Raw genomic sequence first — 115,343 nt, forward strand, 5'->3', positions numbered from 1 at the left:
AGTGGAGCGGTGGAATCGCTTGCATCCTCAGGACGCCAAGCGCGTCAGCCATGTAAATGACTGCTTGCCCAGCAGCGCGCCGGTGATTGCGGTGTCCGACTATGTGCGGGCGGTGCCGCAGATGATCGCTTCTTACCTGAGTTGCAGCTACACCGTGCTCGGCACCGACGGTTTTGGACGCAGTGATACACGGGCGGCGTTGCGGGATTTCTTCGAAGTAGATCGCCATCACCTGGTGCTGGCGGCGCTGACAGCGTTGGCGGAGCAGGGGAGTGTGGCGCGGGAGGTGTGTCAGCAGGCGATTGAGCGCTATGGCTTGCAGACAGAACGGGCGGGTTCCTGGATGTCCTGAACCACACACACATCAAATGTGGGAGCTGGCTTGCCTGCGATAGCGGAGTATCAGTCGACAAATTTATTGACTCGTCCACTGCTATTGCAGGCAAGCCAGCTCCCACAGAGTTTTGTGGTGGATGTTAGAAAGTGGCAATCAGGGCTGGCCCAAACGCCTCCTTCAGAAACCCCGGCGCGATGTAACGCTCATAGTGCGCCTCGGACAACAGAAAAAACTCGCGATCAATCGCGTCGCGCAAATCAGTCAGGTTGCGCTCACGAAATTCCGGCAACAACGCCAGGCCATACGCATCCAGTCTGGAAATCACCCGCGCGCCCCGCGCAATCAACTGGTACGCCCAGCAATACGGCGACTGGTGGGGCACAAACCGAATTTTGCGGTCTTCCAACTGCTGGCGCAGGCGTTGTGGGTCGAACACTTCCAGCTTGCTGGCCATCACCTGCACCAGCAACTGCTCCAGGCGCAGCCACACGGCCTGCTTTTCGTCGGCGTTGTAGCCGTTCCACTGAATCACTTCATGGTGATAACGCTTGCAGCCCCGGCAGACCAGGTCACCGTAAACGGTGGAGCATAGGCCGACACAGGGCGTCTTGATGGTTTGATTGGGCATAAATAACGACTGTTTTTCTAATCCATGACAGGGGGGTTAACGCGTTGAACCGCTGGCTCAGCCACTGATGCAACTGAGTGACGGCGCGTGACATCTGCCCGCGATGGGGGCAGGCAAAACTTAAGGGGTACACGTCGCCAGGGTGATCGGGCATCAGCACGACCAGGCGCCCGGCCCGCACATCCGTGCTGACGTCGAGCCAGCATTTATAAGCGATGCCTTCGCCGTCCAGCGCCCAGTGCCGAACCACATCGGCGTCATCGCTGAACAGTGGCCCAGCGACTTTCACTGTCTGCGTGCCCAGTTGCCAGCGGTCGTGGACCCGGCCGTTTTGCAGGTAGAGCAAGCACGCGTGATGCGCCAGGTCGTCCGGGACGACGGGCGCGCCGTGTCGGGCCACATAGTCGGCAGACGCGACCAGCACGCGGCGGTTGCGCGGGGCCAGGGGCAGGGCGATGTAGTTGGCATCCTCGTTGAGGCCATATCGGATAGCTACGTCCACTGGGTCGCGGAACAGGTTGCTTAGCTGATCGGAGATGAAAAAACGCAGGGTCAGCCCAGGGTGCAGGCGCCGAAACTCGGTGAGCCAGGGGAGCAGGACATTGCGCCCCAGGTCTGAAGGTGCGGCGATCTGCAGGGTGCCGCATAAGGGCGCATCGTCCCCCCGCAGCTTCTGCCGGCCTTGCTCCAGGTGTTCGAGTACCGCCTGGGCGGTGGGCAAGTACTGCTCGCCTTCCGCGCTCAGGCGCAGGCTGCGCGTTGTGCGGGTAAACAGGCGTACCTGCAACTCGCGCTCCAGGCGCTTGATGGCAGCCGCCACTTGCCCCGGCAGCAGGTCGGCTTCCAGCGCCGCCGCGGTAAAGCTGCCCAGGGCGGCGCTGCGCAGGAACAGTTGAAGATCATCGATGCGGATCATTTTCACTCCAGTAGTGAAAGTGTTGCTGCATTGTGTCGATTTTTCTTTGTAGTGGGGACGGTAATGATGCACGCAACCCCATCACCCATGAGTTGCCATGAAAGCCATTATTTTTACCGAGCACGGCCTGCCCATTGACGACCCGCGTGCGCTGCAAGACGTGGACATCCCCGCGCCCAAGCCCGGCCCTCGAGATTTGCTGGTGGCGGTGGAGGCCGTTGCCGTCAACCCGGTGGACACCAAAGTGCGTTCCGGCTCGTTCGGCAAAGAGCCGAAAACGCTCGGCTGGGACGCCGCTGGCACGGTGCGTGAAGTCGGCGTCGACGTCACCTTGTTCAAACCGGGCGACAAGGTCTACTACGCCGGTTCCCTGACCCGTGCCGGCAGCTACAGCGAACTGCATGTGGTGGACGAGCGTATTGTCGGGCACCGCCCGCGGTCGCTGAGCGCCGCCGATGCGGCTGCGTTGCCGCTCACCTCGATCACGGCCTGGGAATTGCTGTTCGACCGCCTGGGCGTGAGCGAAGACGGCGGCGACGGCGAGGTACTGCTGGTGGTGGGCGCCGCCGGTGGTGTGGGCTCGATGCTGGTGCAGTTGGCACGAGAACTCACTGGGATGACCGTGATTGGCACGGCCTCGCGCCCGGAGACCTTCGAATGGGTCAAGCGCATGGGCGCCGACCACGTGATTGACCATCATCAACCGCTGCTGGCGCAGTTGCAGGCGCTGGGAATAGGCGAAGTCAGTCATGTGGCCAGCCTTACGCATACCGACGCGCACTTGGCGCAATTGATCGAAGTGCTGCGCCCGCAGGGTCGCCTGGGGGTGATCGATGACCCGCGCAGCCTGGATGTGATGCCTCTCAAGCTCAAGTCCTTATCCTTGCACTGGGAGCTGATGTTCACGCGCTCCCTGTTCGAAACCCCGGACATGATCAACCAGCATCACCTGCTCAATCGCATTGCCCAGCTGATCGATCAAGGCATCTTGCACACCACCATGGGCGCGCATTTTGGCGTGATCAATGCCGCCAACATGCGCCGCGCCCATGCCCTGGTCGAAAGCGGCAAGGCCCGGGGCAAGATCGTCCTCGAGGGCTTCGTATGAAACCGCTGACCCTCTGGCTGTGCGTGCTGATAATCACAGGATGCAGCCGCTGGCAACCGACACCTTTACCCACCGGAGTGACCGCCATGCACAACTCTTTGGTATCTCTTGCCGTACTCAAGGCCAAGCCCGGCCAGCAGCAGGCCCTTAAAGCGGGCCTGTTGAGCCTGATCGAACCGACACGGGCGGAGCCCGGTAACCTCGATTACGTATTGTTCGAACGACGCGACGAACCCGGCACGTTTTACATGCGCGAAGCGTTCAAGGACCAGGCGGCACTCGACGCGCATTTTGCGACACCGTACTTTCAGCGATTCGCCGCCACGGCGGATGATCTGCTCAGCGAGCCGTTGCAGTTGATCTTTTTGCAGCAGGTGTCGAACTAAAACGCCCATGGGTCGCCTTATCGCGATCCATGGGCCAAAAGCTAGCTTCCAGATTCTCCAAAAGACAACTTTAGAAATTGAGCTTAGCCCTTTGGTGGAAATGGATCCTCTCCATAAGTATTACGCTCGCGAATTTGGCCATTCTGTCCATGAATGAACATTTCGCTCTCTTGGTTTATTGCGATTTCGCGCGCGAGCTTTATAGCTTCTGCTTGAGTGCTAACGACTTTAGTGGCTTTTGAGTTCCCCGCGCCTTTTACAGCCCAGTCGTTACCATGGGGTACTACGTGTTGGTTTTTTTTGGACATGATTCATGATCTCTTCAAATTTGATATCTGAGCGCGGGCAAATAATTTGCCTGCTCGTCGGATTATTTTGGAGCCAAAGACGCCGTGCAAAATCTTGACCCCGACGATTAGCCGTTGACACCGCTTGAAGGTCCTCCATAATCACGCCCCGCATTTCCTCAAATGCTTTCGTGATTGTGGTTTGCCCCAGTCGCGGCCCGTATAGGTGGGCTATGTTCACCTATACGATCAAGACCCATAGCAGCCGCTCGAACGGTTGCTATGGGTTTCTTGTTTCTTTAAGGGAAGACCTGGACGCTATTTGCACCCAGGTTTCGCCTTGAGCTAGTTAATTAATCCCAGCTCAGCGCGCCGCCAGTCTGGTATTCAATAACCCGAGTCTCAAAGAAATTCTTCTCTTTCTTCAAGTCCATGATCTCGCTCATCCACGGGAACGGGTTAGTCGTGCCCGGATACTCTTCCTTCAAGCCGATCTGCGACAGACGACGGTTCGCGATGAACTTGAGGTAGTCCTCCATCATCGCCGCGTTCATGCCCAACACCCCACGCGGCATAGTGTCACGAGCATATTCAATCTCCAGCTGAGTCCCTTGCAGGATCATCTGGGTCGCTTCTTCCTTCATCTCGGCATCCCACAAGTGTGGGTTTTCGATTTTGATCTGGTTGATCACATCGATACCGAAGTTCAGGTGCATCGACTCATCGCGCAGGATGTACTGGAACTGTTCGGCCACGCCGGTCATTTTATTGCGACGGCCCATCGACAGAATCTGAGTGAAGCCGCAGTAGAAGAAGATGCCTTCCAGCACGCAGTAGTAGGCGACCAGGTTGCGCAGAAGTTCTTTGTCGGTTTCGACGGTGCCGGTTTCGAACTTCGGATCGGAGATCGAACGGGTGTACTTCAAGCCCCAGGCGGCCTTTTTGGCGACCGATGGAATCTCGTGGTACATGTTGAAGATCTCGCCTTCATCCATGGCCAGCGATTCGATGCAGTACTGGTAGGCGTGGGTGTGGATCGCTTCTTCGAAGGCCTGGCGCAGGATGTACTGGCGGCACTCCGGGTTGGTGATCAGGCGGTACACGGCCAGCACCAGGTTGTTGGCAACCAGGGAGTCGGCGGTGGAGAAGAAGCCGAGGTTGCGCATGACGATGCGGCGTTCATCGTCGGTCAGGCCTTCGGGGTTTTTCCACAGGGCGATGTCGGCGGTCATGTTGACCTCTTGCGGCATCCAGTGGTTGGCGCAGCCGTCGAGGTACTTTTGCCAGGCCCAGTCGTACTTGAAGGGCACGAGTTGGTTGAGGTCGGCGCGGCAGTTGATCATGCGCTTTTCGTCGACGGCGACGCGGGCGGCGGAGCCTTCCAGCTCAGCGAGGCCTTCGGCGACGTCGAGTTTGTCCAGGGCGGCCTTGGCGCGCACGATGGCGGCGGAGTCGTTGGCAGTCACGTTGCGCGCTTCCAGTGCGGCCGCGGCGCCGGCACCGTCAAGGCGGTCCATGTTGGCTTCGCTGGCATGCCCGGCGTTGGCGCCCTTGATCACCGCTGCACCGGTGTCTTCGTTGTCGACTTCATCCCAACTCAGCATTGAAATACTCCTTCCTGATCTGTTCTGACGGCGTGTTAACCCGTCCAAAAATATGCGGTTTGCAGGCTACCTGGCATTGAAATGCTGCGCATAGTGTGGTCGGCAATTACCGATACTGCACACTATGTAGTGGTCTGTTTTGTTTGTGGGCACACTATATGGTGTGTAACAAAGTAGGTCAACGCACAAGATGTGCGGTCATCGGTCGCTGCCCGGCGCCCATTCAGCTATAAAGCCTGGGTTCACTGGCCACACACGAAACCCAAGGGAATGAAAAAAATTCTGATCCGCGCAGCTGCCCAGGAAGACGCCTAAAGCATCTTGGCCGTGCATCAAAACTCGGTCGAAAACCTGTGCAACGCCGATTACGGCCCTGAGCAGATTGCAATGTGGCTCGATGGTCGCTCGCCTGAGACGTACCGCGCGGCCATCGCCGCGGGCAGCCTGTGGCTGGCGTATACCGATAGCCTGCAAGGTTTCGTCGAGATTGACGGCCATCAAATCAGCAAATTGTTCGTGCGCGGTGATGCGGCCGGGCAGGGCATTGGTGCGCGTTTGCTAAGTGAAGCCTTGCAGCACATCCAACACGCGGGCCATGCCACGGCCTACCTGGAAGCAACCCTTCCATGGTTGAAACGCCGCAATGAGGGACCGCGGCCAAATTGACGTCCTGTCCAGGACTGGATATGTTGTCTTGCATGAAAAAGACCTCTCCCGAACAAACCACCCTGATCAGCCAACTCGAACAGATCGCCGAAGGCTTGAGCAAAACCTTCAGCCCGTTCTGTGAAGTGGTGCTGCACGACTTGCGCGACCCGCAGCACGCGATCCTGGCGATCCACAACAACCTCTCCGGGCGCCAACCCGGTGACCCGGCCACCGAACTGGGCCTGGCGCGGATTGCCGACCCGGACTACCCGCAGGTCATCGCCAACTACCAGAACCAGTTCGCCGATGGGCGCCAGGTCAAAAGCACATCGATCGGCATCAAGGACACCAGCGGCAAGTACGTCGCGGCTTTGTGCATGAACGTCGATCTCTCGTTGTTCCGGGGCTTGCAGAGCATGCTGGAGCAGTTTGGTTCAGTCAGTGGCGACCAGCCCAATGAGTCCCTCGACCCGTCCGGCGCCGATGTGATTCGTGCGCGAATCGACCAGTTCGCCGCACGCCTGGCGACCACGCCGCGGGCACTCAAGGCGGCGGATCGGCGGCTGCTTCTGCAGGAGCTCAAAGACTCTGGCTGCATGGACGTTCGCCGGGCCATGGAAACTGTCGCCTCGCACCTGGGCGTGTCGCGCGCGGCGGTCTACACCTACGCCAAGTAACGCGCCAGCGCTTCAATCTCTACCAGATACCCGTGATGCAACTCGGGCACCGGCACCACCGCGCGGGCAGGGAGGTGCTCGCCCAGCGCGGCGGCGTAAATTCGGTCAAATTCCGGCCAGTGGTTAACCCCGGCCACGTACACCGTGACCTTGACCAAGTCCTGGGGCGAACCGCCAGCGGCTTTCAAGATCGCCAACACATTGTCCAGCGCCACCTGCGCCTGTTCGGCAAACGACGCCTCAAGGTTGTGGCGACCCTGCGCGCTGACCGGCAATTGCCCGGAGATATACAGTGTGTCGCCATGGCGGACGGCCTGCGAATAATGCCCGGCTGGCGGCGCGGCAGTCGCGGTGTGAATGATGTTCATGGCGCCTCGCTGAGCAGGGCGGCGTAGCGCTGGATATCGACGTTGCCGCCGGTGACGATAAGCCCCACGCGCTGGCCCTTGAACCGCTCGCCCAGTTGGCGCAATGCAGCCAGGCCAAGGCAGCCGGTGGGTTCCACCACCATCTTCATGCGCTGCATGAAAAAGCGCATGGCTTCCACCAACTGCGCGTCGGAGACGGTGACGATGTCGTTCACCTGATCGCGGATGATCGGGAAGGTGTAGTTGCCCAAGTGTTGGGTTTGCGCACCGTCGGCAATGGTCGCCGGCGTGTCGATGTGCACAATGCTGCCGGCACGCAAGGAGCGCTGGCCGTCATTGCCGGCCTCCGGTTCGACGCCGAACAGTTGGCAATCCGGTGCCAGTGCACGGGTCGAAAGCGCTGTGCCTGAGAGCATGCCACCGCCGCCCAGGCCGACGAAGAGCGCGTCCAAAGGGCCGGTGAATTCCAGCAGTTCCTTGGCGGCCGTGCCTTGGCCGGCGAGGATGTGCGGGTGATCGTAAGGTGGGATCAGCGTCATCCCTTGCTCGATGGCCAGGGTACGGCCGATGTGCTCGCGGTCCTCGGTGAAACGGTCATACAACACCACGCTGGCGCCATATTCACGGGTCGCGGCGACCTTGGCGGCCGGCGCGTCGGTCGGCATCACAATCGTCGCCGGCATGCCCAGCAAACGCGCCGCCAGCGCGATGCCTTGGGCGTGGTTGCCTGAAGAAAACGCCACCACACCGGCCGTGCGCTGCTGGGCATCAAACTGCGAGAGGGCGTTGAACGCGCCGCGAAACTTGAACGAGCCGGTGCGTTGCAGGTGCTCACATTTGATGAACACTTCGGCGCCGGTTTCGGCGTTGAGGGTGCGCGAGGTGAGCACCGGCGTGGCGTGCGCGAAGCCCTCCAGGCGCTGGGCGGCGGCGATGACGTCTTGATAGGTAGGCAATTGCATGCGACGGACCTTGTGTGCGTGTTTGGATAAAATATCCATATCAAGACAAATAGTAAAGTTTGCTGTGTTCATGCTAGCGTTTCGAGCTTCTCTGAAGGCTCGAGGGTTCGACGTTGATCCGACTCACCGACTACATCGCTAACCTTGCCCAATCACCGCTGGCGCCGTGGGCCGACCTGGCGCCCTGGGTGTTGGTCGCCCAGGCGCCCGCCATCGTGCGCCAATTGCTCACCGAACTGGCGCTTGACGATTACGTCATCCACGATGAAATCGCCGTGCACCGTACTGCGACGGTCGAACCCGGCGCCTTGCTCAAGGGCCCATTGATCATCGGCGCCGAGTGTTTTATCGCCAGCGGCTCGCTGTTGCGCGGTGGCTGCTGGCTGGAGGCGCAGTGCATCATCGGGCCCGGCGCCGAACTGAAAACCTCATTGGTATTCAAGGGCAGCAAGCTGGCGCATTTCAATTTTGTCGGTGATTCGGTGCTTGGCCACGGGATCAACCTTGAGGCGGGCAGCATCGTCGCCAACTACCGCAATGAGCGGGTGGACAAGGAGGTGCTGGTGCGCATTGACGGGCAGTTACAGCGCACCGGTTGCGACAAGTTCGGCGCGTTGCTCGGCGATCAGTGCCGGATTGGCGCCAATGCGGTGCTGGCGCCGGGTGCCATATTAGCTCCTGCCAGTGTGATCGGGCGCGGGCAAGTGTTCGACGCAGAAACGTCTGTATAAACGCAATGTTGAAAAGGGCATGGTGCACCGGCACGATATTAAATAGAATGAATCTCATTTGAGACTCACTCGCGCCGCGCAGGTCGCTTGCCATGAATGATGCTGTTGTCCCGACCCACGCCGCCGAACCTACCTTGTCGAGTTTGTACCGCGACCACCGCAGCTGGCTCGAAAGCTGGCTGCGGCGGCGCCTGGGCAATGCCTGGGATGCGGCGGACCTGAGCCAGGATACGTTCCTGCGCGTGCTCGCCAGTGCCCAGCCGATTGCGCAGATGCAGGAGCCGCGCGCGTACCTGGTGACGGTCGGCAAGCGTTTGCTGGTCAACTTTCATCAGCGGCGCAGTCTTGAGCAGGCTTACTTGACGGCCTTGGCAAGCCTTCCGCACACCTGTGTGCCGTCGCCGGAGCAACGCTGGTTGCTGCTCGAAACCCTGCAGGCGCTGGATGAGTTGCTCGACGGTTTGCCCGTGCTGGTGCGCCGCGCATTTTTGTGGAGCCAACTCGAAGGCCTGGGTTATCGCGAGATTGCCGAGCGCCTCGACGTTTCTGAGCGCACGGTGAAACGCTACATGGCGCACGCTTACGAACATTGTTTGCTGGCAGAGCTGTGAGCCGCGAGGTCGCGCGCGCCGCCGCGCAGTGGCTGGCCTTGCTGGAATCCGGCGCGGCCACCGAACGTGATCACGCCGCGTTGCAGCAGTGGCGCGACAGCCACCCCCAGCACGAACAGACCTGGCAGAAAGCCCAGGCCCTGCGCCAGCGTTTCAGCGACGTGCCGCCGGCATTGGCAATGGCCAGCCTCGACCGCCCGCAACCGTCGCGGCGGGCCATTCTCAAGCGTGCGCTGGGTGTGGCGGCGCTGGTGCCGACCGCCTGGCTGGTCAGCCGGCAGTTGCCCATCGAGGCATGGCGGGCCGACGTGCACACCGCCACCGGCGAGCGCAGGCGCCTGCCGTTGGCCGATGGCAGCAGCGTGCAACTCAACACGGCCACGGCGGTGGATGTTGATCTCCAGCAGCGGCGCATCACGTTGGTAGACGGTGAGCTGGCCGTGAATGTGCCGGGCGCGGCGTCGATGACCGTGAACACCCGCTACGGCGAGGTTCACGTCAGCCAGGCCGAGGTGTGTGTGCGCCAATTAGCGTCCGGTTGTTTGGTCTCGGTGCTCAAGGGCGTGGTGCAGGTGCGCGACGTGCAGGGGCACGTGGCGGCATTGAGCAGCGGGCAGCAGGCGCCGTTGCAGGCCAAAGGGCTTGGCGCCTGGGTAGCGTTCGATGCGCTGCAACTGGGCTGGCGCGACGGCGTGTTGACCGCACAGAACCAGCCGCTGGGGGATTTTCTGCGCGAACTGTCGCGTTATCGCCCAGGCGTATTGCGCTGGGACCGGAGCCTGGAAATGCTACGCGTCACCGGCAGCTTCCGGCTGGACGACACCGACCGCATCCTCACGCTGCTGTCCCAGACGTTGGGGTTTGAGGTGCGAGCGCGGACGCGGTATTGGGTGACCTTGAGCCGCACGCTGGTTTGACGCTTTAACCCTTGGTGGCCGCGATCAACTCGGCCGCCACCAGGAACATCCACGCCAGGCTCGGGATCGAGCGCAGCCCGGCAAACGTGGGCTCCAGAATGGTATGTTCCTTCATGCTTTATCGGAATATGCAGTCTCTGTGCCATCTGCCTCTACGGAGCATTTGCTCAGTTTTAAGCCGCTGTGGCTGTGATGGCAGCGGGCAGTTTGTTGATCAGCTGTTGCCAGGCGAACACTTCTTATATATCCGTATTGAATAAATAAATAGTTATATATTCCTTTTAATGTTTGGTTGGATGGCGCATTTTGAGGGCCTGCGCATTCGTGCGGATTGACCCAACAGCCAAAAGGAAAGCCGACATGACCATTAAAGCGATCAACGTGCGCAACCAGTTCAAGGGCGTCATCAAGGAGATTCTGCTGGGGGAAGTGGTGTCCGAGATCGACGTGCAAACTGCGTCCGGCATCGTGACGTCAGTGATCACCACGCGCTCGGTGCGCGACCTGGAATTGAAAGTGGGCAGCGAAGTGATTGCCTTTGTGAAGTCGACCGAAGTTTCCATTGCCAAGCTGTAAACCACTGGTTGAAGCAAAAGCGGATTAAGTGCAGATCTGCTTTTTTGTGGGCGCTGGCTTGCCGGCGGTGCGGGCACCTCGGTGCATCAGGCATACCCAGTTGATCCCTTCGCAGGCAAGCCAGCTCCCACATTGGATCTGAGTACACCCATTACCCTGATGTACTCAGATCCAATGTCGGAGCTGGGTTGCTTGGGTGGGTCACTCGGGAGACCCGGTGCCTATCCGTTGCGGCAGCCATCGTGGTTGTCGAGGCCTGTCAGACCACGTGCAGATCTGCTTTTCTGTGGGAGCTGGCTTGCCGGCGATGCGGGCACCTCGGTGCATCAGGCCTACCCAGTCGATCCCTTCGCAGGCAAGCCAGCTCCCACATTGGATCTGAGTACACCCATTACCCCGATGTACTCAAATGTGGGGGCTGGATTGCTTGGGTAGGTCACTCGGGAGACCGGTTACCTATCCGTTGCTGCAGCCATCTTGGTTGTCGGGGCCTGTCAGACCAAGTGCATATCTGCTTTTCTGTGGGCGCTGGCTTGCCTGCGATGCGGGCACCTTGGTGCATCAGGCCTACCCAGTCGATCCCTTCGCAGGCAAGCCAGCTCCCACATTTGACCCAGTACACCCTCTGCCTGATGTACTCAGCTGCCAATGTGGGAGCGGGCTTGCTCGCGAATGCGGTAGGGCATTCAGCTTTTCTGTCACTGATACACCGCCTTCTCAAGCACGCCCATTCCCACATGGATAGAGGCCAGCCTGGTGAACCTCAGTTGATGCGCGGGCCGCCGCCGCCCGGTTGATGCGGTTGCGGTTTGTCCGGGGGCGCATCGCTGGGCAGGCTCTTGGGTGGCGTGTTGGGGTCTTCGTAGTGCTTGTGCAAGTCCCCATCCAGCCGATTGCTCGACGACCCGCCTTTTTGCGGCGTCTGGTCGAAGTGCTCCCATTCCGATTGCTGGAAGCGAAAGATGCTGTCATCGGTCGGCGTGTCGCGGCCGTGGTAATGGTGGATTTCGTAGTGGGCGTACTCGACCTTGTCGGCCCAGTTGTCCTGCAATAAGCCGTCGCCGGCCAGATCGCGGTACCAGTCGTTTTCTTTCTCGGTGGCTTTCTGCTTTTTGTTGTGGTCGACAAAGTAGCCGATGATCCCGCCCACCACCGCCAGCACCACACCCACCAGGAACAATGGCCCGGTCAAGGCCGCCGCGGTGCCTGCGCCAAACAGCGCCGCCGCGCCGAGTACCCCGGCCGACGCACCGAACGCACCGCCCGCCACCTGCAGGCCGCCAGCCGCCTGGGCCAGCGGGTCTTTGCTGTCCACGCCACTTTTGATCGCCAGTGCGCCCAACACGATATCGGCGAACCCGCCGGCGATGTCCGTGGCCGGGCCGAGCACCTTGATGACCGAGCCGGCAATTTTCGCTGACTTGGACGCGCCGAGCTTGGCCGCGCCTGCAGCGGCGAGGCCGTCATCCAGGTGAGTCGCCAGGCCTTCGGTGGCCTCGGTGACGGCTTTGTCGCCTTCGCCAAACATCTTCGAAATGCCGTCGTACTGGCTGTCGGGCACGGCATCGAGTGCGCTGGTGATCTTGGCTTTTACATCGGAGGGCAGGTCGTTGACGCGGAACTCGAAGTTCGGCTCCTGCAGGCCGGTCTTGCCCCAGATTTCCGGCAGCGTCTTGTCCAGGCCAAGGAAGTCCACCAGGCCGCCTTTGCCCAGGGTCTCGCCGATCTTGTCGCCCAGGCGCACGAAGTGGCTGGAACCGCCGGCAAAACTCAAGAAGTCCTTGGCGATGGACATGCGCTGCGCAGGCGTTTCACCGAGCTTGCCGCCTTTGCCGACCAATTGGTAAATCGCCGAAAACAGGGTCACGCCGGCGCCGAGAGAACCCAGGATGCCCTTGCTGTTGAGGGTATGAAACACCTCGCCGAGCATGCCGCGGTCGGCGACCGGTATATAGGGTTTGCTCAGCGCGGTTTTCAGGTCGGCCTCGCTGATCGAACCATTGTTCTTGTAGACCTCGCCCAACTCCTCCAGGGCCTTGGTCACACCAGCGGATTTTTCCTTGCCCTGCAGACCTTCGTTGAGGAATTTCTCCAGGGTTTCCTGGGTGCGCCGTGGCAGGTCGAGCAGGGTGCCTTTCAATACGCCTTTGAGCAGGCCGAACAGGTCTTTGGTGGCCAGTTCCTTGTTCTCGTCGGAGATCTTGCTCGGGTCCGAAAGGATCGCGTTGAGGTCGGTGGTCAAGCCGTCGGCCTGAATGTTCTGCGCCGCCTTGCTGGCCGCTTCCGGGTCGAACAACGACAGTGAGGTGAGGGTGTCGCTCAGGTCTTTCTGCGCCTCAGAGGTCTTGCCCTGGTCTTGCAGGTCCTTGAGGTACAGCACGTAATCCGGGTTGGACGTCAGGTCCAGGAGCTTTTGCTTGATCTCGTCCTTGTTTGGCAGCTTGTTGATCGCGCCGTCCATTTTCGACTTGTAGTCGGCCTGCACGGTCGGGTCTTTGAACAGCTCGCCGATCTGCTCCTGCACTGCCTTGCCGTCGATGATGTCGTGCATATCGGCCGAGGTCAGCTCGGTCTGCTTGTCATCGAACTCGCGCCAGGTGGTGTTGAACGGGCGCTTGGCTTCTTCGTAGCCGGTAATGCCGTGGCCATTCTGGTAGGCGGCCTGGGCTTCCAGCGCGCGCACCAGCTTGGCGCGCGGGTCGTCTTTGGGAATCGAGCCGTCCTTGACGCCGGCGCGGTAGGTGTCGATCAACTGGGTGGTGGCCAGCTCGCTGACGCTCAAGGTTGGCGACTTGTCGTCTTTGTCATCGGCATGCACGCCAGTGTCCATGTTCAGCACGTCGAGGTCGCCGGCCTTGGGCAGGTTGTGCTGGGTGCGCGTGTCATCGACCGCGCCGGCACTGGAGGCGTCCCACTTGGCCTTGACGTCATCGTAGAGCTGCGGGCTGAGTTCCTTGGAGACGATGACCTTGCCTTCGCTGGTTTCGTAGCGGATCAGGCCATCGCCCAGTTCGTCGGGTGAACCGAACGTGATGTCGGTGTTTTTCAGGAAGTCATTCGGCCCGGCCAACTTATAGCCTTCGCTTTCGCTGGTGTGGATCTTGTCCCAGGTGTCGTGGGCGGTGGCGACGCTCTTGAACAGCTCGGGGCTGACGTCGGAAGACACCACCACCTTGGTGCCGTCATGCAGTTCGTAGGTGAGGATGCTGTCTTTCTGGTCGTTGTTCCAGCTGAACGTCTTGTAGTCATTCAGGCCCGGCACCGACGTGTTGGCGTCGGCCAGGGCCGCCCCGTTATTCAGCTCGCCTTCCACCACGGCCTTTTTGCCAGGGTCGGTGTAGACCTCGTGCAGGCCTGCCAGGTAGTCGAACAGCTTGGGGTTGTCGTCACGGGCCACGACCATCTTCTGGCCGTTGCTCTCAAAGCGGATCAGGCCCGGGCCGACTTCATCCTCGGGGCCGACCGTGGTACCGGCGTAGGGCGGCCACACTTCGTTGTCGCTGGCGCGTTTGTAGCCGGCGTCTTCGCTGCTGGAGAGGCCGGTGAAGCTCGCATAGTCATCCTTGGCTTTCTGGAAGGCTTCGGGGTTGTCACGCTGGCTGACCACGACTTTGGTGCCGTCCTGGGTTTCATAGCGGATCACGCCCGGGCCGGTTTCGTCGGGCGGCCCGAGGGATTTGTAGTCGGCGAGCTTTTCCGGCGCTTTTGCATCCGCGCCAAGGCTCTGATAACCCGCGTTCTGGCTGGCCACCACGCCCGTGAGCGATTTGAAATCGGCACTCACTTGCTTGAACAGCTCCGGGCTGTCCTGTTCGCTGACGATGACTTTCTGGCCGTCCCGGGTTTCATAACGAATCAACCCAGGCCCGACTTCATCGGGCGGGCCGATGGCCTTGTAGTCGGCGAGGGCGGGCGGTGGCGTGGCGTCCTTGGCGGCCAGTGTATAGCCCTGTTGCTGGCTGGCATCGAGCCCCGATGGCGTCTTGTCCTGGGACTCGACTTTTTTGTGGGCGCTGTTTTTGAGCAGCACATGAAAAGCGGTGCCCGACTTGGATGGCGTGCGGGGAAGGGTTTTGGGATCGGACGAGCGATCAAGGGGCTGGGTCGCCATGCCATGAAACTCCTGCTGTTGCCGGTGGGACGGATGGGCAAAAACAGTAACAGCAGGGTTTCGGCATTCGTTGCGAAACGTTGTGAATTAACGCCGGCGACCCGCGCTAACGGGCTCATCCGACCGGGTTGTGCAAGTCAACAGCCCGAGATTCGAGGAGGGCTGGCCCCGGCGATGGGGCCAGTCGCTTAGCGGTTTTTCAGGCTGCGCTCCATACGCTGCAAGCCCTCTTCGAGCATCGCACGCGGGCAGCCGAAGTTCAGGCGCACAAACTGCTGGCTGTCATCGCCGAACTCAATGCCGGCGCTCAGGCCGACCTTAGCCTGTTCCAGGAAGAACTGCTGCGGATCGTCCAGGCCCAGGGCGCTGCAATCCAGCCACGCGAGGAAGGTGCCTTGCGGGGCATGCATCACCACGCCGGGCAAACGGGTGTGCACGGCGTCGAGCAGGTAGTCACGGTTGGCCTGCAGGTAGCTCAACAGCGCCTCCAGCCAGTCACCGCACTGGCTGTAAGCTGCGCGGGTAGCTTCCAGGCCAAGCGGGCTGACGCTGTCGACCATGCCGCAACGCGCGTTATTGAAGCGCTCGCGCATCTGGGCGTTTTGCACCACGGCAAAACAGGTCTTCAAGCCGGCGACGTTGTAGGCCTTGCTCGCCGACATCAGGGTGATGGTGCGCTGGGCGATCTCGGGGCTGAGGCTGGCGGTAGGTGTATGGCGACGGCCATCGAAGCACAGCTCGGCGTGGATTTCGTCGCTGATGATCAGCGCGCCGCTTTCCAGGCAGGCGTTGGCCACGGCCAGCAATTCTTCGCGCGGGAAGACTTTGCCGATGGGGTTGTGCGGGTTGCTCAACAGCAGCGCGCCGGCGCCGGTCAGCGCCTGGCGCAGGGCCGGCAGCGGCGTGAGGTATTCGCCGTTGCTCAACGCGAAGGGCACTTCGATACGCGGCAGGTTCCAGTTCGCTGGCGCCAGGCGAATCGGGCGATAGTTCGGGGTTTGCAGCACCACCGGCTGGCCCGGCTGCACGAACGCGTGCAGCGCCATGTTGAAGCCGGGTTCGACGCCGGGCAAAAACAGCAGTTCGTCTGGCAGCACGCGCCAGGCGTATTTGGCCCACAGGTCGGCAACGATGGCTTCACGCACATCCGGCCCGGCCACGCTGTAGCCCAGGATGTGTTGGTCGAGACGCTGGTGCAGGGCTTGCAGTACGGCAGGTGGCGCGGCGATATCCATGTCGGCGATCCACATCGGCAAGACGTCTTGCGGGTAACGGTTCCACTTGGTGCTGCCGGTGCCGAGGCGGGGGTGGATCGTGTCGAAATCAAAGCTCATGGGAGGCTCGTGTCAGGGAGGCAGGCGCAAGAATGGCGCTGATTCTAGCGCCATTATTTTTATAGGCCAGCGCTGATTGCCTCATACGGCGTCGGGATTTGTGGGGCGGCTTTGAAAGCCTGGTCACTGTGGCGGATACACGCGACCGTGAAAGCGCGACGGAGCGGGCGTTGAACCCGGTGGTGCGCTTGCATATCGGCTTGGAAGATGTGGCGGCGCTGATCGAGGATCTGCAGCGCGGCTTTGCCCTGGCAGGCTGAGTGAAGATCGCTCCCACGCAAGGTGGGAGCGATCCCTTTATCAGTGCTTGACCGGAGTCGGCAGCGTCACCAGGCCGACGTAGCCGTCCCAGAATTTGTGCTGATCGACGCCAAATACCACCTTGGCTTTCTGCGTGCCCAGCGGTGCACCTTTCTGGTAGCCCAGCGCACGGCCGTAGTCGGCGCCGAACGTTGCGTCCACATCCACCCACAAATCGCGGGACTCGGTGATGATGTCCGGGCTGACCAGGAACAGCGCCGGCAAGCTGTCCCAGGTGAAGCTGTGGTAGCTGGGGTCTTTGTCGAACAACGGCCCGAACTCGTGCTTGTACAGGTCGGCAATCGCGCCTTTGTGTGCCACCACGCGTTGGTACACCGACTTGTCGAAGGTGACTTTCTCGCACACGTCATTCGGGAAAATCACGTGCTCGATCGGTGAGCGCAGGACGATCTTTGCCGCCTCCGGGTCGAACCACCAGTTGAATTCCGCCGCCGGTGTGGTGTTGCCCGGAATCTGGAACGCACCGCCCATGTACACGATGCGCTTGATCAGCGGCACGATGTCCGGCGCCGAGCGAATCGCCATGGCGATATTGGTCAAGGGGCCGACGGCGAGGATCGTCACTTGATGGGGATTGGCGCGCACGCTTTGCACGATGAACTGCGCGGCGGTCTCGCTGCGCAGTTGGGTGTGCGTCGCCAGGCCATCCGGTGGCGCGATCAACTGCGAGGGCGAGGCAGGGCGCGGGTTTTTGAACGCGCCCGGCCAACCGGCGCCAAACAGCGCTTTCTCTGCCTCGTACGTGGCGTAGTCATGCAGCAGCGGGTAGGCGGCGCCGGAATAGACGCCCACCTCTTTTTCCACGCCCATGCGTTCCACGGCCTTAAGGGCATCGACCTGTTCCTGGTCGACCCAGGCGTTGCCGCTGACCAGGGTCATGCCCAGCAGCTCGATGCGTTTTTGCGCATGCAGTTGGGCGAGCATGATAAAGGCCTGGCCGTCATCGTTGAGCACGTTGAAATCGGTGTCGAAGATGACTTTTTCGGCCGCTTGCGCGGTGCCGGCACACAGGCCGACCGCGACAAGCAGTGCACAGCTTTTAAAGAAGCCTTGCATGGTGATTCATCCGCAGAAATTGTTGTTAACGGTTCACCAGTTTCGCCGGCAAGGCGATGACCAGGAAGCTGCTGAGGATCAGGCAGCCGGCGAAAAACCACAAGGCGCCCGCGCTGCTGCCGGTGACGTCGATGGCCACGCCCATCAGCGAGTTGCTTACCAGGCCGGCGATGTTCGCCACCGAGCAGGCCAGGGCAAAGCCGGTGGCTGCTGCGGTGCCTTTGAGAAAGGTTGCCGGCAGGCTGAAAAACACCGGCACGGCGCCGATGATCGCGGCCGAGGCGATGGCGAACAGCACCACCGTGGCCACCACGTTATGGGTAAAGAATGTGCTGGTGGCCATGGCGGCCGCGCCGATGAAAAACGGCACGATGATGTGCCAGCGACGTTCACGGTGTTTGTCGGAGCTGGCGCCGATCAGCAGCATGCCGAGCAACGCCGCCACGCTGGGTAATGCGGTCAGCAGGCCGATGTGGAAGGTGTCGGTAATCCCGGCGTTGCGGATGAACGTCGGCATCCAGAAACCCATGGCGTAGGCGCTGAGCAGGATCGAGAAGTCGATACCGCCGAGCATCCACACTTTGAGGTTGAAGAAGCCGTCGCGGAAGCTGTGCTTGCTGCCGGTGGCGTCGGCTTCGTCCTTGCGCAGCTCACTTTCGAGCAGGGCCTTTTCGTCGTCCGACAGCCATTTGGCTTGCTGGAAAGTATTGGGCAGCGCCCAGAAGGTCAGCACGCCGAGCAAAACGCTGGGCACCGCTTCGATCAGGAACAGCCATTGCCAGCCGCGCAGGCCGCCCAGGTTGTCGAAGTGGCCCATGATCCAGCCGGACAACGGGCCGCCGATCACGCTGGACAGCGGCAGGCCGATCATGAACAGCGCGATGATGCGGCCGCGCCGATGCGTCGGAAACCAGGTGGTCAGGTAATACAACACACCCGGCAAAAACCCGGCTTCGGCGGCGCCGAGCAGAAAGCGCAGGATGTAGAACTGCGTGGTGGAGGTGACCAGCATGGTGCAGGCCGAGAGCAGGCCCCAGGTGATCATGATGCGCGCGATCCAGATCTTCGCGCCGACCCGTTCCAGCACCAGGTTGCTGGGCACTTCAAAGATGATGTAGCCGACAAAAAACAAGCCGGCGCCAAGGCCGAACGCGGTTTCGCTGAAGTGCAGCTGGTCGAGCATCTGCAGTTTGGCGAAGCCGATGTTGATGCGGTCCAGGTAAGCGGCCAGGTAGCAGAAACACAGAAACGGAATCAGCTTCCAGGTGATCTTGTGGTAGAGCGTGGTGATGGGGTCGGCGACGGTGGTCGCGGGCGCTGCATTCGCAATGGGCATTGGGGTGTCTCCTGGCGGTGACTTATGGTTTTTATACAGCCGCTTTTGTTCCAGCACTTCGGAGTGCTGTAAAAGCGACTTCCAAAGGCAGTGTCAGAAGACTGAGATTTCCCTGCTGGAGGTCATCCATCTGTGGGCCGGGTGTGTGGGAGCTGGCTTGCCTGCGATGGCATCGACGCGGTGTCACTGAAACACCGCAGCGCCTGCATCGCGGGCAAGCCCGGCTCCCACAGGGATCGGCTTCTACAGATGAGTGCCGTCCAAGCGGCTACCTCAGTTTTTTTCCGGACCACGCTCTTTGTCGTGGTTCCTGGTGAATCGTTATTGCTCCCTGAACTTGCTCATCGCCTCCTGCTTGCTCACCACGTCGCCATACTTGCTGTCGATGTCGAACAGGTTGGCTTCGTGGGGCGCCGGGTGTCGGTCGCCGACGCATTCGCGCACGACGATGGTGCGAAACCCGTGTTGCACCGCATCCACCGCCGTGGCGCGAATGCAGCCGCTGGTGGAGCAGCCGGCGAGTACCACGGTGTCGATGCCTTGAGCGTGCAGCATCGGGGCCAGGCTGCTGCCGAAAAACGCGCTGGCGTACTGCTTGGTGATCACCACTTCATCGTCCAGGGGCAGCACCTCGGCGCAGAACGCCGCCAGTGGGTTGCCCTCGACCATGTCTTTCATCACCGGGGCTTTCTTGACCCAGATGCCGCCATCGGCGAAATGGCCGCGATGGTAGCGGATATTGGTGTGCACCACCGCAATCCCATGCTGGCGCGCACTGGCCAGCAACTCGACGCTTTCGGCCACGGCCGTGACCACACCCGGTGCGAACAGTGGCGCGCCTTCAGTGGTGTAGCCCTGCATGAAGTCGATCATCAGCAGCGCGGCCTTTTTGCCGAAGCCGATGCGGTTGCCCCAGACGCCTTGGTAGTTAGCGTCGGCAGATTGTTCGCTCATTTGTTTTTCACCTCATTCTCTGTGTGTGGTGAGCGGGCTTGCCCCGCGTTGGGCTGCGAAGCGGCCCCAAAACCGGCCATGCGGTTTGCCTGACGAATCCCATTGCCTGGACGAGGGGCCGCTTCGCGCCCCAACGCGGGGCAAGCCCGCTCGCCACGACAAGCCCGCTCGCCACAGGAAGCCCGCTTGCGGTGAGTCAATAAGCGCCGGAGAGCAGGGCGCCGGCACCGGGCACGATTGGCTCCAAATCCAGCGCCTTGAGCATTGCGTAAGTAGTGGCGATGGCAGCGGTGAGCACCGGTTTGCCGGTTTGCGCCTCGACCTTGGCCACCACTGGCAACGACTGCATCTGCACACAGGCCGAGAGCACGATCACATCGACGCCTTCCAGGTTCATGCCCGCGACGATGGCCGGCAGGTTGGCCGGGTCGTGGCGCGCAACTTGGAGGTTGTCGGGGATTTCCAGCGCCCGCCAGTCCACCACCTCAAAGCCTTCTTCGCGGATGTAATTCACCACCAGTTCGGTCAGCGGCTTCATGTACGGCGCGACGATGGCGATGCGTTTGGCACCCATGACGTTGAGGCCTTCGATCAGTGCGCCGGCGCTGGTGATCACCGGGGCATTGGCGTCGTTATCGGCAGTGGCTTGGCGCAGGCGCTGCTCGGATTTGCGGTGATAACCCAAGCCCATGGCCATGATCGCCACCAGGCAGGCATAACCCAAAACATCCACCTTGGCGTCCGACAGCTCGACGGCGCAGCGGTCGGACTCGCCGTCCATGGCCGCCAGTTCTTCCTTGCGCACCTGCTTCATGCGCATGCGGCTGGAGTGGAAGGTAAAACGCTCCGGGCGGATCGCCTGGCGCGCGTTGAGCATCGCCGGGATCTCGGTTTCCATGGTGGTGTTGGAACTCGGCACGATCTGGCCGATGCGGTAAGGCTTGTGCATGATGGTCTCCGTTCTTAGTGGGTGAGGAAATCGCCGAGCGCGTCGAAGAAGCCCTCGAGGTCATCCCACGGAATCATGTGCCCGGCGTTGGGTACGCGGACGATCTGGATGGCCGGTTGCAGGTCCTGGATTTCGGCGATGTCTTCATCGAGGATCACACCGCCGCGCCCGGCCACCATCAACAGGGCAGGGGCCTTGAGGTGGGGCAGGTCCTGATGGAAATCCACCGTGTGAAAGTCATTGAAGGCGCGCACGATGGCGGGCTCAAAGCAGGTGTGCAGCCATTCGGCGCGCAGTTGCAGTTGCTCGGGTGTCCAGGTGGCGCAGAAGGCGCGCATGGCCTGTGCATCCATCCCAACCAGGGATTGGCGGATCGAATCGACGTACCACGGCAATTTGCTCGGGTATTCACGACGACCGGGGCCGGACACTGGTGGGTCGATCAGCACCACACGGTTTACGCCTTGCGGATGCTTGACCGCACTGCGCACGGCAAAGCGCGCGCCCATGGAGTGGCCGACCAGGTGGTAACTGTCCAGGCTCAATGCATCGGCAAACGCGCCGATGTCATCGCTGCAGGTGTCGGCGCTGTAGTCCAGCTCGGGTCCGGTGGACGACAAGCCGCGCCCGCGTACATCCAGCACGTACGTGTCGAACTGTGCGCCAAGGCGTTCGGCCACAAACCCCCAGGTAATCGCCGGGCTGGTGATGCCCGGAATCAAAATCAGCGCCGGGCCGTTGCCGCCGTAGCGCAGGTAGTGCTGGCGAATGCCGTTGGCCTGGACGTTGCCGCCATAGAGAAAGGTGCTCACGCGGCCACCCCCGATTTCAGTGGCTGCGCGTACAGGTCGTAGCCGTACACCCAATCCGGGTCTTCCTGGGTGCGCAACCACGTGTTGGCGTTGGACACCGCCTGCACGCGGGAGGCGCGTTCCTTGCGGTTGGCTTCGTAGAGCTGGAACGCGGTGCGGTAGTCGCTGATGCCGGTTTCCTGCAGGCAACGGGTGAGCATGGCGGCGTCTTCGATGGCCATGCCGGCGCCCTGGGCCATGTGCGGCTTCATTGGGTGGCAGGCGTCACCGAGCAACACCAGGCGACCTCGGCTCCACAGTGGCAGCGGGTTGCGATTGCGCAGCGGCCATTTGGTCACGCTTTCGGTGGACTCGATCAGGGCCTGCACGGTGGGGTGGTAGCCCTTGAACGCCTCGAACATCTCTTCGCGGCTGCTGTCCACGAATGCGCCCTGAAAGTCCCATTCAGCATGCGGTACGCCAGTGACGTAGTAGTACTCGTCGCGTTTGCCGGTGGTGTAATACACCATCATGTGGCGGTCTTCGGTCCACCACTTGATGCAGTCTTCGAACGTGAGGTCGTACTTGGCCAACTGGTCACCACGGATCAACGCGCGGTGCGCGACCCAGCCGCTGTACAGCGGTTTTTCCACGCCGAGCAGTTCTTCACGAATTTTCGAGTTGATGCCGTCGGCGCCGATCACGATGTCGGCATAAGTCACTTCACCATCGGCGAAGGTCAGGCGCACCTGGGTGTCGGTTTCTTCGAGGGTTTCCAGGCGCTTGTTGAAATGCAGGGTGCCGGGCTTGAGGGTGGACATCTGCAGGGCGTGCAGGTCGCCGCGGTGCACGGTGACATACGAGGCGCCGTAGCCGGTGAGCGGGATGCGCGAGAGGTAGTCGCCGGTTTCGCCGCAACGGCTGAACCAGTGCTCGGGGTGCGAGCCCATCAGGTCCAGCTGCTGTTCGATGCCCATGCGGCGGAAGATTTTCATGATGTTGGGGCCCATGTGGATCCCCGCGCCCAACCGGGAAAACTCCGGCGCTTGTTCGTAGATGTCTACGTCAAAACCGGCTTGCTGCAACAGGGTGGCGGCGGCGGCACCGCCCAGGCCGGCACCGACGATGGCGATTTTTTGAGTGCTTCCCATGGGGCGTAATCCTCTTTCTTTGTGATTGTCGGCAGCGTCTGTCTGCAAGGTTTTTAAAGTGTATACGCTCATTTTTTGAAATGGGAAGCCCACTTCTGCAAATTTATTTTTTGGCCTCGCTGAACCTGTGTAACGCGATATTCCCAATAGTTGCTGGGCTTGTTTCGATAGGTAACGTTTTGGCGCGCCGCTTGCAGTCCGCTTGCAATTCAGGTCTTATCGTTATTAATTGGCGTATACGCTATAAAAGTGCACTAGAGTGAAGCGCAGTGCTTGAACTTGGTGCAGCCCCACAGGAGACAGGAAAATGCCGGTAAGCGATTGCGAACTGACCCAGATGTTTGAACACGTGCTGAAGCTGTCGAAGGTCGACCCGACCCAGAGCGTTGCCGTGCTCAAGAGCCATTACTCCGACGCGCGCACCGTGCGCGCGGCGATGGAGGCGGCGCAGCGCCTGGGGGCCAAGGTGTATGCGGTGGAGCTGCCGTCGTTCAATCACCCGCGGGCAATGGGCAATGACATGACCGCCTACTGCGGCGACACCGCGCTCACCGGCAACATCGCCGCGCAGCGTGCGCTGGAAGCCGCCGACCTGGTGGTTGACACGATGATGCTGCTGCATTCGCCGGAACAGGAGCAGATCCTCAAGACCGGCACGCGCATCCTGCTGGCCGTGGAACCGCCGGAAGTGCTGGCGCGCATGCTGCCCACCGAAGAAGACAAGGTGCGCGTGCTGGCGGCCGAGAAATTACTGAAAAAGGCGCGTTCGATTCACGTCAAATCCCGCGCCGGCAGTGATTTTCGCGCTGCCTTGGGGCAGTACCCGGCGGTGACCGAATACGGTTTTGCCGATGAGCCTGGGCGCTGGGACCACTGGCCCAGCGGCTTCCTGTTCTCCTGGCCCAACGAGGAAACCGCCGAGGGCGTGCTGGTGCTGGACGTCGGTGACATCCTCCTGCCATTCAAGACCTACACCCGCGAGAAGATCACGCTGGAGATCGAGAAGGGCTTTATCACCAGGATCCACGGTGGTTTCGAGGCCGAGTACCTGCGTGATTACATGAAGTACTTCAATGATCCGGAGGTGTACGGCATCTCCCACATTGGCTGGGGCTTGCAGCCAAAAGCGCAGTGGACCGCCATGGGTTTGCATGACAAGAACGATGGCATGTGCATGGACGCGCGGGCGTTCTATGGCAACTTCCTGTTCTCCACCGGGCCGAATACCGAAGTGGGCGGCACGCGCAAGACGCCGTGCCACATGGACATTCCGCTGCGTCATTGCGATGTGTACCTGGATGACGAGGCGGTGGTTATCGCCGGTGACGTAGTCGCCCCAGCAGCCTCTCTGGCCCGCTGAAGATCCCAATGTGGGAGCGGGCCCGCTCCCACAGTTCTAACCGTGTTTCCTCAATGAGAAACTTGAGTCGATCCGGTAAGCCAGCCATCATGCCTCCCCATCGCCAATCACCCACCGAGCCCGCCGTGCCTGATTCCTACGTTTTCTCTGAACAAGTTGGCCACCTGCTGCGCAAGGCCTACCAGCGCCACCTGGCGATCTTTCAGCAGAATGTCGGCGACTCCCAGCTCACCGCCGTACAGTTCGTCACCCTGTGTGCACTGCGCGATCAGGGTGCAAGTTCCCTCACCGAACTGGTCAAGGCCACGGCCGTTGACCAGGCGACCATTCGCGGCATTGTCGAGCGGCTCAAGGCCAAGGAACTGATCACGCTGGAGCCGGACCCGCAAGACAAGCGCAAGGTGGTGGTGGACCTGTCTGCCGCAGGCGCCGACCTGGTCGCGCAAACCGCGCCGCGTGCCGCGCAGATCAGCGAACTGACCCTGAGCAACCTCAACCCGGCTGAACGGGTGGCGGTGTTGTTCCTGCTGCGCAAGATGATCGACGACCCGCAGGAATAGTGGGCTTGTCGTGGCGAGAGGCTTGTTGTGGCGAGCGGGCTTGCCCCGCGTTGGGCTGCGCAGCAGCCCCCAAACCCGCCATGAGGTTTACCTGAATAACCCCATCGCCTGGACGAGGGCCGCTTCGCGCCCCAACGCGGGCAAGCCCGCTCGCCACAACCATCACAAACCTGCGTACGTCAGGGTAAGCCCAACCCCTTGGCATCGTTTTTGCTCAGTGTTGATGTAGTAGCCACTTCACGATTCAAGTGTGTCGCGAGACCCCAGGTCCGCGATGCTTTTTTTTGACTGTTTCGTGTAGTAGCCACTTCACCAACTGACACAGGCGAAGCGAATGATCAGTCCCTCCATCACGGTTGCCCTTGAGGTTAATGGCCACACCCGCGAAGTCAGCGCCATGGCGGACACGCCGCTGTTGCTGGTGCTGCGCAATGACCTGGCACTCAACGGCCCCAAGTACGGCTGCGGCCTGGGCGAGTGCGGCGCCTGCACGGTGATCATCGACGGTGTTGCGGCACGCTCATGTGTGTTCCCGCTGGCGGGCGCGGCAGGGCGTGAAATCGTCACCCTCGAAGGCCTCGGCACACGCCAGGCGCCGCACCCGTGCAGCAGCGTTTATCGACGAGCAAGCCGCGCAATGCGGCTACTGCCTCAACGGCATGATCATGACGGCCAAGGCCTTGCTCGACCGCAATCCCAACCCCAGCGAAGCCCAGATCCGCAACGAACTCTCGGGCAACCTCTGCCGCTGCGGCACCCATATCGAAATCCTGCGCGCCGTATTGCGTGCTGCTCACCTCTTGACCGTGGATGGCCGACCATGACCGATAGCCCACTTTCCCGTGACCAGTGGCTGACCAAGACGGGCGTCTTGTTGATCGTCAACGATGTACTACCGCCCTCCGGCCCGGTGGCCAAGGGCGGCACGCCGACCGTGAAACCCAAAGAGCTGGGGCTGTTTATCGCGGTCAACGATGACGGCCTGGTTTATGCGTTCAACGGCCATGTGGACCTGGGCACCGGCATTCGCACCTCGCTGGCGCAGATCGTCGCCGAAGAACTCGACCTGACGATGGACCAGGTCACCATGGTGCTGGGCGACACCGAGCGCGTGCCGAACCAGGGCGCGACGATTGCCAGCGCGACCTTGCAGATTTCGGCGATCCCGCTGCGCAACGCTGCCGCCGAAGCACGACGTTTTTTGCTGGCGCGGGCGGCGGGGCGCTGGGGCGTGAGCACCGCCAGCCTCAAGGTCGAAGCGGGCGTCATCCAGGCGGCAGACGGGCGCGCCACCACTTACGGCGAGTTGGTCAGCGGCCAGCATGACCAGTTACGCATCAGCGGCGATGCGCCCTTGAAAGCCATCGAGGATTACCGCCTGGTGGGCAAGGGCGCCGCGCGCGTGGATATTCCCGGCAAGGCCACGGGCGAGCTGACCTACGTGCACGACATGCGCGTGCCGGGCATGCTGCACGGCCGCGTCGTGCGCCCTCCGTATGCCGGTCTGGACTGCGGGGATTTTGTCGGCAATAGCCTGCTGAGTGTGGATGAAGCGTCCATCGCACATATCCCCGGCATTGTTGCGGTGGTGGTGATCCGCGACTTTGTGGGCGTGGTCGCGTTGCGCGAAGAGCAGGCGATCAAGGCCGCCCATGAGTTGCAGGTGCAGTGGAAGCCCTGGAATAACGCCTTGCCGGACATGAACGATGTCGAGCAGGCGATCCGTGACAACCCGCGGGTACGCCGCACGGTGCTCGATCAGGGCGATGTCGATGCAGCCCTGGCGGGTGCCAGCCAGCGGATGCCGCGCAGTTACCTGTGGCCCTATCAAATGCACGGCTCAATCGGCCCGTCCTGCGCCGTGGCCGACTATCAAGCCGCGGGCAGTCGTGTGTGGTCGGGCAGCCAGAACCCGCATTTGCTGCGCGCCGACCTGGCCTGGTTGCTGGACTGTGATGAAGCGCTGATCGACGTGATTCGCCTGGAAGCCGCCGGTTGCTATGGGCGCAATTGCGCGGATGACGTCTGCGCCGACGCGTTGCTGTTGTCGCGTGCGGTGGGCAAGGCGGTGCGCGTGCAACTGACCCGCGAACAGGAACACCTGTGGGAGCCCAAGGGCACGGCGCAGTTGATGGACGTGGACGGCGGCCTCAACGCCGACGGCAGCATTGCCGCGTACGATTTTGAAACCAGCTACCCCTCCAATGGCGCGCCTACCCTGGCGCTGTTGCTGACCGGCCGCGTCGAACCCGTGGCGGCGATGTTCGAAATGGGCGACCGCACCTCGATCCCACCGTATGACATCGACAACATGCGGGTGACTATCAACGACATGGCGCCCATCGTGCGCGCCTCGTGGATGCGCGGCGTGTCGGCGTTGCCCAATACCTTTGCCCACGAATCGTATATCGACGAGCTGGCATTTGCCGCCGGCGTCGATCCGGTGGAGTACCGCCTGCGCTACCTCAAGGACGAGCGCGCCATCGACCTGGTCAAATCCACCGCCGAACGCGCCAACTGGTCACCGCGCACCGCGCCCATGCAAACCGCCAACGACGACCATCTGTTGCGGGGCCGTGGCTTTGCTTACGCGCGCTACATCCACAGTAAATTCCCCGGCTTTGGCGCGGCGTGGGCCGCCTGGGTAGCGGATGTGGCCATCGACAAACACACCGGCGACGTGTCGGTGACGCGGGTGGTGATCGGCCACGACTCGGGGATGATGATCAACCCGGCGGGTGTGCAGCATCAGATCCACGGCAATGTGATCCAGTCCACCAGCCGCGTGTTGAAGGAGCGGGTGACCTTTGAGGAATCGACGGTGGCCAGCAAGGAGTGGGGCGGTTACCCGATCCTGACCTTCCCTGAAGTGCCGCAGATCGACGTGCTGATGATGCCGCGCCAGGACCAGCCGCCGATGGGCGCCGGTGAGTCGGCCTCGGTGCCCAGCGCGGCGGCGATTGCCAATGCGATCTATGACGCCACCGGGATTCGTTTTCGTGAGTTGCCGATCACGCCCGAGCGGGTGTTGGCAGCGCTGAATGCCGGCACCCTCGGCGAGCCTGCCACGTCGCCACAGAAACGCAAAAAATGGTGGTTCGGCGCGCTGTTTGCGACGCTGGGCGCCGTGATGGCCACGGCCTGGCCGTTTCACGGCGCGATCGCACCGATCGCCCCGCCCAGCGCCGGCACGTGGTCCAAGGCCACCCTGGAGCGCGGGCGTTTGCTGGCGGCGGTGGGCGATTGCGCGGTGTGCCATACGGCGCCGGGCGGCGCGACCAATGCCGGTGGGTTGGCGATGGAAACGCCCTTCGGCACCCTGTACAGCAGCAATATCACCCCGGATGTGAACACCGGCATCGGTGCCTGGTCGTACCCGGCATTCGAGCGGGCGATGCGTGAGGGCATTGGCCGTGACGGGCGCAATTTGTACCCGGCGTTTCCCTATACGGCGTTTCGCAATATCAATGAGGCGGACATGCAGGCGCTGTATGCCTACCTGATGTCGCAAGCGCCAGTGAGCCAGGCGCCGACGCCGAATGCCATGCGCTTTCCGTTCAACATCCGGCCGCTGATGGCGGGGTGGAATGCGCTGAATCTGAGGCGCGGTGAAATCACGCTGCAACCGGAGCGCGGCGAGCAGTGGAATCGCGGCAATTATCTGGTCAATGGTCTGGGGCACTGTGCGGCGTGCCATTCGCCGCGCAACCTGATGGGGGCCGAGAAGGGCGGCAAGGCCTTCCTGGCCGGCGGCAGCGTCGATGGCTGGGAGGCGCCGGCACTGAACGGTGTGTCCAAGGCACCGACGCCATGGACCGAAGATCAATTGTTCACCTACCTCAGCACCGGCTATTCCGACGCCCATGGCGTGGCGGCGGGCCCGATGGGGCCGGTGGTGACTGAGTTGGCGAAGTTGCCCAAGGCCGACATTCGCGCGATGGCGGTGTACCTGGCGTCGCTCAAGGGCGAGGCGACGGCTGAGGCGCAAACCGTGGCGGCAGCGACGGTGCCCAATCCGAATGGTCGGCGTGTGTTCGAAGGGTCGTGCAAGGCCTGTCACGCCGATGGCCTGGGGCCAAAGCTGTTTGGGGTCAGCCCGTCACTGGCGACCAATACCAATGTGCACAGTGATCAGCCGGACAATTTGATCAAGGTGATTCTGCAAGGGATCAGCAACCCGGCGACCCAGGATCTGGGGTACATGCCGGGGTTCAAGGACAGTTTGTCGAATACGCAGGTGGCGGATTTGGTCGCCTATTTGCGTGGGCAATTTGCGCCGAATGCAGAACAGTGGACCGGGCTGGAACAGAAGGTCGCGCACCTGCGGGCCAACCCGGGCACTCATTGACACAATGCGGTCAAAACTGTGGGAGCTGGCTTGCCTGCGATGGCGGTGTGTCTGCACCGAAAATACTACCTGACACATCGCCATCGCAGGCAAGCCAGCTCCCACAGGGATTAGAGTCGGTTTCTATAATGAGTTAGGGGAGACGCCCCTCAGCACCAAATCAGTGATAAACCCCAGCCAATCCTGCTGCTGCCCCTTATCCGCCAGGTCTTCACCCAGAAACGAACTGAGGGTATGGCGGTTGGAGTTATAGAAGTAGCACAGCGAGGCGATCATCAAGTACACGTGCTTGAGGTCGATGTCCTGGCGAAACACACCCTGGGCCTGGCCGGCCTCAATGATCGGTTTCAACACGCCAACCGCTTCGCCCGACAGCCGCCGCATTTCGCCGGACTGCTGGGCATGCTTGCCCTGGTGCAGGTTCTCGATGCTCAGGATCGCGACAAACTCGGGGTGCTTGACGTAGTAATTCCAGATAAACGCCACCAGGTCCTGCAGCGCCTGCACGGGCGCCTCCAGGTTGAGCTTGAGTTTGCTTTCGGCCTGGTTGAACTGCTCGTAGATGTGTTCCAGCACGCAGATGAACAGGTGTTCCTTGCTGCCGAAATAGTAATAAAGCATGCGGTCGTTGGAGTCGGCTTCCTTGGAAATGGTGTCGACGCGCCCGCCGGAATAACCGTCGCGGGTGAACACCTTGACCGCCGCCTGCAAGATGCGCGCGCGTGTCTGGTCGGCCTGCTGAGCCCGAATACCGGTCTTCTTGATCACCATCTCAACGCGCCTTGCAGCCAGTCTGGGCGCGAAATATAGCATGGGCTTTTTCGCGGCCGTTCTGTGACCGACAAGTTCTGTAATAAAAACGCCATTGCGCTGGGGATTGGATCCGAGTCGGGCTATTTTGGTGCGTCCCAATAACTAGAGTAGCCATGGATGAAATACCAACCCTTCAGCCGCACCTTAATCGCCACCGCGCTGGTGCTGACGGTCAGCGGTGTGCACGCCGCTTCCCAGGCCCCGGTGGGCGGTGAAAACGGCATGGTAGTCACCGCCCAGCATTTGGCCACTCATGTGGGGGTGGATGTACTCAAGGCCGGCGGCAACGCAGTCGATGCGGCCGTGGCCGTGGGCTATGCGCTGGCGGTGGTGTACCCGGCGGCGGGTAACCTCGGTGGCGGCGGCTTCATGACCGTGCAACTGGCGGATGGGCGCAAGACCTTCCTCGACTTCCGCGAAAAAGCTCCCCTGGCGGCCACCGCCGACATGTACCTGGACAAAGACGGCAAGGTCGTCGAAGGCCTCAGCGCCAAGGGCCACCTGGCGGTCGGCGTGCCCGGCACCGTGTCCGGCATGGAAACCGCGCTGAGCAAGTACGGCACTCTAAAGCGCGCCCAAGTGATTGCCCCGGCGATCAAGCTGGCGGAAAACGGCTTCGAACTGGAGCAGGGCGATGTCGACTTGCTGCACACCGCCACCGGCGAGTTCGAGAAGGACAAAGACCTGCGCGGGATCTTCCTGCACAACGGCCAACCGCTGCAGGTCGGCCATAAACTGGTGCAGAAAGACCTGGCCAGGACCCTCAAGGAAATCTCCGCCAAGGGCACCGACGGCTTCTATAAAGGTTGGGTCGCCAAGGCCCTGGTGGATTCCAGCCAGGCCGGCAAGGGCATCATCACCCAGGCCGACCTCGACAAGTACAAGACCCGCGAACTGGCGCCCATCGAGTGCGATTACCGTGGCTACCACGTGGTCTCGGCACCGCCACCGAGCTCGGGCGGCGTGGTGATCTGCCAGATCATGAACATCCTCGAAGGCTACCCGATGGCCGACCTTGGCTATCACTCGGCCCAAGGCCTGCACTACCAGATCGAAGCGATGCGCCACGCCTACGTGGACCGCAACAGCTACCTCGGCGACCCGGATTTTGTGAAGAACCCGATCGCCCACCTGCTGGACAAGGACTACGCCGCCAAGCTGCGTGCTGCCATCGAACCGCAGAAGGCCGGGGATTCCCAGGCGATCAAGCCGGGCGTGTCGCCGCATGAAGGCAACAACACCACGCACTATTCCATCGTCGACAAGTGGGGCAACGCGGTGTCGGTGACCTACACCCTCAACGACTGGTTCGGTGCCGGTGTGATGGCGAGCAAGACCGGGGTGATCCTCAACGATGAAATGGACGACTTCACCGTTAAGGTCGGCGTGCCGAACATGTACGGCCTGGTCCAGGGCGAAGCCAACGCCATCGCACCGGGCAAGGCGCCGCTGTCGTCGATGAGCCCGACCATCGTGACCAAGGACGGCAAGGCCGTGATGGTGGTCGGTACGCCAGGCGGCAGCCGGATTATCACCGCGACCTTGCTGACCATCCTGAATGTCATCGACTACAAGATGAACATCCAGGAAGCCGTCGATGCGCCGCGTTTCCATCAACAGTGGATGCCTGAGACCACCAACCTCGAAACCTTCGCGGTGAGCCCCGACACGCAGAAAATCCTCGAGAGTTGGGGCCACAAGTTTGCCGGGCCTCAGGATGCCAACCACCTGGCCGCAATCCTGGTGGGCGCGCCGTCCCTGGGTGGCAAGCCGGTGGGCAACAACCGTTTCTACGGGGCCAACGACCCGCGCCGCAATACCGGCCTGTCCCTGGGCTACTGAGGCGTGAGGTGGTGATGCAGGTGGGCCAGGGACAGCGCCAGGCTGTCATGGGATAACTGGGTGGCGGCGCCTTCGGCGCTGTCTCTGGCGGCCGGCGTCACACGCTCGAACATGTGGTTTTCATAGGCCTGCACTGCTGTCGAGCAGTCGAGCATGGCGCAGCAGCTGCTTGATCACCCTGACCGACGCGGTGCGTGAATGCATGCGTGCCGCTGCAGGGCTTCAGCGCTGAAGAAGAGGCGACGCTGCTGGCGTTATTGCTGCGCGTGAATGCCAACCTGGAGCGTGGTTTGGATTGAACATCCGCGCGGCTTTCAGGCTCTATCCCAAGAGCCCTGAAAGGACCGGACCGATGAAAGCGCTGAAAATCGCCACCTTCAATATCAACGGCATCCGTGCCCGTCTGCCCAACCTGCTGCAATGGCTTGAGCGCGAGCAGCCGGATATCGTCTGCCTGCAAGAGCTCAAGGCGCCGGAAAGCCTGTTTCCCTATACCGACTTCGAAGCGGCCGGCTACGGTGCGATTTGCCTGGGTCAGGCCTCGTGGAACGGCGTGGCCATTTTGGCGCGCGATGCCCAGCCGCTGGAGAGCCGGCGCGGTTTGCCGGGCGATGACAGCGACACGCAAAGTCGTTACCTGGAAGCTGCGGTGCATGGCGTGTTGGTTGGCTGCCTGTATCTGCCCAATGGCAACCCCCAGCCAGGGCCGAAATTCGACTACAAGCTGGCCTGGTTCGAACGGCTGATTACCTATGCCCAGGCGCTGCAAGCCAGCGAACACCCGGTGCTGCTGGCCGGGGATTTCAATGTGGTGCCCACCGACGTGGACATCTACAACCCGCGCTCCTGGCTCAAGGACGCTTTGCTGCAACCCGAAAGCCGCGCGTGTTATCAGCGTCTGCTGGAGCAGGGTTGGACCGATTCGCTGCGTCATCTGTACCCCGAAGAGCGCGTCTACACCTTCTGGGATTACTTCCGTCAGCACTGGCAGACCAACTCCGGGCTGCGTATCGATCACCTGCTGCTCAATCCCGCGCTCAAGCCTTACCTCAAAGACGCCGGCGTGGACGCCTGGGTGCGCAACGAGCCGCACGCCAGCGACCATGCGCCGACGTGGATTCAATTGAGCACCCGCAAAAAGCGCTAACCGGCGCGAATAATGGCCAAGGCCTCGGCCTTGCCCAAGGGGTGCTGCATGCGTTGTGACAGGCGCGCCATGGCTTGCTGATGTTCGCAGGCAATCACGGCTTCCACGTGATCATCCCGGCACAGCAAGGCAATGAAGTCGTGACGATTCACCTCACCCTCCACGTGCAGGCGATTCCAGTGCTGCGGGTGGCCGAGCACTTCAAAGGTTTTGCCGAAGTGGTAGGTCCAGAAGAAGGGCACGTCGGCGTACACCTGCGTATCGCCGAGCATATTGCGCGCGGCCAGCACGGCCAGCTGCTGGGCCACGCGCCAGTGCTCGATGCGTGTTGGCTGCTGACGCCAGGCAAAGGTCACGTTGTCGCCGGCCGCCCATAACCCGGGCGCCACCTGTAAATGAGTGTCTGCGTTCAGCGACTGGTCCTCGGCTTTGTCGACGCCGTGGATAAAGCCGGTGGCGGGTGTGACGCCAACGCCGATTACGACCAGGTCTGCCGCCAGGCGCTTGCCGTTTTTAAGCAGCACGGTACTCACTGCGCCGTGACCGTCGAAGCGTTCGGGCTCGGTGTTGCAGTGGAAGATCACGCCATTGTCTTCGTGCAATTGGCGAATGGCCGCACCGATACGCTTGCCCAATTGCGCGGCGAGAGGAATGTCATGGCGGCTGACCACCTGCACCACCAGGCCACGTTGGCGCAAGGCGGACGCGGCTTCCAGGCCGATAAAGCTGTCGCCGACAATCACCGCGCACGCTGCCGATTGCGCTGCTTCGTCGATACGCGCCGCATCCTCGCGGCTGCGCAGCACAAACACTTGGCTCAATACCGCGCCGGGGATGTCCAGCGGTTGCGCTTCGCCCCCGGTGGCGACCAGTGCCGCGTCATAGTCAAAGTGACGACCGTCGGCGAGTTCGATGCGTTTGGCGTTGGCGTCCAGGCGCTGAACTTCGCCGTGAATGCCGATGGGCTGCTTATCCAGCAGTGGCGGCGTGTCTTCGGGCGTCATCTGGCCTGCGATCACGAATTTGCTCAGGGCGGTGCGGTCGTAGGCGGGAGCCTGTTCACGGTCGATCCACAGCAATCGCCCGCTGAAGCCTTGCTGATGCAACGCCGCCACGGCGGCAGTGCCTGCCGCGCCAGCGCCGATGACCGCAAAGCAGCGTTGTTCATCCCGCGCCGGCGCGGCTTCGGCTGCCATGGGCTCGTCGCCAACACTGACCACGCCATCGTGCACCTGCACCGGGTATTGCTTGAGCCCGACCAGCGCCGGAGGTTCGATCACGGCGCCGCTGTCCACGGCAAACGCGGCTTTGTGCCAGGGGCAAATGATCCGCCCGTTACAGATCACACCTTCCTCCAGCGGTGCGCCGGCGTGCGGGCACTCGGCCTGGAAGGCGCGCACCCGATCGCCGACACGCACCAGCAGGACAGGATGCTTTGCCGCGGTGACGCGAACGCCACGGTTTTCCGGCAAGTTAATCAGGCGGGCAACAATGCGCATGTTCATAGGCCAATCTCCTTTAGAAGATTGACTGGCGCCGAAGGAAATGGACTGCGTTGACCCGATGGTCGGTACTCAGGACTGGGCCTTACGCCAGCAGCTGCGCCACCGCTTCAAATGCCTTGGCACGCCGGGCTTGCCAATGACCGCCAATGATTACGGCGGGCTGCTGGTGCTGTTCGATCCACGCCAGGCTGGCCTGGAAAAACGCCCGACGATCAGCCAGTTCCGGTTGGCAGCGCTGGCCGTCGGCGGTCCATTCCACGTCCTCGGGGGACAACAACAGGTGCAGGTCGTAATGCCGGGCCAGGAGTTCGTCGTCCAGCCAGGCGGGGTAGTCGCCGAACAGCGTCTGGCTCCACAGTTTGTTGGTCAACAGGTGAGTATCGAGCACCAGCAGGTTGGGCTGTTCGGCGCGGGCCGCGTCTTCCCAGGCCAGTTGGCCGCGGGCAATCGCCGGAATATCCGCCAGGGTGGTGTCGCGCTGATGATGGTCGATGAAATACCGCACGTATTCGCCAACCATCAGCCCGCCAAAGTGTGCGTGCAGTTCAGCCGCCAGCCAGCTTTTACCGCTGGATTCGGGGCCTGCCAGTACCACCACTTTCATGCGTGCAACGCCGGGTCGCTGCGCCATTCACGCCAGCCTTGCACGGCAATCGCGGTGAACAGGGCGTAAAGCGCGGCGGTGAGGTACAGGCCTTTGTAGAGGAACAGGCCGACGAAGATCACGTCCACGGCGATCCACAGCGGCCAGCATTGCACGCGTTTTTGCGCCATCCACATTTGCGCCACCAGGCTGAAACCGGTGAGGGCGGCGTCCAGCCACGGCTGGGCGGCGTCGGTCCAGTGGGCCATGGCCGCGCCGAGCAGCAAGCTGAAGACGGCGCCGATGGCCAGGCTGCTCATGATCGCGGGTACGCCGAGGCTGCTGACCTGGCGGCCTTGCTTGACCTCGCCGGCGCGGGTCCACTGCCACCAGCCGTAAAGTTGCAGGGCGGCGTAGACCACTTGCAGGAGCATGTCGGAATAGAGTTTTACGTCGAAGAACACCCAGGTGTAGAGCAACACCATGACCAGGCCTATAGGCCAGCACCAGGGGTTTTGTTTGACCGTCAGCCAGACAGCGATCACCCCAGGGCGGCGGCGAACAATTCAAGCCCGGACATGGCGGTTCCTTGGGAGAGTGGGAGAGGGCGGCAATTGTAACCAGAGGTGAGGAATGTTTAAACGTGGATGTGGAGACATACACATTGCTGCGGTTATGGCGGCTGGCGTGGTGTAACGGGGCGTGTGAGATCAGCGTTAAAGGCAGAGCACGGCGTGAGTGGCAGAGGTAAAAGCTGAGTAACACCCCTTCAACCTGAAGCACCGAGAACCAACTGTGGGAGCGGGCTTGCTCGCGAAGGCGGTGTGTCAGTGACACATGAGCTGACTGACCCACCGCCTTCGCGAGCAAGCCCGCTCCCACAATTTGACCGAGTTCAACTGCCAGCACCGCACTGCTTTGCTTTTCTGTGGGAGCTGGCTTGCCTGCGATGCAGACACCTCGGTCCAGCAGGTACACCGGGTTGATGCAATCGCAGGCAAGCCGGCTCCCACATTTGAATGGGTTCAGCTTCAAAGATCAGGTCGGCTGTCAGGCCGCCTCGCTTCCGCTTTTGATCTAACCACTCAGGTCGGCTACCAGGCCGCCGTGCTTTTGCTTTTGATCTTGATCTTAGGCGCCCCGTTAAACCACGCTGGCCGAATGCAGGTAGTACGGAGCGGGTAAACCGGCAGGACGCCGGTTTAGCCGCGACGGGGCAGGGACGCCCCGTCGCGGCGGCCCGCGGAGTAATGCCTGCGTGAGGGCACACCGAGCCTAGGCGAGGTGCCGAGTGGCGGGGCAAGAGCGTTTTGGTTACTTTTGCGCTTTTCAAAAGTGACCCGCCGTAAGGGCGGAACCTATACCCGCCATCACCCAAACAACGGATATGTACACACCCTCCTCAAAAAAAAGCTAAACCTTGAACTGCCGCAGCAACCCGTCCAACTCCTCACTCAACCCACGCAAATGCGCACTCGCCACACTGGATTGCTCCGCCGCCAGCGCAGTGCTGTGCGACAACCCGGCCGCCTGGGTGACGTTCTGGTTGATATCCTCCACCACATGCGCCTGTTGCAAGGTCGCGCTGGCAATCGAGGCATTCAGCCCGTTGAGGTTACGCAACGCCTGGCCAATGGCGGTAAGACTTGCACCGGCCTGCCCAGCCTGTTCAATCGTCAGCTGCGAAGCGCTATGGCTGTCACTGATCACCTTGACCGCCGCTTCCGAGTGCCCCTGCAGACGCTCAATCATCACTTGGATTTCAGCAGTGGATTTTTGCGTACGCTGAGCCAGCAAGCGCACTTCATCGGCGACCACTGCAAACCCACGGCCCTGTTCCCGGCACGCGCGGCCTCAATGGCCGCGTTAAGCGCCAGCAGGTTGGTCTGGTCAGCGATGGAGCGGATCACTTCCAGCACACCACCAATCTGCGTGCTCTCGCTGGACAAGGTGCGAATCACCTCCACGGCCTGGCTGATGGTGCCGGAGAGCTGGTCGATCTGCTGCAAACTACCGTCGATATTCACCTGGCCCTGCTGCGCCTGGGCCTGGGCATCGCGCATCTCGCTGGCGGCATGTTCGGCGTTTTTTGCCACGTCCTGCACGCCATAAGTCACTTCATTGATCGCCGTCGCCACCAATTCCATCTGCTGCGACTGTTGCTGGCTGCGGTCATGCGCCTGGCTGGCGTTGTTGCCCAAGTCCGTGGACGACTGGCCCAACGCGTTGGCGCACACCTGCAACTGGCCGACCACCTGGCGCAGCTTGGCGGTAAAGCTATTGAAGTGCCGAGACAACTGGGTGACTTCGTCGCGCCCGTGGGCGTCGAGGCTGCGCGTCAGGTCGCTTTCGCCACTGGCGATATTGGCCATGGCGTTTACCGCCGCCTGCAACGGCGTCACGATGCTGCGCGCAATCAAGGTGACCAACACGGCCATCAGCAGGGCGATGCCCAGGCCAATCAGCGAGGCCTTCCACACCTGGCCTGTGAACTCGGCCTGCACATCATCCACGTACACGCCGGAGCCGATAATCCAGCCCCAGGGTTCGAACAGCTGGATGTACGAGGTTTTTTCCACGGGCGCTTCGGCGCCGGGTTTGGGCCAGCGATAGTTGACGATGCCGGCGCCCTTGGCCTTGGCCAGGATCACGAATTCGTTGAACACCGCAAAGCCGTCCGGGTCGCGGATCGCCGAGAGGTTCTGGCCATCCAGCTTGGGGTTGGCCGCGTGCATGATCATCACGGGCGTCAGGTCGTTGATCCAGAAGTAATCGTCGTGGTCGTAGCGCAGGCCACGCACCGCGCTCAGGGCCTGCTGCTGCGCGGCTTCACGGCTGAGCACGCCGGTTTTCTCAAGGTTCTGGTAATAGGCCAGCACCCCGCTGGCGGTCTGCACCACGTGCTGGGTCTGCTGGCGTTTGGCCTGGTAAAGGTCGCCGTGGATCTGCTTGAGCATCAACAGCCCCAACGTCAGCAGCATCAACACGGCGACTATCAGGATCAGCCAGAGACGGCGGCTGATCGACATGCTGCGCAAACTGTTCATCGTCCTGTCACTCCATGCTTTTTATAATTGTGGGCGCCGCATCGACATTTCCGGCTTGTCTGATAGGCTTTCGGCCTGTAATTGAAAAACCTGAGTACTCCCTGATTTTTCACGAAATTTTTGCAGGCCGATGTTGAAAATCAGCAGCGGAACTTGAGTGCGCTTGTCGTCAGTGAACTATTAAAAAGACAGTCAAGGCATGCCGACAGGCATGACCTTTGGGGGATACATGGATTTTTGGACCGCCATACAGGCAGTGATTCTTGGCGTGGTGGAGGGGCTGACAGAGTTCCTGCCCATATCCAGCACCGGGCACCAGATCATCGTCGCCGACTTGATCGGCTTCGGCGGCGAACGCTTTGATGCGTTCAACATCATTATTCAATTGGGCGCGATCCTGGCGGTGGTCTGGGAGTTTCGGCGCAAGATCCTCGACGTGGTCATCGGCTTGCCGACCCAGCCCAGTGCCCGGCGTTTCACGGCTAACCTGATCATCGCGGTGGTGCCGGCCATCGTGCTGGGGGTGATTTTTGCCGACCTGATCAAGCATTACCTGTTCAACCCGATCACCGTGGCCACCGCCCTGGTCGTGGGTGGCGTGATCATGTTGTGGGCTGAGCGCCGCGACCATGCGGTGCATGCTGACACCGTGGACCAGATCACCTGGAAAGACGCGCTCAAGGTCGGCCTGGCGCAGTGCCTGGCGATGATTCCGGGCACCTCACGCTCCGGCGCCACCATCATTGGCGGCCTGTTGTTCGGCCTGTCACGCAAGACCGCCACCGAGTTTTCGTTTTTCCTGGCGATGCCAACCATGGTCGGCGCGGCCCTGTATTCGGGCTACAAGTACCGTCACTTGTTCCAGCCCGATGACCTGCCGGTGTTTGCCATCGGGTTCGTCACCTCGTTCATCTTTGCGATGATCGCGGTCAAGGCCTTGCTCAAGTTCATCGCCAGCCACAGCTATGCGGCGTTTGCCTGGTATCGCATCGCGTTCGGCGTGCTGATTCTGGCGACCTGGCAGTTCGGCTGGATCGACTGGTCGGCGGTCAAACCATGAACATTCAGCATCCGCGCCTCAAGGCGCTGCTCTTTGTGCTGCTGTGCGCCGCGCCGCTGCTGGGGGCGGCGCTGGTGTGGCATCGCGGTGAGACCGTGATTCCGCTGGCCGCCTATGGTGTGGTCAGCGTGGTAGCGTTTTTTCTCTACTGGGGTGATAAGCGCAAGGCTCAGACAGCAGGCCCGCGCGTTCGCGAAAACATCCTGCACGCCGTGGAACTGGCCGGCGGATGGCCCGGGGCGTTGATCGCCCAGCAGGTGTTCCGGCACAAGACGCGCAAAGTGTCGTACCAGGTGCTGTTCTGGGTCATCGTGTTGCTGCACGAGGTGTTCTGGCTCGACCAGTTATTCCTGGGCGGCACGCTGCTTTCAATCTTCTAGCAACAGCCCGATCTGCGTGCGCTTGGGCAGTTTGCTCACCACCAACTGGTGAGAACGCTGCAACAGGCCACGCAGTTCCTTGGCGCCCAGCGGGTAGGGCGTGTTCATGATGATCCACTGTGCCCGCGCCAGATAAGGCGCCGGATGAATGCCGGGGCGGTCGACGTGGCCGAGGAACAGGTCCTTGTCGACCTTGAACGCCAGCGATTCGCCCCGCAGGTTCTGCACGGCGAACATCTTGTTGCCAGCAATCGAGAACACCCGCACGCCGCCCCATTTGTAGTCTTCCCGCGCGCCGGGCAGGCTCAGGCAGAAGGCGGCGACGTGTGCTTCTGTCATTTTCATAGCAAGCGGTCTCCGCAGTCTTTGAAGGCTTCTTCCAGGTAGTCGATCCAGGCACGAATGGCCGGCAGTACGCCACGGCGATGCGGGTACACCGCCTGCAACCAGCCGCCCGGTGACGACCAATGCGGCAGCAGCTGCACCAATTGGCCGCTGGCCAATTCCTCTTCGCAGTACATCATCGGCAAGACCGTGAAGCCCAGGCCCTTAAGGGCACAGGCCTTGCGCACGATGAAGTCGTCGATGCCCAGGCGGGCTTCCAGCGCGAGGTCCTGGGCGTTGCCTTGCGGGTCGATCAGGCGCAGGTGGACCAGGCGGTCGGCCTCCAGGGCGCCGAGCACCGGTAGCTGTTTGAGGTCTTCGAGGCTGTCGATGTGCCGACCCTGGATGAATTCAGGGCTGGCCACCAGCAGGGTCTGGGCCTGGCGCAGGCGCTTGGTCACCAGCAGCGGGTCTTCATCGCCCGACTCGCGCACGCGCAGGGCCACGTCGATGCCCTCAGCCACCAGGTCGACACGGCGGTTCACCAGCGTCATCTCCAGCTGTACCAGCGGGTGGGCGGCGAGAAAACCGGCAACCATGCCCGGCATCATGTGCTGGGCCATGCCCACCGGGCAGCTTACCCGCAGGCGCCCGCGCGGTTCGCTGGACATACTGGCCACGGCCTCGTCGGCCATTTCCGCTTCCAGCAGCATGGCCTGGCAATGGCGCAAATAACGCTCGCCGACCGCAGTGAGGGTCAATTGGCGGGTGGTGCGCTGCAACAGGCGCGCGCCGAGGCGTTCTTCCAGCTCGGCAATACGCCGTGACAGCCGTGACTTGGGAATCCCCAGTAGCCGGCCGGCCGCCGCAAAGCCGCCGGCCTCGACGACTTTGGCGAAATAGTAGAGGTCGTTGAGGTCTTGCATGGTCAACCTATTGTCCTGTCAGTGGGACGAACTATCCGCGTCTGGCGAGGGCAAATCCACTACAAAAAAAAGCGAGCGCCGTGTGGCTGCTCGCGTTGGACGTGATTAAGCGCTTAGAACTGCGCGCCCGCCATCAGCACATACTTCACATGCACGTACTCTTCGATTCCGTAGTAGCTGCCCTCACGGCCATAGCCGGATTGCTTGATACCGCCAAAGGGAACCGACGCGGTGCCGACCGAACCCGAATTGAGGATGACCATTCCCGCTTCCAGTTGGCGCGACAGCCGCAACGAACGCCCCAGCGCGCTGGTGTAGGCATACGCCACCAGGCCAAACTCAGTCTGGTTGGCGCGCGCGATGACTTCCTCTTCATCCTTGAATGAATAGATGGCGAACACCGGCCCGAAAATTTCCTGGGTGGCCAGCGGTGAGTCGTCGCGCAAACCGGTCACCACGGTGGGTTCGTAGAACAACCCGCCTTTGGCGTGGGGCTTGCCGCCCATCAGCACGTTGGCACCGGCGGCTTTGGCGTCTTCCACCAGGCGCACGACTTTGTCAAAACCCAGTTGATTGACCAGTGGCCCGACCACAAAGTCTTCACGCAGGCCTTGATCGACATCGATTTTGGCAACGGCCGCCTGCACCCGTTGGACGAAGTCCTCGAGGATGCTGTGCTGCACAAAAATCCGGTTCGGCGAGATGCACACCTGGCCGCTGTTGCGCAGTTTGGCGCTGACCAGGCCCTTGACGGCCTCATCCAGGTTGGCGTCCTGGAACACGATAAAGGGTGCGTTGCCGCCCAGTTCCAGGGTCATCTTCTTGAGGGTGGCCGCGCATTGCGCCGCAAGCAATTTGCCGACAGCGGTGGAGCCGGTAAAGGTGATTTTGCGAATGCGCGGGTCGGCGGTGAAGATCAGGCCGATCTCCTTGGGATAGCCGACCACCACTTCCAGCACGCCGGGTTCGATACCGGCCTTGCGCGCGTATTCCAGCAGCTTGAAGGCCGTGAGCGGCGTGTCTTCGGCAGGCTTGATCACCATGGTGCAACCCGCCGCCAAGGCTGTGGCGACTTTGCGCGTGATCATCATGAACGGGAAGTTCCACGGGGTGATCGCCGCAACAGGGCCGACGGCTTCCTTGGTCACTACCACATTGGCGTTGCGGTCGTGGGTGGGCAGGGTGTCGCCATAGACGCGCTTGGCTTCTTCGGCGTACCACTCGATAAAACCCAGGCCGTAGTCGATTTCGCCACGGGCTTCGGTGAGGCACTTGCCGTTTTCGCGGCACAGCAGTTCGGCGAAGGCTTCCTTGTCGGCTTTAACGGCGTCGTGCCAGCGGCGCAGGATCTCGCTGCGCTCCTTGGCGAGCTTGGAAGACCATTCCGGGAAGGCCGCGCAGGTGCGCTCGACCGCCGCTTTGACTTCAGCCGAGGTGTTCTTGGCAACGCGGCCGATTTCTTCACCGGTGGCGGGGTTGTAGACGATAAGCATGAGGGCATCTCCGAGGGCTGAACGTGTTGTTTCAGGCTACGGAAACGGGCGGTTTGAGCGAATATCCAAACCAATCTGCTGATTGCCTGTTCCTATGAGTGCATAGCCACGGCGACGATTGCGCAGTAACGTGCGGTTTTCGCCAGGAGCCTTGCACCATGGGCCGTACCCAACGAATCATCGAACTGATGGGCACCCTGGCGCCTGTCGAAGGCTATAACCTGACCGCGTTGGATGACGTGCGCTTTTTGCGTTCCAACCGGCCTTTGCATCGGGTTCCGGTGCTCTACGATCCCGGCATTGTGATTGTCTGCCAGGGGTGCAAGCGCGGCTTTCTGGGGGAAGACATTTACCTGTATGACGCGCAGCATTACCTGGTGGTCTCGGTGCCTGTGCCGTTCACCATGGAAACCGAGGCCAGTGAAGAAGAGCCCATGCTGGCGGTGTACCTGCGGCTGGATTTTACCCTCGCCGCCCAATGGATGGTGGCGCTGGATGACTTCCCTGACCTGGTTGAGGCCAAGCCCCGCGGCATGTATTCATCGCCCATGGATGAGCCGCTCAGCGAGTCGTTGCTGCGTTTTCTCGAAGTGATGCGTGTGCCGATGGACGCGCAGCTCCTCGGCCCGTCGCTGGTGCGCGAAATCTACTACCGCATCCTCACGGGCGCGCAGGGCGGCTCGATGCGCGCCGCGCTCAACCAGCAGGGCCAGTTCGGCAAGGTCGCGCGGGCGATCCGCAAGATTCACGGCTGCTACCATCAGCACCTGGACGTGGAGACCCTGGCGGCGGAAGCCAGGATGAGTGTGCCGAGTTTTCACGCGCACTTTCGCACGGTCACGGACACCTCACCGATGCAATACCTCAAGTCCACGCGCCTGCACCAGGCGCGCTTATTGATGTTGCGCAACGACATCACCGCCGCCACGGCGTGTGCCAGGGTCGGCTATGAAAGCGCGTCGCAGTTCAGCCGTGAGTTCAAACGCTTTTTCGGGCGCACGCCGCAGGCCGAGATCCAGTGGATGAAACGCACCTATGCATTGCCGGCGCCTACGTCGGCGTCGATTTATGTGTCGTCCCACTGAACAGGGTCATCAGCAAGGCCAGCCCGGCAAAGGCCGCGCCGGTGAGGGCTTGTCCCTGCCAGCCGTAGTGCTGCGAGGCGAAAGCGCCCGCCGCCGAACCCAGGGCGCCGCCGATAAAGTAGACCACCATGAACACGGTGTTCAGGCGGCTGGTGGCTGAGGGTTCCAGCGCCAATACGCGGGTCTGGTTAGCCAGTTGGTTGGTCCGGTTACCCAGGTCGAGAAAGGTTGCCGCAATCAGGATGGGCCACCACCAACCGCTCAGCCCAAGGCTGTAGATCAGGATAAACGCCACCAGCACCGTGGTGATGCCGGCGCGTTCGAGCAAGCGCCCATGGCGCCGGGTTTGCTGGCCAATGGTCGAGGCGCAGAGGATGCCGACGATGGCCGACAGCCCCACAAGGCCCGCCTGGGCACTCGTAAAGCCATACGGCGGCAAGGCCAGCAAGGCGGCCATCGAGCCCCAGAACACATTCAATGCACCGAATACCAGGGCGCCCTTGAGCGCCGATTGGCGCAGGGTCGGGTATTGCCTGGCCAGGCCCCACAGGGATTTGAGCAAGGCGCCATACGCGAGTTTGCTGGTGGAGATCGACACCGGCATGCGCGTCAGGATTGCCATAAACAGCAGCACATCCAGCGCCGCGGCCACGGCAAACATGCCGCGCCAGCCCAGCCAGCCGCTGACCACGCCGCTGACGGTCCTGGCCAGCAAGCCACCGGCCGACAAGCCGCTGACCATCAGGCCCAGCACCGCGCCTTTCTGTTCGAGGGTACTGAGGTCGGACGCGGCGGGAATGATCACCTGCGCGCTGATCCCCGACAGCCCCAGCAGCCCGCTCGCCACCAGCAGCCAGGTGTAAGACGGCGCCGTGGCCGAGGCCAGCAGGCTGATGAAGTTCAGGCACAGCACGGCCAGGATCAGGGTGCGTCGGCTGATCCGGTCGCCCAGCGGTACGAACAGAAGCAGGCCGCAGGCATAGCCCAGTTGCGTGAGCATCGCGATCTGACCGACGTGCGCGGTGGACACCGCAAAGGTATTGGCGATCAGCGGCAGCATGGCCTGGTTATAGTAAATCGTGGCGACCGAAAACCCGCAGCAGATGGCGAGGATCAGGGTCAGGCTCTTGGTCAGGACGGGAGAGGGTGGGTGCATGGCGTGGCCGGTGGCTGTCGGATCTGCCGGCGAGAATGAAGCGAAGCGCGGGCGAAATCCAGTGCGTCAGCGCTTCAGGCAATAACCTTGTCGGATTGAATGTTGGCGGTGAAAGGATTGTCCTGCTGGCAGGACGAACAATCGCATTTAAGCTGGCTAATCGTTTATTGGGTTCATGTGTAGGATCAACCTCATTCGATCGCCTAGCCGCGATCCTCACTTGGAGATCCCGCATGAAACTGTTGCATATCGATTCCAGCATCCTCGGCGACAACTCGGCTTCGCGTCAGCTCAGCGCTGGTGTGGTCAAGGCCTGGCAAGCGGCTGAGCCGGGTGTGGAAGTGACTTACCGTGACCTGGCAAGCGAAGGCATCAGCCACTTTTCGGGCCTGACCCTGGCCGCCCTGGGCACTGCGGCTGAATTGCGCGACGCGGTACAACAGCACGAGGCTGAACTGAGCGCGTCGTCGCTGGCTGAATTCATCGCCGCCGACGCGGTGGTGATCGGTGCGCCGATGTACAACTTCTCGGTGCCTTCCCAGCTCAAGGCCTGGATCGACCGCATCGCCGTCGCCGGCCAGACCTTCCGTTACACCGAAGCCGGCCCTGAAGGCCTGTGCGGTGGCAAGAAGCTGATCATCGTCTCGACTGCGGGCGGTCTGCACGCCGGTCAGGCAAGCAACGTCGGCCACGAAGACTATTTGAAGCTGGTGTTTGGCTTCCTTGGCATCACCGACATCGAGTTCGTCCGCGCCCAAGGCCTGGCCTACGGTGAAGAAGTGCGCAGCAAAGCCCTGAGCGACGCCAACGCCATGATCAACGAACAATTGTTCGCCGCCGCGTAAGGCTTGTGTAAATTTCGCGTCTGCTCGGTTCCAATCTGAAGTCGGGCGCCTAAACTCTGTATTCTGATCGCCTCAAAACGACCGGAGTACGGAGTTTTTTCGTTTACCCGCTGTCACTACTTTGGCCCAGGTTATGCACGCATGGGTTTATCACCCGCTGTGAGCGCCTTGAACCATGGACTTTTCATATAGATCTGCCGCGGGTGTTGAACGTGGTCGCGCAGCAAAGGTGGACATCCCCATGATGCGTCTTTGTGCTGTTTTGGTTCTCTCCCTGCTCGGTGGCCTGATTTCAGTGCACGCCGCCCCAGCGCCGCACCCCCATTGGAGTGTGGGCTTCCATCGCATGACGTTTCTCGACCCGCTGGACCAGCAGCCGATGAAGGCCATCGCGTTTTATCCGTCGACCGACGATGAACACAGCACTGCGTTGGGCGCCTATCACGTCGCCGCCACCGAAGACTCCAAGGTCGCCATCGGACGCTTCCCGATGCTGATGCTGTCCCACGGCAACATCGGTACGCCACTGGCCCTGCACGACCTGGCCACGTCTTTGGCGCGCAAGGGCTTTGTGGTGGTGGCCGTATTGCACCCCGGCGACAACTACAAGGATCATAGCCGCCTGGGCACTGTGAGCAACCTGTACGGCCGGCCGATCCAGATCTCTGAAGCGATCACCGCCACCCTCGGCGACCCGATGCTGTCGCCGTTCGTCAACGTCGATCAGGTGGGCGTGATCGGTTACTCCGCCGGCGGCGAAACGGCGTTGATCCTGGCCGGCGCCAAGCCGGACTTCGACCGCCTGCGCCGTTATTGCCAGGAGCGCCCGGAAGACCGCGACGCGTGCACCACCAAAGGCGAACTGGTGGTGGATCGCGACGACTTGCAGCCACAGGCCGACCCGCGCATTCATGCCTTGATGCTGATGGCGCCGTTGAGCCTGATGTTTGGCCGCCATACCCTGGCGGATGTGCATGTGCCCGTGCTGCTCTACAGCGGCGACGGCGACAAACTGGTGGCGGTGGACAAGAACGCCGCTGCCCTGGCGCGCAAACTGCCGGAGCCGCCGGATTTCAAACTGTTGGCGGGCGCCGGGCATTTCGTGTTCATGGCGCCGTGTGACAGCGACCAATTGGTGGCGATGCCGGCGATCTGCACGGATGCCGATGGCGTCGACCGCGAAGGCATCCACCGCGACCTGATTTCAGAAGCGGGGCGCTTCTTCTCCCACACGCTGGGCCAAGCGACCCGCGCCGGTATGCAGACCGCCGATCAGTAAGCGCGGCGCTTGAGCAACACGGTCAGCCCCAGCGCTGTGACCGATAACAGCGCGGCGCAAAAGAAGATCCAGCCGTAGCCGAGGTTCAGGGCCACGGCGCCCATCAATGGCCCGGCAATCGCCAGGGCCAGATCAAAAAACACCGCATACGCACTCAAGCCGGCGCCACGGCTGCTGTTGGGCACCTGCTTGATGGCTTCGACGCCCAGCGCCGGGTACACCAGCGACAAGCCAAAACCCGTCAGCCCGGCACCGATCAACGCAACCCCGGTTGAGGGCGCCAGCCACAGCAGCGTCAGGCCCAGGGTTTCGATGGTCATGCAGGCAATCGCCGCACTGAACCCGCCAAAACGGCTGATGGCGGAGATAAACACCAGGCGCGACAGGATAAAACACACGCCAAATACCGTCAGGCAATACGCTGCCCCGGCCCAGCCGCGATTGAGGTAATACAGGGTAATAAAGGTGGTCAGCGTGCCGTAGCCAATCGACGCCAGGCACAGGCTGGTGCCGAATGGCGCAATGCGCCCGAACACCGCCCAAAAGGGCAGTCGTTCGCCGCGTACCACGGGCACCGAAGGCTTATTGCGGATCAGCACCAGACCCAGCGCCGCCAGCACCGTCAAAGCGATGCCAAGGCTGGTGTAGCCATAATCCGCGACCATCACCACCCCCAGCGGCGCGCCAATCGCAATGGCGCCGTAGGAGGCAATGCCATTCCACGAAATCGAGCGCGCCGTGTGTTCAACGCCCACCGCGCCCATGCACCAGCTGATGGTGCCCACGCCTATCAGTCCTTGAGCCACGCCAAGCAACAGCCGGCCGACGATCAGGATGCCCAGGCTCAGCGCAGGCAGGCTCTCGACCAGCGTCGCAAAAAACGTCAGCACACCGCTGACCAGAATACCGGCCAGGCCCAGCACAATCGCCCGCTTGGTGCCGACATTGTCGGACATGCGTCCAGCCATCGGCCGGCTGAGCAGGGTGGCCAGGTACTGCGAACCGATGGTGACCCCGGCCACCACCGCGCTGAAACCCAGGTTTTCATGCACATAACCCGGGATCACCGCGATCGGCAGGCCGATGCAGATAAAGGCGATGAAGGTGTAGAAGACGATGGAGACGATCTGCAGGGTGATCGACAGTGAACTGGGGGCGGTGGCAGGCATGGTCACTCGTTCGCGGGCGGGCGGTGACGGCATGATGGCAAGGGCTTGGGGGAAAAGGAAGCAGGCTAACTAGTTTGTTTGATGGCTGGGTTTATTGTGGTGAGCGGGCTGCTTGTGGCGAGCAGGCTTGCCCTGCGTTGGGCTGCGCAGCAGCCCCAATAAAAAACACCGCGTTCTGCCAGGCAGAACGCGGTGTCTGATTTTAGGGCCGCTTCGCAGCCCAGCGCAGGGCAAGCCTGCTCGCCACAACGAGCCAGCTCACAGGGCAAGCCAGCTCACTACAGTGGCGTTACTTAGAACACCACGCCTTGGCTGCGCAGGTAGTCGTCGTAGGTGCCGCTGAAGTCGATCACGCCGTTGGCGCTCAACTCGATGATGCGGGTGGCCAGGGACGATACGAACTCACGGTCGTGGCTGACGAAGATCAGCGTGCCCGGGTAGTTTTCCAGCGCCAGGTTCAGCGCTTCGATGGATTCCATGTCCAAGTGGTTGGTCGGTTCGTCCATGATCAGCACGTTCGGCTTTTGCAGGATCAGCTTGCCGAACAACATGCGGCCTTGCTCACCACCGGAAATCACCTTGACCGACTTGAGAATCTCGTCGTTGGAGAACAGCATGCGGCCCAAAGTGCCGCGAATCATTTGTTCGCCCTGCGTCCACTGACCCATCCAGTCGAACAGGGTGACGTCGTCTTCGAAGTCGTGCGCGTGATCCTGAGCGTAGTAGCCCAGCTCGGCGGCGTCGGTCCACTTGATGCTGCCGGCGTCCGGGGTCAATTCATTGACCAGGGTGCGCAGCAGGGTGGTCTTGCCGATACCGTTCGGGCCGATGATCGCAACACGCTCGCCCGCTTCAACCTGGAAGCTGAAGTCTTTGAACAGCGGCTTGCCGTCGAAACCCTTGGCCATTTTTTCGACCATTACCGCCTGGCGGTGCAGCTTCTTGTTCTGATCGAAACGGATGAACGGGCTCACGCGGCTCGAAGGCTTGACCTCGGCCAGCTGGATCTTGTCGATCGCCTTGGCACGGGAAGTGGCCTGCTTGGCTTTCGAGGCGTTGGCCGAGAAGCGGCTGACGAACGATTGCAGCTCGGAAATCTGGGCTTTCTTCTTGGCGTTGTCCGACAGCAGTTGCTCGCGGGACTGGGTCGCCACGGTCATGTACTCGTCGTAGTTGCCCGGGAACAGGCGCAGCTCGCCGTAGTCCAGGTCAGCCATGTGGGTGCACACGCTGTTCAGGAAGTGACGGTCGTGAGAGATGATGATCATCAGGCTGGAGCGCTGGGTCAGGATGTTTTCCAGCCAGCGGATGGTGTTGATGTCCAAGTGGTTGGTCGGTTCGTCGAGCAACAGCACTTCAGGGTCGGAGAACAGCGCCTGGGCCAGCAATACGCGCAGTTTCCAGCCTGGCGACACTTCGCTCATCGGGCCGAAGTGTTGCTCCAATGGAATGCCCAGGCCCAGCAGCAGCTCGCCGGCGCGGGATTCGGCGGTGTAGCCGTCCATTTCGGCGAATTCGGTTTCCAGCTCGGCCACGGCCATGCCGTCGTCTTCGCTCATTTCCGGCAGCGAGTAGATGCGGTCGCGCTCAGCCTTGACCTTCCACAGTTCTTCGTGACCCATGATCACGGTGTCGAGCACGGTGAATTCTTCGTAGGCGAACTGGTCCTGGCGCAGTTTACCCAGGCGTACGTTCGGCTCGAGCATGACCTGGCCGCCGGACGGATCCAGGTCGCCGCCAAGGATTTTCATGAAGGTCGACTTGCCGCAACCGTTGGCACCGATCAAACCATAACGGTTGCCGGCGCCGAATTTGACCGAGACATTCTCGAAGAGCGGCTTGGCGCCGAACTGCATGGTGATGTTAGCTGTGGAGATCAATTACTTTACCTATCAATGGGTTGCGAGCGTGGCGGCAGGAGCCTTCAGGCATGCGTCAACAGCGACATCAAGGCGCGAAACCCGGTCGCTGAGCAGAAAATTTTGGATGTGTGTTGGAATTTGGCGCGCATTGTCGCATATGTCAGGCGACAGTTGTAATGCGCGCGAGCGATGGTTTCGTCAATGTCTCCGGCATTGCCAGCCATAACAAAGCCAGGGCGGCGGCCGCAACGCCCGCCAGCGTCAGGAAGGCCGCGTTGTAGCCGGCCTGTTGCACCACGAAACCGGCCAGGCTGCTGCTCAGTGCCGCGCCCAGGCCAAACACCGTGGACAGCGCGCCAAGGCTGACGTTGAACCGACCCGTGCCCTGGGTCAGGTCCTTGACGATCACCGGGAACAGCGCGCCGAAAATCCCTGCGCCGATGCCATCGAGCATCTGCACGCCCACCAGCCAATACGGGTCGCTGGACAGGGTATAGAGCACGCCACGCAGCGGCAAAATCAGGAAACCGGCCAGCAACAACGGTTTACGCCCCCACACGTCAGCTTTAATGCCCACCAGCCAGGCCATTGGCACCATGACCAGCTGCGCGGCGACGATGCAGGCCGAGGTCAGCGGCGTGGCCATTTGCAGGTTGATCTGCGAGAGCTTCTGGCTGACCAGCGGCAGCATCGCGGCATTCGCCAGGTGAAACAGCGCGCAGCAGATGGCGAACAGCAGCAGCGGGCGATTGCTCAGCAGCACCTTCACGCCGGAGGGTTGCTCATGATCGCTGCTGTGCGCGGGATCAAAGCCCCGGGCGACTTCGTGGTCAATCGCCGACGCCGAGACACAACTGACCGCCACGACACTGGCCACGGCCATAAAGGCCATCAAGTAAAACACCACCACCGGGCCGAACCAATAAGCCAGGCCACCCGCCAGCAAGGCCGCCACGGCGTTGCCGGCGTGGTTGAAGGTTTCATTGCGCCCGGTGCGGCGGGTGAAGGCACGCGGCCCGGTAATCCCCAAGGAAATTGCCGAAATCGCCGGCGCGAATACGGAGGCGGCTACGGCACTGGCCGCCTGAGTCAATGCCACCCAGCTGAACGCGCTGACAAACGGCAGCAGCAGGCAACTGACGGTGACGAGGATGGCGGCCACTGCGATCACCGCGCGCTTGCTGCGCGTGCGGTCGATCAGTGCGCCCGCCGGGCCCTGAGTGATCAAGGCCGCGATACCCGCCAGGGTCATGACCACGCCGATGCTGGCGGGCTCCCATTTGTGCACTGCCAGCAAATAAATCGCCAGGTAGGGCCCGAGCCCGTCACGTACATCGGCCAGAAAGAAATTCAGGCCGTCCAGGGACAGGGTATTACGCAGGTCGGAGTGATTGGCCACGGCGCTGTCTTCGCTAAGGGTGTTCAGGGGATGGACACTCATTGGGCTAAAGACCTACGGGCTCAAATAGAAGTTTCGTCGCCCGAAAGGGTTTTATCTGATGGGCAATTGGCTTATTTTCCGAAGCCCGCTGTCATGACGATCTGGAGATGCAAATGGAGATGCCCTCAGCCCAACAGGCGATTGCTCGTAACAAGGACGCCTGGGACGCCTCCGCCAGGCTGCACAAAGACACCGCCACTTGGAAGACGCTGCTGGAGTCGGTCGCCCGGGCGGACTTTTCGTGCCTGGATCCAACGATCACGGCGTTGCTGCAAGACGTCGGCGTTGCCGGCAAAGACGTGGTGCAGCTGGGCTGTAACAACGGGCGGGAAAGCCTGTCGCTGTTCGGCCTGGGTGCCCGCCGTGTGGTGGGCGTCGACCAATCACGGGCGTTTCTGCAACAGGCGTGGGAATTGGCCGAGGTGTCGCCGCATGACCCCGAGTTCATTGAAGCCGATATCCATCACCTGCCCGAACCTCTGCTGGGGCGTTTCGACATCGCTCTGGTGACCATTGGCGTACTCAACTGGATGCCCGATGTGGCGCTGTTCATGCGCCATGTGGCGAGTGCACTCAAGCCCGGCGGCACGCTGGTGGTCTACGAAACTCATCCGTTTCTGGAGGTGTTTGACCCGAGGGCTGCCAATCCCTTGCTGCCGGTGAGTTCATATTTTCAGCGCGATCCGTTCGTGCTGCAGCAGTCGATTGTCTACGAAGGGCAGGGCGAGGTTGCCGGTCCGACGTCCTATTGGTACGTGCATACCCTGGGGAGCGTGGTGAGTGGCGCAATTGCGGCGCAGCTGCAAATCGAGCACCTGCAGGAATACCCGCACTGCAACCGCGAAGAACTCTACGAGCAGTACGCCCATCAGCCGGCCCAATTGCCGCTGTGTTTCACCTTGACCGCCACCAAGCGCTGCGCCTGAGCGGTTTTCCCACGCGCAAAAAAAAGCCCGCGAGGAGAGGCGGGCCAAGTGATTCACTGGAGTAGGTAGGCCTCACCCTATAGGCCGGAAAGTGAAGGCCGTGTGAAAACCATGTCGCAAGTTCGGATGGCGGCCGATCAGCCTTTGCGCACAAAAGTGCGCATGGTTTGCCCTGGTTCCGTGCTGAATACCCTTGGCCTTGGCATGCCCGCATCGGCGGCGATAAACACAAAATCATCACCGTCCAGGCGATAGCTGGCGGGCAGTGGCTTGCCGGCATCTTCGCCGATGGCATCCACCCAGGTGATGCTTTTGGGCGAAGTGCTGCTGTCCAGCGTAAACCGGCCCGCAAGCAATACCTCGCCCTCGGTCGTCTTCACTTCGAATGTGTCCCCGGCAATCGTCGTGATTGCTCCCGGCGCGCTATGCGCGTCGGCAGGGTTGAGCACGCCACTGTCTTCGAGGGCGGTCTGCTCCCAAGCGCCTTGAAGAGTTTGATAGTCCGGATCTGAGAAAGAGTGCATGCACATTCCTTGTTGCAGGGGCTGGATTAAGGGTGAGCACCTTAAGTGCCGAACGTTTAACGGCGCGAATTGTAACCGCGTGGTGATCAAAATGTACCGAAAAGGGCTTTATCTGGGAGCTGGCGGAGATTTACTCAACTATTGACTACGCTTAGACATTCTCGGGCATACATTCACGATCGCCCTGCGTCGTCATCGACATGAAATAGAAACAATCTCTAATTGCATCGGATTTTTCGCATTAGCGTGTGGTCTGACTGCAGTTGGTCACTGTGCCAGGGCGTTGTCTCTGGTCTCCCCGTCATTAGAGCCTGTGCTTGAGTTCGAATAGGGTAGTGGCTTTTTAATGTCATTTTAAGGTGTTCTTATCTTGAATCGAACTTCTCCGCTCAATTCACCTGCAACGTCAGATGAAATTGATCTGTTTGAATTGTTCCAAGCCATCTGGCGGCAAAAAAAACTGATAGTGGGTTGTACGATTCTGGCGGGGATACTGGGGACGGGTTACGCACTGCTTGCTCCCAAGACATATGAAGTCAGCAGTGTGCTGCGCCCGGCGGCCATCAATGAACTGGATGCGTTGAACCGCTCCGAAGTCTATAAGCTGCCACCCGCCGATGCGCTGGACAAGGTCGGCGCCCAGCTGGACTCCTATGGGGCTCGCCTGGGTTTTTTCAAAAGCCACGAAGAACTGTTCAAGGCCTTTCAGAAACCAGGGCGAAGCCTTGAGCAGAGCTTTGAAGACTTCAACCGCAACTCGATCAACCTGATCCTGCCAGACCCGAAGAAATCCGATTCGTTGAGCAGTTATGTGCGTCTGGAGATGCAATACCCAGCGGACGTAGACGGCGTTGCGATCCTCAACGGGTTTGTCGACTATGCCGTTGCAGCGGAACGTGAGCAGGTCGGCGCCGACCTCAAGGTCATCGTCAATAACCGTTTGACCGAGCTTAGAGGCAAGATTGATGCGGCCCGCGCCAACTACGATACCGAGAAGGAATCGAAGATCGCCACGCTGCTTGAAGCTGACCGGGTCAAGCGCGCCCGTTTGCAGGATGAACTCAGCGGGCTGCGCCTGCAGATGAAAATGGAGCGCACCGACCGCTTGGCGGAACTGGCCGAGGCGATCTCGATTGCCAAGTCCATGGGCATCAAAAAGCCTACGACGCCGTCGTCCATGGCCGACACCACACGAGCCGGTTCCAGCCAGGTGGTACGCACCGAGATCAGCAACCAGAAGATTCCGTTGTATTTCCTCGGCACCGAGGCTCTGGAAGCCGAGCGAACCGCATTGCAACAGCGCACCAGCGATGACTTCACCAATAGCCGCATCGCGGAAATTGGCAAAGAGCTGCAATTGCTTGAAACCAACCGTGAGGTTGAAGTCCTGCAAAAGCGTGGGAATGAGGACATCTTCCTGCAAGACGTTGAGCCGCTGCGGGCCGAAATCGCCCGCTTGAAAGGCCTCAACATCGACATGAGCAACCTGAAGCTGGTGTCCATCGACCGTCGTGCTCAGGAACCGCTGACCTCGATCAAGCCGAAAAAGCTGCTGATTGTCGCGGTGAGCCTGATCGTCGGGCTGTTCCTGGGCGTGCTGGCTGCATTGATCCGTCACTTCGTGCTGACGCATCGCAAGGCTGAACGGTACGCGACCCAAGAGACCGACCGCCGCCCACGCCGTGAGCCTACGGACGATCAGCCGCTGCCATAAGCGCGACTGTCAATGGGCCAGCGTCAATGCTGGCCCACGCTGGCTCCGAGCCATTCTGTAGACAGCTTTTCACAATTCTTAGTTAACCTTTGGTTACAAACTGTGGCTAAATAACGGCCAATGGCCTTGGTCCGGATTGTAACCAACCCGTCCATTCGCCCATGTGTAATCGTGATTTCAGGTGCTGCTTATCCATCCTCGGCCGTTGTGGGCACGCAGGAGCAGCCTGTTCTCTTCTGACGTGTGACGAATCCCTTGAAACTCATCATTGTTGCTCTCTACGTTGCCTCCATTGCGTATGTCCATCTGCGTGGCCGGGTGCGACACAAGTTGGGCCGCCAGCTTAGCGATCACTCAACGTTCCTTGCGCCGATCAACTGCTTCCTTTACCTGTTTTCCAAACAGCCAAGCCGTCCCTTTTTGTCGCCCGGCGATTTTCCCGACCTGAGCCCGTTGCAAGAGCACTGGCAAGAAATCCGCCAGGAAGGCCAGAACCTGATGCGCATGGGCGAGATCAAGCGTTCCGAGCAGTACAATGATGTGGGTTTCAATTCGTTCTTCAAGTCGGGCTGGAAGCGTTTCTACCTCAAGTGGTACGGCGACAGCCACCCGTCGGCGATGAAGCTGTGCCCGCGCACCACCGAGCTGGTGCAGAGCATTGGCTCGATCAAGGCAGCGATGTTCGCCGAGTTGCCGCCTGGCTCCAAGCTGGTGCGCCACCGCGACCCGTACGCCGGCTCCTACCGCTATCACCTGGGTCTGGACACGCCTAACGATCCTGGCTGCTACATCAACGTGGACGGCGAAAGCTATTACTGGCGCGACGGCGAGCCAGTAATGTTTGATGAGACCTACATTCATTACGCGGAAAACACCACGCAGCAGAACCGCATCATCTTGTTCTGCGACATTGAGCGGCCGATGAAATACCGCTGGGCCGCGGCGTTCAACCGTTGGTTCAGCCGCAACGTGATGGCGGCCGCCGGTTCGCCCAATGATGATGGCGACAAGACCGGCGGCCTGAACCGCGCGTTCACCCGCCTGTACAAGATTCGCCTGCGCGGTAAAGAGCTGAAAAAGCGCAATCGCGCACGCTATTACTTGGAAAAGTGGGCGATCTTCGCCGGCCTGGCGTTGATCTTTATCCTTATCTGAAACCCGCCCGGGCGCGAATCACGCGGGTGGTTTCGCGCCCAGTTTGTCCCACATCTTCTTCGTAATCTTCTGCCGATTGGCGTAGCCGGCCCACGGGTCGGCTTTGAGTTTATCCAAGCGTTCATGCAGGTTGGCGACGGTCCACTGCTGGGCGCCGCGCAAACCATTCAACTCCTCTCGACTCACCGGTACCGATACCGGCAGGCCAGGCCGTGCGCGCACCGAATAAGCGGCCACCGTACTCGCGCCGCGTGCATTACGCAGGTAGTCGATAAAGATCTTGCCGATGCGGTTTTTTGGGCCCGACGTCGCGGTAAACCGTTCCGGCAACTGCGCTGCCATGAACTGCGCGATGGCCTTGGCGAAGGCTTTGACGCTGTCCCAGCCGTCCCGGCGCGCCAGCGGCACCACCAGGTGCAAGCCTTTACCGCCGCTGGTTTTGACAAACGCTTGCAGCCCAATCTCATCCAGAACCGACAACGTGAGTTGCGCCGCTTCCAGCATGGCTTTCCACGGCAGTGCCGGGTCCGGGTCAAGGTCGAGCACGAACAGGTCAGGCGCTTCGATTTTGTCGACAGTCGCGCCCCAGGTGTGCAATTCGACGGTGCCCATTTGCACGGCGCCGATCAGGGCGTCGGCGGTGTCGATCTCCAGCAGGCGTGCATGACCGGGGTCCAGTGCCGGGTCCAACTGTTTGATATTCGGAATAGCCAGGCGCTCGGAATGCTTTTGGAAGAACTGCTCGCCCTCAATTCCTTCGGGAGCGCGCAGCAGCGACACCGGGCGGTGCTGCAGAAACGGCAGAATCCATGCGCTGATGCCTTGATAGAAGTCGGCCAATTGCTGTTTTTGCGTACCGCTCTGCTTGTCGATCACCCGGTCAGGGTGCGTGATGGTCACGCCGCTGCTGACCTTTTTGGCCTTGGGGGCCGCCTTGGTGACGGACGTGGCTTTGCGCGGTAACTCGTGAATGATCTGCGCCACCGGCTTGTCGGTGCGCAACGCAATAAATGATGCTTGGCGCACTACGCCTTCGCGGGTCCACTCGGCAAAATTCACCTCGCCAACCAACTGCGGTTCCACCCAGTGCACGCCGCGCGCCTGGGCGCTGGTCAGCGGCTTGTGCAGCGGCGAGGTCTTGCGTTCCAGGGGCGTGAGCTGTGCATAGATAGCCTTCAACGATGCCTGATCAAACCCGGTACCGACGCGCCCGGCATAGACCAGCCCGGAATCGTCATTGACAGCCAGCAACAGCGCGCCAAAGCCACTGCGCGAGCCCTGAGGCCGCGTGTAACCGATGATCACGAACTCCTGGCGCAAACGGCATTTGAGTTTGATCCAGTCGGCATTGCGGCTCGACACATATGGGCTGCCGACGCGCTTGCCGATCACGCCCTCCAGCGCCAGGTCACAGGCGCTCTCGAAAATGTCGCGCTGGTTGGCGGCGAAGGCTTCGGAGAACCGCAGCAGTTTGCTGCGGCTTGCGGACAGCGCGGCCTTGAGCGCAGCGCGGCGCTCTTGCACCGGTGCGCTGCGCTGATCCTGGCCGTCGAGAAAGGGCGCGTCGAACAGGTAATACACGATGTCCAGGCTGCGGCCGATGTCGAAGGCATTTTGCAGCGCCTGGAAGTCCGGCAACCCCTCGCCATTGAGGCTGACCACTTCACCGTCGAGCCAGCTGTCCTTGAGCTTGAGGGTTTGCAGCGCTTTGACCTGACGCGGCAGGCGGTCGGTCCAGTCATTGCCGTTGCGGGTGAACAGACGCACTTCACCGTCGCAAATGCGCGCCAGCATGCGGTAGCCGTCGAACTTGATTTCGTATTGCCAGTCACCTTCGGGCGCGCGATCGACCAGAGTCGCCAACTGCGGGGCAAATTGCTCGGGCAGGGCACCGGCGCGTTTGGCGACGGGGGCTTTTTTGGCGGCCGCGGCTTTCTGGCGTTTTGCCGGCGGCTTGGATTTGCCGACCAAGGCGTCGCTGAGCACGCTTTTGGGCTCGGCCTCGACGATGTCGTAGTCATTGGAGGGGCGCGCCTGCTGGTCCTTTTCCTTGATCAGCAGCCACTGTTGCTTGTCGCCGCTGCCTTTAAGACGGGTGCGCACCAGGGCCCAGTCGCCGGAGAGTTTTTCGCCGACCAAGGTGAACTTGAGTTTGCCGGCCGCGTAGGCCTTGTGCGGGTCTTCATGGGGCTGCCAGACACCGCGGTCCCACACGATCACATCGCCCGCGCCGTATTGCCCCGCCGGGATGTTGCCCTCGAAATTGCCATAGCTGAGCGGGTGATCTTCAACGTGCACCGCCAGGCGTTTCTGGGTGGGGTCCAGGCTGGGGCCTTTGGGCACCGCCCAGCTTTTGAGCACGCCATCGAGCTCCAGGCGAAAGTCATAGTGCAGGTTGCGCGCGTCGTGTTTTTGAATCACGAACGACAGCGCCGAGGCTTTGCGTTTGCCCGGGGGCGCACTGCCGGCTGGCTCGGCGGTAATCCCGAAATCACGTTTGCGGTTGTATTCGCTCAGGGGCTTTGCCATGTCGTTCTCCAGCAAAGGGAGGGCTCAAGAGGCCTTTTTGGCGGATTTCTTCGCGGCAGGCTTTTTCGTTGCGGGCTTGGCGGCGGGCTTGCCGGCCAGGCTGCGCTTGAGCAGTTCGGTGAGGTCGATGACATCCGCCGATTTGCGCTCCTCGCTGCCTTCCTGGCTTTCCACATCTTCGATCTTGCCGGCCTTGGCCTTCTTCGCCACCAGCGCCATGATTTTGTCCTGGAAACTGTCGCGGTATTCGTCGGGCTGCCAGTCGGCGCTCATGTCCTCCACCAGGCGTTTGGCCATGTCCAGCTCGCCTTTGGCCAGGCTCGGCTTGGTGACGTCGCTGCCCAGTTCCAGTTCGTCCAGGCTGCGCACCTCGGCAGGCCACCGCAGCATCACCAGCACCAGCGCCGATTCCAGCGGCATTAACGCCGCCAGATGCTGCTTGGTGTGCAGCACCACATTGGCCAGGGCGACCTTGCCGGTTTTTTTCAGGGTTTCGCGCAGCAGTGCGTAGACCTTGCCGCCGCGTTTGTCCGGGGCCAGGAAGTAGGGCGTGTCGATGTTTTGCAGCGGGATCTGGTCGCTGGCGACAAAGGCGATGATTTCGATGGTCTGGGTCGACTTGGGGTGCGCCGAGCGAATTTCGTCCTCGCTGAGCACCACGTAGCGGCCTTTCTCGAACGCCACGCCCTTGACGATGTTCTCTTTGGTGACTTCCTTGCCGGTGGTCTTGTTGATGCGTTTGTAGCCCACCGGGTCCATGCTGCGTTTGTCCAGCCAGTCAAAATCAACGCCTTGGGAAGACGTGGCTGAGACCAGTGATACCGGGATGTGGACCAAGCCGAAGCTGATCGCGCCTTTCCAGATTGCCCTTGGCATGCCTGCAATTCCTTGAGAAGAGACTGTGTTCTGGTGACTCACAGGCGCCGGGAAAAGTTTCGGCGAGCAGATGCGCGGACAGATTGTGTTACACCTGATGAGAAACTATTTAGTGTCGAAAGCCGAACCCAAGGCGTAGCGTGTTATCGAAAGCACGTACCACTGCCCCAGAGAGGCTTTGTCATGAACAGCTGTGTGCGTCACCTTGCAGTACTGGCGTTGGGCCTGGCGCTGACGCCATTGGCCCAGGCGCAAAACCTGCCTGGCAGCTACGACTCCAACAACAGCCCTATTCATCGGGCCAACCCCAACAGCATGCAGGGCACCCAGCCCAATGCGCCGGCGACACGCGGGATTCAGACCGGGCCGACCAGCCCCGCACCCACCGTGGAAAACGGCGGCATTGGCAATCGCTATCCCAAGCGTGAGGCCGCCCCGAGCCGTCCCACAACCGACACCAAAGCCCCCACCTATGACGCCAACGGCAATCGCCGGTAAGGACTCCGTCTTATGTTGCTACGCAAAACCCTTCTAGCCGCTATTTGCGCAACCACGCTGCTGCCACTGGCTGCGGTTTACGCCGCCGATGCCCAGCAATTCCCGAGCGAACAAGGCAGCATCACCGCGACCCCAATCGTCAAAGGCCTCGACCATCCCTGGGCAGTGGCGTTTCTGCCGGATAAGCAAGGCTTTCTGGTGACCGAGCGCCCAGGTCATCTGCGTTTTGTCAGCCCCGACGGCAAGCTTTCTGCACCGTTGACCGGCGTGCCCCAAGTGTGGGCCAAAGGGCAGGGCGGTTTGCTGGATGTGGTGCTGTCGCCGGACTTCAAGCAGGACCGCATGGTCTACCTGTCGTACGCCGAAGGCGGCGGCGAGGGTGGCAAGGCCGGCACCGCCGTCGGACGCGGGCGCTTGGCTGATGACCTGAGCGGCCTGAAGGATTTCAACGTGATCCTGCGCCAGGAGCCCAAGCTGTCCACCGGCAATCACTTTGGCTCGCGGTTGGCCTTCGACCGCGATGGCTACCTGTTCGTGACCCTGGGTGAAAACAATGATCGCCCGACCGCCCAGGACCTGGACAAACTGCAAGGCAAGGTGGTGCGGATCTTCCCGGACGGCCGCGTGCCGGAGGACAACCCCTTCGTAGGCCAGCAGGGCGTACGCCCCGAAATCTGGTCCTACGGCCAGCGCAACCCGCAAGGGCTGGCGTTGAACCCCTGGAGTGGCACGATCTGGGAAAACGAACACGGGCCACGCGGTGGTGATGAAATCAACATCATCGAGCGCGGCAAAAATTACGGTTGGCCATTGGCGACCCACGGCATCAATTATTCGCTGACACCGATTCCCGAGGCCAAGGGCAAGACGGTGGAAGGCACCGTGGCGCCTCATCACGTCTGGGAGAAATCACCGGGGATCAGTGGCATGGCGTTTTATGACGCCGACCGCTTCAAGGCGTGGCAGCACAACCTGTTCATTGGCGCATTGGCCAGCCAGGAGTTGATTCGCCTGCAATTCGACGGCGACAAAGTGATCCATGAAGAGCGTTTGCTTGCAGGTTTGAAAGCGCGCATCCGCGATGTGCGGCAGGGGCCGGATGGGTTTCTGTATGTGCTGACTGATGAGGATAACGGTGTGCTGTATCGGGTCGGCCTGAACCAGGACTGAATGCGGGAGCGGGGTTGCCCGCTCCCACATTTTGCATGGCAACCGGCTTAAAGCCCGAGGTCGGACAGCCCCGGATGATCATCCGGGCGCCGGCCCAGCGGCCAGTGAAACTTGCGTTCGCTGGCCTTGATCGGCAGGTCATTGATGCAGGCAAAGCGGTTGGCCATTAGACCGTTCTCGTCGAACTCCCAGTTCTCATTGCCGTAGGAGCGGAACCAGTTGCCGGAATCGTCGTGCCATTCGTAGGCATAGCGCACGGCGATACGGTTACCGGTGAAGGCCCACAATTCCTTGATCAACCGATAGTCCAGCTCCTTGGCCCACTTGCGGGTCAGAAAACCCTTGGCCTCTTCGCGGTTGTGCGCAAATTCAGCGCGATTGCGCCATTGCGTGTCCAGTGTGTAGGCCAACGACACGCGGTGCGGGTCGCGGGAATTCCAACCGTCTTCGGCCAGGCGAACCTTTTCGATGGCCGACTCGCGGGTAAACGGTGGCAGTGGCGGGCGAACTTCTGCGTCGGATGACGGTGCCTTGGATGACATGGGGCAGCTCCTGAAAACAATGAGGTCTATCGAAAGTTGCGCAGTTGATGCGTTCAAAGTTGCAATAACGTTCGCGCCATGCATTGCGCATTATCAGCAGCTGTTGAATCACCCATCACCAGGGCAACGGTAATGGCGCCGTCGATCAAGATCAGCAGTTGCGCGGCCTGCTGTTCAGGGTCGGCGGTGCCATGTGCTTTGCACAGTTCCAATGCGTAATCGAAGAGTTTGCGTTTATGCGCCTTGGCCAGCAGGCGCACCGGGTCGTGCGGGTCGCCGGTTTCACCACTGGTGTTGATGAAGGCGCACCCGCGAAAGTCTGCCGAGCCAAACCACGCCTTGAGCGCGTCGAACAGCGCCAGCAGGCGTTCTCCACTGCCTTTACTGCGTTCGACTTCGCTGCGCAGCCACTGCATCCAGCGCTCATCGCGGCGGTGCAGGGCGGCAATCACCAACTCATCTTTATTGGCGAAGTATCGGTAAATACTTTTGCGCGAGACGCCCGCGGTTTTCACCAGCAAGTCCATGCCGGTGGCGGCGATGCCATGGCGATAGATCAACTTCTCGGTAACATCGAGGATAATATCGCGGGTGTCATTGCTGATTGATTCATTCATGCCGTGCACAGTAGAACGATCGTTCTCCATGGTCAATTAACTTTTTTCCATCTCGGGCGACGAGACCTGAGCTGCCCCATGGTGTAAGCTCGGGGCCTCTTCGGATTCGACCCATTGCGAGCCTTATGCCGTCGTTCTTCAAACGCTCCCTGTTGCCAAAACTGCGTGGTTTCCCACTGTCTCCCGAGTCGATCGACGTGCTGTCCGGCGCCGATGCGTTTCGCCGTTGCCTGCTGGAGAAAATCCCCCAGGCCACGCGGCGCATTTACATCGTCGCGCTCTACTTGCAGCAGGATGAAGCCGGCCAGGAGATCTACGATGCCTTGCACGCCGCCAAGGCTGCACGGCCAGCGCTGGACATTGTGGTGGTGGTTGACTCGCTGCGCGCCCAGCGCGGCCTGATTGGCGCAGGCAAGCAACCCGGCAACAGTGCCTGGTACCAGGCCATGACCCAACGCCACGCCAGTGAAGTGCCGGTGTACGGCGTGCCGGTGCAGACCCGTGAACTGTTCGGCGTGTTGCACCTCAAGGGCTTTGTGATCGACGACAGCGTGCTGTACAGCGGCGCGAGCTTGAATAACGTGTACCTGCACAAGTTCGACAAGTATCGTTTTGACCGCTACCACCTGATCCACAGCCAGGCGCTGGCCGACTCGATGCAGCATTTGCTGGAGCACGGCTTGATTGCCTCCAAGGCCGTGCATCGCCTGGACCTGCCGAACCCGCCCACCACCCGCAGCCTGCGCAACGATATCGGCGACTTGCGCAGCCGCCTCAAGCATGCGGCTTACGACACCACTTCCGGGCTGTTGCCCAACGGCCACATGCTGGTAAGCCCGCTGCTGGGCGTCGGCAAGAACAACCCTTTGAACCGCGTGATCCTCGAGTTGATCGCCAGTGCCCAGCATCACCTGACTATCTGCACGCCGTATTTCAACCTGCCACTGCCGGTGACCCGGGAAATCAATCGCGCCCTGGCGCGCGGGGTCAAGATCGACATCATTGTTGGCGACAAAACCGCCAACGACTTTTACATCCCGCCCAGCGAGCCGTTCAAGGTGATCGCGGCGTTGCCCTACTTGTATGAAATCAGCCTGCGCCGCTTCGCCAAACGCCATCAGCCGATGATCGACAGCGGCCAGTTGAACCTGCACCTGTGGCGCGACGGCGACAACACCTATCACCTCAAGGGCATGTGGGTTGACCAGCGCTACACCTTGCTCACCGGCAACAATCTGAACCCACGGGCGTTCCGACTCGACCTGGAAAATGCCTTGCTCATCGATGACCCGCGCGGCCAGTGGCTGGAGCCGCGGCGTACCGAACTGGCGCAGATTTTCCAGCACACCACGCGCATCGAAGGGTATCAACAGTTGCAGACCCTGGTGGACTATCCGCCGGCTGTTGGCAAGTTCCTGCGACGGGTCAGCCGCGTGCGTATCGAGCGGTTGCTTTATCGCATCTTGTGAACCCTCATGGCGTAGAGCAGCAGCCGGGCCTGATTCCGGCCCGGCCGCACCCACCCCTCAGGCCAGTCCCGCAACGCTGAACATGCGTCACTGCCAGGCACGCCACGCCGACTGGACGGGCAACTGACGCGAGCCAGGTTTGAACAGGCCGCACTGCGCTACAAACGCGAAAGCTCATCGACCAGTGCTGGCCACTCGGCCGAAGCTGAGCGCGCAGGCCGAGGCTTTCCGCAGCACATCGACGCCCGCAGAGCGGATGGAAAACTGCAACAAACCCTCATTCACTGGTTGATGACAGGCGACATCAACGACCAGCCCATTCCTCGTAACGCCTCGATCCGGCCATTCATAGACGCGCTCAGCAATGCTGCATGCCCAGTGCGGTGATGAATCCGGCGGACGGCTATGCGCAGCTGGTAAATGCCGCCATCAAGGGCCTATTCAAATTGTCGCATCTGGCCCCCAGTGCTTCGATGCTGGGCAAGACAGCGCCACACTTGTTAACCGTAGAGGAGAAGTTGAGGGCTTACTGGTTGGCGGGAGGGTGGGATCCTGCACCCGCGCCTGCGCCGACGGGCGTGGCTGGAACCAGCCAGGGAATCGCCGTCATCGGGTCGAGGGGCAATGGCTTCTGGTATGCGATCAATCCAAAAACGGGGAGGGCGGATGCCACGCCATTGCCTGACTTCAAATCGACAGCCCCAATGGCCGTCTAGTCAGTCAAACCCGACACCAGGCTGAAGCAGTCCCAGGCCCTGCACTTGCATGAGTGCAGGGCCTGGGGCTTTTTATCAGTTCAGGCCGAGCTTGCCGCGCAGGGTCGACAGGTCTTCAGCCAAGGTGTTGACCGGGCCTACCAGCGCCTTGCGGTCGTTTTCCTTCACTTTGTCGTACGTCTCGAAGCCGCCATCCTTGGTTTTGTACTTGGCCAGGATCTTGTCCACGGCAGCGAAGTTCTTGTCGACTTTGGTCAGGAAGACCTTGTCTTGCTTCTCGATCTGGCCGCGGAACAGGTCGACGATTTTCTTCGCGCCGTCGATGTTGCCCTGGAAGTCATACAGGTCGGTGTGGCTGTAACGATCTTCCTCACCGGAAATCTTGGTGGCAGCCACTTCTTCCAGCAGGGCAGCGGCACCGCCGACCACCTTTTCAGGTGGGAAGGTCAGGCCGTCAACCCGGGTTTTCAGGTCGTTGACGTCAGTGTTGAGTTTGGCGGTCAGCGCTTCGAGGCCTTTGGTGGTCTTCTCGGAGAACAGCACGTACTCGATGCGGTGGAAGCCGGTGAAGTCTTCGGCGGTCACGCCTTTTTCGTGGTCGTCAACGCGCGAGTCGATGGACGCGTCGAGGTCGCTGAACAGCTCGGCGATCGGCTCGATGGACTCATAGTGAACACGGGTCGGGGCGTAGAGCTTCTGGGCGGTGGCCAGGTCGCCCTTGTTGATGGCGTCGGTGAACGCCTTGGTCTGGGTGACCAGCTCACCGATTTCTTCGGTGACGTAGATCTTGTAGTCCGACACCGGGCCTACCAGGTCCAGTGGTGCGGTAGCGGCGAATGCTGCCAGCGGCGAGAGGGTCATTAACAACGACAACGCGATAGTCGACTTCTTCATGGGACGTTTTTCCGCTCTGGTTTGTTTTAGGTGTTGGCAGTGGTTTGAGGGTGCGTTGCAGCGAGTAGCGTGCGCCCGATGAAATCCTTGGGCCCTGTGACCCCCGGCAAGGTGAAGAAGTACCCGCCGCCGACCGGCTTGAGGTATTCCTCCAGAGGCTCGCCGTTGAGCCGGGTTTGCACGCTGATGAAGCCTTTCTCCAGGTCAGCCTGGTAGCAGATGAACAACAGCCCCATGTCCAACTGACCGTTTTTGTTGACGCCGTTGGAGTAGTTGAACGGCCGACGCAGGATCAGGTTGGCCTGAGTCTGCGGGGTGCGCGGGTTGGCCAGGCGGATGTGGGCATCGAGCTTGGTCAGCTTGCCTTCCGGGTCCTTGCTGTAGTCGGGAACCTGGCTTTCCTTGTCGCCATCCATGGGCGCGCCGGTGGGTTTGATGCGCCCGATAATGCTCTCCTGCTCTTGCAGCGGGGTACGGTCCCAGCGCTCGACAAAATTGCGGATGATGCGCACGGCCTGGTAGCTGCCGTTGGCGGCCCAGGCGGGCTCGTCGCTGCCGGGCTGCACCCAGACAATCTGGTCCATGGCCTTGTCGTCGTTGGAGTTCGGGTTGGCCGAACCGTCACGGAAGCCGAGAAAATTACGCGCGCTCTGCGCAGGCTCGCCGGGTTTGGCCGGCGCTTGCGGCGGCACGCTGCCTTCCTGTTTCCAGCGCACCAGCAGCAGGTCCGGCAGGTTTTTGACGATGTCGCGCAGGGCGTGGATATTGGTGTCCGGGGTGTTTGAGCTGAATTGCAGGCTCAGGTCACCGTGGCACTGCGCCGGCTCCAATGCGTCGTTGGGGAAACCGACCATGCGGCTCAGGCGCTTGGGTTTGACGGCGGTGAGGCCGAAGCGCTCATCGAACAGCGACTCGCCGACGGATACGGTGATGGTCAGGTTATCCGGCGTGACCACCGGGCCCAGAATGCCGGAATCGGTAGGCGGCAATTTCGGGTCGACTTGCGGCACGGTGCCGCCGGTCATCAGGAAGCTGATGCGCTCGTTCAATGTGCGAAACAGACGCTCCAGGTCTTCGCGGTCACTGGCCAGTACGTCAAACGCCACCAGCATGCCGCAGGCCGGGCGTGGGGTGACGATGCCGCTCTGGTGCTTGCCGAAAAAATCGTGGTGGTCCTGCGTCTTGTCACTGCGCGGTGCAGTGGTGACTTGCTCGGCCGCAGCCGCCGCCATGGCCGGGCAGCTCAAGCTGCTGCCGGCAATCGCGGCGCCGGTGGCCGCCATGCCCAGCAGGACACGGCGACGTTGCGGGCAAAACTGTTCTGAATCACTCATCTGTTAGTTCGTCTTCACTGCAGGCCGGAAAGGCCAAGGGCGGGGTCGATTCCATCGAGTACAGCGGCCAGAGCCTTGGCCTTGTCGGCGATCTGCTTGCGCTGATCGGCGGTGACGCTGTCGTAGCGGCGGTACTGGCCGTCGACTTTCAAACCATTGAGCTCGGTATCGAAGGCGGCGAGGGCACTGTCGATTTTCGGCAGCAGGTCCGCTGCGGATTTGGTCAACAACGGGCGCATCAGCTCCACCACCTTGTGGGCCGCTTCCAGGTTGGCGGCAAACCCGTTCACGTCGATATGGCTGTAGCGTTCCTCTTCACCGCTGGCGGCGCGTACATCCGCCAGGCTGTTGAGGTTGCGCACCACAATGCTCACCAGTTGTTCCGGTGGCAGCGATTGGGCCAGCAGTTGTTGCTTGAGCGTGGTGACGTCGGTGACCAGGCGTTGCGCAATCGGGGCCAGGCCCTCCAGGCTGTGCTGCTGGAACAGGCTGTATTCGAGGCGATGGAAGCCGCTGAACGCCGGGTCTTGCTCGCGCTTTTCAAAGTAGTCGGCGCGTGCGTTGATGGCGTTATCCAACTCGGCCAGGCGTTGCGAAGCCGGCGCCAGGCGCTGGTAGGCCTCACGGGCCGGCACATAGAGGGCCTGCGCCTGAGCCAGGTCGCCGGCTTCAATGGCCTGTTGCAGCGCTGTAACGGCCTTGACCAGCGCACTGCCCTGGCCGCTCAGGTACACGCGGAACTCCGACAGCGGGCCGATAAACGCCACCATCGACGGCTTGGCCTTGGCCTGGGCGTCGGACTCAGCCGTCGGCGTCACGTGCAACGTGCCGCGCGGGTTGCTCAACAGCCCGCAGGTGATTGCATAGTCGCCGGGCAGCAGGTTGGCGTTGATCACTTGGCTGAGGCCAGGGGCGATATTTTCGCGCTCCTCGATCACCAGCACGCCGTCGAGGATTTCCCACTCCACCGCACGATCGGAGCGGTTGATGATGCGAAAGCTCGCGTGCCCGGCGGGCACGGTCAACGCGTTGGGTTCGCAAGCGTGGCCATGGATGGTCACCGCGATTTCATTGTGGTTAGTCTGACGTTTGGCGGCGGCCAATTGCGAGGCGTAATAGAACAGCGCACCGGCGCCGATCATCACGACCACCGAGCCGGCCACCGCCCAGCGCAGGGCGCGGGAAGGCAGAGCCGGTTGAGGGGTTGGGTTGGACAAGAGACGGTCCTTACTGGCTGGAAACGGAAGAGGTGTTAGCGACAGGCCTGGGTGGGGCGGACGGCAGGAAGAACATCACCAGCGCCACCACCAGGTAAATCAGATACGCGCCCAGGGTGCTGATGGTCGGTGCGTCCTGATAGCCGAACATCCCGGCCAGCACCGAGCCCAATGGGCCATCCATCGGCAGTGTCGCGCTGAAATCGAACAAGACGGTTTGCCAGTGGTTCCACACCCCGGCCTCGTGCAGGGCTTGTACCGAGTTGGCGAGAATGCCGGCGGCGACCACCAGGATGAACAAGCCGGTCCAGCGGAAGAACGCACCCAGGTTCAAGCGCATGCTGCCGGTGTAGATCAGGAAACCGACGATGATCGCCAGGATCAGGCCGAGCAGGGCGCCAATCGGCGCGCCCGGGCCTTCGCTCTGCTGGAACACCGCGAGCAGGAAGAACACCGTCTCCAGGCCTTCACGGGCCACGGCGAAAAACACCATGGCGATCAGCGCGATCACCTGATGCTTGGAGCCGGCCAGGGCGTGGTCGAGGGATTCGTGCAGGGAATGCTTGATGGAGCGCGCTACTTTGCGCATCCAGAACACCATGGAGCTGAGAATGCCGACGGCCACCAGGCCGACCACACCTTCGAACAATTCCTGTTGTTTTTGCGGGAATTCGGCGCTGACCAGCTCCAGGCCGCCGCCGACCAGCAGCGCCAGGGCAGCGGCGAGAAACACGCCGATCCACACCGCGGGCATCCACTGGCCGCGGCCGGTCTGTTGCAGGTAACTGGCGATGATGCCAACGATCAATGCTGCTTCAATGCCTTCGCGCAGCATGATTAGAAAGGGAACGAGCATTCGGCACCGCATCATGACTGGATAGGATGCTAATTTGTAACATAATGATACTCATTACTAAACAGGGAATATTGCGCTTTGCTGAACTGCGGCTGAACGGTGGTGGCGAATCGCAACCGCCCTTATGATGCACCCCATCTTTTGCAGCATTGAATAGCCCGATTCCCATGGCGGAAAAAGACACCATCTCTATCCATCTTGTGCGCGAAGCCTTGCTGCAAAGCTGCGCGCCCGGCGCGGCCACGGTGGAGGCGTTGAGCAAGGTTGGGATAGACCCGGCGTTGCTCGACCAGCCCGACGCCCGCGTGCCCGCCACGGCCTATGCACGCCTGTGGCGCTTGCTGGCGCGGCGCACAGATGATGAATTTTTTGGAATGGACCCGCGCAAGCTCAAGTCCGGCAGCCTGGCGTTCCTGTGCCGCGCCGCCATGGCGCAACCCAATCTGGGCGCGGCCCTGCAAACCGGGCTGGGGTTTCTGTCGCTGATGCTTGAGCAGATGCCCGCGCAATTGGCGCACCAACAAAGCCTGGCGGAAATCGTGCTGGCCGAAACTGCGCCAAAACGCGCGTTTACCTACTTCACCTATTGGATGATTGTGCACGGCGTCGCCTGTTGGCTGGCCGGCCGGCGCATCCCGATCCTTGCGATTGAGCTGCGCTGCCCACAACCGGACTTTTACGACGATTACCGGGTGATGTTTTCTGAGAACCTGCGTTTTGATCGGCCGCGTACGCGCATGATCTTTTCTGCAGACTGCCTGGACGTGCCGATCAAGCGCAGCCCGGAAGAACTCAAGCGCTTTCTTGCCCATGCGCCGGCCAACATATTGGTCAAGTACCGCGACCCGGATAGCCTGGCCACGCGCATCAAGCACGATCTACGCCAGATGTCGCCCGATCTGTGGCCGGAAACCGACGGCCTAGCGGCCAGTCTGTGTATTTCCGCTTCGACCCTGCGCCGCCGTCTGGCAGATGAGGGCCAGACTTATCAAGGGCTCAAGGACAGCGTGCGCAAGGAACTGGCGATCGTCTGGCTGGCCGAAGCGAATATCAGCTTTGCCGAGATTGCTGCGCGGCTGGGGTTTGCCGATGCCAGTTCGTTCTACAAGGCATTTCGCAAGTGGTCGGGATCCAATCCCGGGCATTACCGTAGTTTGATCCTGAATGAGGCGAGTTGAAGGTGCGAGGAAAATGAGACACTACAGGTGTGTTCTTCCGCGGAAGTTAGCTCGTTTGCGAAGGCATCGCCCGGATGCATTATCACGCAGAGGGGGGCAAATGATTAAAATTCTTCATCTGTGCTGTCATTGCAACGAAGAAAGCAATCCTCGTCCTCGAGTGAGTCGGTATAAAAATATCGTAAATCAGTATAATTATAATTACTATCAATGACTTTGCTTAACGCTTTTAATCCCAGGTTGGGGTCGTTGGACTTAAGTGTTATATTGCCCCCTGCATACTCTTTTTCAAGTTCGCTAAATAACGTTTTCTCAAATATACCCCAAGCCTCGAAAGAAATTAAATTTGAAGACTCCATCATGAAGGCTTTGAGGTCCGGCCAGCTTAGAAAACCTTCTGGTTGCGCGGAACAAAATGTACTAAGAAACTGGATTGCATCCTCAGATTGAGCGCCGATTGATGCGCCGTGCCCATCGGGAGAGTATTCGATGACGACGTTTTTTATAATTCTATCTAAAATTGAGTTGTTTGGAATGTCAATAGCATGAGCAAGGCGTTCGAGCATTTTAAAGGGGGCGATATTGACGATCGTGATAAAGTATGGTGCTAGCGTATCTTTGCGTTCATTTTTCCATAAAAAAGCAAACCCGTTATTGCCCTGTTCTCGCCCTTTGGCAGCGACATACTTAGCTGCTGTTTTCATTTGCTCAATGTAGATGTCAATACGGTTTCTCGCGCCGCCGGAGTAAAGGTTCATATCATATAGTGATACATGGAATCCTCCTAAATGCTCCTCGCTTAAAGAGACAGCGAGACTTCCCTCTATCATTTCATTAGGCGGGACTAACTCCAGCATGATTTCTTTGTTTTGTTCGATCGGTCTTAGGCATAAAACACACTTGTTCCCCCACACTATTTCATTAAATATATAATGTTTGAGTAAAGCTGGCCAATGCGTGGATACGACAATGCTGAGTACGTCAGAGCCAGCAATAAGAGGGAGGTATTGTTTGATTTCAGCAGTATAGGCGCCTAGCTCGGTGCCTGCTTGTCGCGAGGGGCCAGCCAAGTTTTTCAGTTCAATAATTACTATGGCTTCACTCTCTGTGGAGTAAAGAATTAAATCTGGCTTTAGTATGTCTGAGGGATCAAGGGATATATTTTCGTTGGCGGAAATTACTATATTTTGGTTGAGCGCTTTTAAGCAGAACTCATAGCTCTTCGTTATATACTCCTCTTCCGTTGTTGTGGGCGGTGGAACATCACTTGAAATGAGTAGCTCTGAAAAGCCATCAACGCACTTTAGCTGTTTCTCCATCCAGCTCTGCATTGCTGCTTCATTTTTAAAAAGCGCCATAAACCATCCATTGTTAAATATTTCAACGAACCTGTGATTTCAACAGAATTTTGGATTGTTACCAAGAGGGGAGCAAAAATATTTAAACTGTTTGATCCAGCTTTCTGTTCAAGTACTTAGGTACCTCACCTGCTTTTTCTACCTCAACACCTGCTGGCGTGAAAGGATGAGAGTCATAGACAGTACCCAATAGATCCTTGGTAACATCGTTAAACCGATGAATTTATTGGTTGTGTTGTCGTTGGCATGTCCTATGTAGCCTATGCGATAACGCTTTTAGCAGCGGAGTAGTCAAAAAAAGCCCCACGACCGAAGGGGGCGTGGGGCTAAAAATTGGCTGGATGCGACCAACCAAAGGAGCGCTTTACATCACTTGCTGCTGGCGACCACCGTGTCCGGCTGCCAGCCGCCACCGAGGGCCTTGTAGATCGCGACAATCCCGCGATACAAGTCCACTTCGGCCTGGGCCTGGGAGTCTTCAGCGGCCAGACGCTCACGTTGCGCGTCAAGCAGCACCAGGAAATCCACCGTGCCTTCGCGGTAGCGGATCGCCGCAAGGTCGGCCGCCGCGCGACTTGATTCACTCTGACGGATCAGCGAGACCAGGCGCTGCTGGCGTTTGCCGTAATCACTGAAAGCATTTTCCGATTCTTCCAACGCCAGCAGCACTTGTTGCTCATAGGTTGCCAGGGCGCCATCGGCCTCGGCGTTCGCGCCGCGCAACCGCGCACGTACGCTGCCCAGGTCAAACGCCGCCCAGGTAATGCTTGGGCCAAGTGACCAGGCATTCGCCGCGGCCGACCCGATCTGCGAACCGCGCCCGGCCGTAAAGCCGAGGAAGCCGCTGAGGCTGACCCGTGGGAACAGGTCGGCCTTGGCCACGCCGATACGCGCGGTGGCGGCCGCCAGTTTGCGTTCGGCACTGAGGATGTCCGGGCGACGCTGCAGCAGTTGCCCCGGATCGCCGATGGGCAGCGCCTTGGCAATCGCCGGCAGGTCTTTGGGGCTCAGGTCCACAGTCAGCTTGTCGGGGCGCTGGCCGAGGAGGGTGGCGATGCGGTTGCGCTCGCGCACTTGCTCGGCCTGCAGTTGCGGCACGCTGGCTTCAACGGCGGCCAGGCGTGCGTCGGCACGCTCCACGTCGAGCTGATCACCCACGCCGGCATCGCGCAGGCTGACGGTAATGGTGCGCGATTCCTGCTGGTTCTTCAGGTTGTCCAGGGCGATGCGTTCACGCAATTGCGCACCGCGCAGTTGACCGTAGGCGTCCACCAGTTCGGCAATCATGGTGACTTGCAGTTGGTACAGGTCGGCTTCAGCAACTTGTTGGTCAGCATCGCTGGCTTCCAGGTTGCGGCGGATGCGCCCGAACAAGTCCACTTCCCAGGCCATGTCCAGGCCCAGGTCGTAGCGCTCGCTGTTGACGCGCTTGGTGGTCTGGCCCGGGATCTGGCCTTTGCCCACGTCGCTGCTGGCACGGCTGGTGACCACCGGCATGATGTCGTTGGCCGCGTCATCACGAATGGCGCGGGCCGCTCGCAGACGGGCAAAGGCGACGCGCAAGTCGCGGTTACCGCTCAACGACTGGGTCACCAGTTGGTCGAGGGTCGGGTCGTCGAACTGCTGCCACCAGATACCTTCGTACTTGGCGTGGTCATAACTTTTGGTGTCGGCGGCGGCCGTGATGTTGGCCGCCTCCAGCTTCTCGGTTTTGTAGTCCGGGCCCACGGCACAGGCGCTCAGCGCCAGCACCAGCAAGCTCGGTAGAAAGACTTTTACACTCATTGCTGTGTCTCCAGCTTCAAGGCCTTGGCCGCTTTGCGCGCGTCCTGGCGCTCCACATAGCGACGGATCAGTACGTAGAACACTGGCGTCAGCAACAGACCGAAGAAGGTCACGCCGATCATCCCGGAGAACACCGCCACACCCATGGCATGGCGCATCTCGGCACCAGCACCGCTGGACAACACCAGGGGCACCACGCCCATGATGAACGCGAACGAGGTCATCAGGATTGGCCGCAGACGCAAGCGGCAGGCTTCCAGTACCGCAGCCAGTGGGTCGAGCCCCTCGGCCTGTTTATCCTTGGCGAACTCGACGATCAGAATCGCGTTCTTACACGCCAGGCCCACCAGTACGATCAAGCCGATCTGGGTGAAGATGTTGTTGTCGCCGCCCGAGATGATTACCCCGGTAATGGCCGACAGCAGCGTCATCGGTACGATCAGGATCACCGCCAGTGGCAGGCTCCAGCTTTCGTATTGGGCGGCCAGTACCAGGAACGCCAGCAGTACGCAGAGCGGGAACACGAACAGCGCGGTGTTGCCCGAGAGGATTTGCTGATACGTCAGGTCAGTCCACTCGTAGGTCATGCCGTTGGGCAGTTCCTCTTTCAACAGTTTTTCAATCGCGGCCTGGGCCTGGCCGGAGCTGTAGCCCGGTGCGGCGTTGCCGTTGATTTCAGCGGTGATAAAGCCGTTGTAGTGCATCACGCGGTCCGGGCCCGAGGTGTCGCTGACCTTGATAAAGGTCGCCAGCGGGATCATCTCGCCCTTGTTGTTACGCACTTTCAGCTGGCCGATCTGGTCTTCATCCTGGCGGAACTGTTGCTCAGCCTGCACGTTGACCTGGTAGGTACGCCCGAAGCGGTTGAAGTCGTTGGCATACAGCGAACCCAGGTAGATCTGCAGGGTGTCGAAGATGTCGCTGACAGCCACGCCGTGGGTCTTGGCCTTTTCGCGGTCGATGGCGGCATCGACCTGCGGCACGTTGACCGTGTAGCTGGTGAACAGGCCGAACAACTCAGGCACGCCACGGCTTTTGGTGATGACGTTCTGCACTTCTTTGTACAGCTCGTCGTAACCCAGGTTGCCACGGTCCTCGATCTGCAGGCGGAACCCGCCAATCGTGCCCAGGCCCTGTACCGGCGGCGGCGGGAAGATCGCCATGTAGGCTTCTTCGATGCTGCTGTACTTGCCGTTCAGCGCACCGGCAATCGCGCCGGCCGACAGGCTCGGGTCTTTACGCTCATCGAACGGCTTCAAGGTCACGAACACGATGCCGTTGTTCGGGCTGTTGGTAAAACCGTTGATCGAAAGGCCAGGGAAGGCGATGGCGCTTTCCACGCCCGGCTGCTTCATGGCGATGTCCGACATGCGCTTGATCACATCTTCGGTGCGGTCCAGGCTCGCGGCGTCCGGCAATTGTGCGAAGGCCACCAGGTACTGCTTGTCCTGGGCCGGTACGAAACCGGTGGGCGTATGGGCGAAACCCAACCAGGTCAGCACCATCAGCCCGGCGTATAGGAACAGTGCGATACCGCTGCCGCGAATCACCCGGCGTACGGTGCCGACGTAACCATGGCTGGCTTTCTCGAAGAACCGGTTGAACGGACGGAACAACCAGCCGCCGAACACCTTGTCGAGTGCCTTGGAAAAACGGTCCTTGGGGGCGTTATGACCCTTGAGCAAGACGGCAGCCAGGGCCGGTGACAAGGTCAGCGAGTTGAACGCCGAGATCACCGTCGAAATCGCAATGGTCAAAGCGAACTGCTTGTAGAACTGCCCGGTCAAGCCGCTGATAAACGCCGCCGGGATGAACACCGCACACAGCACCAACGCGGTGGCGATGATCGGGCCGGTCACTTCGCTCATGGCTTTTTCGGTGGCCGGGAACGGTTCCAGTCCAAGCTCGATGTTCCGCTCGACGTTCTCCACCACCACGATGGCGTCGTCCACCACGATACCAATCGCTAACACCAGTCCAAACAGCGACAGCGCATTGAGCGAGAAGCCAAACAGGTGCATCACCGCAAAGGTACCGATCAACGAAACCGGCACTGCCACCAACGGAATGATCGACGCGCGCCAGGTCTGCAGGAACAGGATCACCACCAGCACCACGAGGATCAGTGCTTCGAACAAGGTGTGAACCACCGCCTCGATAGAGCCGCGCACGAAGACCGTCGGGTCATAGGCAATGCGGTAATCCATGCCTTCCGGGAAGCTCTGCTTGAGCTCCGCCATCTTGGCGCGCACTTCATTGGAGATGTCGATAGCGTTGGAGCCCGGGCGCTGGAAGATCGGGATCGCCACGGCCGGTTGGTTGTCGATCAACGAACGCAGGGCGTACTGGCTGGAACCCAGCTCAACCCGCGCGATGTCTTTCAAACGCGTGATTTCGCCGTTGGCACCGGCACGAATCACGATATTTTCGAACTCTTCCTCAGTGACCAGGCGGCCCTGGGTGTTGACCGACAGTTGGAAGCTGGTGTCATTGGGCGCAGGTTGCGCGCCCAATGCACCGGCCGCCACCTGGCGGTTCTGCTCGCGAATGGCCGTGACCACATCGGTGGCGGTCAGGTTGCGCGAGGCGGTCTTGTTCGGGTCCAGCCATACACGCAGCGAGTAGTCGCCCATGCCGAACAACTGCACGTCACCCACGCCGCCCAGCCGCGCCAACTCATCCTTGATATTCAGGATCGCGTAGTTGGACAGGTAGAGCATGTTGTAGCGCTGATCCGGGGAGGTGATGTGCACCACCATGGTCAGGTCGGGAGACGCCTTGTCTACGGTGATACCGATGCGCGTGACTTCCTCAGGCAGTTTTGGCTGAGTGCGTGTCACACGGTTCTGCACCTGCACCTGCGCGTTGTCCAGGTCGGTGCCCAGGGCGAAGGTGATGGTCAGGGTCAGTTTGCCGTCGGCGGTCGACTGCGAGGACATGTACAGCATGTTCTCGACGCCGGTGATGGCTTGCTCCAGCGGAGCGGCCACGGTTTCACCGATGACTTTAGGGTTGGCGCCCGGGAAGTTGGCGCGCACCACGACGGTCGGCGGTACCACTTCCGGGTATTCGCTGATCGGCAGCTGGAACAGCGAGATCGCGCCGGCGATCAGGATCAACAGCGACAGCACCGCTGCGAAGATCGGCCGCGAAATGAAGAACTTGGAAAAATTCATCTTGAGTTGTATCCCTTAACCGCGTGGAGTCGCGACGCTGGCAACTTTTGGCGCGGCTTTATCCGGCGCCACTTGCTCCAGGTTGCTGGCTTCAAGCGCTTGTCGTTGTTGTGCCAAGGCGGCGAGGGTTTCCTTGCTGGCCATCGGGATCGTTTCAGGTTGCACAGGCGAGCCCGGACGAATGCGCTGCAGGCCCTTCACGACGATGGTGTCGTCCTTGTTCAAACCGCTGCGTACGATGCGCAGGCCTTCGATCTTCGGCCCCAGTTCCACCGAGCGATACGCCGGCTTGTCGCCGTCCATCACCAGCACGAATTTCTTGCCAAGGTCAGTGCCGACGGCTTCGTCGTTGATCAGCACGGCGGAGTAAGTGCCGCTGCCGACCAGCTTCAAACGTGCATACAGGCCCGGGGTGTATTCGCCCTTGCTGTTATCGAATACGGCGCGACCACGGATGGTGCCGGTGGCCGGGTTGACCTGGTTGTCGACGAAGTTCATCTGGCCCAGGTGCGGGTTGCCGGTTTCGTTGGACAGGCCCAGGTACACCGGAGTGGTTGCACCGCGACGACCTTCGCGCGCCAGCTGGGTGTATTTGAGGTACACGCGCTCATCGGCGTCGAAGTAGGCGTAGACCTTGTCGGTGGAGACCACGCTGGTCAGCGCGGTGACGTCGGCGGTCACCAGGTTGCCGGCGGTGATTTCGGCACGGCTGACACGCCCGCTGATAGGTGCGGTCACGCGGGTAAAGCTCAGGTTCAACTTGGCCAGGTCCAGCTGCGCCTGAATCCCGGCCACTGCGGCGCGGGATTCCTGGGCGGCGGTGGTGCGCGAGTCGGCCAATTCGGCGGAGATCGCATTGCTCTGACGCAGGCGGTCGCCACGTTGCGCTTCGTTATCGCTACGGGTGGCGGCAGCTTTGGTTTGGGCAAGCTGGGCTTCGAGGCGGCGCACTTCAGCCTGGAACGGCCGCGGGTCGATCTGGAACAGCAAGTCGCCCTTTTTCACCAGGGCGCCTTCGGTGAAGGCCACCTGGTCGATCTGGCCGGACACGCGCGGACGAATCTGCACGGTTTCCGGGGCTTCCAGGCGACCGGTGAATTCGTCCCACTCGTTGACCGGTTGTTCGAGCACCTTGGCCACACTGACTTTCGCAGGAGGCATGGCGGCCGCTTGTTCTGGGGTCTTGCCGCATGCGCTCATCACCACCACGGCCAAAATCGCCAAGGGGAAGCGCAAATGTTTGAGTGACTGTTCCATGAAGTGCATCCGCCAATGTATTTGAGATGGGCGGATCATGCGCGGCGAGGTGCTATGTCACGAATCGAATGAAGCAAAGGTAACTATCATTCGGAATGATATAAGCGCGAGATTAGCCCTCTAGGATGCGGGTTTCGTTAGGAAGCTATCAATAGGAGTGATGACAAAAGACTGTTGCGCGGGCTGCAAGGAACGCCCGCGCGGTTTTTCAGTCCAGCAGGCGGCTGACTTCGCGCAAACGCACCTCGCTCAGGTTGCCGGTGGAGGCCAGCAGGTTCAATTGGGCCAGCAAGATGCTGTAGCGCTGCTGGGCCAGACGCTGCTGGGTGTCGGTGACTTTCTGCTGCGCATCCAGCACGTCGGTGTTGATGCGTGAGCCGGCTTCAAAGCCGTGGGTGACCGACGCCAGGTTAACCTGGCTGGACTTGAGCGCCTGCTTGAGCGCCTGGTATTGGCTCATGCCGCTGGTGACTTGCAGGTACGCCTGGCGCGCCATCAACCCGGCGTTGCGGCGCGCGTCTTCGACCTCATCCAGGGCCTTGCTTTGCAGCGCATGGGCTTCGCGCACGCGGCTGCTGGTGCGGCCACCGCCGTAAAGCGGCACGCTCAACTTAACCCCGACCACGGTCTGGTTATAGCGGTTTTCCGGCAGCGTGACGTCGTACACATCGCCGCCCACCGAGGCAAAGCGGCCGTGGGCGGCGATCAGGTCGAGGGTCGGCAAGTGGCCGGCCTGTTCCTTGTCGATGTCCATTTCGGCCAGGCGCTGGGTGATCTGCGCGCGCTGCACGGCGAGGTTGCCTTGTTGCGCGGTAGTTGCCCATTCGCCGATGGCCGCAGGCACCGGGGCGCTGAATGGCGGCTCCTTGCCCGACCACGGCCGCGCCTGGGCGGCGGTCAACTGGGTGAGCGTTTCGGTGGCGATGTCCAGCGCGCCGCGTGCGGCAATCTGCTCGGCGAAGGCCTGGTCGTACTTGGCCTGCACCTGTTCGAGCGCATTGGCGGTAGCGGCGCCGTCGGCCAGTAAACGCCGTGTGCGGTCCTGGCTCTCCTGCAAGGTTTGCAGTTGTTGTGTGCGGGTGTTCAACAGCTCCTGGTTGAGCAACACATCAAAATAGGCGCGGGCCACGCGCAGCATCAGGTCCTGACGCGCCTGTTCGGTCTGCACTTCGCTGGCGCTGATCAGCAATTTGCTTTGGTCGTGGGCGATCACGTTCTGCCAGCGCAACAGCGGCTGAGTGAGCACCACGGCGTAGGCATTGGTGTTGTTGCGGTTGCGGTGGTAATCGTTGGAATCCTCGGCATCGACCCAGGCGGCGCCGCCCGTGACGGACAGGTCCGGCAGCAGGTTGGCGCGGCTTTGCGGCTCTTTTTCCGCCGTGGCCAGTTGCTGGGCCTGCGCGGCGGCGAACTTCATGTCGTGGCTCAGCGCTTTTTGATACAGCTGGTACAAGTCCTCTGCCGACGCGGAGGCCGGGCAGCCGGCGAGGGCAAGCCCGCCCAGGCAGGTGAGCAGGGTGAGGTGTTTTAGATGCAGCCCTGGAATACGCAAGGGTAGGTGCTCCACAAAAAAATTATCGGCTGAGGGTGCTTCTGCGCATCATCAGCACCATGGGAATGCCGATGGCCATAACGGCGCCCAAGGTGCCGAACAGCATGCTGAAGGCCAGCATTTGCGCTTGTTCACGCGCTTGCAGGTAAGGCATCAGGGCCAGGGCTTGTTGATGGCTGGCAAGGTTGAGCGAAAGGAACAGCGGGTTGGATTCCACGCCGCCCCAGCCGTTGGCGATCAGGCTGGACTCGGTCACGTGCTCGGAGAGCAGGCGATAGCGCTCCCACGAAAACCGCGTGAGCAGCGTTGCAGCGATGGCGATGCCGACGCTGCCGCCCAGTTGGCGCATCAGGTTCAATACGCCCGAGGCGCCGGAGATCAACGTCAGCGGCAGGCGGCGCATGGCCAGGTTGGTCAGCGGCACGAAGATCATGCCCAGGCCCAGCCCGCGGATCACCAGCGGCCAGTACAGCGTGTCCGGGTTGCTGTCGAGGGTGAACTGGGTGTGCAGGAACATCGCGTAGCAGTACATGACGATGCCCAAGGTCACGAACACGCGTTCGTCGATCTTGTTTTCCTGGGACAGCTTGCCGATCACCAAGGTACTGATGGCGCTGGCCACCGCCCCGGGGAAAATCACCAGCCCGCTCTGGTACGCGCTTTGCGCCAGCAACGTCTGCAGAAACAGCGGCACCATAAACAAGGTGCTGTACAACCCGAAGCCCACGCAAAATGCGCAGATGCAGCCCATCAGGAACTCGCGGTTCTGAAACAGCGCGACGTTGACGATCGGGTTGACCGCGCGCCGTTCCCACCAGAAAAACCCCACCAGGCTGAAGCTGCTGAGCAACAGGCAGGCCACCGTCCAGTTGGATTCCAGCCAGTCCCAATGCTCGCCGCGCTCGAGCAGGATCTGCAAACTGCCGACCCCCAGCGCCAACAGGCAGAAGCCGCTGTAGTCGACACTGCTGGGTTTTTGCTCGTTGGCCGAATCGCCGATACACAGCCAGCACAGCAACAGGGCCACGGCGCCGATGGGCACGTTGATCAGGAAGATCCAGTGCCATGACAAGGTGTCGATCAGGTAACCACCGACCGTCGGCCCAAGGGTCGGCCCCATCATTACGCCGACGCCGTACAGCGCCATGCCGCTGCTGACCTTTTCCTTGGGGAACACGTCGTAGATGATCGCCTGGGAAATCCCCAGCAAGCCGCCGCCCGCCAACCCCTGCAGCACGCGAAATGCCACCAGTTGCCACAGCTCAGCGGAGAACGCGCAGCCCACCGACGCCAGCACAAACACGGCGGTGGAGACCAGGTAATACCGGCGCCGCCCGAACCAGGCAGACAACCAGCCGCTGACCGGCAGAATCACCACGTTGGCCACCACGTAGCCGGTGGAGACCCACGAGATTTCATCGACCGACGCCCCATAGGTGCCCATCAGGCTGGGAATCGCGACGTTGACGATGGTGACGTCCAGCAACTCCATCATCGACACCAGCGTCACGGTGAACGCAATCAGGTACGGCGACCTCATAGCGTTTGGCTGGCGTTGTGTGGCGTGGCGACTTCGACGAAGGCGCTCATGCCGGGGCTCAACAAGCCCTTGTAGTCATCCGGCACGTCTTTGAGCGCAATCCGCACCTGGACGCGCTGCACCACCTTGGTGAAGTTGCCCGTGGCGTTTTCCTGGGGCAGCAGGGAGAACTTCGCCCCGGTCGCCGGTGCCAGGCTTTCGACCACGCCGTCGAAGGCGTGGCCGGGAAACGCGTCCACCGTGACCTTGGCGTGTTGGCCGACGCGCACGCGGCCAACTTGGGTTTCCTTGAAGTTGGCGGTGATCCACAGCGGGTCGGTGGCAATCAGGCTCAAGAGCTTCTGGCCGGCGACCACGAACTGGCCGGGTTCGACCTCTTTTTTCGAGACAATACTGCGCACCGGCGCGGTCTGGCGGGCGTCATGCAACTTGATGCGGGCTTGCTCGAGTTCGGCTTGCGCCGCCGCGATCCGATAGTCCTGCACCTTGAGCTCGGCCTTGTTGGCCAGCGTGCTTTGCGCGGCGGCCTGGGCATTGCTGCGGGCCGCTTCCTGGGCATGGCTCAACGCGTCGAAACGCGCTTTGGCCAGTTCCAGGTCCTGAGTGCTCAGCACACCCTGGGCGCCCAGGCGCCGGGCGCGCTGGTAGTCGTTGCGCGCCTGCTCCAGGTTGGCGCTGGACTGTGCCAGCGCCGCTTGTGCGGCCTGGCGCATGGCAACTGCGCCGAGAATCTGGCTGTCCAGCGCACCCGGGCTGCCGCTGCGTCCGGCAGCGGCGAGCAAGGCTTGCCACTGTGCTTCGCGCTGCTGCACCTGGTATTGATATTCGCTGTCGCGTATCTGAAACAGCAGGTCACCGCTTTGCACGGTGACGTTATCCATCACCGGCACGCTCATCACCACGCCCGACAGCTTGGCCCGCACCGGGATGATCACGCCGTCGAGTTCCGCGTTGTCGGTACTCACGTAGGCGCTGGAATACTGCCAGCGCTGCCAGCCGAGCAGCAGCAACCCACCCACCACGGCGACGCACAGTGTCATTTTTATAAGCTTGCCTTTGGTCATGTCCTACTCCCTGTGTTCATGCGAGGCTCAGACGCTGTGTTCAACCTGACGCACAGGGCGGTCCGTGGCGCGTTGCGCTTTTTCCTGGAGGAAGTGATGCACGCCATCCCACAGGTCGATGCGCGAGTTGATCGCGGTCTTGGCGCTTTCGATCATGTGCTGGTGTTGCGCGGGCGTGGTGACGATTTCAGCGATGATGCGCTTGGCCGCCGGGCCGTGATCGTCGCCGTCCATTTCGATGTGGCGCTTGAGGTAATACGTGAGCATCGGCACCTCGGTTTCACTCACCGACCATTGCGACAGCAGGCGGCCGAACATGTCGGGGATGATGTCTTCTCGGCCAAAGAAGAAGTACGCCAGCACCGCTTCGGTCGAGCCGTGCTGCGCGACATCGAGGGTCTGGCACATGAACACTTTGGCTGCCAGCGGAATGTCGCGGTCGCTGAGCGCCTTGGCCAGCGGCACCTGGGCCTGGATCGCAGCGAGGAAACGCCGGAACACCGAACTGTCGGCACCGATTTCATCCATGGCCGTGAGGTACAGGTCCAGGTGGCTGATAAAGCCGCCGTCCGGGTGTTCGTCGGTTTCTTCGCCCACCACGATTTCATTGATCAAGCGCGCGGCGGTGATGTGCACCGGCGGCACCCACGGCAACTCGACGCAGGTGAGGTCGCGCTGGATGCGCTTGAGCAAGGTCATGAAATCCCACACGGCGAACACATGGAATTCCATCAGCGTGCGCACGTCTTCAACCGTGCGGATAGTGGCGAACAGCGGGTGGCTGAATAACTGCTCGCGTTCGGTTTCGATGTGGCTGTCGATATCAAAAGGCATACATGCTCCTGCAGCCTGAGTCTTCAGGCGGGAAAATCCATTCGGAATGTTTGGGTGAGTGTTCAGTCGTTTACCGTGTCTCCACGGTAGGGGTGGCGGCTGGTGGCGTACTTGAAGGACGCGACGAAGTGCTTTTCCAACAAGTACTGCCGGTCTGTGTACCAGCCCGCGTCCAGCAGTTGGCGGTGCACTTTTGGCAGTCGCCAGCACGGCACCGCAGGATAAAAGTGATGCTCCAGGTGAAAGTTCGCGCCGGCGTGCAGCCAGGTGCACAGCCGCGAGGTGCGCGAGCGCGCAGGCGGTGGTTCATCGCCTTCGCTGAACGCATGTTCCTGATAGGCATTGAAGGCCGACACCAGAAACGCCACCGCCAGGCTCCCGCAAAACCCCAGCAGCAACCCGTCGATCTGCCACAGCGCCACGGCGTACACGCACAACCAGCCCACTTGGCAGGCGATGTTGCAGCGCGCCAGCCGTTGCACCTGCGCCGCGCTCAAGGGCAGCGGCGAAGGGCTGCTCAGTGGGCCGAACGCCAGGCGCACGGTGGCGTGCAGGTAGTTCGAGGTTGCGAGCAAACGCGACAGCGCGATGCGGCTTGCCAGCGTGCGATAGCGCGAAAAGTGCCGGTAGTCCGGGTCTTTTGCGCTGTTGCTGTAGCGATGATGTTGCCAATGGTCGACGAAGTAACCGGTCACGCAAAACCCCGGCAGCAGCGAACTGGTAAGAATGCCCAGGTAGCAGCTGTGCATCGGGTTACCGCTCAGGTTGAAGTGGAAGCCTTCATGCCCAAGGATCGCTTGCAGAAACAATCCGTACCCGGCCACGACCAGCAAGGGCGAACACAGCAGCACCCACACGGTGGGCGCCGTGTTTGCCACCCACACAAACAGGGCAAGGGGCAGCAGGTACAGGCACACCGCGTAAGCGATGATCAGCAGCGACTCGCCCGTGCGCGCCTTGAACAAAGCGCGGTCGAGACGGACCTGGGGCTTGGGGTGCAGTTGTCTGGCCATTGGCGAGGCGTTACTCGATCAGTTCAGGTTTGAGCGCCAGGTGCCCGCCGCGTGTGAGCGTGCGCAGGCGCATGGCGATAAAGGCGTCGACCACACTTGGCGCGATGCGCGCGGTGTACATGGCCAGCGTGCCCATGAAGGTCAGCCCGCGATTGCGCAAACCGTTTGTGCGGCAGGCGCGCACCAGGCCGTCAGAGGCTGCGTCGAGTTTTTCTTCCAGAGACAGCAGGGTCTTGTCACCCCGCTTGAAGGTCACCAGGCGCTTGACCGACAGCCCCACCCGCTGGGCCGGCAAGTGAATCGCCGTGTCGATGAACCCCGGGTACACCGTGACCACATCCAGCTGCCCGCGATACTGCATGCGCAGCACGTCCGAATAGGCGCTCAACGCGCGTTTGCTGGCGGCGTACGCGGCCACATAAGGCGCATTCACCAGGGCGAACAGCGAGGATACGTTGACCACTTTGCCGCGTTTGCGCAGCAGCCCCGGCAAGAACCCGGCCACCAACTGCCACGGTGCGAACAGGTTGACATCCACTGCGCGGATGACTTCGTCGGTGACGCCGGTTTCACCGCGTTCCAGGGTCAGCGTGCCGGCGTTATTGACCAGAATGTCGATGTCGCCGAAATCGGTGGAGATGGCGCCGATCACCGACGCCAGCGCGCTGCGGTCGCACAGGTCGACCTGATAAAACCCGTCCAGTAGTTCCGGCTCCTGCGGCGCCAGAATGTCCAGGCCAATCACCGTGGCGCCTTGTTGCTTGAGTTTGCGGGCGGCGGCTTGGCCCAGGCCACGCGCGCAGCCGCTGATGACGATGATTTTTCCGAGCAGGTTCATGGGTGCGCTCCGGCGATGCTGAAGGTTGAGTGGGACAAATAGGTGTCGAGGTTGCTCGCCATCGAGATCTTCGCCGGCGGGTGAAATTGCAGACCGCGGCAGGCCATCAAGCCATTCGAACTCTGGTTGCTGGTGATAAATGCCATGCCGCCGAGCATCGCGTGGGCCTGGTCCGACAGCTCGGTCAGCAGCTGCTCGATGCCATAACGCACCAGCAGTAGACGGGCCAGCACGTTCGGCAGGTCCTGGGGGTTGCGCTCGATATCCAGCGCCGCGCCTTCCAGCGCGCTGATTGCCAATTGCAGGTTGGCCGCCAGGTCCACGCGGTGATGCGCGGTCCAGCGTCCTGCGTCGGTCACCGTCTCGATCAGGCCGGCGCAGGCACCCACGTAGGACGCGCAAATCAACAGTTCGAACCAGATGAAACCGACGGTTTGCACGTCGCCCAGCAGGTGCTTGTAGCCGGCGGAAAACAGCATGCGTTCGGGCACCAGCACTTCATTGAGGCGTACCTCGATGCTTTCGGCAGCGGCCAGCGCGTTGTTCTGCCAGAACGGCGCGCGGCTGATGCCTGGCGCGTTGGCGGGAATCAACGCCACCATCAGCTCTTCGCCCTGTGGGGTCTGGCGGGTATAGCTGGCGGTGAGCAAGTCCATCGACCGGCCGAGGCAGCAGGGCTTTTTGCTGCCACTGAGCAACACGCCCTCGGGGGTGTGCACGGCCTGCATGTTCGAGTCGAGGATGCCCGCGCCCGAGTTGCCCTCGGCAAACCCCGAGGACAGCAACAAACGGTTCTGTGCAACGGCCGCCAGCAACAGGCCTTCGGCGCCGCCCCCGTTTTGGGTGAGCGCCAACAGGCTCGCCACCGAAAACTGGTGCATGGTGCTGGCCACCGCCAGCGAGGGCGAACGCGCGCCTAGGGCGATCTGCACATGCACGGCATCGAGGATGCCTGCACCCAGCCCACCGGCGGCGCGGTTGACCAGCAGCCCGACCGGACCGTGTTGCTTGAACAGGGCAATAACGCTGCTCTCGGGCGCTTCGCGTTCGGCGACGGCGAGGACGGCCAGGCGCGCGTCAAATTCCGGGGCGTAGCGGTCAAGCAAGGCGCGCGAGCGGTTTAACAATGACAGTGACATGGCTCAGGCCTTCAGGTAGCTCGCCGGGAACAGGCCGGTGATGATCGAGTGGATGTTTTCGCGAATGGCCTTCTGCGCGACGGGGTCGAGCATGTCGGCGAGCATCGGCAGGCCCAGGTCAAAGCGCGAGGTGAAGGTGATAATCGCGTCCTTGCCATCGGGCAGGACTTGCCAGGTGCCCGAGAAGTGATCGACATCGCCGGCCATTTGCTCAAAGTGAATCTCGCGGGTCTGGGCGTTGAACGTGTCGCGCTCCTGCCACTTGAGAATGCCGCTGTGGAAGTTGACCTCCCAAGAGGTGAACGACACGTCGTCGCTGACCTTGTTGATGGTGATATTGCGCACCGAGTCGCACAGCTCGACGTAGTGGCTGAAGTCGCTGATCACGGCGAAGACTTCATCAGCGCAGGCATGGGGGATATGTGCCTGGACATTGACTTCTTGCATGGGGTAACTCCAAAGATCAAAGGGGTGAGACAGAGGTGGTGAGCGCCTGGGCGAATCCCTCGATCAACCAGTTGCAGTCCTGGGCAGTGAGCAACGGCGACGGTGTAAGCCGCACGACACGGTGGTCATTGAGCGAGTGGCACACGATGATGTGCTGCTCGATCAGGGCCATGACCATGTTCGCGGCGATCGAGGCGTCGCTGAACTCAAAGCCCAGCAGCAAGCCGGCACTGCGCAACGTGACGCGCTCGGCCAGGCCCATGCGCTGCAACAGCGCGCTGAAACGTGCGTGCAGGTCCTGGCCCAGCAGCCGTGCCCGCGCCACCAGGTCCTCTTGCACCATCACCTGCAGCGTGGCCTGCACGGCCGCCATGGCCAGCGGGTTGGCGCCAAAGGTCGAGGTGTGCACCGTGGGGTTGCGGTTGAACGGCGCATAAATGGACGCGCTGGCGACCATGGCGCTGACCGGCACGCAGCCGCCGGACAGGCTTTTGCCGACCAGCATGATGTCGGGCACCACCTGTTCCTGGTCGCACGCCCACCAATGGCCGGTACGGCCCAGCCCGGACTGGATTTCGTCGATGATCAGCACGGCGCCGTACTGGTCACACAGCTCGCGTACCCGCGTCAGGTAACCCGGTGGCGGCAGGATCACGCCGGCTTCGGCCTGGATCGGCTCGAGAATCACGCAGGCTTTTTCCGGCGAGGCGAGCAGTTGCTGTTCCAGCGCGGCGCTGTCGCCGAACGGCACGAATGCGCTTTCGCTGAGCAGGCCACTGAACGGTTCGCGGTAGCTTTCACGGCCGGTGACGGCCAGCGCGCCGAGGGTCTTGCCGTGGAAACCGCCGAGCGTCGACAGCGTGCGACGGCAGCCGTTAAGCCGGGCGAGTTTCAGGCCGGCTTCGGTGGCTTCGGCGCCCGAATTGCAAAAGAACACATAGTCCAGGTTGCCCGGGCAACGCGCTGCCAGCGCTTGCGCGGCCAAGGCTTGTTGCGGGTTGAGCAACAGCTTGCTGGCCAGCGCGTTTTGCTGCAGTTGGCGGGTCACGGCATCCACGACAACCGGATGGCCGTGGCCGAGGAAAAACACCCCATAGCCGCCGGCATCCAGGTACTGACGGCCTTGGCTGTCATAGATGTAGACGCCCTGGCTTGAGTGTTCGATCGGCAGGTTCATCAAGGACGCGAGGCGTGCGTAGCCCGAGTTCACATGCTGGCGAAAATACTGGTCAATCTGTGCGGCGGCGTCGGCGGCGGGTTCCAGTTCTGTCAGGTGCAAGTTCATGCCACGGATGCCTCTGCGACAGGTGGAACCGGCTGTTTGAGCATCCGCGTCAAGGCGCCGAGCTTGGGGGCCAAGTGATTGAGTGACAGCAACAATTCGCGGCTGACGTTGCGTGCACCGAAGGCCGGCTCACCGAGCAACTCGGGCAACGAAGTGGGCAGCGGCGTGCGCAGGCAGGCATAGCGGCACAGCTGGTTGGCGCGGCCCAGTGCCGCCTGGACGGCACCGGTCAGTGCCGGCAGAAACACCGGCCGGATCAGGCGCTCATAGATGTCCGGCGCCATGCAGCGAGGCCGTGTGAACGGTTGCGCCTGGGCTTGCATGGACTCGCACATCAGGTCCAGCAGACCGGTGAGGTCCAGCGCCTGTGGGCCGCTGGTGAGGAAGTAGTCCGCGCCGATCAGGCGCCGGTGCAAGGCGTTGGCAATTGCCTGCGCCGCCACGTCGCGGGCAATCAGGTCGATGTAGCCGGCAGGCGGGCAGGGCACGATAGGCAGCACGCCGGACATCATCAGCCCCATGGTCATGTGAAAACCCTGGAAGTTGGGCATGTGCCCGGTGTCGGAATTGCCGATGATGATTGACGGGCGAAAAATCGACACGTCGATACCGGAAGAACGCACCAGCGTCTCGGCCTGGCGCTTGGCGACTTCGTACGGCGTCTCGGCCTGCACGCCTTCGTAGTAGTCACATGGGTGGGTGAAGGCGGTGCTGATGTGGTAGAGCGGCACCTTGGCTTGCTGCACAAAGCGCACGACGTTCTCGGTACCCAGGTAATTGACCGAAAAGATCTGGTCGATGTCGCCATCCATGCGGGTAACCGCTGCGGCGTGAATGACCCAGTCGACGCGCTGCAGCAGCGCTTCATAATCCTCGGCAGCCAGCCCCAGCCGGGGGCGGCAGATATCACCGCTGAGCACTTGCACCTGCGGGTGGCGGATGCGGCTTTTGCGCGCCAGGCAGACCAGGTTGAAATCCTCTGCCAGGCAGTCGATCAGTGACTCGCCGAGTACGCCCGAGCCTCCTGTGAGAAGGACGGTTAATTTTTGCTGTTCTGACATGTAGGACGCTTCCTGCGGACTCATCGAAAGAATTAACGGTGCGTTCCGCCGAATCCCAGGCACACGTGCCCCTGGCGAACACTCTTGTATCCACTTTCGGTGGCGCTGACGTGCGTTGGGGGGAAGGCTGTCAGCGCTTAACGTTTTCGCGAATAAGATGCGATCGATATTGGCCTTTTGATATCACCGCGTCTTGAACGAAACGCTTGTCTTGCGCAAAACCTTGGCCGCCGTGAGCGGGGTCATGCCGATCATGCGGCGCATCATGCGCGCCAGGTGCGCCTGGTCGGAGAACCCGCCATCGGCGGCGGCGTCCGACAAGCTGGCGCCGCCGGCCAGGGATTTGGAGGCGCGCTCGAGTTTGTTCCAGATGATCCATTGGGACAGGGAAACGCCCATCTGGTGCGTCGCCACACACCGCAGGCGCGGGCTGGACAGGCCGACCGCATTGGCGGCGCGGCTGACGGAACCGGGACCGTCGCGGTCCAGGCGCAGGATGTTCAAGGCTTTATAGAGGCGTTGGTCGATGGGCGGCGTAATCGCCAGCAAACGCGCGAGCGCGTCGACAAACTGGGGCAGGGACGTGGTACCGCGAAAGCACTCCAGCAGTTCGTCACTGGCCAGGGCGATGCCATTGTCTTGCAGCAATGCGTTGAGTGCACGGCCCAGTGGCGTGTCCGGATTGACGTACACAAATGCCACCGGATGACTGTCGGCCACGGCGCGGTGTTCGACGTTGGGGCCGATGATCACCCCGGCCGCGCGGATCAACTGGCCGGGCAGCTCCAGGGTGACCGGTTGGTGCACGCCGATGCACAGCTGAATGGCGACATGGGAATGGGCAGAGTTCTGATCCGCGCGACCGATGTAACCGGCCCATGAATCGCCAAAAGTAACGCTGCCGTCCCACATGTAAGGTCTTCCTGACTCGAAGGGTGAGTTTTCCGTGTGCAGGGTAGGCCTGCACAGGTCTTGATTCAAGCACCGGGCGCGCAGTCAGCGTTGCAGCGCCGCCCGCATGCCGGCCAGTTTGATGCAGGTTTCGTCGTATTCGCAGGCAGGGTCGGAGTGCTCCACGATCCCGCACCCCGCAAACAGGCGAGCCTGGTTGCCCTTCAACAGGGCGCTGCGCAGGCCGACGATGAATTCGCCATTGCCATGTGCGTCCAGCCAACCCAGCGGCGCCGCGTACCAGCCACGATCAAAGCCCTCGAATTGGCGGATATGCTCCAGCGCCTGTTGGCGTTCATGGCCACCGACCGCGGGTGTCGGGTGCAGGAGCGCAACCATGTCCAGCAAACTGCGCCGCGGGTGCAGCGGCCCTTCGATCAGCGTGGCCAGGTGTTGCACGCGGCTGAGGCGCTTGATATGCGGCGCGGGCGGAACCTGCAGCGGGGCCACCCACGGCGCGAGGTCGCGCTGGATGATCTGCACCACCACCGCGTGTTCGTGCTGGTTCTTTTCGCAGGCGAGCAGCGCGTGCGCCAGTTGCGTGTCGTGCTCAGGGTTGGGGTCGCGGCTGGTGCCCGCCAGCGCCAGGGTTTGCAGGTGGCCATTGTGCAGCTTGACCAGGCGCTCGGGAGACGCGCCGATGAAGCACGCCTGGTGTCGGCGAAAGGCAAACAAATAAGCGCCGGGGTCATTGCTGGCGAGGGTCGCCAGGGTGCGGCCGGCATTGATAGGCCGGGAAAACTCACTGAGCACTTCCCGCGCCAGCACCACCTTTTGCAATGGGGTGTCGCGCAATACGTCGAGGGCGTGGGCGATTTTGCTTTCCCAGCACGCGCGCGGCAGGCACTGGTCACGGGTGTGGTGGGGCGCCGCCGTGGGGCGTGGGCCGGACGCGTAGCGGTCCATCAGCGCGTTCCATTGATTCAACACGTGCTCGCAGCAGCGCTGCGCCACATCGTCAGCCGCCACCCGTTGTTGGCACAGCAGCCAGCAGGCATCGCCGTCGCGCACCAGCAACAGCGTCATCAACAGCAGCGAAGCATCGCCAAAGCCCTGCCACGCAGGGCTGGCCTTGACCTGATGATCAAACCGAAAGCCGCCGCACACCGTCGGCGCCAATGGGCCGTGGACCACGGCGCCTTCGAGCCAGTCCCGCCATTGCGCATCCACCGTGGCAAAACGTTGAGCACCGGCGCCGATGAGTTCAGCCGCCACGCCCCAGCCGAACAGACTTTTGTCATCTTCCGGCGCGCGCCAGAACAGGCACTCGGCGTGCGGCTCGTCGACACGTTCGAACAGCGCCAGCAGGTCCAGCGCGGTGATGTTCAGCGCGTAACTGGCCAGCACGGGTTTGCCGTGTTCGATAGCACGCTGGCGAGCGCATTCGAACACTTCGGTCAGGCCGGCGGCATGGCCCTCCAGCTGCGTAAAGGCGCTCATGCCGGTGTTCTCGTTGCGCGCCAATGCAGCACTTGCTGGCCGATGTACCAGTGGATGATCTGGGCGAACAGGGTTTCCATGAAGTGCGGATCCAGCCCGGCTTGCTCGGCCCATTCGCGGCGTTGCGGGAGCATCTGGGCCACGCGTTCAGGCGCGGCAATGCTGCTTTCGCTCGGTTTGAAACGTGCAGCGGCTTTGACGTAAGCCATGCGTTGACGCATGAGTTCGATGATCTGGTGGTCCAGTGAATCGATGGCGTGACGGATGTCCGGCAGGCCATCACAGGCGTCGGGTGTTTTCATCAACAGGTTTCCTTCAGGGCGGGCGATAGGGTCAGCAGCGTCGCGGCGATAGCGTCGATGAGTGCCTGGCGTTGCTCGATCAGGTAAAAGTGGCCGCCGGGCCAGCGCTGCAGGTGCAGTGGCTGGTGACTGGCGGCTTGCCAGGCATGGGCTTCATCCAGCTCGATTTCCGGGTCTTGCTCGGGATAGAACACCGTGATGCGGCTGTTGAGCGGCTGCGGTTGCGCGCAGGTATAGGTTTCAACCACGCGGTAGTCACTGCGCAGGCCCGGCAGGAACAGTTCGCACAGGGCCGGGTCGTCGAGCAATGGGTTGGGCCGCTCGGACAAGCGCCGCACGTCGTCGAGCAACGCCGCATCCGGCCCCAGGTGCAGGTGCCCGCCGCGCTGGCGGTGTGGCGCCGGATGGGCGGACACGAACAGGTGGTCGATAGCGATTGCGCGTTGCTCCAGGCGTGCGGCCACTTCATACGCCACCACCGCGCCCAGGCTGTGACCGAACAACGCCAGTGGCCGGTCGGCGTAACCCTGCAAGGCATGGGCGGCGCCGTCGGCCAGGCGCTGCATGTCAGTCAGGCACGGCTCGCTGAAACGGTCTTCGCGGCCCGGGTACTGGATGGCCAACAGGTCGATGTCGGCGGGCAGGGCGTTGACCCAGTCACGAAAGAAACTCGCACTGCCCCCGGCATGCGCAAAACATACCAGGCGCCAGCGCGGCATGGGTGTCAGGCGGTAGGCGCGGACCCAGCGGCTCACGACGCGGCGCTCTGCAACCAGGCCTGGCGCAGGCGTTCGCGCAGGTCCTTGCGGCTGACTTTGCCCACGCCGGTGTGCGGGAACTGCGCGATGAATTCGATGCGGTCCGGCACCTTGAACGCGGCCAGGCCCTGGCCACGCAAGTGCTGCTTGAGCGCAAACGCCGACGGCGCCGGGTCGCGTGCGACGATAAACGCACAGGTGGATTCGCCCAGCACCGCATCCGGCATCGCCACCAGCGCAGCGTCGTGCACCTGCGGATGACTGATCAGCAAGTTTTCGACTTCTTCGGCGGCGACCTTTTCGCCGCCACGGTTGATCTGGTCCTTGTCGCGACCTTCAACCACCAGATAACCGTCGGCGGTGCGCCGGACCCGATCACCGCTGCAATAGAAACCGTCGGCGGTAAACGCCTTGGCATTGTGCTCGGGCAGGCGGTAATAGCCACGAATGGTGTATGGCCCGCGCACCTGCAGCTCGCCGACCTCGCCGTCGGGCACCGCTTGGCCGTGTTCATCGACAATGCGAATTTCATCATCGGCGCTCAGCGGGCGGCCCTGGGTATGCAGCAGGTGATCGGGGTGATCGTCCAGGCGGGTAAAACACAGCAAGCCCTCGGCCATGCCCAGCACTTGTTGCAAGGTGCAGCCCAGGGTCGGCGTGACACGTGCCGCTGCGCTGCCGAGCAGCTTCGCGCCGCCGACCTGCAGCAGGCGCAGGCTCGACAGGTCGGCCTGGCGCTGGGCCTGGGCGTCCAGCCATAACATCGCCAGTGGCGGCACCAGCGCGGTGACGGTGACGCGTTGCTCGCTGATCAGTGCGAAGCAGCTTTCGGGGTCGCAGCGACGCGTACACACCACGCGCCCACCGGCCAGCAGGGTGCCGATGACGCCCGGGCAACACAGCGTGAAGTTGTGCGCCATGGGCAGCGCGGTGAGGTACACCGTGTGCGCGTCCAGGCCGCACACCTCGCTGCTGGCGCGCACGTTATAGAGGTATTCGGCGTGGCGGCGCGGGATCAGCTTGGGCGTGCCGGTGGTGCCGCCCGACAGCTGGAAACACGCCACGGCGTCAGGTTGACCGGCGTCCTGCTCCAGCGGCTCGTGGTGATACAGCTCACTCAAGGCGATGAATGCCTGCGCGTCACCGTCGATCACCACGTGGCGCAGATGCATGCTCTGGGCGGCCAACTGGCGCGCCATTTCACGGCAGTCGAAGCCGTCCAGTTCGGCGCAGCCGATGTAGGCCGTGGCCTGGGCAAACCTGCAAAAACCGCCGATCTCGTGCTGACGATGGGCGGGCAGGGCGAGGATCGGCCGGGCGCCGAGGCGGAACAGCGCGAAGCACACTTCGATAAACGCGCTGCCGTTGGGCAAGTGCACCACCACGTTATCGCCTGCCGCCACCCCCAGCGCACGCAATCCGCCGGCCAGGCGCCGGCAACGGTCCGCCAGGCTGCGGTAGTTCAGATGCAACGGGCCGTCGGTGATGGCAATCGCCGATGGGGTGCGTGCAGCCACCGTCTCCAGTGCCTGGGCGAAGGTCTGGTCTTGCCAGTAACCGGCCTGCCGGTAGCGTTCGGCGAACGCGGCGGGCCAGTCTGGCGCATCGTCAACGGTGTCTGAATCGCGTGCGCAGGTGTGCAATGACATGGAATCCCCTATTTGTAGAAATAATTGGCTACAAGTGTCCAAATGAGATCTATTATCATTGTCTTTCGCCGACAGCTTCTCAACGCCAAGGCTTTCGGACCTGTGACTTTTTCATTAGATGAAATACACAGCGGCTTTAAACAGGGAGGTTTACGGTTTAAAAGCCTCCTCCTCACTCAGGTCAGGCCCCGCGTAATGGCCTTAAAGGATCAAGGGAAAACCCAATGACTATTACGATCATCGCTCCCAGCCACCAAGAGACGCAGGCCGAACCCAAGGGCAACCAACCCGGCACGGTCTACCTGGAACCGCACATGACGTTGGTCACCGGCACGCTGTGGTCACAGAGCGAAAACTGGGTGGAAGACCCGTTGGAGCGCGGCCTCAAATTGATCCTGGTGCAGAGCGGTGAGTTGTCGTGCCGCATTCCCGGGCACAGCGAGCAATCGATCAAGGGGCCCAGCCTGTGCACCATCGTCAATGACGGCGAGTTCACCTCGTCGCAGATCTATGGCACCTCCACGCCGCTGCGCTACACCATCGTGCAACTGGACCTGGAATCCCTCGACCGCCACCTCGGCATGGCCCCGCGCAAATTGTTGACCAGTGGCGGCGGCGACCCGTACATGATGGTGCGCCCGGCGCCCCGCGCGATGCAGGCGCTTGCCACACAGATTGCGACGTGCCCGATGCAGGGCCCGAGCCGTTCGTTGTACCTGGGTGGCAAAGCGCTGGAGCTGACTGCCCTGAGCGCGCAATTTTTGCTCGGTGAACGGGGTCAGCCGGAACAAAAGCTGCGCATTACCTCCTCTGACGTGGAGCGTGTCCACGCCGCACGCGATCGCCTGGTGCGCTCGTTGCTGGAGCCGCCGAGCCTGAACGCCCTGGCCAGCCATGTGGGCATGAGCCCGCGCAAACTCACCGCGGGCTTTCGCAAGGTGTTTGGCACCAGTGTGTTCGGCTACCTGCACGAGCATCGCCTCAGCGAAGCCCACCGCATGCTCAGCGACGAGGAAAGCAACGTCTCCACCGTCGCTTACGGCGTGGGGTTCAGCCCGGCGCATTTCTCGATTGCCTTTCGTAAACGCTACGGCGTATCACCCAGCGAGATCCGTTGAGCGTGGGTCGGTGTCTCTGAATCGAATGAAAAGGCCCGTGCATCTAAAGCCCTGAGCGCTTTCTGAAAACCTGCTTGCGATAGAGTTCCAATTGAGAATGGCTTCCATCTTGGTGAGCCAGGGACTTTATCCAGACGGGTCACAGGAAGCTTTTCATGAGCGAGCTGACAACAGCAGACACCCCCTCACTGCGCACATGGCTGATCGAACACCTCGCCCAGTTGCTGGGCGCCACCACGGCAGACATCCACAACCTGGGCGATGAGGAAAACCTCCTCGGCTGCGGGCTCGATTCCATCCGCCTGATGTACCTGCAGGAACGTTTGCGCAGTCACGGCTTGCACATCGACTTTGCCCAACTCAGCGCACAACCCTGCCTGGCGGCGTGGCTGGAATTGTTGCAGGGCCAGGTGCCGCACCACCGGGTAACCGATGCTGCGCCGTTGGCAGCGCCGGATGACAGCTTTGAACTGAGCGCCGTGCAACAGGCGTACTGGCTGGGGCGCGGGCCGGACGAGGTACTGGGCAATATCAGTTGCCACGCGTGGCTGGAGTTCGATTGCCAGGGCATTGATCCGCAGCGCCTGGAAGCGGCGGTCAAGTGTGTGCAGGCGCGGCACACGATGTTGCGGGCAAGTTTCAATGACGGTCGGCAGCGGATTCTGGCGGCGCCAGCGTTGCCGGTGTTCGATCACCAACCCTGGCGCGACCATGCGCCAGCCGCCGCACACCAGGCCTGGCAGGCGCTGCGTGATTGGCGCTCGCATGAGTGCCTGGCGGTGGAGGCGGGGCAGGTGATGCTGGTCGGCCTGGTGCAGTTGCCGGACGGCCGTGACCGCGTATGGCTGAGTGTCGACCTGTTGGCCGTGGACGTGGAAAGCCTGCGCTTGTTGATGGCGCAGCTGGGTGAGGCCTACCAGGCACCGGCCGCGCTGGCGCCGCCGCCCACACTGCACTTTGCCGATTACCTGAGCCGGCGCCGCCAGCGGCGCGCCGAGGCGTATGAGCGCGACCGCGAACATTGGTGCCAGCGCCTGGCACAGTTGCCCGATGGCCCGGCATTGCCATTGGCCCGTGCGCCGGAGTCGATCCGCGCACCACGCTTCAGCCGTCAGGCGTTTGTGCTCAGCCCGGCGGAAGCCGAACGTCTGCAACGCCAGGCGACCGCCCACGGCCTGACCTTGCCCAGCGTCTTCGCCACGGCGTTCAATGCGGTCTTGGCGCGCTGGAGCGAACAGCCGAATTTTTTGCTCAACGTGCCGTTGTTCGACCGCCACGATGACCAGCACGCCGTCGACCAGGTGATTGCCGACTTCACCACCTTGCTGCTGGTGGCCTGCGAAGACGCGCCGCAGTCAGCGTTTGCCGAAGGCGCCCGGCGGTTCCAGCGCGACCTGCACGCCACCATCGACCACGCAGCGTTTCCCGCGTTGGAAGTGCTGCGTGAGGCCCGTCGCCAAGGGCACCCCCGTTCGGCGCCGGTGGTGTTTTCCTGCAACCTGAGTGATTCGAGCTTTGTACCGCAGAGTTTTCGCGAGGTGTTCGGCGACCTGCATGACATGCTCTCGCAAACCCCCCAGGTGTGGTTGGACCACCAGCTGTATCGGGTCGAAGACGGTGTGCTGCTGGCCTGGGACAGCCTCACCGAGCTTTTCCCCGACGGCGTGCTGGCGGCCATGTTCACCGCCTACATCGAACTGGTGCAGCGCCTCGCCGACAGCGACTGGAATCAGCCGCAGCCGGTGCTGTTGCCGCTGGCGCAACAGGCGCGGCGCGACCGGCAGAACAGCCTGCCGCCGCTGGCCCAGGGGCGTGGCTTGCTTGATGACTTTTTCCGCCAAAGCGCCGCACAACCCGACGCGGTGGCGCTGATCTGTGGTGCGCAACGCTGGACGTATCAAGAGCTGGCCGAGCACGCCCTGCGCGTGGCAGCCGGTTTGCTCGACGCGGGCATGCGCCAGGGCGAAGCCGTTGAAGTGTGCCTGCCGCGCGGACCTCGGCAGATTGCCGCCGTGTTCGGCGTGCTGGCGGCCGGCGGTTGCTACGTGCCGGTGGACACCGCGCAACCGCCCGCACGGCGTAGCCTGATCGAGTCGGCGGCGGGGATTACCCGCGTGATTGCCGATCAACCGCCCGCGGGCAGTTCATTGCAGTGGCTTGACCCGGCTCGGCTGGCGCAATGCGCGCCCTTGGCCACCGCGAAAAAGACCGCGCCACAGGCCAGCGCGTACGTGATCTACACCTCCGGTTCCACCGGCATTCCCAAGGGGGTTGAAGTCAGCCACGCGGCGGCGCTGAACACGATTGACGCGGTGCAGGCCGAATTGCACGTCACGCCGCACGACTGCCTGCTGGCCGTGTCGGCGCTGGATTTCGATCTCTCGGTCTATGACCTGTTTGGCGTGCTGGGGCAGGGCGCGCGCCTGGTGTTACTGCCGCCTGAGGAAACCCGCGATGCCATGCGCTGGGCGCACCTGATCAGCGAGCACCGCGTAAGCCTGTGGAACTCGGCCCCGGCATTGCTGGAGATGGCCTTGAGCATCGGCACGCAACACTGTCACTACCAGAGCCTGCGGGCGGTGTTGCTGTCAGGCGACTGGATCGCCCTGGACCTTGCCGCACGCCTGCGCCGCCACGCCACACCGCAGTGCCGGGTGTACGGCCTGGGCGGCGCGACCGAGGCGGGTATCTGGTCGAACCTGCAACCCATCGATGAAGTGCCCGAGCATTGGCCGTCGATTCCTTATGGCAAGCCTTTGGCCGGCCAGGCCTACCGCGTAGTGGACGCCGCCGGGCGTGATGTGCCGGACCAGGTGATCGGGCAACTGCTGATTGGCGGCGCGAGCCTGGCCCGTGGTTATCGCAATGACCCGGTGCTCACCGCCCAGCGTTTTCGCAGTGATGCGCGCGGACGCTGGTATTACACCGGCGATCGCGGGCGCTTCTGGAGCGACGGCACCATTGAGTTTCTTGGGCGCATGGACCAGCAGGTCAAAGTGCGCGGGCAGCGTATCGAACTGGGCGAGATCGAAGCCGCGCTCACGGCGCATCCGCTGATCGACAGCGCCTGTGCCGCCGTGGTGCACGGCAGCCTTGGCGCGGCGGTGGTGATCAACGCCGGCTGTGTGCCGGTTCAGGCGCTGCCCGCGCAGTCGATGCTGGATGACAGCCTGGCAGCCGAACACCGCGTCACGGCTGAGCTGCTGCAACGCCTGCTGCAAGACCCGCCGCCCAGTGCGCTGCTCGACACCTGGCGCGCGTGGCTCGCTGGCTACGTCGAGTCCATCAGCCTGAGCGATGCAGTGGCGCAGCTGGGTTGGCGCGAAGCCGACCTGCACCGCATGGTCGGCGCATTGCAGGTGCTGTTGCGCAGTGAAGACGGCGCCGCGCAGGTGCTGTTCGACCCGTTGCTGGCGCCTCAGGCCATGGCCTTGAACCTGCCAGCCGGTCGTCAGGTGCTGGACGCCATGAGCCGGGCCCTCCAGCAGCACGCCACACCGCTGAAGGTGGCGGTACTGGATGTGCGCGGTGGGCAATTGCTGGACCAATGGCTGAACCACGCACGCTCACGCGACCTGCAACTGACCGTGTTCGACACCAGCGCCGGCCTGCTGGCGGCCGCTGCCGGCCAGCGCCAGCGCGTGGCGAGCCAGCAGGTGGTGGACGGCGTATTGCCTGCTGAGCACTGGTCGCAGTACGACGTGGTGATCAGCTTCGCGGCGCTGCACAGCTACGCCCAGCCGGCCGATGGCTTGAACCTGGCGCAGGCATTGCTCAAACCGCACGGCCAGCTGCTATTGGCAGACCTGCTGCGCGACTCGCCATTGCGGCTGGTCAGTGCGGCATTGTTGGATACGCGTGAGCCGGTATTGCCGGGCGCTCAAGCGCTGACGCAACGGCTCGGCCAGAGCGGCTTCAGCCATTTGGCATGCCTGTGGCAAAACCCCGCGATGGTGCTGGTGAGTGCCCAGGCAGCAGGCGAGGGTTTGACCTGCGAAAGCCTCAACCACTGGCTGCAACAGCGTTTGCCCCAGGCGATGCGCCCGGAACACCTGTGGTGCGTGCCGCGTTTTGCCCTGAATGCCAACGGCAAAATCGACCGTACGCGCCTGCAGGCCAACCTCGGCGACGCGTGGCAACGCCTCCAGCCTGCCCACCACGAAGACGCCGCATTGAGCACCGACCTGTTGCCACTGGCGGCCTGTTGGGAAGCCATCCTGGGGCGGCCGGTGCACAGCGCCCACGCGAGTTTTTTCAGCCTTGGCGGCGACAGCCTGCTGGCAACTCGCTTGCTGGCCAGCGTGCGTGAACAGGTGGGCGTGAGCCTGCGCATGGGCGACTTTTATCTGCAACCGACCCTGGCCGGCATGGCCGCGCTGCTGCTGCGCAGTGACGACGTGGCCATCGAGGAGGGCGTGTTATGAGCCTGGATGATTTGCTGCACCTCTGCCGTGAGCGTCAGATTGAACTCTGGGCCACTGCGGGCAAACTGCATTTTCGCGCCCCCGAAGGCGCGCTGGACTCAGCCTTGGCCGAGCGTATTCGCGCCCAGCGTGAGGCCTTGATGGTGCATCTCTCGCCGCAGGACTGGCAGGCGCAGCCGGAACAGGCGCTGCAACCGTTCGCCCTGAGCGCGGTGCAGGGCGCCTACGTACTGGGGCGCAACCCGGCGTTCGACTACGGCGGCAATGCGTGCCACTTGTACGTCGAATACCCATGGCCGGCGAATGTCGATACCGAACAACTGACCCAGGCCTGGAACGCGCTGGTGCAACGCCACCCGATGCTGCGCGCGGTGGTGCAAGACAACAGCCGTCAATGCGTGCAGGCCCAGGTGGCATGGCAATCATTGCCGGTGCATGACCTGCGCCAGGCCACTCCAGAGGCCTTCGAAGCGCACCTGCAAGCGCTGCGTACACGCCTGGACCATGCCTGCCACGCGCTTGATCAATGGCCGATCCTGCTGCCCGAAGTGAGCCTGGGTCGCGAGCAGGCGATTGTGCATTGTTCGGTGGATTTCACCTTGCTTGATTACGCCAGCCTGCAACTGTTGCTGGTGGAATGGACCCAGCGTTACCTTGAACCGACGCGCCATTGGCCGGTGCTGGAGGCGACGTTTCGCGACTATTTGCAGCACGAACAACACGCGCGCACCAGCGCCGCCTGGCACGCCGACAAAACCTGGTGGCTGGCACGCCTGGACAGCCTGCCCGGCCGCCCGGACCTGCCGTTGAGCGAGCACGCGGGCCTGGGCTCGACGCGCTTTATTCACCACCACGGCGTGCTCGGTACCGAGCAATGGAACACCCTGTGTTCCCTCGCCAGCGCCCAGGGCCTGAGTGCCGCGGGCGTGACCCTGGCCGCATTTGCCGAAGTGATCGGCCGCTGGAGCCAAAGCCCGGACTTTTGCCTGAACCTCACGGTGCTCAACCGCCCGAACCTGCACCCGCAACTGGGCCAGGTGATCGGTGATTTCACCGCCCTGAGCCTGCTCGCCGTGCACGGCGCCGAGGGCGCAAGTTTCGTGCAGCGCGCGCGGCGTATCGGTGCGCAGCTGTTTGATGACCTCGACCACAGCCGCTTCACCGGCGTTGACGTATTGCGCGAGCTGGCGCGGGTGCAGGGGCGTGGCGCCGACCTGATGCCGGTGGTGTTCACCAGTGGCATCGGCAGCGTCGAACGCTTGCTCGGCGATGCCGGGCGACTGTTGCAGCCGCCCAGCTACATGATCAGCCAGACCCCGCAGGTTTGGATCGACTGCCAGGTCAGCGACCAGTACGGCGGCTTGCAGATTGGCTGGGACGTGCGCGTCGGTGTGCTGCCGGACGGCATGGCCGCACAGATGTTCGAGGCCTATGTCGACCTGCTGCAACGTCTGGCCGCGGACCCACAGCTGTGGCAGGCGCGTGGCGACATCGTGTTGCCCGCGCAAGCGGCAACCCCGCAGATCGAGGCCAGCGCCCCGGCCCGCAACATCGCCGCCGGCTTCGCTCAACAGGCCGTGCGCACACCCGATGCCACGGTGATCAGCGATCGCGACGGCCGCTACAGCTACCGCCAGGTGGCCCAACACGCCGCGGCCGTGCGCGCGGCCCTGGAAGCGCTCGGGGTCGAGCGCGGTGCGCGGGTGGCGGTGATGCTGCCCAAAAGTGCCTGGCAACTGATGGCGGTCATGGGCATTACCCAGATGGGCGCGGCCTATGTGCCGGTGGACATTCGCCAGCCCGCCCTGCGCCGTGAAGCGATCCTGCGTGACGCTGGCATTGACGCCGTGATCACCCTGCACGCGCAGGCATTGCCGGACGCGCTTGAGCTGCCGCGCATTTCCATCGACAGCCTCCGGCCCGACCCGCGTTGGCCAACCCGCGAGCCGGTAGGGGTGGCGGCCGAGGCGCTGGCCTACATCATCTACACCTCTGGCTCCACGGGCACGCCCAAGGGCGTGATGCTCAGCCACGGCGCGGTGGTCAACACCCTTGAGGATATCAACCAACGCTACGCGGTGAACGCCGACGACTGCGTGCTGGGCCTGGCAGAGTTGAGTTTCGACCTGTCGGTGTACGACTTTTTCGGCGCCACGGCCGTCGGTGCGCACGTGGTCCTGCCTGATCCGGAACGCGGCGCCGACCCTTCGCACTGGGCGCAATTGATGCAGGAGCACGGCATCACGCTGTGGAACTCGGTGCCGGCGCAAGGGCAGATGCTGGTGGATTACCTGGAGACCGAGCCGGCAACAATTCCCGGGCCGCGGTGTGTCATGTGGTCGGGGGACTGGATTCCCACCACGTTGCCCACCCGTTGGTGGCAGCGCTGGTCCGACAGCCAACTGTTCAGCCTGGGCGGCGCCACCGAAGCGGCGATCTGGTCGGTGGAGCATCGCATTCGCCCGGCGGACACCGCCTTGCCAAGCATTCCTTACGGGCGCGCCCTGAAACACCAGACCCTGGAAGTGCTCGATACCCTCGGCCGCCAATGCCCGGTGGGCGTGCGCGGCGAGATCCATATCGGTGGTCTGGGCCTGGCCCTGGGCTACGCCGAAGACCCGCAACGCAGCGCCGAACGCTTTATCACGCATGCCAGCGGGCGCCGCCTGTATCGCACCGGCGACCAGGGGCGCTACCTCAATGGCGATGGCCTGATCGAGTTTCTTGGCCGCCAGGACGATCAGGTGAAGATTCGCGGCCACCGCATCGAGCTGGCTGAAATCGATGCGGGCTGGCTGGCCCATCCGCAGATTGCCGCGAGTACCACGGTGTTGCTGGGCGAGCGTCACGAGCGCTCGTTGTGCAGTTTCGTCACCCTGCACACCGGCGCGCCGGCGCCACAGCTGCGCGATGAGCTGCACGAGGTCCTGCGCCCGGCGCGCCACACCCTTGAGCAAGCCGATTTCGGCCCGCGTGCCGACATCGAGGCGGCATTGCTCGCGCTGGACCGCGCGGCCGACGCTTCGCTGCTGCACTGGTTGGCGGGCAGCGGATTGTTGCTGCCAGGCCAGCACCTGGCATTTGCGTCGCTGTGCCAGGCGTTGAAGCTTCAACCCGGCCAGCATCGCCTGTTGCGACATTGGCTGACGCTGCTGGTCGAGAGCGGCTATCTGCAAACCGACGGTGATGGCTGGCGCTGTCAGGTCGCTGTTTTCGATCAAGCGCAGGCGTGGGCGCAGTTCGCCCGGCTGGCACCGGCCGCTCTGTGGCCGGCAGCCCTGGTGGATTACCTGCGCGGCAGCGCGACCCGCCTGGCCGAGCAACTTGACGGGCGCCTGAGCCCGGCCAGCCTGATGTTTCCGCAGGGTTCGGCGCACATTGCCGAGGCCATGTACAGCCGCGGTCAACACGCCCAGGTACTGCACCGGGCGATGGCCGAGGCGGTGAGCGCGATTGTCGCGCGTCAGGGCCAGCGGCGCTGGCGCATCCTCGAAGTGGGCGCCGGCACCGGTGCGGCGAGTGCGCTGATTATTCCGGCGCTGGCACCGTGGGTGGCGGCCGGGGTGCAGATCGACTACGTGTTTTCCGACGTGTCGAGCTACTTCCTCAACGCGGCCCGCGAGCGTTTTGCTGCGTATCCGTGGGTGCGTTTCATGCCGTTCGACATGAACAAACCCGCCTGTGAACAAGGGTTGCCGGCCGGGTCCCTGGACCTGCTGCTCAGTTCCGGTGCATTGAACAATGCCCTCGACACACCGCGCCTGTTGGCCGGTTTACGCCAACTGCTGCAGGCCGATGCATGGCTGGTGATTCAGGAACTGACGCGTGAACACCGCGAAATCAGCATCAGCCAAAGCCTGATGATGGAGACGCCCGAGGATGTGCGCGCGACCAATGGGCAACTGTTTGTGCACACCGCCCAGTGGCTGGCGTGGCTGAACAGCGAGGCCGGCGATCAGGCTGAGTCGCTGGCGCCCGCCGACAGCGTGTTGAAGCTGTTGGGCTACGACGTGCTGGTCGCCCGCGTGAAAACCGACCGCCCATTGCTCAGTGCAGACACCTTGCTGGCATTTATCGCCGAGCGGGTGCCGCGTTACATGGTGCCGGCGCAGGTGCGGGTGCTCGACCGGTTGCCGGTCACGGCCAATGGCAAGATCGACCGCCGCGCCCTCATCACCCAGGCCGAGCAACGGCAACTGCGCCCGGTGCAGCGCGCGAAGGTCGATGTCGCCGATGAACTGGTGCAGCGCTTGATCACGCACTGGGAGCGGGTGCTTGATTGCAGTGGTCTGTCTCCGGATCAGGATTTCTTTGCGGCCGGCGGCGACTCGCTGCTCATCGCCCAGTTGATCGCGGGGCTGCGCGAACAGGAACCGTTGGCGCAGGCGCAACCCTTCGACCGTTTGTTGCGGTGGGCGCTGAGCCAGCCGACCCCGCAAGGCCTGGCCCAGCGTTTGCGCAGTGAGTCGAGCAGTGACGCGCCGAAAGCGGCGCCGGCGCCAGTGCCGGATACGCGCCGGGCGCCGCTGGGTGGGCGCCTGCGTGTGGACGCGTTGACGGAGTTGGTCGGCGGCGAAGGCACCGCACGTGTGCTGGTGCACGAAGGGCTCGGCACCTTGTTGCCGTATCGCACGTTGATCGCTGAACTGGCCGGTAGCGGCCCGTTGCTGGGGCTGGCGGTGCACGACAGCGACCACTATTTGCGCCTGCCTGCCGAGCATGTCAACGCGACCTTGGGCAAGCGTTACGCCCAGGCGCTGTGGGACAGCGGCCGGCGCAGCTTCGATCTGCTCGGTTACTGTTCCGGCGGGCTGGTGACCCTGGAACTGGCCAAGGCTTTGCTGCAACTGGGCGCCGAGGTGCGTCAGGTAGACATTGTGTCCAGCTACCGCATTCCGTATCTGGTCGACGATGAAGTGCTGATGCTCTACAGCTTCGCCGCCACCCTTGGGCTGGACGGTGCGGCGCTCGGCTTGCCGTCTGCCGAACAACTGCAAGCCCCGGCGGGGCTGAACCTGGATGTGGGCTTGCTCAAGGCCCGCGTGCTCGCGGCGGCGCAAGGCATGGCCGATGAGCAGCTGTATCGCGTGTTTGTGCATTCCGTTCACGCCAGTCACTACAGCGACGGCGCGCCGTATGTGGGCGCCATCCGCCTGTTTGTGCCCAGTGTTGCCAACCCGATGATCCCCGATCATCACGCCAGTTTGCAGGCCTGGTGGCAGGCGGCGTCGCTCGCACCGTTGACGGTACACACGCTGCGCGGCAATCACTTTGAATGCCTGAACGCCGGGCTGAGTCGTTATTTGCTGGAGGAACATCCATGACGTTCGCATTGAAAACCCTGGTGGTGGGCTCGCGCTTCGGCCAGTTCTATGCGGCTGGGGTTGCCGCCGCCGAGCACTTGGAGCTGGTCGGCGTGCTGGGGCAGGGCAGTCGGCGATCCCAAGCGCTGGCGCGGTATCTGGAAGTGCCGAGTTTCGACGCCCTTGAACAAGTGCCGACCGACACGCGCCTGGCGTGCGTCGCGGTGGGCGGTGCAGCGCGGGGAGAGCAGGGCCCGGCCGTGGCACAAGCGCTGATGGAGCGCGGCATGCATGTGCTGATAGAGCATCCGCTGTTGCCCCAGGAACTGCACGAGGTGCTGCGCACGGCGAGCCGCCTGCAACGGCGCTGCCTGCTCAACAGTTTTTACCCGCAGCTGCCGTGCGTGGCGCGCTTTATCGAACTGGCGCGGCAGCTGCATCGCCAGCAGGGCATCCGGCATATCGAGGCCAGCTGCGCAGTGCAAGTCTGCTACGCGACGCTGGACGTGTTGGCGGCGCTGCTGGAGTCGGTGGGGCCGTGGTCCGTGGACTGTGTGGCGCCGGCACTCTCGGCCTGGCGCGATATCAGCCTGGTGATGGCGCAGGTGCCGGTGTCGCTGCGCGTACTCAACGAACTGGCCGCCAATGATGACGGGCGCATGCAGATGTTGCTGCGCCTGAGCATCGCCACCGACAGCGGCACGCTGTTACTGGCGTCGCCCCACGGGCCGCTGCTGTGGATGCCCGCCGTGCGCGCGCCGCAGGAGGGCGCCGAGGGCGTGTTCGACCTGTTCGGCCCGTTGGCCGGCCAGCCGTTGCCCTGCGCCGAGGTGCTGGAGGCCGCCGCGCCGGATTGGGCGCAGGTTTACCGCAGCATCTGGCCGGCCGCCGCCGCCAGCGCGCTGCAACCTTTGATCACCGGTGTTGGCCTGGCGCGTCTGCAGCAGCGCAGCCTGGAAGTGGTCGGGCTGTGGCAGCAGGTGACGGCAGCTATCGGTTTTCCGCAGCAGCCGACGCAGACATTGCCCGCTGCCAACCTGGCCCAGGCGCTGGAGTGCATTCGATGAGCCCTCTGCGCGAAATCCTGCGCCCGTTTCGTGGGCGCTTATACCTGGCGGTCGCGTTGCAGGCGGTCGCCGGGATCTGTTCGCTGCTGCCACTGATCGCGCTGGCGCACTTGGCCGACAGCCTGCGCCAGGCGCCGCCGCTGGCGGCGTCGGCCATGGCCTGGGTGGTGCTGGCGGTGGTGGCATCTGCCGTGTGGTTGTGTGGCCAGACCCTGGCGCTGCACCTGACTCATCAGGTGGATGCCGACCTCTGCGACCGCCTGCGCGTGCGCCTCGCCGAGCATCTGCAGCGGCTGCCGCTGGGCTGGTTCGCCCGGCTGGGACCGGAGGGCGTGACCCGTTATGCCGAGCAGGATGTGCGGGCGCTGCATCAGTTGGTTGGGCATGCGCCGACCGACTTGGTCAACCTGCTGCTGATCCCCCTGGCGACCTTCGGGTATCTGCTGTGGAGCAACAGCGGTCTGGCGCTCTGGTGCTTGCTGCCGCTGGCGTTGGGGGCGCTGGGTTATTGGCGTCTGGGCTCGGCGCATTACCGCGAAGCGGTGGCGCAGCGAAACGGCGCGATCCAGCGCCTGTTCAGCGACTACAGCCAGTTTGCCAGCAACCTCGGTCTGGTCCGGCAATTTCCGGATGCGGGTATTCATCGCCGTGTGCAGGAGGCGGTGCAGCAGTTTGATCAGCGCTTCAGCCACTGGGTAAGCCGTGCAGGACACTTGGCGGCGTTGATCCAGGTGCTGCTGAGCGCGCCGTGGCTGTTGGCCTGGGTAGTGCTTGGCGCGTTGTTGATCGGGGTGGCGGATGTGGGAGCGGCGCAAGTCTGCGGCTTTTTATTGTTGGTGCGTGCGATGGCGGCGCCGGTGCTGGCGATGGGGCACGGTTTTGATGCGCTTAACTCGGCAGGCGAAAGTGCCCGGCGTTTGCAGGCCGTTTTGACGACGCCACCGCTGGCCGAGCCCGAGGCGCCGCAATTGCCCAGGGATGCCAGCGTGGAGATGCTTGAGGTGAGTTTCTCCCACGGTGACGTGCCGGTCCTCAACTCGATTACGTTGCGCCTGGAACCCGGCACCACGACCGCGCTGGTGGGGCCGTCGGGTGCGGGTAAAAGCACCCTGGCCGGGTTGATCGCACGCTTTATGGACGTGGACAGCGGGCAAGTCCGCGTGGGCGGGGTGGATGTTCGGCAGATCGCCAGTCGTGCGCTGCAACAGCACCTGGCGCTGGTGTTCCAGCAGGCGGGTGCGTTGCGCCTGTCGCTGGCGCAGAACATCGCGTTGTATCAACCCGACGCCAGTCACGCGCAGGTTCGCCGCGTTGCCAAGGCCGCTTGCCTGGACGCCTGGATCATGGGGTTGCCCAAGGGCTACGCCAGCGTGGTGGACGAAGACGTGCGCTTGTCCGGTGGCGAGTTACAGCGCCTGGCGATTGCGCGGGCGCTGCTGTCGCCTGCGCCGATCATGTTGCTGGATGAACCCACGTCCGCCACCGACCCGCACACCGAGCGCGCACTGCGCGCCGCCCTGCACAACGACGCGGCCGGGCGTACGCGGCTGATCATCGCCCATCGCCTGGAAACAATCCGCCATGCCGAGCAGATTCTGGTGCTCAGTGACGGGCGCATCGTGCAACGCGGGCGCCATGCGGACCTGTTGGCCATGGACGGCCTCTACCGACAGCTCTGGAACGAGCAAACCTCGAACGCCGATCAACTGGAGCCCGTGTCATGAGTGTTGTTTCGCTGTTGCGTCATTTGCCCGACCTCGCCCGGCGCGCGCTGCGCGGCGCCTTGGTGTGGATACTGCTGGCCGCCGTCCTCGATGGCTTGGCGGGCTTGGCGCTGGTGCCGTTGATACTGGCCTGGTTCGAGCACCAGAACTTGCAGTCGAGCGTGCTGGTGCTGCTGGGGTTGACGCTGCTGCAGGCGGGCGTCAGTTACGTCGCGCAGCGCCGTGGTTATCTGGCCGGTGCCGGGTTAGCTGCGGGCCTGGTATGGCAGTTGGTGCAACACTTGCCGCGCCTGCCGCTGACCCGTCGAGGCCAGCTGGAAGGGCTGGTGAGCGGGCCGGTGTTCAACAGCATGGGCATTCCCGCGCACCTGCTGGCACCGTTGGTCACCGCACTGGTGACGCCAACGGTGGTGGTGCTGGGACTGTTCTTTATCGAGCCGCGTGTGGCGCTGGTGTTGGCGCTGGCGTACCTGCCGCTGTTCGGCCTTTTACGTTGGGCCGGGCGGCGCAGCCTGGATCTTGAGCAACAGCGTCAGGCCGTGGACCGCCACGCCGCGCGGCTGCTGCAGGCGTTCGCGCAGCAACAGGCGTTGATCCGCAGTGCCGGCGACGCCAGCCTGGGCCAACGGGCCCTGCGCGAGGCGCTGCATGAGCAGCACCAGGCGACGCGCAAGCTCAATCGCCGGGGGTTGCCCGCCGGCCTCGGGTTTGCCGCCGCGGTGCAGATGGTGTTTGCGCTGGTGCTGGCAGGCGGCGTGCTGGCGGTGCCCGCGGGGCATTTATCCGGCGCGCTGCTGGTGGCGGTGCTGGTGCTGCTGGTGCGCTTTATCGAGCCGCTGTCGCAACTGGCGTATCTGGACCAGGCCTTGCGCATGGCCTGGCAGGCGCTCTCGCAAGTCTTGGCGGTGTTGGCGGCGCCGACGTTGCACAGCCCGCAACCCGGTGAGCAACCGCAGGATGCGAGCCTGGAAGGGCAGCGCCTGAACAGCTTCGGCGAGGCGGGCGAGCACCTGCTCAAGGACCTCGATGTGCATTGCGCGGCGGGCACGTTCACGGCAATCGTCGGGCCCTCGGGGGCGGGCAAAAGCACCTTGCTGGCCTTGCTGGGCCGCGGCATGGACCCGCAGACCGGGCAAGTGCGCCTCGGCCAGGTGGACATCCGCCAGATAAGCGAACACACCCTGGCCCAGCACATGACCCAGGTGTTCCAGGACAGCGGCCTGTTCGCCGGCAGCCTGCTGTGGAACGTGAGCATGGCGCGGCCGCGCGCCACGCCCGCGCAATTGCAGCAAGCCGCTCGGGACGCTGCACTGGACGACGTCCTCAGCCGCCTGCCGGAGGGTTGGCACAGTGAAGTGGGGCCGGGCGGCGCATTGCTGTCCGGCGGCCAACGGCAAAGGGTTGGCCTGGCGCGTGCGTTGCTGTCACAGGCGCCGGTCCTGCTGCTGGACGAACCCACCGCCAGCCTCGATGCGCGCAGCGAGGCACGGGTCAATCGCAGCCTGCAGGCGCTGCACGGCAGGCGCACCTTGGTGTTGGTGTCGCACAACCCGACGCTGGTGCGCGATGCCGACCAGATCCTGGTGCTGGAAGACGGCAGTGTCAGCGGCTGCGGCAGCCATGAGCATTTGCTCGCTACACACCCCTGGTATGCGCAGTTCGTTGAGCAGCACCGAGGTGAATGAGTGCCGGGCAGCCATTGAAAAAGTCCCTAAATCGAAAAGTCGGCCCGCTCGTTTAAACGATACTAATGCGAATTATTATCGAATGGGGCGCAGCAATGTCACACCGGGGAGCAACAAAGGTTGGGCGGGGCTTCAAGCGTAACGGGGCACACGTGGGGATCGCGCTGGTACTGGGCCTGAGCCCGCTGGCGCCGGCGCGTGCCGCCGTGCAGTTGGACAGTATCGAGATTGCCGGCGACGACACCTCCGGCGATGTGACCCCGCCGGGCGTGACCACCCTGGGCAAGCTGCCACTCACGCTGCGGGAAACCCCGCAGTCGGTGAGCGTGATCGACCACGAGCGCATCGAGCAGCAGAACCTGTTCAGCCTCGACGAAGTGATGCAGCAAGCCACCGGTGTGACGGTGCAACCCTTCCAGCTGCTGACGACTGCCTATTACGTGCGCGGCTTCAAGATCAACGCGTTCGAGCTGGACGGTGTGCCGGCGATGCTCGGTGAAACCGCCGGTTCGCCCCAGGACATGGCGGTGTACGAGCGCGTCGAAATCCTGCGCGGCGCCAACGGGCTGCTCCACGGCAGCGGCAACCCGGCGGCCACGGTCAACCTGGTGCGCAAACGCCCGCAAAAGCAATTTACCGCCAGCACCACCCTCAGCGCTGGCAGTTGGGACCGCTACCGCGGCGAAGTCGATGTGGGCGGGCCGTTGACGCAATCGGGCAACGTGCGTGGCCGAGTGGTGGCCGCTTATGAAGACCGTGACTATTTCTACGACGTCGGCAAACAAGACACGCAGCTGCTCTACGGTGTTACCGAGTTCGACCTGAGCCCCGACACGCTGCTGACCCTGGGCGCGCAGTATCAGACCATCGACCAGGTGACCAATATGGCCGGCGTGCCGATGGCCAAGGACGGTTCCAGCCTGCACCTGCCGCGCTCCACCTACCTGGACGTGGACTGGGACCGCTTCAAGTGGACCACGCGCCGGGTGTTCGGCGCCCTTGAGCAGCAACTTGATCACGACTGGAAAGCCAAAGTCGCCGCCGAATACCAGGACGCTGACTCCAGCCTGCGTTATGCCGGTGCGTACGGCGCCATCGACCCGCTCACCGGCGATGGCGGGCACTTGATGGGCGCGGCGTATACCTTCAACAGCACTCAGAAGAGCGTGGATGCGTCGGTCGATGGGCCTTACTCGTTGTTCGGCCGCAGCCATGAATTGCTGCTGGGCAGCAACTACAGCCAGGGCGAAACCGAACAGCACAGCGCTCAGTTCACCACGCCGTTGAATGTGCCGGTGAATGTCTATCGCTGGGACCCGAGCAGCGTGCCCAAGCCCGGGATCAGCGCCTACACCTCGCCGGGCTCGATCACCACCACCTCCAAAGGCGTTTACGCGCTGACCCGCTACAAACTGCTCGACCCGTTGACGCTGGTGATCGGCGGCCGTGCCAATTGGTGGGACCAGGACGCGCCGACCAGCCACTTCAAGCCCGGTCGGGAAATCACCCCGTATGGCGGCCTGATCTGGGACTTTGCGCAGAACTGGTCGTGGTACGCCAGCTACGCCGAGGTCTACCAGCCGCAAACCGGGCAAACCTGGAGCGGCGATCTGCTCAAGCCGGTCGAGGGCAAGACCTACGAAACCGGCGTCAAGGGCGAGTTGGCCGATGGCCGCTTGAATGTGTCATTGGCGGTGTTCCGCATCGATCTTGAAAACAACCCGCAGGTCGATCCCGAACACCCCGGCGCCGGGCCGAACACTTATTACATCAGCGGCGGCAAAGTGCGCAGCCAGGGCTTCGAGCTGGAAAGCACCGGCTACATCACGCCTGAGTGGAACGTCTCCGCTGGCTACACCTACACCACCACCGAATACCTCAAGGACACCAACAACGCCTCGGGCGAACGCTACGCCGAATTCACCCCGCGCCACATGGCGCGGGTCTGGACCGAATACCAACTGCCGTGGCAAGAACATCGCTGGAGCGTCGGCGCCGGCGTGCAGGCGCAAAGTGATTACGCCACGCAATCCGGCGCAGTGACCCTGGAGCAGGGCGGCTACGCCTTGCTCAACGCGCGCGTTGCTTATCGTATCGACGAGCATTGGACCGCCGCGGTGAACGGCAACAACCTGGCCGATCGCAAGTACTACCAGAGCCTGTCCAACGTCAATTGGAACAACCGCTACGGCGAACCGCGCAGCCTCAACATGACCTTGCGAGGTACGTTCTGATGCTCGGCGCCTGGCCGTTGCGCATCGGCCTGGCGTTGGCCGGCAGTCTGCTCAGCAGCCTGCAACTGGCGGTGCTGCTGGCGCGGCATTATCCGTGGGGCGACGGCCTGGAACGGCTGTATGCCGGGGTGTTCCTGGGGCTGGGCTTTCTGGTGACGGTGCTGCTGTGGTCGCTGCTGGCGCCGGATCGGCCGCGTGTGGTGTATCGCTCCAGCGCCTGGCTGCTGCTGTTTACGCCCTGGCTGCTATGGGATGGAACCTGGTCATGAAACTGATGGGAGCCCCGAGGGCGCTGGTGCAGCGCGTACATGCCGGGATGGGCGCGGTGTTTGGCGTGGTGCTGTTTGGCATCCTGCTGACCGGCGCGTGGAGCATGGCCCATGAAGACTTGCGCGCCTGGTTTCGCGGGCCTTCCGCGTTAAGCCATAAACCGGCGATGGCGGTGGAACAATGGCTGGAGGTCGCGCGTGAAAAGGGCCTGGCGCTGGACGAATTGCGCATTCGTTTGCCCGACAGCCACCACTCGGTGGTCGAGCTGTGCGCTTCGCCCGGCGATTGCAGCGTCGCGCTGGACCCGGCCAACGGCCGTGCGGTCGCGTCGGGCAATGCGGCCGACATCCTGTTCAATCTGCACAAAAGCCTGTTCATCGGCTTCCCCGGACGGGTGCTGATCAGCCTGCTGGGCGTGGTGTTGCTGCTGATGATCTGGGCCGGCAGCGCCTTGCACAGCGGGCGTCTGCAAGACCTTAAACGCCTGCGCCGGGACCGTGGCGCGCGGGTGTTTGCCCATGACCTGCACAGCCTGATCGGGCGGTGGTGCGGGCCGTGGTTGCTGCTGTTCGGCGTGACCGGCGCGCTGTCGGGCCTTGGCGCGCTCGGCACGCTGGGCTTGGCGGGGCAGGCATTTCCGGGCGCGCCGCAGCAGGCTTTCATGCACTTACTCGGCGCGCCGCCGCAGGTCAGCGCGCAGGCAAGTGCGGCGCGGGTCGATCTCGATCAGCTGTTGCGCGAGGACGCCGCTGCCCATCCCGGGTTCCTGGCGCAAAACCTCGCCTTGCACCGCTGGGGCGAACCGGGTGCCTGGGTTGAAGTCAGCGGCATCCAGCAAGGGTTGCCCAGCACCGCGGTGTTTGAACGCCATGCCTACGCAGGCGCTGACGGCGTGGCGGTGGGCACCCGCAGTGCCAGTGGGCGCGGCCTGTGGCTGCAGGCGTTCATCGCGGTGCAGCCGCTGCACTTTGCCGATTACCGCTGGGTGCCCTATGGCGGGCCGCTGCTGCGTGCCGTGCATTTCGCCATGGCGTTGGCGGCGGCGGTGCTGGTGCTCAGCGGCTTGTACCTGTGGCTGGAACGCAGGCGCCTCAAGGCGGGCGCCGGTTGGCAGGTGCTGTTGCGCCTGGTGGTCGGCGGTGGCGGCGGGTTGCTGACGGCCACCGCCGTGTTGCTGTGCGCGGGGGCGCTGGGCAGCGGCGCGTTGGCGGGGTGGTTCTGGGGCAGTTGGCTCGCCAGCCTGTTGCTGGCGTGCGTGATGCCGCCGCGCCGTCAACCGCTGCACCTTTTGTTGGCGGTGGCGGGCCTGGCCTTTGTCGCTGCGGGCGGGGTGCACATGGTGGGGAGTGTGAGGCAGGGCGGTCTGCCGCTGTGGCCCATCGACCTGGTGTTGTTGCTGTGCGGTGCGAGTGCCTTGTGGGCAGTGCGCCGGTTGATTTCTTTTACGCGTGCGGCACGGGCTGCCGCCGCCAACGTTGCCTGATGGGAGAGTTGTCATGCTGGAACTGTTGAAACACTGGCGCATGGTGCTGACCTTCGCACTGTTGTACCTGTCCCAGGGCATTTGCTTCGGCATTGCGATGGACGCCATGCCGACCCTGCTGCGCCATGACGGCGCTGCACTCCATGCGCTGGCCTTCCTGCCGTTGGTGGGCTTGCCGTGGGTGATCAAATTCATCTGGGCGCCCCAGGTGGATAACCACTGGAGCCCGCGACTGGGACGGCGGCGCAGCTGGATCATACCGATGCAGGTGCTGGTCTTGCTGTGCATCGTCACCCTGGCAAGCATCGGCCTGAGCGTGGCCACCGCAGGCGTGGCCGTGGGCCTGTTGATTGTCGCCTCGCTGGCCAGCGCCACGCAGGACATCGCCACCGACGGCATGGCCGCCGAGTACTTCACCGACAACATGCTGGCGCGGATCAACGCCATTCAAGTCGGCGGCACCATGGTCGGTTTTTTCGTTGGCGGCGCCGGCACCTTGTTGCTCAGCGGGGCTTTGGGGCAAACCACGGCGTTCAGCCTGCTGGCACTGGTGCCGTTACTGAGCCTGGTGTGCGTCGGCTGGCTGCACGTGGCCCCCGCCAAAGACACACAACCGGACGTGGCGCATGCTTCGCTGTGGCGGTTTATCAAGCGGCCAAAGGCGCTGGCGTTGGTGCTGCTGGCGCTGTTGTCAGCGATGACTTCGGTGTCCGGTTTCGGCTTGTCCAAACTGTTCTTGAATGACGCCGGCTGGTCGTTGCAGGCCACCGGCCAACTGGGCATGAGCGGCGGCATGGTCACCGTCGTCCTCGGCTGTGGCGGCGGCGCCTGGCTGATCCGTGTGCTTGGGCTGTGGCCGACGTTCATGCTGGCGGTTGGCATGGCCGGTGTGGCTGCGTTGACCTGGCTGTTGCAAGCCACCGGCATGCTCGCCACGCAAACCGGGCTGATCTGGCTGGCGGTAGGCCTGGGTTCGTTTGCCACCGGTGCGACCTCTGTGGTGATCATGACCGCCTCCATGGCCTTCGCCGCCCAAAGCGATCAGGCGGGGACAGACATGACGGCCGTGCAAAGCACGCGGGATTTGGGCGAGATGCTGTCCTCGACCTTGCTGGTTGGCTTGACCGCGCAGGCGGGGTATAGCGGCGGGTTTCTAGCGGGAATGGTCATGGCCGTGCTGGCGCTGCTGGTGGCGTTGAACCTGTCGCGCCAGGGTAGGCGGGAGAGCGTTGCGGGTTGAGGCGCCAGGTTGAGCGTCGCGTGGTGCAGGCGGCTGGCGGGCCGGTTTTGCCCTTGGCGGTGACGCTGTCACGGTGGCTGCCGGCGCTGATAGTCTGTCCAGGCACTCAATGTGCGCTCACGTCACCGCCTCAGGCTTTGCCTCAACTGACAGGTGCACGCCTAATCCGTAGAGCGCTCCGCCGGCAATGATGAACAGCGCCAGCATGTAAAACATGTGGTGAGCCGGTTGTGTCGTCAGCATCACGCCACACAGCACCGGGCCTAACGCTGCGCCGACGTTGCTGAGGTTTTGCGCGGCGTAATACATGCCTCGCAGGTGATTCGGCGCAATGGTGTCGATAAACATGTATTCAGCCGGGAATACGATGATTTCACCCACGGTGAAGATGGCCATGGCGATCACCCACACCGTCAGCGTGCTCGACAGCGCAAAACCGCCCAGCCCGACGATGAACAGGCTCAGCCCAGCGGCCAGCCACAGGTTCAGGTGCTTGTGGGTAATCCGTTTGCCGAGGCTGTATTGCAGGCAGATAACCATCAGGGCGTTGGTCGCCACGACGGCGCTGATAATGCGGTAGGCCGTCTGCGGGTTGCTGGTGACTATCAGGTATTGCGAGAGGTAGGCGGTGAACTGGCCGAAGACCACCGCGCTCAGCACCCCGCCCAAGGTAAAGCACACCAGGCGGTAATCGCGCAGCAGCAGTTTGCCGACGGCCAAAAATGGAGTGGTTTGCCGGCTTGCCTCGGCCGTTGCCAGGCCTCTGTCGCCCCACACGAAGTAGACAAAAAAATAGCCGGTTCCCAGTCCCGCCGACAGCAGGAACGGCAGGCTGATGTCCAGCGCGGCCGCGCCGGCACCGAGGAACGGCCCGACGGCGTAGCCAATATTGGTCAGCGTGTACTTGATCGAAAACACCTCACTGCGCTGATCAAGTGGGAGCAGGCTGGCAAACCCGGCTTTCACCGCGATATCAATGACCGCATAGGCCAGGTTGATTGCCACCAGGCACGCATAAAACAGCCCGAGACCGGACGCGATGAAGGCGCCGAGAAAACCTGCCGTGAAGACGGCGCAGGCCGTAAGGATGAGCCGGTAACTAGACAGGCTATCGACCAGGAAGCCGCCATACAGGCTCAGCAGTGAGCCGATGATCAGCGTGCTGCCGATCACCAGGCCGACATCGGCAATGCTCAAGCCAAAGTGGCCGGACAAATAAATCACCAGGTAGGGCAGCGTAATGGCCCGGGCGAGGGTTAACACCAATGAAGCGCACAGCAGCAGATTGAGGGTGGCGGGATATTTTTTAAGCGTGGCGAGCATTCGAGCCTCATCGTCCATTTATAAGGTGCAAGCGTGGCAAGTCGCTCGTCCGGATCGACGCAGCTTACTGTTGATCTGAATTCTGATTTAGGATGCTTTTTATCAAAACGCACGAACTGAATTCATGAATAAGGCACGCGTATGTTTTCCTCCGAGCGCTTGAAGGGTATCGATGTGTTCGTCTGCGTCGCGCAGTACGGCAGCTTCACAGCGGCCGCGGAGAAAATGAACCTGACGGCGTCTGCCGTGAGTAAAGGCATCGCCAGGCTGGAAAAGCGCCTGGGCGCGCGACTGTTCCAGCGGACCACGCGCACGTTGGCGTTGACCGATGCCGGTGCCGCGTTTCTGCGTACCTGTACGGGGGTGCTGGCCGATCTGGAAGACGCCGAGCTGTCGCTGCAAGCCGAAAACACCGAGCCTCGCGGGCGCGTGCGCATCGACTTGCCAGGCCCATATGGGCGCGTGCAGGTACTCCCGGTGCTGCTGCCGTGGCTGCAGGCGCACCCGTTGGTGGTGCCGCATATTTCCTTCTCTGACGGCCATCTCGACCCGTTCAAGGAGGGCGTGGACATTGCACTGCGCATTGGTGACGGCCACGCCTGGCCGCACACGGTGGAGCATCGGCTGCTGACGCGTGAGTGGCACGTGTTTTGTGCGTCGCCGGCGTACCTGGCTCGCCATGGCACGCCGTTGTCCGACCGCGACCTGGAGCAGCACCAGTGCATTGCCTATGGCTGGGTGGATGGACGCATCAGCCCTTGGCGCTACACCGGCGAAGACGGCATCACGCTGCACAGGCCACTCACGCCACAGCTGGTGGTGGG

92 protein-coding genes and 4 pseudogenes (2 of these 96 running past the window's edge) are annotated in these 115,343 nt (G+C 62.2%); 39 read left to right on the forward strand and 57 right to left on the reverse strand.

From position 1 onward, the window contains the following. On the forward strand, window positions 1–352 hold the 3' portion of the coding sequence (gene mdeB, locus AB5I78_RS13430; RefSeq protein WP_369302286.1) for an alpha-ketoglutarate dehydrogenase. 2,327 nt of this gene lie to the left of the window's left edge; 352 of the gene's 2,679 nt are visible here — the last part of the coding sequence; its start codon lies off the left edge, out of view; the stop codon is at window positions 350–352. A gap of 124 nt (window positions 353–476) precedes the next feature. On the opposite strand, the gene AB5I78_RS13435 is transcribed toward mdeB, so the two are convergent. Both AB5I78_RS13435 and AB5I78_RS13440 read right to left on the reverse strand, forming a co-directional pair. After that, the gene (locus AB5I78_RS13435; RefSeq protein ID WP_369302285.1) at window positions 477–965 is read right to left on the reverse strand and encodes a DUF1289 domain-containing protein; all 489 of its coding nucleotides are present in this window, start codon (window positions 963–965) and stop codon (window positions 477–479) included. After that, on the reverse strand, window positions 907–1,881 hold the full coding sequence (locus tag AB5I78_RS13440; RefSeq protein WP_370004639.1) for a LysR family transcriptional regulator: 975 nt from the start codon (window positions 1,879–1,881) through the stop codon (window positions 907–909). The genes AB5I78_RS13435 and AB5I78_RS13440 overlap by 59 nt, the downstream gene beginning before the upstream one ends. 97 nt (window positions 1,882–1,978) lie before the next feature. Here AB5I78_RS13440 and AB5I78_RS13445 point away from each other — a divergent pair, with 97 nt between their 5' ends. Together AB5I78_RS13445 and AB5I78_RS13450 are read left to right on the forward strand one after the other, a co-directional pair. Beyond that, window positions 1,979–2,989, forward strand: coding sequence for a zinc-binding alcohol dehydrogenase family protein (locus AB5I78_RS13445; RefSeq protein ID WP_242171964.1), 1,011 nt, complete (start codon window positions 1,979–1,981; stop codon window positions 2,987–2,989). 86 nt (window positions 2,990–3,075) lie between these two features. After that, window positions 3,076–3,375 (forward strand): putative quinol monooxygenase, encoded by a 300-nt coding sequence (locus AB5I78_RS13450; protein WP_369302283.1) that lies wholly within the window; start codon window positions 3,076–3,078, stop codon window positions 3,373–3,375. An 83-nt stretch (window positions 3,376–3,458) separates the two neighbouring features. Here the strand turns inward: AB5I78_RS13450 and AB5I78_RS13455 are convergent, their stop codons facing one another. Both AB5I78_RS13455 and AB5I78_RS13460 read right to left on the reverse strand, forming a co-directional pair. Then, window positions 3,459–3,683, reverse strand: coding sequence for a DUF2188 domain-containing protein (locus AB5I78_RS13455; protein WP_179607697.1), 225 nt, complete (start codon window positions 3,681–3,683; stop codon window positions 3,459–3,461). A gap of 332 nt (window positions 3,684–4,015) precedes the next feature. Continuing rightward, a complete protein-coding gene (locus tag AB5I78_RS13460; protein WP_034108883.1) occupies window positions 4,016–5,266 on the reverse strand; it encodes a ribonucleotide-diphosphate reductase subunit beta in 1,251 nt (416 codons plus the stop codon). A gap of 327 nt (window positions 5,267–5,593) precedes the next feature. Between AB5I78_RS13460 and AB5I78_RS13465 the strand changes: the two genes are divergently transcribed. Next, entirely contained in the window at window positions 5,594–5,932 is a 339-nt protein-coding gene (locus AB5I78_RS13465) for a GNAT family N-acetyltransferase (RefSeq protein WP_369302376.1), read from the forward strand. 32 nt (window positions 5,933–5,964) lie between these two features. Further along, window positions 5,965–6,591: a transcriptional regulator gene (locus AB5I78_RS13470; RefSeq protein ID WP_369302282.1), complete on the forward strand. Its 627-nt coding sequence runs from the start codon at window positions 5,965–5,967 to the stop codon at window positions 6,589–6,591. Here AB5I78_RS13470 and AB5I78_RS13475 read toward each other — a convergent pair. Together AB5I78_RS13475 and AB5I78_RS13480 are read right to left on the reverse strand one after the other, a co-directional pair. Then, the gene (locus AB5I78_RS13475; RefSeq protein WP_369302281.1) at window positions 6,579–6,959 is read right to left on the reverse strand and encodes a RidA family protein; all 381 of its coding nucleotides are present in this window, start codon (window positions 6,957–6,959) and stop codon (window positions 6,579–6,581) included. The two genes, AB5I78_RS13470 and AB5I78_RS13475, sit on opposite strands and share 13 nt — an antisense overlap. Beyond that, entirely contained in the window at window positions 6,956–7,921 is a 966-nt protein-coding gene (locus AB5I78_RS13480; RefSeq protein WP_369302280.1) for a threo-3-hydroxy-L-aspartate ammonia-lyase, read from the reverse strand. The genes AB5I78_RS13475 and AB5I78_RS13480 overlap by 4 nt, the downstream gene beginning before the upstream one ends. 113 nt (window positions 7,922–8,034) lie before the next feature. On the opposite strand from AB5I78_RS13480, the gene AB5I78_RS13485 reads away from it, so the two are divergent. The 3 genes from AB5I78_RS13485 to AB5I78_RS13495 all read left to right on the forward strand — a co-directional run bounded on the left by AB5I78_RS13485 (window position 8,035) and on the right by AB5I78_RS13495 (window position 10,180). Then, window positions 8,035–8,652 (forward strand): LpxA family transferase, encoded by a 618-nt coding sequence (locus AB5I78_RS13485; protein ID WP_369302279.1) that lies wholly within the window; start codon window positions 8,035–8,037, stop codon window positions 8,650–8,652. Window positions 8,653–8,744: 92 nt separating this feature from the next. Continuing rightward, window positions 8,745–9,263, forward strand: coding sequence for a sigma-70 family RNA polymerase sigma factor (locus tag AB5I78_RS13490; RefSeq protein WP_145165620.1), 519 nt, complete (start codon window positions 8,745–8,747; stop codon window positions 9,261–9,263). Further along, complete coding sequence (locus AB5I78_RS13495) at window positions 9,260–10,180, forward strand: FecR domain-containing protein (protein ID WP_369302278.1); 921 nt, start codon at window positions 9,260–9,262, stop codon at window positions 10,178–10,180. Before AB5I78_RS13490 ends, AB5I78_RS13495 begins: the two co-directional genes overlap by 4 nt. 7 nt (window positions 10,181–10,187) lie before the next feature. Here AB5I78_RS13495 and AB5I78_RS13500 read toward each other — a convergent pair. Then, window positions 10,188–10,265, reverse strand: a pseudogene (locus AB5I78_RS13500) (hypothetical protein); the annotation flags it as partial. A 275-nt stretch (window positions 10,266–10,540) separates the two neighbouring features. Between AB5I78_RS13500 and AB5I78_RS13505 the strand changes: the two are divergent. Then, window positions 10,541–10,756 (forward strand): molybdopterin-binding protein, encoded by a 216-nt coding sequence (locus tag AB5I78_RS13505; protein WP_003173733.1) that lies wholly within the window; start codon window positions 10,541–10,543, stop codon window positions 10,754–10,756. Between the two features lie 763 nt (window positions 10,757–11,519). Here AB5I78_RS13505 and AB5I78_RS13510 read toward each other — a convergent pair. Continuing rightward, the gene (locus tag AB5I78_RS13510; RefSeq protein WP_369302277.1) at window positions 11,520–14,867 is read right to left on the reverse strand and encodes a hypothetical protein; all 3,348 of its coding nucleotides are present in this window, start codon (window positions 14,865–14,867) and stop codon (window positions 11,520–11,522) included. Window positions 14,868–15,055: 188 nt separating this feature from the next. After that, window positions 15,056–16,201 (reverse strand): MalY/PatB family protein, encoded by a 1,146-nt coding sequence (locus AB5I78_RS13515; RefSeq protein ID WP_369302276.1) that lies wholly within the window; start codon window positions 16,199–16,201, stop codon window positions 15,056–15,058. 98 nt (window positions 16,202–16,299) lie between these two features. On the opposite strand from AB5I78_RS13515, the gene AB5I78_RS13520 reads away from it, so the two are divergent. Further along, window positions 16,300–16,461 (forward strand): hypothetical protein, encoded by a 162-nt coding sequence (locus tag AB5I78_RS13520; protein WP_369302379.1) that lies wholly within the window; start codon window positions 16,300–16,302, stop codon window positions 16,459–16,461. 40 nt (window positions 16,462–16,501) lie between these two features. Here AB5I78_RS13520 and AB5I78_RS13525 read toward each other — a convergent pair whose 3' ends face one another. The 6 genes from AB5I78_RS13525 to AB5I78_RS13550 form a co-directional block, all read right to left on the reverse strand. Next, window positions 16,502–17,578 (reverse strand): nucleoside hydrolase, encoded by a 1,077-nt coding sequence (locus tag AB5I78_RS13525; protein ID WP_369302275.1) that lies wholly within the window; start codon window positions 17,576–17,578, stop codon window positions 16,502–16,504. Window positions 17,579–17,603: 25 nt separating this feature from the next. Further along, complete coding sequence (locus tag AB5I78_RS13530) at window positions 17,604–18,914, reverse strand: MFS transporter (protein WP_369302274.1); 1,311 nt, start codon at window positions 18,912–18,914, stop codon at window positions 17,604–17,606. Window positions 18,915–19,235: 321 nt separating this feature from the next. Continuing rightward, window positions 19,236–19,868 carry an N-carbamoylsarcosine amidohydrolase gene (locus AB5I78_RS13535; RefSeq protein ID WP_242197076.1) on the reverse strand — a complete coding sequence of 211 codons (633 nt, stop codon included), beginning with the start codon at window positions 19,866–19,868 and terminating at the stop codon, window positions 19,236–19,238. 196 nt (window positions 19,869–20,064) lie between these two features. After that, complete coding sequence (locus tag AB5I78_RS13540; RefSeq protein ID WP_262206452.1) at window positions 20,065–20,817, reverse strand: Asp/Glu racemase; 753 nt, start codon at window positions 20,815–20,817, stop codon at window positions 20,065–20,067. A gap of 14 nt (window positions 20,818–20,831) precedes the next feature. Continuing rightward, window positions 20,832–21,629, reverse strand: a complete 798-nt coding sequence (locus AB5I78_RS13545) for an alpha/beta fold hydrolase (protein WP_369302273.1) — start codon at window positions 21,627–21,629, stop codon at window positions 20,832–20,834. Continuing rightward, a complete protein-coding gene (locus AB5I78_RS13550; protein WP_119739600.1) occupies window positions 21,626–22,759 on the reverse strand; it encodes an FAD-dependent monooxygenase in 1,134 nt (377 codons plus the stop codon). Before AB5I78_RS13550 ends, AB5I78_RS13545 begins: the two co-directional genes overlap by 4 nt. A 307-nt stretch (window positions 22,760–23,066) precedes the next feature. Here AB5I78_RS13550 and AB5I78_RS13555 point away from each other — a divergent pair, with 307 nt between their 5' ends. From AB5I78_RS13555 to AB5I78_RS13570, 4 genes and pseudogenes are all read left to right on the forward strand, one after another. Then, window positions 23,067–24,119: a 2,5-dihydroxypyridine 5,6-dioxygenase gene (locus AB5I78_RS13555; protein WP_369302272.1), complete on the forward strand. Its 1,053-nt coding sequence runs from the start codon at window positions 23,067–23,069 to the stop codon at window positions 24,117–24,119. Between the two features lie 125 nt (window positions 24,120–24,244). Next, a complete protein-coding gene (locus AB5I78_RS13560) occupies window positions 24,245–24,679 on the forward strand; it encodes a MarR family winged helix-turn-helix transcriptional regulator (RefSeq protein WP_315975600.1) in 435 nt (144 codons plus the stop codon). A 334-nt stretch (window positions 24,680–25,013) separates the two neighbouring features. Then, window positions 25,014–25,503: pseudogene (locus AB5I78_RS13565) on the forward strand ((2Fe-2S)-binding protein). Further along, window positions 25,500–29,027: a molybdopterin cofactor-binding domain-containing protein gene (locus tag AB5I78_RS13570; RefSeq protein ID WP_369302271.1), complete on the forward strand. Its 3,528-nt coding sequence runs from the start codon at window positions 25,500–25,502 to the stop codon at window positions 29,025–29,027. The pseudogene AB5I78_RS13565 and the gene AB5I78_RS13570 overlap by 4 nt, the downstream one beginning before the upstream one ends. Window positions 29,028–29,150: 123 nt before the next feature. Here AB5I78_RS13570 and AB5I78_RS13575 read toward each other — a convergent pair whose 3' ends face one another. Then, window positions 29,151–29,798 (reverse strand): TetR family transcriptional regulator, encoded by a 648-nt coding sequence (locus tag AB5I78_RS13575; protein WP_369302270.1) that lies wholly within the window; start codon window positions 29,796–29,798, stop codon window positions 29,151–29,153. A 159-nt stretch (window positions 29,799–29,957) separates the two neighbouring features. On the opposite strand from AB5I78_RS13575, the gene ggt reads away from it, so the two are divergent. Then, a complete protein-coding gene (gene ggt, locus AB5I78_RS13580) occupies window positions 29,958–31,682 on the forward strand; it encodes a gamma-glutamyltransferase (RefSeq protein WP_369302269.1) in 1,725 nt (574 codons plus the stop codon). Here ggt and AB5I78_RS13585 read toward each other — a convergent pair. Beyond that, window positions 31,676–31,837 carry a hypothetical protein gene (locus AB5I78_RS13585; protein WP_369302268.1) on the reverse strand — a complete coding sequence of 54 codons (162 nt, stop codon included), beginning with the start codon at window positions 31,835–31,837 and terminating at the stop codon, window positions 31,676–31,678. The genes ggt and AB5I78_RS13585 overlap by 7 nt on opposite strands. A 197-nt stretch (window positions 31,838–32,034) precedes the next feature. Between AB5I78_RS13585 and xth the strand changes: the two genes are divergently transcribed. Continuing rightward, window positions 32,035–32,829, forward strand: a complete 795-nt coding sequence (gene xth, locus AB5I78_RS13590) for an exodeoxyribonuclease III (RefSeq protein ID WP_369302267.1) — start codon at window positions 32,035–32,037, stop codon at window positions 32,827–32,829. On the opposite strand, the gene AB5I78_RS13595 is transcribed toward xth, so the two are convergent. The 4 genes and pseudogenes from AB5I78_RS13595 to AB5I78_RS13610 form a co-directional block, all read right to left on the reverse strand. Then, the gene (locus tag AB5I78_RS13595; protein WP_369302266.1) at window positions 32,826–34,334 is read right to left on the reverse strand and encodes an FAD-dependent oxidoreductase; all 1,509 of its coding nucleotides are present in this window, start codon (window positions 34,332–34,334) and stop codon (window positions 32,826–32,828) included. The two genes, xth and AB5I78_RS13595, sit on opposite strands and share 4 nt — an antisense overlap. 82 nt (window positions 34,335–34,416) lie before the next feature. Further along, complete coding sequence (locus AB5I78_RS13600; protein ID WP_145161200.1) at window positions 34,417–34,938, reverse strand: AAA family ATPase; 522 nt, start codon at window positions 34,936–34,938, stop codon at window positions 34,417–34,419. After that, window positions 34,935–35,497, reverse strand: a pseudogene (pnuC, locus tag AB5I78_RS13605) (nicotinamide riboside transporter PnuC). Before pnuC ends, AB5I78_RS13600 begins: the two are co-directional and overlap by 4 nt. Window positions 35,498–36,330: 833 nt before the next feature. Beyond that, window positions 36,331–37,964: pseudogene (locus AB5I78_RS13610) on the reverse strand (methyl-accepting chemotaxis protein). Window positions 37,965–38,193: 229 nt separating this feature from the next. Here AB5I78_RS13610 and AB5I78_RS13615 point away from each other — a divergent pair. Beyond that, on the forward strand, window positions 38,194–39,024 hold the full coding sequence (locus AB5I78_RS13615; protein WP_242197029.1) for an undecaprenyl-diphosphate phosphatase: 831 nt from the start codon (window positions 38,194–38,196) through the stop codon (window positions 39,022–39,024). Next, entirely contained in the window at window positions 39,021–39,404 is a 384-nt protein-coding gene (locus AB5I78_RS13620; protein ID WP_145160426.1) for a DUF1294 domain-containing protein, read from the forward strand. The genes AB5I78_RS13615 and AB5I78_RS13620 overlap by 4 nt, the downstream gene beginning before the upstream one ends. Here AB5I78_RS13620 and AB5I78_RS13625 read toward each other — a convergent pair. From AB5I78_RS13625 to AB5I78_RS13635, 3 genes are all read right to left on the reverse strand, one after another. Beyond that, entirely contained in the window at window positions 39,393–39,749 is a 357-nt protein-coding gene (locus AB5I78_RS13625; protein WP_369302264.1) for an MmcQ/YjbR family DNA-binding protein, read from the reverse strand. The two genes, AB5I78_RS13620 and AB5I78_RS13625, sit on opposite strands and share 12 nt — an antisense overlap. Continuing rightward, window positions 39,746–40,654, reverse strand: a complete 909-nt coding sequence (locus AB5I78_RS13630) for a LysR substrate-binding domain-containing protein (RefSeq protein ID WP_145160430.1) — start codon at window positions 40,652–40,654, stop codon at window positions 39,746–39,748. Before AB5I78_RS13630 ends, AB5I78_RS13625 begins: the two co-directional genes overlap by 4 nt. A 113-nt stretch (window positions 40,655–40,767) precedes the next feature. Next, window positions 40,768–42,147 carry an NAD-dependent succinate-semialdehyde dehydrogenase gene (locus tag AB5I78_RS13635; RefSeq protein WP_369302263.1) on the reverse strand — a complete coding sequence of 460 codons (1,380 nt, stop codon included), beginning with the start codon at window positions 42,145–42,147 and terminating at the stop codon, window positions 40,768–40,770. Window positions 42,148–42,305: 158 nt separating this feature from the next. Between AB5I78_RS13635 and AB5I78_RS13640 the strand changes: the two genes are divergently transcribed. Further along, on the forward strand, window positions 42,306–43,232 hold the full coding sequence (locus tag AB5I78_RS13640) for an AraC family transcriptional regulator N-terminal domain-containing protein (protein ID WP_369302262.1): 927 nt from the start codon (window positions 42,306–42,308) through the stop codon (window positions 43,230–43,232). On the opposite strand, the gene AB5I78_RS13645 is transcribed toward AB5I78_RS13640, so the two are convergent. Further along, on the reverse strand, window positions 43,198–44,388 hold the full coding sequence (locus tag AB5I78_RS13645; RefSeq protein ID WP_369302261.1) for an MFS transporter: 1,191 nt from the start codon (window positions 44,386–44,388) through the stop codon (window positions 43,198–43,200). The genes AB5I78_RS13640 and AB5I78_RS13645 overlap by 35 nt on opposite strands. A 233-nt stretch (window positions 44,389–44,621) precedes the next feature. Here AB5I78_RS13645 and AB5I78_RS13650 point away from each other — a divergent pair, with 233 nt between their 5' ends. Both AB5I78_RS13650 and AB5I78_RS13655 read left to right on the forward strand, forming a co-directional pair. Continuing rightward, complete coding sequence (locus AB5I78_RS13650) at window positions 44,622–45,233, forward strand: FMN-dependent NADH-azoreductase (RefSeq protein ID WP_145160439.1); 612 nt, start codon at window positions 44,622–44,624, stop codon at window positions 45,231–45,233. Window positions 45,234–45,474: 241 nt separating this feature from the next. Next, on the forward strand, window positions 45,475–46,512 hold the full coding sequence (locus AB5I78_RS13655; protein WP_369302260.1) for an alpha/beta hydrolase family protein: 1,038 nt from the start codon (window positions 45,475–45,477) through the stop codon (window positions 46,510–46,512). Here AB5I78_RS13655 and AB5I78_RS13660 read toward each other — a convergent pair. The 3 genes from AB5I78_RS13660 to AB5I78_RS13670 form a co-directional block, all read right to left on the reverse strand. Further along, window positions 46,506–47,681, reverse strand: a complete 1,176-nt coding sequence (locus tag AB5I78_RS13660) for an MFS transporter (RefSeq protein ID WP_369302259.1) — start codon at window positions 47,679–47,681, stop codon at window positions 46,506–46,508. The two genes, AB5I78_RS13655 and AB5I78_RS13660, sit on opposite strands and share 7 nt — an antisense overlap. A gap of 293 nt (window positions 47,682–47,974) precedes the next feature. Then, window positions 47,975–49,561 (reverse strand): ABC-F family ATPase, encoded by a 1,587-nt coding sequence (locus AB5I78_RS13665; protein ID WP_106577981.1) that lies wholly within the window; start codon window positions 49,559–49,561, stop codon window positions 47,975–47,977. Window positions 49,562–49,703: 142 nt separating this feature from the next. After that, window positions 49,704–50,942, reverse strand: coding sequence for an MFS transporter (locus AB5I78_RS13670; RefSeq protein WP_242197904.1), 1,239 nt, complete (start codon window positions 50,940–50,942; stop codon window positions 49,704–49,706). A gap of 155 nt (window positions 50,943–51,097) precedes the next feature. Here AB5I78_RS13670 and AB5I78_RS13675 point away from each other — a divergent pair, with 155 nt between their 5' ends. After that, on the forward strand, window positions 51,098–51,910 hold the full coding sequence (locus AB5I78_RS13675; RefSeq protein ID WP_145160444.1) for a bifunctional 2-polyprenyl-6-hydroxyphenol methylase/3-demethylubiquinol 3-O-methyltransferase UbiG: 813 nt from the start codon (window positions 51,098–51,100) through the stop codon (window positions 51,908–51,910). A gap of 137 nt (window positions 51,911–52,047) precedes the next feature. Here the strand turns inward: AB5I78_RS13675 and AB5I78_RS13680 are convergent, their stop codons facing one another. Continuing rightward, window positions 52,048–52,434 (reverse strand): TIGR03067 domain-containing protein, encoded by a 387-nt coding sequence (locus AB5I78_RS13680; RefSeq protein ID WP_145160446.1) that lies wholly within the window; start codon window positions 52,432–52,434, stop codon window positions 52,048–52,050. Window positions 52,435–52,804: 370 nt separating this feature from the next. On the opposite strand from AB5I78_RS13680, the gene AB5I78_RS13685 reads away from it, so the two are divergent. Both AB5I78_RS13685 and lpxO read left to right on the forward strand, forming a co-directional pair. Then, window positions 52,805–54,148, forward strand: coding sequence for an LPS O-antigen chain length determinant protein WzzB (locus AB5I78_RS13685; protein ID WP_369302258.1), 1,344 nt, complete (start codon window positions 52,805–52,807; stop codon window positions 54,146–54,148). Window positions 54,149–54,403: 255 nt separating this feature from the next. Continuing rightward, entirely contained in the window at window positions 54,404–55,303 is a 900-nt protein-coding gene (gene lpxO, locus AB5I78_RS13690; protein WP_145160448.1) for a lipid A hydroxylase LpxO, read from the forward strand. A gap of 18 nt (window positions 55,304–55,321) precedes the next feature. Here lpxO and ligD read toward each other — a convergent pair whose 3' ends face one another. Then, complete coding sequence (ligD, locus tag AB5I78_RS13695) at window positions 55,322–57,832, reverse strand: DNA ligase D (RefSeq protein ID WP_369302257.1); 2,511 nt, start codon at window positions 57,830–57,832, stop codon at window positions 55,322–55,324. Window positions 57,833–57,856: 24 nt separating this feature from the next. Next, complete coding sequence (locus tag AB5I78_RS13700; RefSeq protein WP_262206642.1) at window positions 57,857–58,708, reverse strand: Ku protein; 852 nt, start codon at window positions 58,706–58,708, stop codon at window positions 57,857–57,859. A gap of 183 nt (window positions 58,709–58,891) precedes the next feature. Here AB5I78_RS13700 and AB5I78_RS13705 point away from each other — a divergent pair, with 183 nt between their 5' ends. Together AB5I78_RS13705 and AB5I78_RS13710 are read left to right on the forward strand one after the other, a co-directional pair. Continuing rightward, entirely contained in the window at window positions 58,892–59,206 is a 315-nt protein-coding gene (locus AB5I78_RS13705) for a hypothetical protein (RefSeq protein WP_369302256.1), read from the forward strand. A 12-nt stretch (window positions 59,207–59,218) separates the two neighbouring features. Then, the gene (locus AB5I78_RS13710; RefSeq protein ID WP_369302255.1) at window positions 59,219–60,376 is read left to right on the forward strand and encodes a PQQ-dependent sugar dehydrogenase; all 1,158 of its coding nucleotides are present in this window, start codon (window positions 59,219–59,221) and stop codon (window positions 60,374–60,376) included. Window positions 60,377–60,423: 47 nt separating this feature from the next. Here AB5I78_RS13710 and AB5I78_RS13715 read toward each other — a convergent pair whose 3' ends face one another. Both AB5I78_RS13715 and AB5I78_RS13720 read right to left on the reverse strand, forming a co-directional pair. Continuing rightward, a complete protein-coding gene (locus tag AB5I78_RS13715) occupies window positions 60,424–60,918 on the reverse strand; it encodes a DUF1348 family protein (protein WP_369302254.1) in 495 nt (164 codons plus the stop codon). 53 nt (window positions 60,919–60,971) lie between these two features. Further along, window positions 60,972–61,535, reverse strand: a complete 564-nt coding sequence (locus AB5I78_RS13720) for a TetR/AcrR family transcriptional regulator (protein WP_369302253.1) — start codon at window positions 61,533–61,535, stop codon at window positions 60,972–60,974. Between the two features lie 125 nt (window positions 61,536–61,660). Between AB5I78_RS13720 and pssA the strand changes: the two genes are divergently transcribed. After that, window positions 61,661–63,004 (forward strand): CDP-diacylglycerol--serine O-phosphatidyltransferase, encoded by a 1,344-nt coding sequence (pssA, locus tag AB5I78_RS13725; protein ID WP_369302252.1) that lies wholly within the window; start codon window positions 61,661–61,663, stop codon window positions 63,002–63,004. Between the two features lie 791 nt (window positions 63,005–63,795). On the opposite strand, the gene efeO (AB5I78_RS13730) is transcribed toward pssA, so the two are convergent. From efeO (AB5I78_RS13730) to efeU, 4 genes are read right to left on the reverse strand one after another with little or no spacing between them, the layout of a single operon-like run. Continuing rightward, window positions 63,796–64,614: an iron uptake system protein EfeO gene (gene efeO, locus AB5I78_RS13730; RefSeq protein WP_145160465.1), complete on the reverse strand. Its 819-nt coding sequence runs from the start codon at window positions 64,612–64,614 to the stop codon at window positions 63,796–63,798. Between the two features lie 26 nt (window positions 64,615–64,640). Then, on the reverse strand, window positions 64,641–65,948 hold the full coding sequence (gene efeB / locus AB5I78_RS13735) for an iron uptake transporter deferrochelatase/peroxidase subunit (RefSeq protein WP_145160467.1): 1,308 nt from the start codon (window positions 65,946–65,948) through the stop codon (window positions 64,641–64,643). 14 nt (window positions 65,949–65,962) lie between these two features. Further along, on the reverse strand, window positions 65,963–67,165 hold the full coding sequence (gene efeO / locus AB5I78_RS13740) for an iron uptake system protein EfeO (protein WP_145160469.1): 1,203 nt from the start codon (window positions 67,163–67,165) through the stop codon (window positions 65,963–65,965). Window positions 67,166–67,175: 10 nt separating this feature from the next. Then, window positions 67,176–68,021: an iron uptake transporter permease EfeU gene (efeU, locus tag AB5I78_RS13745; RefSeq protein WP_145160471.1), complete on the reverse strand. Its 846-nt coding sequence runs from the start codon at window positions 68,019–68,021 to the stop codon at window positions 67,176–67,178. A 167-nt stretch (window positions 68,022–68,188) separates the two neighbouring features. Here efeU and AB5I78_RS13750 point away from each other — a divergent pair, with 167 nt between their 5' ends. Continuing rightward, a complete protein-coding gene (locus tag AB5I78_RS13750) occupies window positions 68,189–69,199 on the forward strand; it encodes an AraC family transcriptional regulator (protein WP_369302251.1) in 1,011 nt (336 codons plus the stop codon). Between the two features lie 104 nt (window positions 69,200–69,303). On the opposite strand, the gene AB5I78_RS13755 is transcribed toward AB5I78_RS13750, so the two are convergent. From AB5I78_RS13755 to AB5I78_RS13845, 19 genes are all read right to left on the reverse strand, one after another. After that, window positions 69,304–70,557, reverse strand: coding sequence for a hypothetical protein (locus AB5I78_RS13755; RefSeq protein WP_369302250.1), 1,254 nt, complete (start codon window positions 70,555–70,557; stop codon window positions 69,304–69,306). A 369-nt stretch (window positions 70,558–70,926) separates the two neighbouring features. Then, window positions 70,927–72,342 (reverse strand): efflux transporter outer membrane subunit, encoded by a 1,416-nt coding sequence (locus tag AB5I78_RS13760; RefSeq protein ID WP_369302249.1) that lies wholly within the window; start codon window positions 72,340–72,342, stop codon window positions 70,927–70,929. After that, window positions 72,339–75,518 carry an efflux RND transporter permease subunit gene (locus tag AB5I78_RS13765; RefSeq protein WP_145160482.1) on the reverse strand — a complete coding sequence of 1,060 codons (3,180 nt, stop codon included), beginning with the start codon at window positions 75,516–75,518 and terminating at the stop codon, window positions 72,339–72,341. The genes AB5I78_RS13760 and AB5I78_RS13765 overlap by 4 nt, the downstream gene beginning before the upstream one ends. Before the next feature lie 15 nt (window positions 75,519–75,533). Next, window positions 75,534–76,775, reverse strand: coding sequence for a multidrug efflux RND transporter periplasmic adaptor subunit MexE (mexE, locus tag AB5I78_RS13770; RefSeq protein ID WP_369302248.1), 1,242 nt, complete (start codon window positions 76,773–76,775; stop codon window positions 75,534–75,536). A 208-nt stretch (window positions 76,776–76,983) separates the two neighbouring features. Then, complete coding sequence (locus AB5I78_RS13775) at window positions 76,984–78,327, reverse strand: TolC family outer membrane protein (protein WP_369302247.1); 1,344 nt, start codon at window positions 78,325–78,327, stop codon at window positions 76,984–76,986. 22 nt (window positions 78,328–78,349) lie between these two features. Further along, the gene (locus AB5I78_RS13780; RefSeq protein WP_145160487.1) at window positions 78,350–79,867 is read right to left on the reverse strand and encodes a DHA2 family efflux MFS transporter permease subunit; all 1,518 of its coding nucleotides are present in this window, start codon (window positions 79,865–79,867) and stop codon (window positions 78,350–78,352) included. Beyond that, complete coding sequence (locus AB5I78_RS13785) at window positions 79,864–80,931, reverse strand: HlyD family secretion protein (RefSeq protein ID WP_145160489.1); 1,068 nt, start codon at window positions 80,929–80,931, stop codon at window positions 79,864–79,866. The genes AB5I78_RS13780 and AB5I78_RS13785 overlap by 4 nt, the downstream gene beginning before the upstream one ends. 27 nt (window positions 80,932–80,958) lie before the next feature. Next, window positions 80,959–81,765 (reverse strand): DUF3050 domain-containing protein, encoded by an 807-nt coding sequence (locus tag AB5I78_RS13790; protein WP_242196963.1) that lies wholly within the window; start codon window positions 81,763–81,765, stop codon window positions 80,959–80,961. Window positions 81,766–81,827: 62 nt separating this feature from the next. Continuing rightward, window positions 81,828–82,778: a fatty acid desaturase gene (locus tag AB5I78_RS13795; protein WP_369302246.1), complete on the reverse strand. Its 951-nt coding sequence runs from the start codon at window positions 82,776–82,778 to the stop codon at window positions 81,828–81,830. A gap of 10 nt (window positions 82,779–82,788) precedes the next feature. After that, a complete protein-coding gene (locus AB5I78_RS13800; protein ID WP_369302245.1) occupies window positions 82,789–83,616 on the reverse strand; it encodes an SDR family NAD(P)-dependent oxidoreductase in 828 nt (275 codons plus the stop codon). Continuing rightward, the gene (locus AB5I78_RS13805; RefSeq protein ID WP_369302244.1) at window positions 83,613–84,755 is read right to left on the reverse strand and encodes an acyl-CoA dehydrogenase; all 1,143 of its coding nucleotides are present in this window, start codon (window positions 84,753–84,755) and stop codon (window positions 83,613–83,615) included. Before AB5I78_RS13805 ends, AB5I78_RS13800 begins: the two co-directional genes overlap by 4 nt. Window positions 84,756–84,758: 3 nt before the next feature. Continuing rightward, entirely contained in the window at window positions 84,759–85,202 is a 444-nt protein-coding gene (locus AB5I78_RS13810; protein ID WP_145160499.1) for a type II toxin-antitoxin system RatA family toxin, read from the reverse strand. 16 nt (window positions 85,203–85,218) lie between these two features. Then, entirely contained in the window at window positions 85,219–86,487 is a 1,269-nt protein-coding gene (locus AB5I78_RS13815; protein WP_369302243.1) for an aspartate aminotransferase family protein, read from the reverse strand. Then, window positions 86,484–87,548: an SDR family oxidoreductase gene (locus AB5I78_RS13820; RefSeq protein WP_369302242.1), complete on the reverse strand. Its 1,065-nt coding sequence runs from the start codon at window positions 87,546–87,548 to the stop codon at window positions 86,484–86,486. Before AB5I78_RS13820 ends, AB5I78_RS13815 begins: the two co-directional genes overlap by 4 nt. Before the next feature lie 183 nt (window positions 87,549–87,731). Further along, on the reverse strand, window positions 87,732–88,460 hold the full coding sequence (locus AB5I78_RS13825) for an AraC family transcriptional regulator (protein WP_242196949.1): 729 nt from the start codon (window positions 88,458–88,460) through the stop codon (window positions 87,732–87,734). A gap of 84 nt (window positions 88,461–88,544) precedes the next feature. Beyond that, on the reverse strand, window positions 88,545–89,939 hold the full coding sequence (locus AB5I78_RS13830; protein WP_369302241.1) for an isochorismate synthase: 1,395 nt from the start codon (window positions 89,937–89,939) through the stop codon (window positions 88,545–88,547). Next, window positions 89,936–90,241 (reverse strand): isochorismate lyase, encoded by a 306-nt coding sequence (locus tag AB5I78_RS13835; RefSeq protein ID WP_145160509.1) that lies wholly within the window; start codon window positions 90,239–90,241, stop codon window positions 89,936–89,938. Before AB5I78_RS13835 ends, AB5I78_RS13830 begins: the two co-directional genes overlap by 4 nt. Next, a complete protein-coding gene (locus AB5I78_RS13840; RefSeq protein WP_369302240.1) occupies window positions 90,241–90,996 on the reverse strand; it encodes a thioesterase II family protein in 756 nt (251 codons plus the stop codon). Before AB5I78_RS13840 ends, AB5I78_RS13835 begins: the two co-directional genes overlap by 1 nt. After that, the gene (locus AB5I78_RS13845) at window positions 90,993–92,648 is read right to left on the reverse strand and encodes a (2,3-dihydroxybenzoyl)adenylate synthase (protein ID WP_369302239.1); all 1,656 of its coding nucleotides are present in this window, start codon (window positions 92,646–92,648) and stop codon (window positions 90,993–90,995) included. The genes AB5I78_RS13840 and AB5I78_RS13845 overlap by 4 nt, the downstream gene beginning before the upstream one ends. A 224-nt stretch (window positions 92,649–92,872) precedes the next feature. Between AB5I78_RS13845 and AB5I78_RS13850 the strand changes: the two genes are divergently transcribed. The 10 genes from AB5I78_RS13850 to AB5I78_RS13895 all read left to right on the forward strand — a co-directional run bounded on the left by AB5I78_RS13850 (window position 92,873) and on the right by AB5I78_RS13895 (window position 113,196). Beyond that, window positions 92,873–93,766, forward strand: a complete 894-nt coding sequence (locus tag AB5I78_RS13850; RefSeq protein ID WP_145160513.1) for a helix-turn-helix transcriptional regulator — start codon at window positions 92,873–92,875, stop codon at window positions 93,764–93,766. Window positions 93,767–93,921: 155 nt separating this feature from the next. After that, window positions 93,922–98,190 carry an amino acid adenylation domain-containing protein gene (locus AB5I78_RS13855; protein WP_369302238.1) on the forward strand — a complete coding sequence of 1,423 codons (4,269 nt, stop codon included), beginning with the start codon at window positions 93,922–93,924 and terminating at the stop codon, window positions 98,188–98,190. Continuing rightward, window positions 98,187–103,514, forward strand: coding sequence for an amino acid adenylation domain-containing protein (locus tag AB5I78_RS13860; RefSeq protein ID WP_369302237.1), 5,328 nt, complete (start codon window positions 98,187–98,189; stop codon window positions 103,512–103,514). Before AB5I78_RS13855 ends, AB5I78_RS13860 begins: the two co-directional genes overlap by 4 nt. Further along, window positions 103,511–104,560 carry a Gfo/Idh/MocA family oxidoreductase gene (locus AB5I78_RS13865; protein WP_369302236.1) on the forward strand — a complete coding sequence of 350 codons (1,050 nt, stop codon included), beginning with the start codon at window positions 103,511–103,513 and terminating at the stop codon, window positions 104,558–104,560. The genes AB5I78_RS13860 and AB5I78_RS13865 overlap by 4 nt, the downstream gene beginning before the upstream one ends. Next, complete coding sequence (locus AB5I78_RS13870; RefSeq protein ID WP_369302235.1) at window positions 104,557–106,284, forward strand: ABC transporter ATP-binding protein; 1,728 nt, start codon at window positions 104,557–104,559, stop codon at window positions 106,282–106,284. The genes AB5I78_RS13865 and AB5I78_RS13870 overlap by 4 nt, the downstream gene beginning before the upstream one ends. Next, window positions 106,281–107,969, forward strand: coding sequence for an ABC transporter ATP-binding protein (locus AB5I78_RS13875; RefSeq protein ID WP_369302234.1), 1,689 nt, complete (start codon window positions 106,281–106,283; stop codon window positions 107,967–107,969). The genes AB5I78_RS13870 and AB5I78_RS13875 overlap by 4 nt, the downstream gene beginning before the upstream one ends. 158 nt (window positions 107,970–108,127) lie before the next feature. After that, window positions 108,128–110,203 carry a TonB-dependent siderophore receptor gene (locus AB5I78_RS13880; RefSeq protein ID WP_370004759.1) on the forward strand — a complete coding sequence of 692 codons (2,076 nt, stop codon included), beginning with the start codon at window positions 108,128–108,130 and terminating at the stop codon, window positions 110,201–110,203. Next, window positions 110,203–110,472 (forward strand): hypothetical protein, encoded by a 270-nt coding sequence (locus AB5I78_RS13885; RefSeq protein WP_145160526.1) that lies wholly within the window; start codon window positions 110,203–110,205, stop codon window positions 110,470–110,472. The genes AB5I78_RS13880 and AB5I78_RS13885 overlap by 1 nt, the downstream gene beginning before the upstream one ends. Beyond that, complete coding sequence (locus tag AB5I78_RS13890) at window positions 110,469–111,956, forward strand: PepSY-associated TM helix domain-containing protein (protein WP_369302232.1); 1,488 nt, start codon at window positions 110,469–110,471, stop codon at window positions 111,954–111,956. The genes AB5I78_RS13885 and AB5I78_RS13890 overlap by 4 nt, the downstream gene beginning before the upstream one ends. A 13-nt stretch (window positions 111,957–111,969) precedes the next feature. Beyond that, window positions 111,970–113,196, forward strand: coding sequence for a RhtX/FptX family siderophore transporter (locus tag AB5I78_RS13895; RefSeq protein WP_369302231.1), 1,227 nt, complete (start codon window positions 111,970–111,972; stop codon window positions 113,194–113,196). 117 nt (window positions 113,197–113,313) lie between these two features. On the opposite strand, the gene AB5I78_RS13900 is transcribed toward AB5I78_RS13895, so the two are convergent. Beyond that, a complete protein-coding gene (locus AB5I78_RS13900; protein ID WP_262206668.1) occupies window positions 113,314–114,519 on the reverse strand; it encodes an MFS transporter in 1,206 nt (401 codons plus the stop codon). A 141-nt stretch (window positions 114,520–114,660) separates the two neighbouring features. On the opposite strand from AB5I78_RS13900, the gene AB5I78_RS13905 reads away from it, so the two are divergent. Next, on the forward strand, window positions 114,661–115,343 hold the 5' portion of the coding sequence (locus AB5I78_RS13905; RefSeq protein WP_369302230.1) for a LysR family transcriptional regulator. The gene runs 229 nt beyond the window's last position; only the first 683 of its 912 coding nucleotides appear in the window; it begins with the start codon at window positions 114,661–114,663; its stop codon lies beyond the right edge, outside the window.

It is taken from the genome of Pseudomonas sp. N2-3-1-14, assembly GCF_041228395.1.
In the GTDB taxonomy this organism is placed as follows: domain Bacteria; phylum Pseudomonadota; class Gammaproteobacteria; order Pseudomonadales; family Pseudomonadaceae; genus Aquipseudomonas.

What these genes read in the sequence shown, in the direction of transcription:
- AB5I78_RS13435 (WP_369302285.1), bottom strand. Translation starts at nt 965, where the DNA reads ATGCCCAATCAAACCATCAAGACGCCCTGTGTCGGCCTATGCTCCACC.
- AB5I78_RS13440 (WP_370004639.1), bottom strand. Translation starts at nt 1,881, where the DNA reads ATGATCCGCATCGATGATCTTCAACTGTTCCTGCGCAGCGCCGCCCTG.
- AB5I78_RS13445 (WP_242171964.1), top strand. Translation starts at nt 1,979, where the DNA reads ATGAAAGCCATTATTTTTACCGAGCACGGCCTGCCCATTGACGACCCG.
- AB5I78_RS13450 (WP_369302283.1), top strand. Translation starts at nt 3,076, where the DNA reads ATGCACAACTCTTTGGTATCTCTTGCCGTACTCAAGGCCAAGCCCGGC.
- AB5I78_RS13455 (WP_179607697.1), bottom strand. Translation starts at nt 3,683, where the DNA reads ATGTCCAAAAAAAACCAACACGTAGTACCCCATGGTAACGACTGGGCT.
- AB5I78_RS13460 (WP_034108883.1), bottom strand. Translation starts at nt 5,266, where the DNA reads ATGCTGAGTTGGGATGAAGTCGACAACGAAGACACCGGTGCAGCGGTG.
- AB5I78_RS13470 (WP_369302282.1), top strand. Translation starts at nt 5,965, where the DNA reads ATGAAAAAGACCTCTCCCGAACAAACCACCCTGATCAGCCAACTCGAA.
- AB5I78_RS13475 (WP_369302281.1), bottom strand. Translation starts at nt 6,959, where the DNA reads ATGAACATCATTCACACCGCGACTGCCGCGCCGCCAGCCGGGCATTAT.
- AB5I78_RS13480 (WP_369302280.1), bottom strand. Translation starts at nt 7,921, where the DNA reads ATGCAATTGCCTACCTATCAAGACGTCATCGCCGCCGCCCAGCGCCTG.
- AB5I78_RS13490 (WP_145165620.1), top strand. Translation starts at nt 8,745, where the DNA reads ATGAATGATGCTGTTGTCCCGACCCACGCCGCCGAACCTACCTTGTCG.
- AB5I78_RS13505 (WP_003173733.1), top strand. Translation starts at nt 10,541, where the DNA reads ATGACCATTAAAGCGATCAACGTGCGCAACCAGTTCAAGGGCGTCATC.
- AB5I78_RS13510 (WP_369302277.1), bottom strand. Translation starts at nt 14,867, where the DNA reads ATGGCGACCCAGCCCCTTGATCGCTCGTCCGATCCCAAAACCCTTCCC.
- AB5I78_RS13515 (WP_369302276.1), bottom strand. Translation starts at nt 16,201, where the DNA reads ATGAGCTTTGATTTCGACACGATCCACCCCCGCCTCGGCACCGGCAGC.
- AB5I78_RS13525 (WP_369302275.1), bottom strand. Translation starts at nt 17,578, where the DNA reads ATGCAAGGCTTCTTTAAAAGCTGTGCACTGCTTGTCGCGGTCGGCCTG.
- AB5I78_RS13530 (WP_369302274.1), bottom strand. Translation starts at nt 18,914, where the DNA reads ATGCCCATTGCGAATGCAGCGCCCGCGACCACCGTCGCCGACCCCATC.
- AB5I78_RS13535 (WP_242197076.1), bottom strand. Translation starts at nt 19,868, where the DNA reads ATGAGCGAACAATCTGCCGACGCTAACTACCAAGGCGTCTGGGGCAAC.
- AB5I78_RS13540 (WP_262206452.1), bottom strand. Translation starts at nt 20,817, where the DNA reads ATGCACAAGCCTTACCGCATCGGCCAGATCGTGCCGAGTTCCAACACC.
- AB5I78_RS13550 (WP_119739600.1), bottom strand. Translation starts at nt 22,759, where the DNA reads ATGGGAAGCACTCAAAAAATCGCCATCGTCGGTGCCGGCCTGGGCGGT.
- AB5I78_RS13555 (WP_369302272.1), top strand. Translation starts at nt 23,067, where the DNA reads ATGCCGGTAAGCGATTGCGAACTGACCCAGATGTTTGAACACGTGCTG.
- AB5I78_RS13570 (WP_369302271.1), top strand. Translation starts at nt 25,500, where the DNA reads ATGACCGATAGCCCACTTTCCCGTGACCAGTGGCTGACCAAGACGGGC.
- AB5I78_RS13575 (WP_369302270.1), bottom strand. Translation starts at nt 29,798, where the DNA reads ATGGTGATCAAGAAGACCGGTATTCGGGCTCAGCAGGCCGACCAGACA.
- ggt (WP_369302269.1), top strand. Translation starts at nt 29,958, where the DNA reads ATGAAATACCAACCCTTCAGCCGCACCTTAATCGCCACCGCGCTGGTG.
- AB5I78_RS13585 (WP_369302268.1), bottom strand. Translation starts at nt 31,837, where the DNA reads ATGCTCGACTGCTCGACAGCAGTGCAGGCCTATGAAAACCACATGTTC.
- xth (WP_369302267.1), top strand. Translation starts at nt 32,035, where the DNA reads ATGAAAGCGCTGAAAATCGCCACCTTCAATATCAACGGCATCCGTGCC.
- AB5I78_RS13595 (WP_369302266.1), bottom strand. Translation starts at nt 34,334, where the DNA reads ATGAACATGCGCATTGTTGCCCGCCTGATTAACTTGCCGGAAAACCGT.
- AB5I78_RS13600 (WP_145161200.1), bottom strand. Translation starts at nt 34,938, where the DNA reads ATGAAAGTGGTGGTACTGGCAGGCCCCGAATCCAGCGGTAAAAGCTGG.
- AB5I78_RS13615 (WP_242197029.1), top strand. Translation starts at nt 38,194, where the DNA reads ATGGATTTTTGGACCGCCATACAGGCAGTGATTCTTGGCGTGGTGGAG.
- AB5I78_RS13620 (WP_145160426.1), top strand. Translation starts at nt 39,021, where the DNA reads ATGAACATTCAGCATCCGCGCCTCAAGGCGCTGCTCTTTGTGCTGCTG.
- AB5I78_RS13625 (WP_369302264.1), bottom strand. Translation starts at nt 39,749, where the DNA reads ATGAAAATGACAGAAGCACACGTCGCCGCCTTCTGCCTGAGCCTGCCC.
- AB5I78_RS13630 (WP_145160430.1), bottom strand. Translation starts at nt 40,654, where the DNA reads ATGCAAGACCTCAACGACCTCTACTATTTCGCCAAAGTCGTCGAGGCC.
- AB5I78_RS13635 (WP_369302263.1), bottom strand. Translation starts at nt 42,147, where the DNA reads ATGCTTATCGTCTACAACCCCGCCACCGGTGAAGAAATCGGCCGCGTT.
- AB5I78_RS13640 (WP_369302262.1), top strand. Translation starts at nt 42,306, where the DNA reads ATGGGCCGTACCCAACGAATCATCGAACTGATGGGCACCCTGGCGCCT.
- AB5I78_RS13645 (WP_369302261.1), bottom strand. Translation starts at nt 44,388, where the DNA reads ATGCACCCACCCTCTCCCGTCCTGACCAAGAGCCTGACCCTGATCCTC.
- AB5I78_RS13650 (WP_145160439.1), top strand. Translation starts at nt 44,622, where the DNA reads ATGAAACTGTTGCATATCGATTCCAGCATCCTCGGCGACAACTCGGCT.
- AB5I78_RS13655 (WP_369302260.1), top strand. Translation starts at nt 45,475, where the DNA reads ATGATGCGTCTTTGTGCTGTTTTGGTTCTCTCCCTGCTCGGTGGCCTG.
- AB5I78_RS13660 (WP_369302259.1), bottom strand. Translation starts at nt 47,681, where the DNA reads ATGCCTGCCACCGCCCCCAGTTCACTGTCGATCACCCTGCAGATCGTC.
- AB5I78_RS13675 (WP_145160444.1), top strand. Translation starts at nt 51,098, where the DNA reads ATGGAGATGCCCTCAGCCCAACAGGCGATTGCTCGTAACAAGGACGCC.
- AB5I78_RS13680 (WP_145160446.1), bottom strand. Translation starts at nt 52,434, where the DNA reads ATGCACTCTTTCTCAGATCCGGACTATCAAACTCTTCAAGGCGCTTGG.
- ligD (WP_369302257.1), bottom strand. Translation starts at nt 57,832, where the DNA reads ATGGCAAAGCCCCTGAGCGAATACAACCGCAAACGTGATTTCGGGATT.
- AB5I78_RS13700 (WP_262206642.1), bottom strand. Translation starts at nt 58,708, where the DNA reads ATGCCAAGGGCAATCTGGAAAGGCGCGATCAGCTTCGGCTTGGTCCAC.
- AB5I78_RS13705 (WP_369302256.1), top strand. Translation starts at nt 58,892, where the DNA reads ATGAACAGCTGTGTGCGTCACCTTGCAGTACTGGCGTTGGGCCTGGCG.
- AB5I78_RS13710 (WP_369302255.1), top strand. Translation starts at nt 59,219, where the DNA reads ATGTTGCTACGCAAAACCCTTCTAGCCGCTATTTGCGCAACCACGCTG.
- AB5I78_RS13715 (WP_369302254.1), bottom strand. Translation starts at nt 60,918, where the DNA reads ATGTCATCCAAGGCACCGTCATCCGACGCAGAAGTTCGCCCGCCACTG.
- AB5I78_RS13720 (WP_369302253.1), bottom strand. Translation starts at nt 61,535, where the DNA reads ATGAATGAATCAATCAGCAATGACACCCGCGATATTATCCTCGATGTT.
- pssA (WP_369302252.1), top strand. Translation starts at nt 61,661, where the DNA reads ATGCCGTCGTTCTTCAAACGCTCCCTGTTGCCAAAACTGCGTGGTTTC.
- efeO (WP_145160465.1), bottom strand. Translation starts at nt 64,614, where the DNA reads ATGAAGAAGTCGACTATCGCGTTGTCGTTGTTAATGACCCTCTCGCCG.
- efeB (WP_145160467.1), bottom strand. Translation starts at nt 65,948, where the DNA reads ATGAGTGATTCAGAACAGTTTTGCCCGCAACGTCGCCGTGTCCTGCTG.
- efeU (WP_145160471.1), bottom strand. Translation starts at nt 68,021, where the DNA reads ATGCTCGTTCCCTTTCTAATCATGCTGCGCGAAGGCATTGAAGCAGCA.
- AB5I78_RS13750 (WP_369302251.1), top strand. Translation starts at nt 68,189, where the DNA reads ATGGCGGAAAAAGACACCATCTCTATCCATCTTGTGCGCGAAGCCTTG.
- AB5I78_RS13755 (WP_369302250.1), bottom strand. Translation starts at nt 70,557, where the DNA reads ATGGCGCTTTTTAAAAATGAAGCAGCAATGCAGAGCTGGATGGAGAAA.
- AB5I78_RS13760 (WP_369302249.1), bottom strand. Translation starts at nt 72,342, where the DNA reads ATGAGTGTAAAAGTCTTTCTACCGAGCTTGCTGGTGCTGGCGCTGAGC.
- AB5I78_RS13765 (WP_145160482.1), bottom strand. Translation starts at nt 75,518, where the DNA reads ATGAATTTTTCCAAGTTCTTCATTTCGCGGCCGATCTTCGCAGCGGTG.
- mexE (WP_369302248.1), bottom strand. Translation starts at nt 76,775, where the DNA reads ATGGAACAGTCACTCAAACATTTGCGCTTCCCCTTGGCGATTTTGGCC.
- AB5I78_RS13780 (WP_145160487.1), bottom strand. Translation starts at nt 79,867, where the DNA reads ATGAGGTCGCCGTACCTGATTGCGTTCACCGTGACGCTGGTGTCGATG.
- AB5I78_RS13785 (WP_145160489.1), bottom strand. Translation starts at nt 80,931, where the DNA reads ATGACCAAAGGCAAGCTTATAAAAATGACACTGTGCGTCGCCGTGGTG.
- AB5I78_RS13790 (WP_242196963.1), bottom strand. Translation starts at nt 81,765, where the DNA reads ATGCCTTTTGATATCGACAGCCACATCGAAACCGAACGCGAGCAGTTA.
- AB5I78_RS13795 (WP_369302246.1), bottom strand. Translation starts at nt 82,778, where the DNA reads ATGGCCAGACAACTGCACCCCAAGCCCCAGGTCCGTCTCGACCGCGCT.
- AB5I78_RS13800 (WP_369302245.1), bottom strand. Translation starts at nt 83,616, where the DNA reads ATGAACCTGCTCGGAAAAATCATCGTCATCAGCGGCTGCGCGCGTGGC.
- AB5I78_RS13805 (WP_369302244.1), bottom strand. Translation starts at nt 84,755, where the DNA reads ATGTCACTGTCATTGTTAAACCGCTCGCGCGCCTTGCTTGACCGCTAC.
- AB5I78_RS13810 (WP_145160499.1), bottom strand. Translation starts at nt 85,202, where the DNA reads ATGCAAGAAGTCAATGTCCAGGCACATATCCCCCATGCCTGCGCTGAT.
- AB5I78_RS13815 (WP_369302243.1), bottom strand. Translation starts at nt 86,487, where the DNA reads ATGAACTTGCACCTGACAGAACTGGAACCCGCCGCCGACGCCGCCGCA.
- AB5I78_RS13820 (WP_369302242.1), bottom strand. Translation starts at nt 87,548, where the DNA reads ATGTCAGAACAGCAAAAATTAACCGTCCTTCTCACAGGAGGCTCGGGC.
- AB5I78_RS13825 (WP_242196949.1), bottom strand. Translation starts at nt 88,460, where the DNA reads ATGTGGGACGGCAGCGTTACTTTTGGCGATTCATGGGCCGGTTACATC.
- AB5I78_RS13830 (WP_369302241.1), bottom strand. Translation starts at nt 89,939, where the DNA reads ATGAGCGCCTTTACGCAGCTGGAGGGCCATGCCGCCGGCCTGACCGAA.
- AB5I78_RS13835 (WP_145160509.1), bottom strand. Translation starts at nt 90,241, where the DNA reads ATGAAAACACCCGACGCCTGTGATGGCCTGCCGGACATCCGTCACGCC.
- AB5I78_RS13845 (WP_369302239.1), bottom strand. Translation starts at nt 92,648, where the DNA reads ATGTCATTGCACACCTGCGCACGCGATTCAGACACCGTTGACGATGCG.
- AB5I78_RS13850 (WP_145160513.1), top strand. Translation starts at nt 92,873, where the DNA reads ATGACTATTACGATCATCGCTCCCAGCCACCAAGAGACGCAGGCCGAA.
- AB5I78_RS13855 (WP_369302238.1), top strand. Translation starts at nt 93,922, where the DNA reads ATGAGCGAGCTGACAACAGCAGACACCCCCTCACTGCGCACATGGCTG.
- AB5I78_RS13860 (WP_369302237.1), top strand. Translation starts at nt 98,187, where the DNA reads ATGAGCCTGGATGATTTGCTGCACCTCTGCCGTGAGCGTCAGATTGAA.
- AB5I78_RS13865 (WP_369302236.1), top strand. Translation starts at nt 103,511, where the DNA reads ATGACGTTCGCATTGAAAACCCTGGTGGTGGGCTCGCGCTTCGGCCAG.
- AB5I78_RS13870 (WP_369302235.1), top strand. Translation starts at nt 104,557, where the DNA reads ATGAGCCCTCTGCGCGAAATCCTGCGCCCGTTTCGTGGGCGCTTATAC.
- AB5I78_RS13875 (WP_369302234.1), top strand. Translation starts at nt 106,281, where the DNA reads ATGAGTGTTGTTTCGCTGTTGCGTCATTTGCCCGACCTCGCCCGGCGC.
- AB5I78_RS13885 (WP_145160526.1), top strand. Translation starts at nt 110,203, where the DNA reads ATGCTCGGCGCCTGGCCGTTGCGCATCGGCCTGGCGTTGGCCGGCAGT.
- AB5I78_RS13890 (WP_369302232.1), top strand. Translation starts at nt 110,469, where the DNA reads ATGAAACTGATGGGAGCCCCGAGGGCGCTGGTGCAGCGCGTACATGCC.
- AB5I78_RS13895 (WP_369302231.1), top strand. Translation starts at nt 111,970, where the DNA reads ATGCTGGAACTGTTGAAACACTGGCGCATGGTGCTGACCTTCGCACTG.
- AB5I78_RS13900 (WP_262206668.1), bottom strand. Translation starts at nt 114,519, where the DNA reads ATGCTCGCCACGCTTAAAAAATATCCCGCCACCCTCAATCTGCTGCTG.